A 115,343-nucleotide genomic window follows, 5' to 3' on the forward strand; every position below is an offset into this window, starting at 1 on the left:
TTACCAATACAGATGATATGCTAACAAAAGATCCCAAAGCACAAGCCATGCTTGAAATTTGTCTGGTACGTATGCCTAACCAACATTTAACTGATCAGGAAGCCAGAGAAGTGTATGAGTTTATGCGTAAAAATGATGGTGTAAAATAACCCAATTTTCATTTATAAAATTTAACAAATATGAAAAAGAATAACTTTTTTAACTATGCATGGATATCTCTGCTTGTAATGGGCGGTCTTTTTTCCTGCAAACCCAAAAATACCAGTGATGCCGTAAGTGGCGATGCTGCACAAAGTGTATATGTAGCACCGGGAAAATACGATGAGTTTTACAACTTTGTATCCGGTGGTTTCAATGGCCAGTTAAGCGTTTACGGATTACCTTCGGGCCGCTTACTGAAAATTGTACCCATTTTTTCTGTTTTTCCTGAAAACGGATATGGTTATAGTGAAGAAACCAAACCCATGCTCAATACATCGCATGGTTTTGTACCTTGGGATGATCAGCACCATTTGGAATTATCGCAAACCAATGGCGAAATAGATGGTCGCTGGATTTTTGCCAATGCCAATAATACCCCTCGTGTAGCAAGAGTTGATTTAACTACATTCAAAACTGCTGAAATTTTGGAATTGCCCAATAGTGCAGGTAACCACTCCTCACCGTTTATTACAGAAAATACCGAGTATGTGGTAGCAGGTACCCGCTTTGCAGTACCGATGGATAATGATAATGGAGATGTGCCCATTAATTCATACCGCAAAAATTTTAAAGCATCCATTAGTTTTATTAGTGTAGATAAAAATTCCGGCAATATGAATCTGGCATTTCAATTGCAGGTACCTCCGGTTGATTTTGATTTGAGTCATGCCGGAAAAAATAAATCGCACGACTGGTTTTTCTTCTCCTGCTATAATACCGAGCAAGCCAATACACTATTAGAAGTGAATGCATCACAACGCGATAAAGATTTTATTTTGGCAGTAAACTGGAAAAAATTAGAAGAATATGCCAAACAAGGTAAAGGCAAAACAGAAGCAGTTCAATATGCACACAATGTGTATGATGAAAACAAACACATGGCCACTTCTACTATTGAAAAACAAGTACTGGTGTTAGATGCTAAAGATTTGAAAGATGTTTGTTATTTTATTCCCTGTCCTAAATCGCCACACGGGTGTGATGTAGACCCTTCAGGTGAATATATTGTTGGTAGTGGCAAATTAGCCGCATTAATTCCGGTATTTAGTTTCGATAAAATTCAACAAGCTATTACCAATAAAAAATTTATTGGTGATTATGATGGCATTCCGGTAATTGAATATGAAGCTGCATTGTATGGTGAAGTTAAAAAACCAGGTTTAGGCCCATTGCACACAGAGTTTGATGGAAGAGGTAATGCTATTACCACCATGTTTGTTTCTTCAGAAATTGTAAAATGGAATATTAAAGATTTAAAAGTAATTGACAGAGAACCTACTTATTACTCACCCGGCCACTTATGTATTCCAGGTGGGGATACCAAAAAACCAAATGGTAAATATGTAATTGTATATAATAAAATTACTAAAGACAGGTATTTGCCAACAGGTCCCGAACTGGCACAGGCAGCGCAGTTGTTTGATATTAGTGGAGATAAAATGAAATTACTACTCGATTTTCCTACCGTTGGTGAGCCACACTATGCACAAGCGGTAGCCGCTTCACTCATCAGAGATAAATCAGTAAAATATTTCGATATCAATAAAAATCAAAATCCTTATGTAACAAAAGGTGAAGCTGATTCAAAAGTGGTGCGTAATGGCAAGCGTGTAGATATTTATATCACGCAAATTCGTTCACATTTTTCACCCGATAATATTGAAGGTATAAAAGTGGGAGATGAGGTATACTGGCATGTTACCAACCTGGAGCAGGATTGGGATCTACCGCATGGTTTTGCCATTAAAGGTGTGCCTAATAATGCTGAATTACTGGTTATGCCCGGTGAAACACAAACCTATAAATGGAGTCCTGAAAAACCCGGTATATATCCATTTTATTGCACCGATTTTTGCAGCGTACTGCATCAGGAAATGCAGGGTTATGTAAGAGTTTCTCCTGCAAATAGCAACGTGTCGCTTACTTTTAGCACAGGTAAAAATATTCCTGATGCTGCAACGGCACCCCCTTTGCTCGATAAATAATCTCACCCCTATTCTAAAGCCAACTACCGGAATATATCACGATTCCGGTAGTTTATTTCTTTAAATTTTTTATCATGGCCAATCATTTCCATATCTCAAAAATTAGTCGTATTCTTCTGACAATAGGCGGTATTGCATTATTAATCATAGTAAAAGTGCCCATGTGGCGTATCGATTTATCGGCACCACAATATCCGGAAGGATTAAGTATGTTTATTTATCCCAATCATTTGGGCGGTAATCTTGATATCATTAATGGTTTAAACCATTATATTGGAATGAAACATTTACGGACTGAAGATTTTTTTGAATTTTCTATGCTGCCGGGTATTATAGTTGGTTTTGCTGTTTTGTTTTTTATTGCTGCTTTTTTTGGAAAAAGATGGATGGTGCAAACATTGATTGTTTTATTTGTATTATTTGGCATTGTTGCGATGTTTGATTTTTGGAGATGGGAATACAATTATGGCCACAACCTCAATCCGGAAGCGCCGATTATTGTGCCGGGTATGGCTTATCAACCACCATTCATTGGGTTTAAACAGTTGCTGAATTTTGGTGCGTATTCAATTCCCGACTTGGGCGGATGGCTTTTTGTAGGCGTGGGTTTATTGTTGTTGGGTGTTAATATTAAAGAATGGATGGATGTAAAAAAAATAGCTAAAACTCTTCGTCAGCCCGCTACCACTATGGTTGCTACAATGGCTTTTTTATTTTTTTCTTGCAATACAAAACCTACTCCATTAGTTGTTGGAACGGATATGTGCAGTTATTGTAAAATGCCCTACAGCGATAATCGCTTTGGTGCTGAATTAATTACCCGAAAAGGAAAGATATATAAGTTTGATGATGTGCATTGTATTGTTACTTTTATACATGATCATACCGCCGAAACCGAAAATGGGAAAATTTATTTTGTAAATTTTGAAAATGGCCATCAACTCATTCCTGCTGAAAATACTGTTTTAATTAAAAGTGATCAATTGCATAGCCCCATGAATGGGGATATTGCTGCCTTCAACAATGTTGCTGATGCTAAACAGGCCCTTGAAAAATATACAGGTACTGTAATGGAATGGAATGAAATGATAGCTATTCCCAAACCTTGAAATATAGAAAGGCCAAAGCATGTTACCTGAATTTTTTTGTAATATTTTATAAAACATGAAATCTTTTTTATTGTGCATAGGCTTCATGTGGTGTGTGTATTGTATCCCCATTCATGCTGCAATCATTTATGTTGGCAAGGGCCATGCATATGTTAGTATACAACAGGCTGTAACCGCAGCAAAAAATGGCGATACTGTTTGGGTGGCTCCGGGTATTTATAAAGAAAAAAATATTATTATCGAAAAGTCGCTTGTTTTATTGGGCAAAAATTATCCGGTTATTGATGGAGAACATACATACCAGATGATTTCAGTAAGGGCTAATGGGGTAACCATAAAAGGATTTAAATTAATACACTCCGGCACATCCAGCCTTATTGATATTGCAGGTATTAAAATTTACGATGTAAAAAATATTAATATTGAAAATAATGTATTAGAAGATACTTTTTTTGGGATTTATTTACAGGGTGCTACTAATTGTACCATAAAAAATAATCGTTTAACTGCTTATGCTAAAACCGATCAGCAAAGTGGCAACGGTATTCATTGCTGGAAATGTGACAGCTTAAGCATTATTGGTAATGCGGTAACCGGCCATCGTGATGGTATTTATTTTGAGTTTGTAACCAATTCGCTGATTTGGAAAAATCGGTCAATCAAAAATTCGAGATACGGGTTGCATTTTATGTTTTCGCACAATGATGCCTATATCGCCAATATATTTCAAAATAATAGTGCCGGTGTTTCTGTAATGTTTACACATGGTGTTAAGATGTTTAATAATGTATTTGAAGATAATTGGGGCGATGGCTGTTATGGTATTTTTTTAAAAGAAATTACCGATAGCCATATTTCCGGAAACACTTTTCTAAGGAATACCACTGCTATTTTTTTTGAAGGTGCCACCCGTGTGTTGGTTGAAAAAAATACATTCATAAAAAATGGATGGGCTGTTAAAATTCAGGCTAACAGTATTCAAAATACCATTAAGCATAATAATTTTTTAGCCAACAGTTTCGACATTGCTACCAATGGCTCGTTGGTTGAAAATACTTTTAACAAAAATTATTGGGATAAATATGAAGGGTACGATTTGAATAAAGATGGTGTTGGCGATGTTCCCTATCATCCGGTAAGTATGTTTTCAATGATTGTTGCTGAAAATCCTACGGCAATGATTTTGTTTAGAAGTTTTATGGCCACACTTTTCGATAAAACAGAGAAAATTTTACCCAGTTTAACGCCTGAAAATTTAGTGGACAAATTTCCATATATGAAACCTTTACGATTATGATTATTGCAACCAATGTTACTAAAAAATTCGGCAGGCTTACGGTATTAAGCAATGTATCGGTAAACTGTAATAAAGGCGAATGCATTGCATTAATTGGCCCAAATGGCAGTGGTAAAACTACTTTAGTAAAAAGCATATTGGGTATGGTAGTTCCTGATAGTGGTTTTATAACATTTAACGGACTAAACATTTTACACAATTGGCAATACCGCAGACATATTGGCTATATGCCGCAAATTGGTCGATATCCGGAAAATATGACCATCCGACATGTATTTACCATGATGAAAGATATACGTAAAGCAGAACAGCACGAGCCATTAGATGAAGAACTGTTACACTCATTTGGATTACCTGGCATCATGGAGAAACGGATGCGTACCCTTTCAGGGGGAACCACACAAAGGGTTAGTGCTGCACTGGCTTTTTTATTTAATCCGGATGTGTTAATTCTGGATGAGCCTACTGCCGGTTTAGACCCCATAGCTTCTGAAATATTGAAAGAAAAAATTGTAAAAGAAAAAGAGCGCGGCAAATTAATCATCATTACTTCTCATATTTTAAGTGAGTTGGATGATTTGGTTACACAGGTTATTTACATGCAGGATGGGAACTTGTTGTTTCACAAATCTTTGCAAAATCTACAAAAAGATACTGGTGAAACAAAATTGTCAAGAGCCATTGCTTTTATTATGAAAAATAAATAAGGAATATTTAATGATTGAAAGAACCATTTAACCATGATAAAAATTATAAAATATGTTATTGCAGATATTCTGCGTAATAAAATAGTGATTGCTTATACTATTTTTTTACTGGCTATTGGTATGAGTGTTTTTAATTTAGAAGACAATACAACCAAAGGCTTGTTGAGTTTATTGAATATTGTATTAATAGTGGTACCGTTGGTGTGTATTATTTTCTCAACCATTTATATTTACAATAGTGCTGAATTTGTAGAGTTATTGGTTAGTCAGCCATTACAACGAAAACATATCTGGTTAAGTTTATTCAGTGGTATAGCACTGGCATTAACACTTGCATTTTTTATAGGTATTGGTATACCGGTTTTACTTTACTCTTTTACTGCTACCGGTTTAATATTGGTAGGGGTGGGTTTATTGTTAACTACCATATTTGTGGCCATTGCTTTATTGGCTGCGGTGCATACCCGCGATAAAGCCAAGGGTATTGGTATTGCAGTATTATTGTGGTTGTATTTCTCTTTATTATTTGATGGGTTGATTTTATTTATTTTATTTCAATTTTCCGATTATCCTTTAGAAAACTTAATGTTGGTTTTAAGCGCTTTGAATCCGGTGGATATGGGCAGAATATTAATTCTGCTCAAAATGGATATTTCGGCGCTAATGGGTTACACCGGTGCTATTTTTCAGAATTTTTTTGGAACTACAACAGGTATTATATCCACTTTACTGGTGATGCTTTTGTGGATAGTATTGCCGATTGGTTTTTCTTTAAGAAAATTTAAGCGAAAGGATTTATAAAATGGAAGTTGCCGGGAAAATATGCACCGAAATTTTGAATAGCAAAACAAATCATTAATTGTATTGTTACTGATATTTTTTCATGAAAAAAGATATTGAAAATAGAAATGATATTGAACTGCTGGTCAATACTTTTTATGCAGCAGTAAAAAAGGATGCCCTGTTGTGGCCCTATTTTGCTGCTTTATTGGAAGCACAATGGCAGAAACATTTGGAACGCCAATATTTATTTTGGGAAAATGCTTTGTTTTATACCGGTGGTTATTTAGGAAACCCATTGCAAAAGCATAGAAAAATTCATCAAAAAAAAATGATTGAAAACAAACATTTTAAACGTTGGCTTGATTTATTTTTTTCAGTTACAGATAGTTTGTTTGAAGGTGAGAAAGCCGAATTAGCCAAGCAAAGAGCCTATAACATTGCCGTTGTAATGAAGCTGAAATTAGATGACCAGACAGGTGTTCATGAAAACTAACAAAAAATATTTTAAATAAGAAAGCCCCTTTTTTAAAGAGGCTTTGATGCGTTGTATTGTTGCAGTACAAGTGTGCGACGCAACAGAAGCATTATAGTAGTACCATTAGCCGGGTACATACAATTATTTTCTGCTATAGTTGGGTGCTTCCTTGGTAATATCAATATCGTGTGCATGGCTTTCCTTCATACCGGCATTGGTAATTTTGATGAAAGTGGCATTTTGTAAGGCCTTAATATTGGCTGCGCCGCAATAACCCATTCCTGCTCTTAAACCACCTACAAACTGGTAAACAATTTCACTTAGATTGCCTTTATAAGCCACTCTCCCTTCAATGCCTTCGGGAACAAATTTTTTAATATCATCTTCCACATCCTGAAAATAGCGGTCGCCGCTGCCCTGGCTCATGGCAGCAAGACTGCCCATACCTCGGTATTCTTTAAATTTACGGCCTTCGTATATAATGGTATCGCCAGGGCTTTCTTCCACACCTGCAAATACACTGCCCATCATCACTGTATTGGCACCGGCAGCCAGTGCTTTTACCATATCGCCGGTATAACGAATGCCTCCATCGGCAATACACGGTATACCCTTTGCTTTTAGTGCCCGGCTTACTTCCATAATGGCGGTTAATTGTGGCACACCTGCTCCGGCTACAATTCTTGTTGTGCAAATAGAGCCGGGCCCAATTCCTACTTTTACACAATCGGCGCCGGCATCGGCTAATGCTTCGGCACCTTCGGCGGTACCAACATTGCCTGCAATAATTTGTAAATGTTTAAAATTTTTACGAAGACTTTTTAACGCTTCAATTACACCTTTGCTATGTCCATGTGCACTGTCTAATGTAACTACGTCAACGCCCACCAGTATTAATGCCTCTGCACGTTCCAATACATCTTTGGTAATGCCTAAAGCGGCCCCAACCAGCAATCTGCCATAGCCGTCTTTCACTGCATTGGGGTTATTGGTTAATTGCAATATATCGCGGTACGTAATTAAGCCAACTAATTTCCCCAGTTTGTTTACAACGGGTAATTTTTCAATTTTATAGTTGCGTAAAATAGTAGCAGCTTTTTTTAGATCGGTTCCTTCCGGTGCGGTAATCAGATTTTCTTTGGTCATTACTTCTGCAACCTTTCTGGTGTTGTCTTTTTCAAAACGCAAATCACGGTTCGTTAATATACCCACTAATTTTTGCTGATTATTTACGATAGGAATACCTCCAATTTTATTTTCTTTCATTAGCTTTAAGGCATCGCCAATGGTGGCATCTACCAGCAATGTAACCGGGTCAATAATCATCCCGCTTTCACTGCGTTTTACCTTGCGTACCTGTTCAGCCTGCTTTTCTATACTCATGTTTTTGTGTAGAATGCCCAATCCGCCTTCACGAGCCAGTGCAATAGCTAAATTAGCTTCTGTAACTGTATCCATTGCTGCGGAAAGCATAGGTACATTGAGTATAATTTCTTTGGTTAAATGACTGGAAATATCAACTTCACGAGGTAGTACCTGGCTGTATGCAGGCATTAATAAAACATCATCGAAAGTTAAACCTTCGCCAAACAGGCGGGAAGCCGGGACGGAATTGCCGGAGTTTTTTTGTGTTGCCATGTGCAAAGATAGGGTACCATGCTATTACGATACAAATTTGAATGGATAAAAATATAGGAGAGTATGGTATGATTAATTTAAACGATACATTTTCCCCGGTAATGCTGTAATGACATTTTGTAATTCTAAATTGAGTATGGCTGCTGCAACACTGCTACTGCTTAAGCCACTATGCAGGTATAACGCATCAATGGGTAGCGTATCTTTTTGCTGTAGAAGGCTTACTAAAATTTTTTCTTCCTCCGTTAAATCAATAAATAAACTTCTTTGTGCGGGTGCTTTTATTTTTTTGGTTTGCCAACCCAATTCATCCAGCAATTGTGCGGCACTTGTAAAAATAATGGCTTTGTTTTGTTGAATTAATTTTAGGCAGCCACTGCTTTTATTATCAGTTATTTTTCCCGGTACTGCAAATACATCCCGATTGTAAGTGTAGGCCAGTTCCGCGGTGATCATACTGCCGCCTTTAGTTGCAGTTTCTATAACAATAGTGGCATCACTCATGCCTGCAACAATACGGTTTCGTTTGGGAAAGTTGTGTTTATCTGCAATTACTGTACAGCCAAACTCAGTTAGTAAACCGCCCAGCTGCAACATTTCTTTTGCCAATGATTTGTGTTGTTTTGGATAGATTGAACTTAAACCATGTGCCAGCACACCAACGGTGGGCAATTGCTGTTGCAGTGCTGCACGATGTGCAATACTATCAATACCAAATGCTAATCCACTGGTAATTAATACCTGATACGGTTGCAGTTCAGCCACAATTTGTTCTGTTATATTTTTTCCGTATTCGGTATGCAGGCGGGTACCAATGATGCTAATGACTTTGCTGTGATTTAAATCGGCGTTGCCTCTGTAAAATAATACAGATGGCGCATCATAGCAATGCATTAAACGCTGCGGATAGGCAGGGTTCCACAAGGTTAATATTTGAATATGGTGTTTTTGGCAAAATTCAATTTCCTGGTTTGCCTGCTCAAAATCTTTAAAGCCTTTAATTGCTTTTGCTCTTATTTCGCCAATTCCTTCAACATGTGCCAATTCTTTTTTTGATGATTTGAAAACCTGTTGTGCATTGCCAAAATGCTCTATCAATTGTTTGCCCTGCACAGCCCCAATGCCCTGTACCTGTGTTAAGGCAATTTCATAAACCAGTTCATCTAACATAAAAGCAATATTGTTTTGAATAACTAATATAATTTCTTTTTACTAAATGATTGAGTATAATTACATGCCGGTAATAATAAATGTGGTTCTCCGGTTTTTCATTCTGCCTGCTTCAGTGGTATTGTCGGCAATAGGATTGGCTGAACCATAACCTTTGTACGACAATCTTCTGTAATCAATTCCATGTATGGCCAAATAATTGGCAACTGCCTTGGCTCGTAAGGTTGAAAGCGTAATATTATCGGTTTCTTTACCGGTATTGTCGGTATACCCTTGCACTTCAATGGCAACCGATAGATTGTCGTTTAAAAAATCAATCACTTTATTCAATTCAATGGCATCTTGTGGTAACAACTCGTAAGAGTTGATGTTGAACTGAATGTTTTTGAAGGTGAAGCCGGCATTTTTGGTAATGGGTTGCAATGAAATATTTTTTTGATAGGTGCTATCTGCATGGTGTTGTTGCATGTTAAACAATTCGCTGTACAGTAAATAACCTTTTCTGTTCACTACGAAAGTATAATTGCGGCCTACCGGAAGCGGTACAAAGTATTTGCCCAATTCATCCACTTTTATTTGCATGGCCGGTTTGCCGCTATGGTTATCTATCAGTTCAATAGAACAGGGAATGCCTTTTTGCGTAACCGCATCTAATACTGCACCTTTTACAAACAGGGTTTTTAAGGGTTTAATATGAGGAGAAATGGTGAACGAATATAAATCCAATCCGCCACGGCTATCGCTTCTGTCGCTGGCAAAATAACCGGTGGTGCCTAACGAATTGATGGTGATGCTTCCTTCGTTTTCAATCGTATTGATGGGGTAGCCTGCATTTTTGGGTTTGCCCCAGTGTCCGGTACTATCTTTACGCATGATAAATAAATCGGTACCCCCATAGCCGGGTAAACCATCGCTGGTATAGTAAAAAGTTTGATTATCGGCATGAATATATGGGTAAGCATCATCACCGGCAGAGTTAATGGCCGGACCCATGTTGGTAGCCGGTCCCCATTGTCCATTGGGTTGGCGAATACATTGGTACAAATCTCTTCCTCCATAACCACCGGGGCGATTACTGCTGAAGTATAAAATATGATTATCGGGACTCAATGCCGGTGAACTATCCCAATATTCCGAGTTTACATTGGGGCCAAGGTTCTCGGGTTCACTCCAGCCTTGTGGTGTCCAGTAAGAAATATACAGATCAAAATTGCCAAAGCCATTTTTAAAATTACCTGCAAAAATAAGCCAGTCGCCATTTGCTGAAACGGTAATGGCGCCTTTGTAAGGTTCAATATTAATATCACCTTTTACTAATTCGGCTTTTGAAAATTTTTTATTGCGCATTACGCTTTGATAAAAGTTTTCAGAAACGCCATCGCCTCTTCGTGTAAATATGAGCAGGCTGTCATCAATGGTTAAGGTAGGGTAATATTCTGATTGCGGTGAGTTAACACTGTCGCCTAAATTCTTCGGGGCAAAGGCGGTTACGTTATTCATTGGATGTTCCTTTGCATATTGAATGGCAAATGCATAACATTGTTGCCGATAAAGGCCGCTTTTTCGGCTTCGTTCATTTAAATCTGGAATGGCCAGAAATGCATCAATAGCATTGGCTGCATCATTAAAACGGCCTAAACCCGCTAAATTAATAGAGTAGGGCAGATTGTAGGGAAGAAAGTAAACACTATCTGCATTTTTTACTTTTTCATAGTATTGTATAGCCAATGGATAATTTTTTAATTCGCCATATACACCAGCCAATGAAAGCCAGGCATCTAAAAAGGTAGAATCTTTTTCCAATACTTTGTGTAAAACAGGAATGGCATCTTTAACATATCCATCGTTTAAATATTGCATGGCTTTATTGTATTCCTCACGAATGGAACGGCTGCTGTTTGCAGGATGGTATGTTTGCGCAGGAAGTTCAGCAGCAAGTAGGCAGGTAATATAGAGGAAGCAAAATTTCATTGGGATATTTGTATTTTTTATGCAAATGAAAGATACTAAAAACCGTACACAGATTGTGCAATATGATATCCGGATGCGGTTTTCTGTTCACGAAAAGGGAAGATCGGATATGTTATGAAATTATCTTGTTCAAATCAGGGAACGTGAATGTATTTGTGCAATTGCAGACTAAGTTCCCATTGGGGATGTTGTTGAATGTATTCAATAATCAAGGGTGTAACGGTAGCAGCTTTATCCCATTCTGGCTGTAGGTATAGTTTACAATTGGGGTTGGTTTGCCGGGCATAGGTTTCGGCCCATTTAAAATCATGCTGATTAAAAATCACCACTTTCAACTCACTGGCCAAAGACACAATTTCGGGTAGGGGTGCTTTGAATTTTTTGGGTGAAAGGCATATCCAGTTCCAGTTGCCGCTTAGGGGCGATGAGCCTGAAGTTTCAATATTGGTTACAAAACCGACATTTTGCAATGCAGTAGTTAGTGCATCTAAAGGATGTAATAAAGGTTCACCACCGGTTACAACACAAAGCGCATTATGTACGGCGCCAGCCTGCTTGGTTACCTCTTCTACTGCTTTTTGCACAATGGCATCAATGGTGTATAGCGGATGTTTGGCGGCATCCCAACTTTCCTTTACATCGCACCAAACACAACCCACATCACAACCGCCCAAACGAATAAAATAAGCGGCATGCCCCTGGTAATACCCTTCTCCCTGAAGGGTATAAAAACTTTCCATAACCGGCAATTGTTGCATTGTTTGTTGCAATTGAGTTACTTTATTAAATAATAATTTTTTGAATAAGTACTTTTTTTTATGCTGTTACATTGTTTAAATAAGCTTGCAGGGTATTGGTTAATAAGCCTGCAATGGTCATTAATCCAACACCCCCGGGTACCGGTGTAATGGCGGTTGTTTTAGGTGCTACTTCATTAAAGGCAACATCGCCTTTAATACGAAAACCTTTTTTTGCAGTAGCATCTTCCACTCTGGTAATACCTACATCAATTACAATGGCACCGGATTTTACCATATCGGCAGTAACAAATTCGGGTTTGCCAAGTGCAGCTACCAAAATATCGGCCTGCAAACAAATGGCTTTCAAATTTTGTGTTTGTGAATGGGCAATGGTTACAGTGCAATTGCCATAAGGAATATTACTGCTGAGTAAAATACTCATAGGGCGCCCTACAATATTGCTGCGCCCCATCACAACTGCATGTTTGCCTTTGGTTTGTATATGAAAATGTTCTAACAACAGCATAATGCCATATGGGGTGGCTGGTATAAAACCGGGTAATCCCTGTACTAACTTACCTGCATTAACCGGGTGAAAACCATCTACATCTTTAGCAGGATGAATGGTTTCAATTACTTTTTGTTCGCTAATATGTTTGGGGAGAGGTAATTGCACCAAAATGCCATCTACTGTATGGTCATGGTTCAACTTTTCAATGGTTTGTAATAAGGTTGCTTCATCAACTGATGCATCGAGACGAATGAGTAACGATTCAAAGCCTGTTTCTGCACAATTTTTTACCTTGCTAGCTACATAAGTTTCGCTGGCGCCATTGCTGCCTACTAAAATTGCTGCCAGTTTCGGAGGGCGATGCCCATTTGCTGTAAAGTTTGCAACCTGCGCTTTCAGTTTGTCTTTTACGGCCTGTGCCGCAATTTTCCCGTCTAATACTATCATGCGGCAAAGGTAATTTTAAATAATTGCGTATAAAAACGAAAAATCGCTTTTCAAAAAAACAAGAAAACAAACCAATGTTTGTATTTATTTTTTCAATATTTATTTGTATTTAATTTGAAAAATTTAATTTGATAAATAATTGAAAATGAATGATTTGTTGAAAAAATATTTACTTTTTTGGAAAAACAGATTACTATGTAGAAAAATATTTTAATCAAATTCTAATCTCTCTTTGCAGCATTTTTGAATGTATTCTGTCCTTATATTTGACCATTGTTATAATTTAACAAATGCTTAATGGCATTTTTGAGGGTATAACAAGTCATTAACAAATTTTAGAAAATTAAAACGAAACACATGAGAAAATTGCTATCATTAGCTGTGGTGCTTTTGTTGGGTGTGTCAACTCTGTTTGCGCAGACACATTTGGTAAAAGGACGCATTTTGGATGGTGACGGAAAGCCTGTTGATGGGGCTACTGTCCGCGTTAAAAAAGGCAATGCCGCAACGGCAGCCGATGCGCAGGGTAATTTTAAAATTGAAGCCAAAGCAGGCGATGTGCTTGTCATTTCAGCCGTAAATTTTGGAACAAAAGAAGTTAAATTAGGCAATGAAACCGATGTGGCCGTTACATTGGCACGTCAAAGTTCTCAATTAGATGAAGTAGTAGTAACCGCAATGGGTATTAGACGGAGTAGAAATGCACTCCCTTATGCTGCCCAGGAAGTAGGCGGCGATGAGGTAAGCAAAACTCGTAATTCTAACTTTGTGGATGGCTTATCCGGTAAAGTTGCCGGTTTGCAAATTACACAACCCACTGCTTTAGGTGCCTCTACCAATGTGGTGTTAAGAGGTATTAAATCTATCTCTCAATCTAATCAGGCTTTATTTGTCGTAGATGGTGTTCCTTTTGATAATACATCTTCTGCTTCCGGCGGTCAAAGAGCCGGACGGGGTGGTTATGATTACGGTAGCAATGCCGCCGATTTAAACCCCGATGATATTGCCTCTATCTCGGTATTAAAAGGTGCTGCAGCTTCTGCCTTATATGGCTCCAGAGCAGCCAATGGTGTTATTTTAATTACCACAAAAAAAGCCAAAAGAGGCTTGGGTGTTACCGTAAATGCGGGTGTTAATGTAGGTTCTTACGATAAAAGCACTTTTGTGAAATACCAACACGAATATGGCGCTAACTATGGTTCAGGTCCTGAAATTGGTGGTGCATACCCTTACGGTTATGGTTCACCCGATGGGAACTTTTTATATGCACCTTTGCCGCAGTTTGGTCAGAATTCTCCACAACTGATCGTGCCCACAACTGAAGATGCCTCTTATGGTGCGAAATTTAATCCCAATTTATTGGTATACCAATGGGATGCATTTGCCAATTACCCCGGCAATCCGAATTATGGTAAACCAACACCATGGGTAGCTGCCAAGAATGACCCTTCTACCTTTTTTGTAAATCCGGTATCTTACAATACCAGTGTATATATTGATGGGGGTGGTGAAAACGGTTCTTTTAAATTAGGCTATACCCGTACCAGCGATAATGGTATTTTGCCCAATAGTAACATTACCAAAAACATGTTCAATTTTGGTGCAACCCATAACTTAACCAAAGATTTAACCGTGGGCGGTACCATCAACTATTCTGAAATCAGTGGGTTGGGCAGGTATGGTACAGGTTACACTTCAAACAACATCATGTCTAATTTTAGACAGTGGTGGGAAATGAATGTGGATATTAAGCAACAAAAAGCCGCTTACTTTAATTCAGGTGGTAAAAATGTTACCTGGAATATGACCGACCCTGTAAATGGCAATACTAACCCTATATATTGGGATAATGTATACTTTGTGCGCTATCAGAATTATGAACAAGATAGCCGGCAACGTGTATTTGGTAATGCTTATATCAACTATACACCTTCTAAGAGCATTACTTTATTGGGCAGGGTTTCCATGGATACTTATAATTCTTTACAGGAAGAAAGAGATGCCATTGGTTCAGTAAATGTGCCTTTCTATTCCAGAAACAACATCAACTACAAAGAAATTAACTACGATTTCTTAGCTACTTACAATAAAGATTTATCTACCAACTTTAACTTTAAGGCATTGGTGGGTGCCAACTTAAGGCAGGATACTTATTCCAGCATTTTTGCATCTACCAACGGCGGTTTAAATCTGCCGAACTTCTATGCTTTATCTAACTCAGTAAACCCTATTAATGCGCCTGTAGAGGCATTGTTGGAAAAAGAAGTAGGGGGTGTATTTGCCGGTGCAACATTAACCTATAAAGATATGTTGACTTTAGATGGTACAGTTCGTCGCGACCAATCTTCTACTTTACCTGCCGGTAACAATGCCTATACATATCCGGCCATTTCCGGTAGCTGGGCATTTTATAAAATGATTGACAATGCGCCATGGTTATCATTTGGTAAGGTTCGTTTAAACTATGCGGAAGTGGGTAATGATGCCCCTTATCATAGTGTATTGAATACATACACTATTAACTCTCCGTTTAACGGAAATGCATTGGTATCGCTACCTACAGTCAATAACAACCCCAATTTAAAACCGGAAAGAACCAAAAGTTTTGAAACCGGTTTGGAAATGGCGTTCTTTAAAAATCGGTTAGGTTTTGATTTCACTTATTTCACTTCTAAAACCTTCGATTTAATTACACAGGTTAATACTTCTGGTGCAACTGGCTATTTGAGTCAGTATGTAAATTTTGGTTCCATTCAAAACAATGGTATTGAATTGTCCATCAATGGTACCCCCATCAGAACACGTAATTTTTCATGGGATATCAATGTAAACTGGAGCAAAATCAATAACAAAGTATTGTCTCTCTTCAATAACCAGAAAAACCAGGTATTACAATCCTATCAGGGCGGAGTTTCTGTAAATGCAACCGTAGGTCAGCCTTTCGGAACCATTCAGGGAAATGACTTTGTGTATACCAACGGACAAAGAACCGTTGGTAGCAATGGTTATTATTTAAAGGATAATAAAACAACTGATATTATTGGTAATGCTACACCTAATTGGACCGGTGGTATCAACAACAGCTTCCATTACAAATCATTTACCTTAAGTTTCCTGATTGATATGCGCCAAGGGGGTAGTGTATTCTCATTAGATACCTATTATGGTTTTGCAACCGGCCTCTATGATATAACTGCAGGCTTAAACGATTTGGGTAATCCTTCCCGTAATTCCTTAGCCAACGGTGGTGGTATTATTTTAAAAGGAGTAACTGCCGATGGTAAACCCAATACAAAAAGGGTTGATAATAGTGGAAATGGGTATGGATTATATGGATACTACCGAAATCCTGCCAGAGCCTTTGTTTATGATGCCAGCTTTGTTAAATTAAGAGAACTGAATATTTCTTATTCATTACCTCAAAAAGCTGTTGAAAAAATGAAGCCCATTAAAGGAATTGATTTTGCTATTGTGGGAAGAAATTTATGGATTATCAGCAAAAATGTTCCTTATGCCGATCCTGAAGATGGTTTGGGTGCAGGCAATGCACAAGGCTATCAGAGTGGTTCATATCCTGCTGTACGCAATATCGGCTTCAATGTTAAATTCAAATTCTAAAATCAGGTATTATGAAAAAATTAATATTTTATAGCGTCCTATCGGTATTTGCGTTGGCATCCTGTCAAAAAAACATGATCAATCTGAATATCGATACCAAGAATCCCTCTTCTGCTCCTTCTTATGCGTTGTTTACCAACGGACAGAAAAATTTGGTGGATTACATTACTACACCTAATGTAAACTCGAATATTTTTCAATTGGTAGCTCAATACTGGACAGAAGCTACTTATACCGATGAGAGTAACTACAATTTGGGAAACAGAAATATTCCACAAAACTTTTGGAATAACCTGTATGTAGGTGCATTGAATAATTTTCAACAAGCCAAACTGTTAATTCCTACTGATGTTACTGATCCGGCTGTTGTTAAAAACGAGCTGGAAATTACCGACATTATGGAAGTGTATACGTATTATTATTTGGTAAATACATTTGGTAATATACCTTACACACAGGCCAATAATATCAACAAATATCCTTTCCCGGCTTATGATGATGCTAAAACCGTTTATTACGATTTATTAAAAAGGTTGGATACCTGTATTAATGGATTAAATACCAGTGCACCTAGTTTTGGTACTGCCGATTTAATATATGGTGGCAATGTGGCTAAATGGAAAACCTTTGCCAACTCTCTAAAATTAAAAATGGCGATGCTGATTGCAGATTCTGACCCTGCAACGGCTAAAACCAAAGTAAATGAAGCCATTGCCGGCGGTGTATTCCAATCTAATGCCGATAATGCAGTATTTGTATATACTGGTATTACACCCAATGCGAATCCGGTTTGGGTAAACCTGATACAAAGCAACAGAAAGGATTATGTGATTACCAAAACGTTACTGAGCCCAATGGTGGCATTAAATGACCCTCGCCGTTCTGCCTATTATACCAACCAGTATAGTGGTAGTGATGTAGGCGGTACCGTTGGTGTAACCAATACATGGAACAACTTTTCCAATCCCTATTTCAGCCCTTTAACCGGCACAATTGTAGATCCTGCTGCTCCCTCTGTATTATTAGATTATGCAGAAATTTCTTTCCTGCATGCAGAGGCTGTTGAAAGAAATTTTATTGCAGGCAGTGCTGCAACTTTTTATAACAATGGTGTTACCGCTTCTATTGAAGCATGGGGTGGTTCTGCAGCCGATGCTGCTACTTATTTGGCACAGCCTTCCGTTGCTTATGCTACAGCACCGGGCGGATTGGGTGCCGGCGCTATTGGTAGTACCGGAACCAATACTTCTTCTGTTCATTGGAAACAAGCCATTGGATTACAGCAATACATTGCTTATTATATGAGAGGTTTTGATGCCTGGACATCCATCCGCAGATTGTATTACCCTGCAATGGCAGTTCCGGGTAATCCGCAGTCTGCATTTCCATGGCGTTATACTTATCCTGCCAATGAAGCAACAGCCAATGGCCCCAGCTATACGGCAGCTATAAGTGCAATGGGTGGCGATGATGTTACCATTAAATTATTCTGGATGCAATAAACATTTGTTTGTTGTGTATTAAATACTTCAACTAAAAGGCGGCAGAGCAATATTTCTGTCGCTTTTTTATGTTTAGGAATGAATAGCTTGCCCTATCTTCGAACAAAATTTAAATTACATGCAACAAGTGCCCAATAACCAGTTAAATATTGAAATTTCTGAAGAAGTAGCCGAAGGCGTATATGCCAACTTAGCCATCATTACCCATAGCCATGCTGAGTTTGTGGTAGATTTTGTGAATGTAATGCCGGGCACACCAAAAAGTAAAGTAAAAAGCAGAATTGTTTTAACACCCATGCATGCCAAGCGTTTCATGAAAGCATTAACCGAAAATATTCAACGTTACGAGGCTGCCAATGGCCCTATTCAGGATATGGAACAGGTTGAAATTCCACTCAACTTTGGGGGGCCTACTGCACAGGCATAAATAGGTGTTTGGAACATATAATATATAGTATATTAATATATTATGTGTTTTCATTATAATAGTCCCTCATCAGCAAAGCTGAAATAACCTTCATGGCTTACAATAATATGGTCTAATACCACCATGTCAATTAATAAAGCAGCCTGCTTTATTTTTTGGGTTAGTTCTTTGTCTGCAGGACTGGGTTTTAAATTACCACTGGGGTGGTTATGCGATAAAATCATTGAACTGGCATTACATTCTAAGGCCTTTCTTAAAATAATTCTCGGATCGGCTATTGTACCCGTAATGCCTCCGGTGCTAATTACTTCATGCCGTATTATTTTGTTGGCACGGTTTAAATAAATAGCCACAAACATTTCAATTGGTTTGTGTTGCAATTGTGCCCTTAAATAATCGGCGGCATCTTTACTGGTAATAACACATGCTTTCTTTTGTTGAAAAGTATGGGTTCTAATTCCTAACTCTAATGCGGCAACAATGGTTACTGCTTTTGCAGGCCCTATTCCTTTAATTTTTAATTGGAGTATTTCAGGTACACTCATCCCCGCTAATCGGGTTAAATTATTGTTTACTGCATGCAACAAAGTTTTGGCTAATTCCAATGCAGATGTATTGGCAGTTCCATTATTCATTAAAATAGCCAGTAGCTCTGCATTACTTAATGCACCGCATCCTTTCAATAACATTTTTTCTCTGGGGCGGTCATCTACAGCCCATTGTTTAATACTGGTTTGTGCCATAAGCAGTTGATATGAATGAAGATGATTTTTTATGTATTATAAAAATAAACTTTGTTCACAAAATGCGGAAATCCTGTTTTCTCATTTCCTCGTTGAATGGTTATCTTCGCAACTCATTCCAGTTATTATGAATCCTTCAGTTAAAGTTTTTGCCGGTGCCGGTTCGCAAAAATTAGCAGAAAAAATTGCACAACGATTTGGCGCTCCGCTTGGGAAAGTAAATATTCAAAAATTCAGCGATGGCGAAATGCAGCCGGTTTTTTTAGAAAGTATTCGTGGTGATTATGTTTTTTTAGTACAAAGCACTTTTGCCCCGGCTGATAATTTAATGGAATTGTTATTGATGATTGATGCGGCCAAAAGAGCCAGCGCCTATAAAATTATTGCCGTTATTCCCTATTATGGTTATGCCCGCCAGGATCGAAAAGACCGCCCAAGGGTGGCCATTGGCAGCAAATTAGTAGCCAGTTTGTTAGAAGCAGCCGGTGCCAACCGTATTATTACCATGGATTTACATGCACCGCAAATTCAGGCTTTCTTTGAAATACCGGTAGATCATTTAGACAGTTCCGCTATTTTTATTCCATACATAGAACAATTGAAATTAGACAACCTCACCTTCGCATCGCCCGATGTGGGCAGTAGTAACCGCGTTCGCGAAATTGCCAGTTATTTTAATGCAGAAATGGTTATTTGCGATAAACACCGAAAACGTGCCAACGAAATTGCCAGCATGGTAGTAATTGGCGATGTTACCGGAAAAGATATTATTTTAATTGATGATATTTGCGATACAGGCAGTACATTAGCAAAAGCCGCTGCCCTGCTTAAAGAAAAAGGCGCTACCAGTGTGCGTGCCTTATGTACCCATCCGGTTTTAAGTGGTAATGCCTACCAAAATATTGAAAACAGTGAACTGGAAGAATTGGTGGTTTGCGATACCATTCCTTTAGCTAATCCCAATACCAAAAAAATAAAAGTACTTTCTGTAGCCGATTTATTTGCCATTGCTATTAGAAATGCTTACGAAAACAAAAGCATTACCAGCCTTTTCATTCATTCGCAACTAAGAAATACCAGAGTTTAAAGACTATTTAAGTGCCAGAAAAATATAGAAAGCACCGGTAAACGATAAATTTTATTGGCTGGTGCTTTTTTTAGGTGCATTCCCTTACCTTTGCCATCCAAAAAATTATCTCACAATAACTACAATACCCAATAAAAAAAAGTAAGTAGTTATTAAAACAAAAACAACAATGAAAACGATTACAATCGATGGACAACTGAGGACCGAAACCGGGAAAAAAGCCACCCGACAAATTCGCTCTCAGGAAATGGTGCCAGGTGTAATTTACGGTGGCGAAAAAGAAATTAATTTTGCTGCGCCTGTAAAGGCCTTTAAAGATCTGGTGTACACAGCAGAATTTCAGATTGCTGAAGTTAAAGTTGACGGTAAAACCTACCGTTGTATTTTAAAAGATTTGCAGTTTGACAGGGTGAATGATTCATTGGATCATATTGATTTATTAGAACTGCAGGATAACAAAAAAGTAATTGCAACCTTACCCCTTCATTTTACCGGTACTTCTATCGGTGTAAAAGGTGGAGGGAAATTAGTGATTAAAATGAAGGCATTGAAAGTAAAAACTTTACCTAAATACCTGCGTGAATTTATTGAAGTAGATATTAGCAATCTGGAACTAAACGGTAATATCCGCGTTGAAGATGTAAAGGCGGAGCACATGGAAATTTTAAACTCTCCACGTATTCCTATTGCATCTGTTGTTATGACACGCCAGTTAAAACAGGAAGAAGCAGCAGCTCCTGCCAAGAAATAAGGTTCAAATTCAACCCAAATATATCCTCCGGTGTTTGCCGGGGGATTTTTTTTGACCTCAAATTAGCCACGCTCTCAATATATTTACAGCCATAAATGCTTTTGTATAACTGTTTTTGCTTATAACCTTGTGGTACTATATTTCAGTTAGGTCATTGCTAAATGAATACTTACATGAAAAAATATTTAATTGTAGGATTGGGGAATATAGGTCCGGAATACATGCATACCCGCCACAATATTGGCTTTGATGTGGTGGATGCTTTTGTATTAAAACATGGTGGCTTTTTTATGCCCGACCGCCTGGCTTTTAAGGCCGAAGTAAAATGGAAAGGGCATCAGTTTATTTGTATTAAACCCACCACGTTTATGAATTTAAGTGGAAAAGCCTTTAAATACTGGCTCGATAAAACAGCCATACCCTTAGAACAAACCTTAACCATTGTAGATGATCTGGCTTTGCCCATAGAAGTACTCCGTTTACGTGCTTCCGGTAGCCCGGCCGGCCATAACGGGTTAAAAGATATTCAATTAACAATTGGTACCGACCAATACCCCAAATTACGCTTTGGTATTGGCAATAACTATCCCAAAGGCATGCAGGCCGAATTTGTTTTAAGCAAATGGCTCCCCAATGAACAACCCATCGTTCGGCAAAAAATTGAAAAATGTGTAGATATCATTGAACAATTCGCTGCTGTGGGTATAGAAAAAACAATGAATATGGCTAACAGCTATAAGTTTATCCCCTAATCTTATCATTTTTGAGCCAATATGAAAAACTTTACTTCGATTTAAGTAAATTCGCGATATTGATTAGATAAGTGGCAAAGGGTATATTACATAGTAACCCTAAATTAACAGGAGTATGAAAATTTTTTGTGTTGGAAGAAATTATGCAGAACACGCAAAAGAATTGGGAAATGCCATTCCGGAAGAGCCGGTTATTTTCATGAAGCCTAAATCGGCTTTACAAAAAACCAATGTTCCTTTTTATTATCCTGAATTTACCAACGAATTACATTACGAAGCCGAATTAGTTTTCCAAATCTGTAAAAACGGTAAATATGTTAAACAAAAAGATGCACAGCATTTTTACAATAAAATAACTGTTGGTATTGATTTTACAGCCCGTGATATTCAAAATGAATTAAAGAAAAAAGGTCTGCCCTGGGAGAAGGCTAAGGCTTGGGATCAATCGGCCGTAGTGGGCAAATGGATGCCTGTTGAAAAAGATATGATGAAGAAATCGATTGAATTTTCGCTCTTCAAAAACAATGAACAGGTTCAATTGGGCAATACTTCACAAATGATTTATTCGGTAGATTATCTAATTGCACATATTTCCAATTATTTTTCACTCAATATTGGCGATTTAATTTTTACCGGTACCCCTGCCGGTGTGGGTGAATGTGTGGTGGGCGATGAATTAACCGGATTTCTGGGTAAAGAAAAAATGTTTGAATTAACCATTAAATAATTACCGCTACTGCTGGTAACGGTAGGAAAAATATGCTAACGACTGATTTGCTTTTGCGTGCTTATCGCATCATGTTTACCGCCCGCTCCATGGCAGCCCTTTACGAAGAAAACCGAACCATTACCAAATATGTACATTCTACCTCAGCAGGCCATGAAGCCATTCAGATAGCCGCCGGATTACAATTATTACATACCGATTGGCTCAGTCCCTATTATAGAGATGATAGTTTAATGATGGCAGCAGGGTTTGAACCTGAACAATTGATGTTACAATTATTGGCCAAAGCCACCGACCCATTTTCGGGTGGGCGTTCTTATTACTGCCATCCCAACAGCCGCGATGCCGATAAACCCAAAATAATGCACCAAAGCAGTGCTACCGGCATGCAGGCCATTCCGGCTACCGGCATTGCACAAGCCATTCAATACCAATTACAACAAGGTTTATTGCCCCAAAACCTTAACCCATTGCCGGTAGTATTGTGTTCGTTGGGCGATGGTAGCGTTACCGAAGGTGAAGTAAGTGAAGCCTGGCAATTTGCCGTTTTAAAACAATTACCCATTATTTATTTGGTGCAGGATAACGGCTGGAGCATTAGCGCTGCCACAACCGAAGTGCGTGCCATGAATGCTTTTGAGTATGCCGATGGATTTAAAGGATTGCATAAACTGCAATGTAACGGTGCCCAGTTTGTGCAAAGTTACCAAACCATGCAACAGGCATTTGCTTATGCCAGAACCGAGCGTAAACCCGTTTTGGTACATGCCACTGTACCTTTATTAGGACACCACACTAGCGGGGTGCGGCGTGAATTTTATCGTAGTAAAGAAAATCTGCAACAGCATAGTGAAAATGATCCCATTCCGCAGCTGCGGCAAACTTTACTGGAAGCGGGTATTACCGAAACAATTATTCTGGAAATAGAAGCTACTGCCCGGCAAATGGCAGATGGGGCATTTGAAAAAGCAGTGGCCGCTCCTGAACCGAATACGGCCACAGTAACCGAACATGTATTTGCACCTGCTGCTATTACTGAAGAAAAGGGAGATCGAAGCCCCAAAACGGCTGAAAAAGTGTTGATGGTAGATGCGGCCTTACATGCCATTGAAGAAATTTTAGCTGCCCACCCTGAGGCCTTATTGTACGGGCAGGATGTAGGCAGGCGTTTGGGAGGTGTGTTTAGAGAAGCAGCTACTTTAGCCGAAAAATTTGGCGATAATCGGGTATTTAATACGGCCATTCAGGAGGCTTATATTGTGGGTTCTACAGCGGGCATGTCGGCTGCCGGTTTAAAACCAATTGTAGAGGTGCAATTTGCCGATTATATTTATCCGGGCTTTAATCAGTTGGTTACTGAAATTGCCAAATCCTGCTACCTCAGTAATGGCAAATTCCCGGTACAAATGGTGTTGCGCATACCCACTGGTGCTTATGGGGGTGGTGGCCCCTATCACAGCGGCAGTATTGAAAGTACGCTATTGTCTATCAAGGGAATAAAAGTAGTATATCCCTCTAATGCAGCAGACATGAAGGGATTAATGAAAGCTGCTTTTTACGACCCCAATCCCGTAATTATGTTAGAACATAAAGGGTTGTATTGGAGCAAAGTGCCCGGTACTGATGGTGCCAAAATGCCCGAACCGGCTGCCGATTACATTTTGCCATTGGGTAAAGCTGCAAGGATTTTAGAAGCTTCCCCACAGCACATTAAGCAAGGCACTTCCATTTGCATTATTACGTATGGCATGGGTGTATATTGGGCCAAGCAGGCAGCACATCCATTTCCCGGTCAGGTTGAAATTGTTGATTTGCGCACCCTGTTTCCATTAGATGAAACTTGCATTAAAGAAACCGTTACCCGCCATGGAAAAGTATTGGTTCTTACGGAAGAACAACAAAATAATTCATTTGCAGAAGCATTAGCATACAGAATTTCCCATTGTTGTTACCAGTTTTTAGATGCCCCGGTTGAAGTAATGGGTGCGTTAAATACCCCTGCTGTACCCATTCATGTAGCATTAGAAGCTGCCATGTTACCGGCAATTACAGAAATAGAAAAACGAATAGCGAAACTTTTAGCTTACTAAACTTTGCCAAACCATTCTATATACTATATTTGCAGCCCGAAATGGCGAGGTAGCTCAGTTGGTTAGAGCGCAGGATTCATAACCCTGAGGTGATGGGTTCAATTCCCATCCTCGCTACAAAAAAAGAGGCCGGTGTTGTTATTGCCGTCCTCTTTGCTATTTTGCAGGGGATTAATATTTAATAATTTGTTGCACGGTTCTTTTCTTATTGCCTTCATATAAAATAACCAGATAAGTACCTGCGGCCCAGTGTGTAGTATTAATTATTGGTTGAAGGGTATTGGGGCGTAGGGAATGTATTAACCTGCCATCTAAATTAGTAATGGTAATAAAGGCATTAGCTAAATCAGTGGTATCGGGTAGTTGAATAGTGAGTGAAGCCCTAAGGGGATTAGGAAACACTCGCACATTGTTGTTGGTATAAGCCTTGGTTTCTGCAAGAGGTTGACCAATAACCGGGCCTGTACTTAAATATCCTTTGCCACCCCCACTGCCGCAGTTAGCTGCTATAGGCCCAACAGTAAAAGAAGAGGTAGCACTGGCTGCTGATACCCCGCAATTATTGGTGGCCTGTACACTTAAATAATCATAATAGGTAAAACCAGCTTTATTTTGTCCTAAAGGTTTTAATAAAAAATAGTTGCCGGATGTGCCGGGATTATTTTGTACAACCTGCCCATAATTAAAATTCCAGATAAACCCGGTGACATTAGTCGGAATATCGCAATAAGCTTCCACAAACGTGCCACAGGTATTATCATAATTTAAGTTGGTAATAGTAGGTGGGTTAGGCGTTCCAATATGAATGGTTTGTGGAATGGAAGGATAGTTTTGTCCACATACATTATTAACAGCAGCTTGCAAAATAACATCCCCATTGCCGATTTGGCTAAGTGTAGCTGTATTGCCATTAGTAGCAAGGTTGGCAATGCCATAAGGAGCAACAGACCAAATCACCGTTGCATTACAGGGTAAATTATTGATAAAATAGTTATTACTACCACTACAAAAACTACTAACCCCGTTAATAGATAAATTGGGTTGTGTGATGGAAACCGCTACTGAATTAGTATTATAATTGGTACCATTTAATGATACTGTTGCACTAATATTGCTCAATGCGCTGCCACAAACCGGTGTGAGTGAGAGGGTGTTAGTAGAAGAGGGAATGTTAGATGGCGCATTAGTACCATTATATAACCAGCCATTGTTTCCCGAGCCTACATTGAAATTATAAGTTAAGGAGGCCCCTTGTGGAACGCCGGTTCCAGTAATAGTAAATGTAATGGGTTGTGTATTGCCGCAAGGAATGGAAGTGCTGGAAGCAGTTAAGTTAAAAGCGGTAGGAGGCGTTTCAGTAATGGTTACACTTTTAATTTGAACCTGATTAGCTGAGGTATCCCCCCATATGCTAAAATAAACAAATATTTAGGTGTTTTGGTAGCAGGTGCAGTATAGGTTCCCGGGCTGTTATAGGTAGTGAATGCATTAATTGTTTGGAAAAAATACAATACCGGATAACCCAATAAAAACCCCCAATTGGTTTGTGGCACTGCATTACAGGCGGTTGGATTGTTATTAGTAGTATTAGGATCAGGTATTTGATCAGAAAGCGTTGTAAAAATGGTTGGATAGTTATTGGAATTACTACCAACAACTCCTTTTGCGTTGATAGAAAACCGATACAAATAACCTGCTTTAAAAGGAAAATTAATGGCATAAGCGGTACCCAAATTAGCGCTTGAAGTGGAGCTGTATTGCGTATTTAAAATTAACTCTGTACCATCATAGTTAACACCGCCACTTATGGGGTAGTGATAAAAACCTCCAATTTTAGGTGGGGTGCTATTATTTAAAGCATTGCACACGGCGGTACTTAAACTACTGATATTCTGATAATTAATACTAAATGTATTTGTTTGTGATTTTGCATTGCTTAGTATAAAACAAACACAAACTGTTAACAATAAAAATTTTGAGTGTTTCATATTGTAATAATTTAAAATTATTTGAATAAATAAACATTAATGCCCAAATTAAGTTGCCAATTTTGGTTTTGTGAATTGCCATACAAATAGGAAATCGTGCTTTCTAAGCCTATAGCACTGTTTACAAATAGTGTAGGGCCAACAGCTATGGATGCATAGCCATGTTTACCACTACTCATAATAGTGTAATAGCCATCAATGCCGGAATAACCATAGTTATAGCTTACTTCAGTTAGTACATTAAATATTTGTTCTGTTTTTAATATATAATATCTTGCAAAAATGCCCATCAATAAGCTATGGCTATAGATGCCGCCTCCATTATAACCATTATCATTTGCTTGATAGGTATACATGGCTTGTACACCTGTTGATAATTTGTCTGCAATAAAATAACCAATTCTTGGGTTGGCATGTATAGTAGTAAATAATGTATTATTATCGTTTTTAGAATGACTATAACTCCCGCTACCCCCTACCAGCCAGGTGCCTTGTTCTAATTGGGCATGTGCGGTTAGGGTGCAACAGAGTAGTAATAAAAAGCTGAAAAAAAGTTTCATAAAAAGTAATGATTTTGGTGAAAAAAATGAATAGTGATTCGTTGTTATTTATACAAAAGGGGGTGCAGCACCGGCGGGCTGCGAGGTATGGCAGGAATATTGGTAAACAGGGTATGCATAACAGTAAAAATGTTACGCTATAAAAATATACGAAAATTTTCATTTAAAATAACGTATTTCTACGTAGTGAAATCACCTATTATGATAATGTATTAACTTGAGTATAATACTGAGCGATAAATGTTAAGAGTAGAAATATTGGTTTGTTGAAGTGCATACAATGAAGTTAAAGTGAAAATAAAAGTGGCTATTATAAATTAAGTTCAATTTCCATCCTCGCTACTTAAAAAAGAGGCCAACGTTTTTACACGTGGCGTCTTTTCTGTTTAAACAATTCCGCATTTTATTGCAAAGAATTGTAAATCTGCTTTATACATTTATTTATATTTCAGTACTTGCTGTACAGCTATTTTTTTAGTACCCTCATAAATGGTAACAAGGTACATACCTGCCGCCCAATGTGTAGTGGAAATAAGCGGGCTAAGGCTATTGGGATGCAGGGTAATTATCCGCCTGCCATCTAAATTGGTAATGGTAATAAAGGTGTTCGATAAGTGAATACTATCGGGCAGTTGAATAGAGAGAGAAGCCTTAACAGGATTAGGAAACACTCGCACATTTTTGTGCAGGGTAATATTGTTTTCTGCAAGGGGTTGACCAATAACCGGGCCTGTACTTAAATATCCTTTACCACCACCGCCACTGCCGCAGTTGGAAGCAATAGGCCCAACCGTAAAAGAAGAAGTAGCACTTGCTGCCGATACGCCACAATTATTGGTAGCCTGCACACTTAAATAATCATAATAGGTATTACCCGGTGTACTTTGGTTCGGTATGGGTTGTATTTTAAAATAGTTACCATAATAACCGGGATTATTTTGTATTACTTGACCAAAGTTAAAACTCCAGATAAAACCGGTAGAGTTAGGTGGGTTATTACAATAAGCTTCTGCAAAAGAGCCGCACCTGTTATCATAATTTAAATTGGTAATAGTAGGTGGGGTACCTGTACCAATGGTAATGGTAGCTGTAACCGTATAAGTAAAAGTGCATTGTTGAACGGTAGCAGTTAAAACCACATCACCATTAAAGCCATTGCTATTGGCGGTAACATTAACGGTGTTGGTATTAGTAGGGCCATTAATTTGTGCAAGGGTAATATTGTCTACTTGCCAAAGTACAGTGGCACCGGGCGGTATTCCATTAATGGTATATGCACCACTGGTAGCATTACATAAGTTAAATGAATTACCTGTTATGCTTAAAGTAGGAGCAGGGCGGGAAATACTAATTTGGGCAGGAATATATCCATTTGCTAAATTTATGTCACAATTATTTGAAGGTCTAACTTGGATGCTACCATTTATTCCATTTGAAAAATCGGAAGTAACCGTTACATTATTTCCTGCTTTAATCCAGCTTGTACCATCTGAAGTGCTATTACCAATTGCCCAGTTTTTCGGTAGCAAATATTCGTATGTTGTAATAGTCCCAAAACAATATGCCGGGTTTTCTCCATAAGTACTCCATTGTATATTTTGGAAATTAATGGGTATGTTAACAATCTGACATCTTGGAACAGTAACCGATGCAATATTGAGTTGTAATGGCTTACAAGTAGTAGAAGGTGTGATGTTGTAAAATAATGACTTTATTTTTTTGAATGAAAACGAATATGATCTAATGGTATCAGGATTAGTTTGGTACCTTACATTAAATACTTGATTAATGTTTACATCACGAAATCTACCAACAAATGTACATGTAGTTTGTGTTGGGGTATTAACAATAGAACTGGGTAAAATTCCGGTTATTACAATTGGGCCATTTGTAGAAGAAGCGACAGATGGAACAGTATTATCTAAAATTCTTGGTAGTGTTACTGTAAAAGTAATATCCTGTAATGGACAGAATTCAGTATCTTCTGCAGGGGAAATAATTTGCGAAAAAGCACATTGAGCAGAAAAAATTAAAGCAATAATGATGAATGAATTTTTCATAATGATATTTTTATTTTTTTAAATGAATCTGAAAGCCTACACTTATTTGAAAGCCTTTAGTAATAGCATTAATGCCACCAACATCAGTTTGCATTTCCTTACTATAATTATATCCGAGTAGCATTTCTAACCCAACCACAGAATTAAAATAAATAACAGGACCTGCTAAAGCAGAAAAAGTGGTTAAATTGCCTGTAGCTATGCCGCCAAAAACCCCGTACTGATAGCTAATTGCAGTTACAATATTAAATGGGTTGGCAGCATTTAAAATATAATATCTGGCAAATGGCCCAATTCGATATCGTTGGACATTTGTAGACATTCCACCAGTACTTGTCACTTTACCTTTTACTGATGAAAAGGTAGGTAGTACACCTACTGCAAATTTGTCCAAGATAAAAATACCAATATATGGTGTTAAACTAATGTTGGTATATTTACTATCAGTACTATAGTTGGGTCCGCTATTTAGAGCTGTATAATTATAATAGCTACCACTACCCCCCACCAGCCAGGTGCCTTGTTCTAATTGGGCATGTGCGGTTAGGGTGCAACAGAGTAGTAATAAAAAGCTGAAAAAAAGTTTCATAAAAAGTAATGATTTTGGTGAAAAAAATGAATAGTGATTCGTTGTTATTTAAACAAAAGGGGGTGCAGCACCGGCGGGCTGCGAGGTATGGCAGGAATATTGGTAAACAGGGTAAGCATAACAGCAAAAATGTTATGCCATAAAAATATACGAAAATTTTCATTTAAAATAACGTATTTCTACGTAGTGAAATCACCTATTATGATAATGTATTAACTTGAGTAAAATACTGAGCGATAAATGTTAAGAGTAGAAGTATTGGTTTGTTGAAGTGCATACAATGAAGTTAAAGTGAAAATAAAAGTGGCTATTATAAATAAAGTTCAATTCCCATCCTCGCTACTTAAAAAAGAGGCCAACGTTTTTACACGTGGCCTCTTTTCTGTTTAATGAATTCCGTATTTTATTGAATAAAATGGTACATCTGCTTCATTCATTTATTCATATTTCAGTACTTGTTGTACAGCTATTTTTTTAGTACCCTCATAAATGGTAACAAGGTAGATACCTGCCGCCCAATGTGTAGTGGAAATAAGCGGGCTAAGGCTATTGGGATGCAGGGTAATTATCCGCCTGCCATCTAAATTGGTAATGGTAATAAAGGTGTTCGATAAGTGAATACTATCGGGCAGTTGAATAGAGAGAGAAGCCTTAACAGGATTAGGAAACACTCGCACATTTTTGTGCAGGGTAATATTGTTTTCTGCAAGGGGTTGACCAATAACCGGGGCTGTACTTAAATATCCTTTGCCACCGCCACTGCCGCAGTTAGCTGCTATAGGCCCAACAGTAAAAGAAGAGGTAGCACTGGCTGCCGATACGCCACAATTATTAGTGGCCTGTACACTTAAATAATCATAATAGGTATTACCCGGTGTGCTTTGGTTAGGTATGGGTTGTATTTTAAAATAGTTACCATAATAACCGGGATTGTTTTGAATAATCTGTCCAAAATTAAAGCTCCAAATAAATCCGGTAGAGTTAGGTGGATTATTACAATAAGCTTCTGCAAAAGAGCCGCACCTGTTATCATAATTTAAATTGGTTATAGTAGGTGGTGTTCCTGTACCAATGGTAATGGTAGCCGTAACTGGATAAGTAAAAGTGCACTGTTGTACAGTAGCAGTTAAAACCACATCTCCATTAAAGCCATTGCTATTGGCGGTAACATTAATGGTGTTGGTATTATTAGGGCCATTAATTTGTGCAAGGGTAGTATTATCTATTTGCCAAAGTACGGTGGCACCGGGCGGTATTCCATTAATGGTATATGCACCAGTAGTAGCATTACATAAGTTAAATGAATTACCTGTAATGCTTAAAGTAGGAGCAGGGCGGGAAACCTTTATTAAACCTATATCGGAATTATGCCCTTTGATCAGATTAGCACCACAGGGATTTACTGCTCTTATTTGGATATAAGTATTATCTCCATTCGACAAATCACTGGTAACAGATACATTATTTTTACCGGGTAACCAGTTTGTACCCGTAGCAGTTTGCCCATTCAGCATCCATCCCTTTGGTAAAAGATATTCATAATCGGTAATGGTTCCATAGGCAATAGGGGTGGATAAGGCAGAATTGGAAAATTGTACATTATTAAAATAAATATTAAAATTCTGGCTCTGGCAACGTGGTGCAGTTATACTAGCAGGATTTGGCTTAACCTGAGAATACAGAGGGGAAGGAATATTGAGTGACTTAATTTTAGTAAATGTGAAATCATATGATTTTCCAGGCCCCAAAGTAACATCATCATAATACAAAGTAAAAGTTTGTTGCTCATTATAATCTTGAAAACTACCTGTAAAAGTATAAACTGAAGGATTTGATTGATCTTGTGCAAGCGGGGTTATAATTGTGGGTGGAATGATATTTGCCTTGGATGAAAGTCTAACATTCGTAGCTCCTGTAATTGTAATAGTGAAATTGATATTTTGATTTGGGCAATATTCCTGATTAATATCTGGTATAATTGAGTATGTTGCTTGCGCTTTTATCACTGTTACTGTAAATATTAAACTGCAAAACAGAAAAATTATTTTTTTCATATAAATATTTTTATTTTGTTAAATGAATTTGTAAACCAATATTTAATTGTACACCTCTGAACTCATTAAATTGTTTCCCCGCACCATAGGTTAAATAATAATAGCCCATTAAAAATTCTATACCTACTGATGAATTTAAATAAATAACAGGCCCTGCATTAAAAGAATAATTATTCGAACCTACTTTATCCGGTTTATTAAAAGTAATTTCATACTGATAGTTTGCTTCGGTTAAAAAGTTCCATTGCCTGTCCGGCTTAAGTAAATAATATCGTATAAATGGGCCTATCCAAAAGCGTGTATAATTTGCTGTGCCAGTACTATTTTCAATTGGAGTGGCTTTGTACCAGGTAAATTGAGGCTTAATACCGGCGGCTAATTTATCAAAAAGAAAATAGCCAATACTTGGATTTATTTTAAAATTTGTATTTCGATAAACACTAATTATTGTAGAATTTGGATACGGGGTTCTACTTTCATCAGTACTAAAGCTAAATGCACCCCCCACCAGCCAGGTGCCTTGTTCTAATTGGGCATGTGCGGTTAGGGTGCAACAGAGTAGTAATAAAAAGCTGAAAAAAAGTTTCATAAAAAGTAATGATTTTGGTGAAAAAAATGAATAGTGATTCGTTGTTATTTAAACAAAAGGGGGTGCAGCACCGGCGGGCTGCGAGGTATGGCAGGAATATTGGTAAACAGGGTAAGCATAACAGCAAAAATGTTATGCCATAAAAATATACGAAAATTTTCATTTAAAATAACGTATTTCTACGTAGTGAAATCACCTATTATGATAATGTATTAACTTGAGTAAAATACTGAGCGATAAATGTTAAGAGTAGAAGTATTGGTTTGTTGAAGTGCATACAATGAAGTTAAAGTGAAAATAAAAGTGGCTATTATAAATAAAGTTCAATTCCCATCCTCGCTACTTAAAAAAGAGGCCAACGTTTTTACACGTGGCCTCTTTTCTGTTTAATGAATTCCGTATTTTATTGAATAAAATGGTACATCTGCTTCATTCATTTATTCATATTTCAGTACTTGTTGTACAGCTATTTTTTTAGTACCCTCATAAATGGTAACAAGGTAGATACCTGCCGCCCAATGTGTAGTGGAAATAAGCGGGCTAAGGCTATTGGGATGCAGGGTAATTATCCGCCTGCCATCTAAATTGGTAATGGTAATAAAGGTGTTCGATAAGTGAATACTATCGGGCAGTTGAATAGAGAGAGAAGCCTTAACAGGATTAGGAAACACTCGCACATTTTTGTGCAGGGTAATATTGTTTTCTGCAAGGGGTTGACCAATAACCGGGGCTGTACTTAAATATCCTTTGCCACCGCCACTGCCGCAGTTAGCTGCTATAGGCCCAACAGTAAAAGAAGAGGTAGCACTGGCTGCCGATACGCCACAATTATTAGTGGCCTGTACACTTAAATAATCATAATAGGTATTACCCGGTGTGCTTTGGTTAGGTATGGGTTGTATTTTAAAATAGTTACCATAATAACCGGGATTGTTTTGAATAATCTGTCCAAAATTAAAGCTCCAAATAAATCCGGTAGAGTTAGGTGGATTATTACAATAAGCTTCTGCAAAAGAGCCGCACCTGTTATCATAATTTAAATTGGTTATAGTAGGTGGTGTTCCTGTACCAATGGTAATGGTAGCCGTAACTGGATAAGTAAAAGTGCACTGTTGTACAGTAGCAGTTAAAACCACATCTCCATTAAAGCCATTGCTATTGGCGGTAACATTAATGGTGTTGGTATTATTAGGGCCATTAATTTGTGCAAGGGTAGTATTATCTATTTGCCAAAGTACGGTGGCACCGGGCGGTATTCCATTAATGGTATATGCACCAGTAGTAGCATTACATAAGTTAAATGAATTACCTGTAATGCTTAAAGTAGGAGCAGGGCGGGAAACCTTTATTAAACCTATATCGGAATTATGCCCTTTGATCAGATTAGCACCACAGGGATTTACTGCTCTTATTTGGATATAAGTATTATCTCCATTCGACAAATCACTGGTAACAGATACATTATTTTTACCGGGTAACCAGTTTGTACCCGTAGCAGTTTGCCCATTCAGCATCCATCCCTTTGGTAAAAGATATTCATAATCGGTAATGGTTCCATAGGCAATAGGGGTGGATAAGGCAGAATTGGAAAATTGTACATTATTAAAATAAATATTAAAATTCTGGCTCTGGCAACGTGGTGCAGTTATACTAGCAGGATTTGGCTTAACCTGAGAATACAGAGGGGAAGGAATATTGAGTGACTTAATTTTAGTAAATGTGAAATCATGAAATGAATTTACTCCATTTATATCTGTATAATTAACAGTAAAGGTTTGATTATCATTGACATCAACGAAACTACCATCAAATTTAAAAGTATAAATTCCACTACTTGAGGAAATGTCATATACATTATTTACAACTATTGGGTTAACATTCAAAGCTTTTGCCTGAACGTTTTGAATACTTTTAGCTTGAATGCTTACAGTAAAAGTAATTGTTGTGCCTGGACATTGTTCAGTAGAAATATCTGGTGCGATTTGAAAACTTTAAGATAAACAGTATTGTGATAGATAGATAAAACTGCATGCAAGAATAACTTTTTTCATAATTAATTTTTTTATTTGAATAAATGAATTTGGAAACCAAGGCTAAATTGATACCCTCTTTTATTATAAATATTATCACTTTGAAAGTGTATTATTTCTTTTTGTTGATAATAACCAAATAAAAACTCTAATGCAACGCTTGAATTTAAAAATAAAGATGGTCCAATTAAGGCACTAAAAGTTTGATTTTCACCCTTAACAGGTGTAGACCAATATAATCCATACTGATAGCTAATTTCTGTCAATATATTATAGGATTTTTCTGCATTTAATAAATAATATCTAATAAATGGGCCTAACATTATTCGATTGTCATTTGATTGCCCACTACCAGGGGCGTATGCTACATTTTTATATTTAGTAAATTCAGGTTTTAGTCCGATTACAACTTTACTTTTAATAAAATAACCAATATCTGATGATATGATAATATTAAGATTATCAGTTGATTGTGTTGTATTCAGATTTGTATACTGTGATTTGTATGACATAAAACTGCCACTACCCCCCACCAGCCAGGTGCCTTGTTCTAATTGGGCATGTGCGGTTAGGGTGCAACAGAGTAGTAATAAAAAGCTGAAAAAAAGTTTCATAAAAAGTAATGATTTTGGTGAAAAAAATGAATAGTGATTCGTTGTTATTTAAACAAAAGGGGGTGCAGCACCGGCGGGCTGCGAGGTATGGCAGGAATATTGGTAAACAGGGTAAGCATAACAGCAAAAATGTTATGCCATAAAAATATACGGAAATTTTCATTTAAAATAACGTATTTCTACGTAGTGAAATAAATTATTTATTAAATATGTTTTCATCACTTTTGTTACCATTGGGCTTTTAAATGCCCCCTTTGGGTACCTATTTGATAGCCTCTGATAACGCTTTCATGGAAAATAATTAGCTGTCATTTTTGCAGTTTTACACCCCGCAAACAGGGTATTTGCAGGCAAATTGGTTCGAGACTTGTTCGAGGCATGTTCGACTTAACAGCGTTGAAAACCGAACTTGCATCGAATATGCCTAAATGTCATTTGCAACGAGCAATTGGTTGATTCGTTGTAGTTTTTAAACCGGTTTTTTGCTTAGCGTAAAGGGTAGTTGAATGGCCATGCGTTTGTATGGAGATTTTGGTTGAAGTAAGTGTGTTATGTGTTTGAATGTACCTTGAAATGGCAAAAGCACTTTGCTTTGTTGTAAAATTTTTAGGTAAGCTAATACCTGCAGGGTGGCATCGGGATAAATCGCGGTAATTATAATCTGAAACTTACTTTATTGCTATTAATATACATAAAATTAATTTATATTTTAAACTCATTCTGTTATAATTTATTACCTTCCAACCAAACGATGGCGATATGGAAAAATTTATTCTGGCTTTTGATGCAGGTACTACCAGCAGCAGAGCCATTATTTTCAATAAAAAAGGCAATATAGTTTCTCTTGCTCAGAAAGAGTTTACCCAGCATTTCCCCCAACCCGGTTGGGTAGAACATGATGCCAATGAAATTTGGAGTACACAAATGAGTGTAGCTGCTGAAGCAGTGATTAAAGCAAAAATTACCATGCAACAAATTGCTGCTATTGGCATTACCAACCAGCGTGAAACTACCGTAGTATGGGATAAACGTACCGGCGAACCCATCTGCCACGCCATTGTGTGGCAAGACCGGCGTACCGCTGCTTACTGCGACCAACTGCGAAAAGAAGGCATGGCACCAACCATTCAACAAAAAACCGGGTTGGTAATTGATGCCTATTTTTCTGCTACTAAATTAAAATGGATTTTGGATGAAGTGCCCGGCGCCAGAGCAAAAGCAGAAAAAGGCCAATTGTGTTTTGGCACTATTGATTGCTGGTTATTGTGGAAGTTAACCAACGGTAAGGTGTTTGTTACCGATGTAAGTAATGCCTCACGTACCATGTTATTCAATATACATACCCTGCAATGGGATGAAGATTTACTGCAATTAATGAACATACCCCTGCAAATTTTACCGCAGGTAAAAAGTAGCAGCGAAGTGTATGGTGTTACGCATGCTATTTTAACCAATGCAGCTTCACCGGTAGCCGGTATGGCAGGTGATCAGCAAGCGGCTTTATTCGGGCAAATGTGTACCGAGCCGGGTATGGTTAAAAACACTTATGGTACCGGTTGTTTTATGTTAATGCAAACCGGTGAAAAAATTGTACACTCACAACACAACCTGTTAACAACCATTGCTTGGCAAATTGATGATAAAACAGAATATGCTTTGGAAGGAAGCGTATTTATGGCCGGAGCTACCGTACAATGGTTGCGTGATGGGTTGGGACTGATTAGGCATGCTGCCGATATTGAAGTATTGGCTTTACATGTAAAAAACACAGAGGGGGTATATATAGTGCCTGCTTTTGCAGGACTGGGTGCACCGTATTGGAACCAGGAAGCCAAGGGTATGTTAACCGGTTTAACCAGGGGTACAACCGCAGCACACATAGCCCGTGCCGTTATTGAAAGTATTGCTTACCAAACTGTAGATGTGCTAAAAGCCATGGAGGCTGATAGTGATATTGCCATTCATGAGCTAAGGGTAGATGGCGGCGCTACTGCCAATGCTTTATTAATGCAGTTTCAAAGCAATGTATTGGGTTGTAATGTAGTGAAGCCTGCCATTACAGAAACAACTGCATTAGGAGCAGCTTATCTGGCCGGTCTTGCTGTGGGCTTTTACAGTAGTAGAGATGAAATAGCTGCCTTATGGCAAATGGAGCAAACCTTTGAACCGCAGGCAACACCCCAAGAAACCCAACAGCTTGTGGCAGGATGGCATCGTGCAGTCAATGCTGCTATTCATTGGGCTAACGATAAATAGTTTTTATTTTTTTAATATTTTAAGTGTCAGGCTATCATGAAAAGAGAAAAGATGATTCAAAATATCCGTGATACACCACATTGGGATGTTATAATTATTGGAGGCGGCGCTACCGGATTAGGTACAGCTTTGGATGCTGCCACCAGAGGTTACAGCACCTTGTTGGTTGAACAATTGGATTTTGCGAAAGGCACATCCAGTCGCTCTACCAAATTGGTACATGGCGGGGTGCGCTATCTGGCTCAAGGCAACTTAAGTTTGGTGATGCATGCCTTAAAAGAAAGAGGCCGTTTGTTGCGGAATGCACCGCATTTGGCACATGCCCAGCAATTTATTGTACCGGTATATTCATTTTGGACAAAATGGTTCTATTTTTTAGGCCTGGCGTTTTACGATTTTTTATCGATAGGATGGGGTATAGGCAGAACCCGTTTACTATCTAAAAAGAAAACCATTGCTGCATTGCCCCTTATTAAAACAGGGAATTTAAAGGGCGGTATTCAGTATACAGATGGACAATTTGATGACAGCCGTTTGTGTATTGATTTAGCAGCAACGGCACACCGCTATGGTGCCACAGTTTTAAATTATGCTGCTGCAGCTTCATTTACAAAAAACGAAGGCGGCCAATTAACAGGAGTTGTAATTCAGGATCACATCAACGGCGAAAAATATACCGTAACTGCCAATGCTATTATTAATGCCACAGGTGTATTTGCCCATTCAGTAATGGAAATGGATGACCCGGAAATGCCCGATTCCATTGCTCCTTCACAGGGTGTTCATTTGGTCATTGATATGGAAAAATTTCAGTCAACGCAGGCACTGATGGTGCCTAAAACCACCGATGGGCGGGTATTATTTGCCGTTCCCTGGCACCACAAAGTAATAGTGGGTACTACCGATACACCGGTTGAACAAATTAGTACAGAACCCAAACCATTGGAAGAAGAAATTCAGTTTATTATTGACAATTATAATATTTATGCCAGCAAGCCCATTTCAATGAGTGATGTTAAAAGCGTGTACGTTGGTTTACGGCCTTTGGTTCGGAAAAAGGGAGCAGGGAAAAATACTTCCATGATATCGAGAGATCATACCATTATGGTATCGGCTTCCGGATTAATTACCATTACAGGTGGTAAATGGACAACCTATCGCCGTATGGCCGCCGATGTAATCAACCATGCCATACAATTGGGTAAATTAACCAAAAAGCCTGCAGTAACTGCTACTTTGCCCATTGGTAAATGGGGATGGCCCATCAATTTTTCAACCCACTGGCATCTGTATGGCACCAATGCCCGCCTTATTCAGGATATTATGAAAGAAAATAAAGATTGGGCAACAACCATTCATCCCGATTATCCTTATACCAAGGCAGAGGTAATATGGTTTGTGCGTCATGAAATGGCACAAACGGTGGAAGATGTGTTGGCTCGAAGAATACGCTTGTTGTTATTAGATGCGCATGCAGCCCTGGAGGCTGCTCCAGCTGTGGCTTATTTAATGCAACAGGAGCTATCTCACAGTGAAGAGTGGAAAGCAGCACAAATATTGCATTTTTCAAATTTGGCAAAACAATATATCTTGTAATGAGTTCTTGCTTTTTTATTTTTTTGTAAACAAAACAAATTACATTCAAACAAAACAATCCGGCACATGGTCATGCATCAATTACTGGGCGAATATTTGGGTACCGTTTTATTAATTTTATTGGGCAATGGGGTAGTAGCCAATGTTCATTTAAAACATACTTATGCCCATGGTGGTGGTTGGATAGTGATTACCTTTGGTTGGGCTATGGCGGTTTTTGTAGGTGTTTTTGTGTCATCCAAAGCAAGCGGCGGACATTTAAATCCTGCTTTTACTATTGCATTAGCTGCCATTGGTAAATTTAGCTGGCGGTTGGTGCCGGGTTATATTGCTGCGCAAATTTTAGGTGCCATGACGGGTGCATTGCTGGTATGGCTTACTTTTTACAAACACTATGCTTTGCAAAATGATGCAAGTACAATTAAAGCAACTTTTTGTACCGAACCTGCCATCAGAAAATTTGGATGGAACATACTTACAGAAATGATTGGTGCTTTTGTGTTGGTGTTCAGTGTATTCAAAATGTCTTCTCCTGCACAAAGCCTTGGTACGTTAGATGCATTACCGGTGGCATTCGTAGTGCTGGCCATTGGTTTAAGTTTAGGGGGTGTTACAGGCTATGCCATCAATCCGGCCCGCGATTTAGGCCCACGTATTATACATTCGTTATTGCCAATTCCCGGAAAAGGTACTACCGACTGGCAATATAGCTGGGTGCCCATTGTTGGGCCAATTATTGGTGGATTGTTGGCTGCATTTGTTTTTCAGATGACTACTTAAAATTTACTTAAAGCGCCATATACTAAGTGGAAAATATGCTGTATTATCAAAAAATAAATATATTTTTATTACATGGATAATGTAATGGACCTGCAAAATAAAGCCGCAACCATACAATGTTGGGTAGCACAATATACCGATACACTTTTTCAGTGGGCCTGGCACAAAACCTCTGATAAAGTACTGGCCGAAGATTTGGTGCAGGATACTTTTTTATCGGCAGTAGAATCATTCCATACATTTCAGGGCAAAAGCCAACCCAAAACCTGGTTGTTTAGTATTCTTAACTTTAAAATTGCCAATCATTTCCGTAAATGTTTTAAAATGCCGGAAGTATCGTGGCAGGATGAATTGTTGCAGCATGGCGATGATTTGATTGAAAGTTTTTTTGATGAAAATGGCCATTGGCGCATGAACAAAATACCTAAAGATAATTGGCAGGATGCCGATTTGCATTTGTTAGATAATCCAGAATTTGCAACAGTGCTGAACAATTGTATGGATAAATTGCCCAAACACTGGTTTTCGGCTTTGCATTTAAAATATTTAGAGGCAAAAAGTGGAGAGGAAATTTGTCAGGAATTGCAGATTTCTACTACTAATTTTTGGCAAATAATACACAGGGCTAAATTACAGTTGCGAAAATGTTTAGATGTACATTGGTTTAAATAATCAGTACCTTCTTATAAAAAATGTAATTAATTTAATTGTTTGAATCACATGCAGTAAAAATAAATTTATGAAGCGGAAGGTAATGCGGTCATTGATGATTTCCTGTTTAAAAGCAACGGAATTGATTGAAAAAAAATCTTTGATGCCCCTGTTATGGATAGAAAAAATAAAATTAAAAGTACATTTAAGTCTTTGCGACCTCTGTGTACATTACGAACACCAAAGCAAAGTGATTGATGATTGGATGAAAACGGAGAAAACAGATATAAACATCCCTGTATCTGATACGAATACTTTGCAGCAACGTATACTAAAATCACTTCCATCTCAAGAATAACCCATTATTTTCTGTTGTAAGTTTCATTTTTTTTACCTGCATAGCGAATACGTTAGCCGTCTTACATTTTCTTTTATCCTTCTGCAGTTTTTTGCTATTGAATGCAATGGTTAAAAAAATATTTTTCTCTTTTGTCAGGATATGAATGGTTGTGCGACTATTGGGTATAATTATTCATTAAACATTTTAAAAAAGCACAAAATGGAAAACAAAAAAAGTATCCTTGCCGGTTCAATTTTAGCCGGAGCATTATTAGCAGTAGCCGGAATCAATGCCAATGCATCCAGCCTGATTCGTTACAATCATGTAACTTCTGCAGATGAAGTAATTGCCGGTCTGCACACAAAAAATGTTAGTAATAACAATTTTGAATTAAAATGTGGCGCAACAAAAAAATCAGACACCACTAAAACCAAGAAAAAAGGAAAAGATGGTAAATGTGGCGAAGGCAAATGCGGCAGTACCAAAAAATCAGGTAATTAAAATTATGTTTTACTAAAGCAGGTAACGCTATGAATAGGGTTGCCTGCTTTATTGTTTCACACCACAAATAAATGTTATGGTAGGCATAGGTTATAGAAAAGATTTTGCAGCCGATTTTGCTGAAAGCAACACCCTGCATCCTGCATTTATAGAAGTAGCACCTGAAAACTGGATGGGAGTGGGTGGCTATTGGAAAAAACAATTTCAAAAAGCATTGGAAAAATATCCTCTGTTTACGCATGGGTTGTCACTTTCTATCGGTAGCCCGGATCCATTAGATTTTGCTTTTTTAAAGCAGGTAAAACAGTTTTTGCAACAAACTAATGCTGTGCTGTATTCAGAACATCTCAGTTATGCCAAATGCGATAATGCTCATTTATACGATTTATTGCCCATACCTTTTACCGAAGCAGCAGTGCACCATGTGGCCGAAAATATTAAACAGGTACAGGATTTTCTGGAGAGAAAGATAGCCATTGAAATTGTAAGCTATTACACACCTGTTGCGCCTGAACTTACTGAAATAGATTTTATTAATGCTATTTTGGAAGAAGCGGATTGCGATTTGTTACTCGATGTGAATAATGTGTATGTCAATAGCTTTAATCATCAGTACAATGCTAAAACATTTATTGCACAATTGCCTATGCAACGGGTAAAATACATTCACATGGCGGGGCACGAAAAAGTTGCCGATGATTTAATTATCGATACGCATGGAGAAGCTATCATAGATCCTGTATATGATTTGTTTGCTTTTACCATGCAGCAATTACAACGCGATGTGCCGGTACTATTGGAACGTGATTTTAATATTCCTGAATTGCATGAACTGCAATATGAAATAAATAAACTCAATCAAATCAAACAAAAAGCCTTACAACCCGCTATGTATGCAACCTTATAATCTTACTCAAAGCTATCAAAGCCAATTAGCCGGGTATTGCAGAACGGGTAAATGGAATGATATTCCCGGCGTGTATACAAATCATGTACAACAATACAGAAGGTTGGTATATAATGTTGTAGATGATATGTTACGCAACGCCTTTCCTGTTATGAATGAACTGGTTACTAAACAAGAATGGGATGATGTAGTACAGTTTTTTTTCAGTAGCCATTCTTGTCATTCTCCCCAGGTTTGGTATATGCCCAAAGAATTTTATCAGTTTGTTTTGAATAGTCAACACGCATTGCTTCAACAATATCCCTGTCTGGCAGCGCTCATGCAATATGAGTGGATGGAGGTTGAATTGTTTATGATGGAAGACAGAAAGGTACCTCATACTACATTGGGTGATGTGGTATTTAGTAAATTAGTATTAAATCCTGAACATACTTTAATGGCATTGCACTATCCGGTACATCAAAAAAAAGCAACAGCCATAACCGAAGCCGACAAAGGCAATTATTTTATAGCCGGTTATAGAAATACCAATGGCGATGTATTATTTACCGATCTCTCGCCTGCATTGGTGCGTATGATAGAATACCTGTCAGTAACGCCTCTTTCTGTAAAGCAGTTGATAGAACAATTAGAAAGTGAATTTCAATTAATATTAACTGAAACAGATAAACAGGCCGTAATACAGTTTTTTGAAACAGCGTATATGCAGCAATTGATTATTGGATTTGCAGATAATTGATAATTGCCATTTATTTTTTACCTGTGAAAATAAAAAGTAACCCTATACCACGAAAAACCGCTTTGCAACAAAGCAAAAACTCAGTTTAAACTTTTCATTCTCATTCATCAACAACCATTTAATCAAAACAACATGAAAAATTCAATCAATACCCTGTGCACAAAATATTTGAATGGAGCCGCAAAAGCCGGTTCATTTCCCTTGCTGTTGATTCGGTTGGTGTTGGCTTATGGATTTTTTGGCCCTGCCACCATGAAGTGGAACGATATACATGCAGTAGGCGATTGGTTTGGAACTCTGGGTATTCCTGCACCGCATTTCAACGCATATTTAGCCGCTACTACCGAGAGTATTGGTGTAATTTTATTGCTGCTGGGTTTGGGTACGCGTTTTATTTCCATTCCGCTAATCATAGTAATGCTGGTGGCCATTCGCACTGCCCATTGGGGCAATGGCTTTGAAGCAGGAAATAATGGTTTTGAAATTCCATTGTATTATATCATTATGTTACTTACCTTAATTAGTTTTGGTGCGGGTAAGTTTAGTATAGATTACCTGCTTGCTAAAAAAATGGCTACTAAAAAAATGTCCATCACTTCGTGATAATTTTTTAGATAAATAGCTTGTACAATCAACAATAAATATTGTTTCTAAAATTTAAAATTGGTTTCAACAGGTTTGTTTAAGTGCATTTTAATATCTTTTTTTATGATTTTCTGAAATGTACTTATATTTATTGCTCGTTTTGCAGCACACTCATTAAAACATTCTATTTTTTTAAGATGATATGCAGCAAAATGAAAGTTAGATGAACTATGAGGATTATCGCATATAAAATGCGATGAATGCTCATGGTTTTTCTTTTTTAAATGATATTCAAAAAAGCAATGATGAAATGAACTGTAATAAATATAAACACATGAAAAAAATGATGAAAACGGTTTCGCTTTTTCTGCTGGCTACTGTATTAATGGTAGCTTGTAAACCTAAAAATGCGTATGAAAAAATTACACATAACCCTTTGTTGTACACCCAAATGCAGCATGAGTTAAATTATGTAATTATCTATGATATTTTTACTCCTCCGGTAGCCTCTCGTGTATTTGCCTACTCCAATTTGGCGGCTTATGAAGTATTGGCGAAGGAAGGAAAACATATTGAAACGCTGGAAGGAAAAATTAAAGATTTAGATAGTATTCCTGCGCCAACTGCTGAAGAAAAAACTGCTATAGATTATCCCTTTGCTGCAACCCTTGCATTTTTAAAAGTAGGGAAGGAGTTAACTTTTTCACAAGATAAAATGCAACACATTACCGATTCGTTGTTAGATGTTGTGCGCCAGTCGGGCATGCCGGATAAAATGTACACCAGCTCGGTGGCTTATGCAACAACTGTTGCCAATGCCATTATTCGTTGGAGTAAAAAAGATAATTATGCACAAACCCGTGGCGCAAGATTTACGGTTACCAATTTGGAAGGACATTGGGAACCCACCCCACCCGGCTATTTTGATGCAGTAGAACCCAAGTGGATGACTATCAGAACCCTGGTGATGGATTCAGCCGGCCAGATAAAAGCACCCGGGCCCATTCCATTCAGCAAACAACCCGGCAGCCCCTTTTACAAAATGGCACAACAAGTGCAGGAAACCGGCAATCATTTAGATACTAACCAAAAATGGATTGCCAATTTTTGGGATTGTAACAGCTTTAAATTGCATGTACAGGGTCACCTCATGTTTGCAACCAAAGCCATGACACCCTGTGGACATTGGATGGAAATTGCAGGTACCATTGCCAAAAATAAAAATGCCGATTTCTATAAAACCGTGTACACCTACACCGGTGTTTCTTTGGGTATATTCGATGCGTTTATTGCTTCCTGGTATGCAAAATATACTTACGATTTGGTAAGACCCGAAACCTTTATTAATAAGTACATTGATCCCAACTGGAAACCCTATTTACAAACCCCTCCGTTTCCTGAATATAACAGTGCGCACTCTACTATTTCCAGCGCATCTGCTGCTGTGTTAAAAACCATTTACGGCAATGAAACGCCATTCAGAGATTCCAGTGAAAGAAATTGGGGCTGGCCCGATAGAAGTTTTCCTTCATTAGATTCTGCTGCACGTGAAGTATCGATGAGTCGTTATTATGGTGGTATACACTACCTGCCTTCCGTTTGGGATGCTTATGCACAAGGCAAGGAAATTGGCTTAATGGTAATGAGTAAATTGTTAAAAAATTACAAAGAATAGTTGCTAAAAATTTCCTTACAATGGCCATTTTCTGCTTTAGTTTAGCAGAGATGGCCATTTTTATTAGTTTATATATTGGAATATTGGAGCATCTTTAAAAAGGTTGGCTGCTTTTCACGTGTTGAACGAAAGGTTTTGTTCATCCGCTGTCTTTCTTTTAAGCCAATCTATTCTGCTTTTTTATAGCAAACTCCTACCTTCGCTGCATGCAAAAAATACAGGTAACCATTACCAATTCATCGCATCATCCCTTGCCGGCTTATGCTACCGCAGGTGCATCCGGAATGGATATACGGGCATTTATACCACAACCCATAACCCTGCATCCATTGGAAAGAGTTTTGATTCCTACCGGTTTACAGATAGCCTTGCCGGAAGGGTTAGAAGCACAAATAAGGCCCAGAAGCGGCTTGGCCATTCAACAGGGTATCACCTGTTTGAATACTCCCGGCACCATTGATGCCGATTACAGAGGAGAAATAAAAGTAATTTTAATTAACTTGTCGAATCAACCGGTAACGATTCAGGATGGTGACAGAATAGCACAAATGGTAATTCAGCAGGTTGAACAAATTAACTGGTTACCGGTAGAAGTTTTATCAGAAACGGAAAGAGGTGTAGGCGGTTTTGGCCATACCGGTAAACAGTAATGTAATATGATGCAAAGAATAATTGTTTTTAACCTGCTTGCTTTAACAGTTTGGGCTTGCCATCCTGTAAAAAAAGTACAATCTATTGAAAAAGCTATCTCTAAAAAAGATACGGCACAGATAGTGATTGTTACTGAAACTCCAAAGGTTGATTCTGCTGCTATAGTGAAAGAGATAATGGAGAAAATAATGAAAAGCTCTATTAACTTCAACACCTTTAATGCTAAAATAAAGGTAGATTATGAGGGGCCTGAAGAAAGCCAGCATGTAAATGCCTACCTGAGCATGATTAAAGACAGTGTTATTTTTGTAAAAATAGCATTGCCTCCCTATGGTGTGGTAGCCAATGTATTGGTTACACCCGATAGTGTTATTCTCATAAAATTAAAAGGAGGAAAATCTATTCAATATCGGAGCATTGCCTATTTACAGGATGTAACACAAATCCCATTTGATTTTTCAACGCTGCAGGATTTAATTGTTGGAAATCCGGTTTTTTTAGATAGCAATGTGGTTTCATATAAATGGAGTAATAATCAATTACTGGTATTAATGGTTGGTAATATGTTTAAACATCTGGTAACATTAGATAACACTGATTTCAGGGTATTACACAGTAAGTTAGATGATGTTGATATTCAACGCAACCGAACCTGCGATATTACTTTTAGTAATTATCAGCCGGTCAATAATTTTTTATTTGCTACCTTTCGGCAAATCTCGGTTGCTGAAAAATCGAAGCTGGATATATTTTTAGATTTTAAAGAGTTTTCATTTAATGAGCCGTTAAAGTATACCTTTTCGGTGCCTAAAAATTATCGGGTGAAATAATATTAAGGTGGCAGGTTCGTTATTCAACCATATTCATTCTATTTTCTATTTAAAAATGAGGATTGTATAATGCGGTTATTATTGTTGTGTTTTTTTGTTTTTCCCTTCTTGCAGTTATCTGCCCAAACACAGGGTACATATCAGCCCCCTACCCGTGAAGCGTTGCAGCAGCAGCAAAAACAATTGCAGGAAGAAATTGATAATTTGAATGCCGCATTGAATTCTATTCGTAAAAACAAAAAACAATCCATCACCGAAGTAGCAATTTTACAGCGAAAATTAGCTGTTCGGGAACGGCTCATTCATAAAATTAATCAGGAAATTCAACGATTGAATGATGATATTTATGATAAACAATTAGAAATAAACCGTTTAAAGCGGCAATTGGATACACTGAAACAAAACTATGCCAAAAGCATTGTTTTTGCTTATAAGAATAGAAGCAGTTATGAATACTTAAACTTTTTGTTTTCTGCCAGAGATTTTAATGATGCGCTCAAGCGAATGGCATTTTTAAAAAGTTACCGTCAATACCGTGAAGCAGAAGCACAAACTATTTTAAAAACCAGCGAACTTCGTCAGCAGGCTATTGCCGATATGAACAATGCCAAACTGCAACAAACCAAGGTATTGGAGGAACAAAGTACGCAGTTAAAAGTATTGGAACAGGATAAAAAAGAAAAAGACCAGGTTGTAAATCAACTAAAAAATAAAGAAAAAGATTATTTGGCACAATTGCGTAAAACCGAAAGGCAACGTAAGGTATTAAACGAAGCGATTAAAGCTGCTATACGGCGTGAGATTGCTGAAGCAGAGCGGAAAGAAAGAGAGCGACTGGCAAAAGCAAAAGCAGATGCTGCAAAGAGGAGTGGTGGGGCTGTGGCCAATACCCCTTCACTAAAAAATAATACGCCTGCTAATAACAATGCGCCAAAAGCGAATGATGAGCCCATTACCGGGGTGGTATCTACCGATAGAAATGAGAACCGCACTTACAGTGTATTTGAAACTACACCGGAAGGAAGGGAAATGTCTATTAATTTCGAAAACAACAGAGGCCGTTTACCCTGGCCTGTTTCCGGGGGTGCTGTTGTTGGGCAATTTGGAACCAATATTGTGCCGGGCACCAAATTAAAAGAAACCAATGATGGAATTTTTATTTCAACGAAAATTGGTGCTCCGGTTCGTTGTGTTGCAGATGGCGAGGTAATATCGGTAATGGATTTAGGCGATTTTCAGGGCGTATTGGTACAACATGGTAAGTATTTTACGGTATACAACAAATTGTCTGATGTTAGTGTTAGCAGAGGCCAGTCAGTAAAGGCGGGTACGTTAATTGGCCATGCTGCGGCCGATTTTGATGGTGAGGGCAAAATTGAATTCAGGGTAATGAATGGCAGTAATAAATTTGTAAATCCTGAAACCTGGTTAAAATCCAGATAATTTGACTTGCATCCGCTTCTATCGGAAAATGAAATAAAGGCGCCATGGCAAAAGCAGCAAATAAAAAATTAGTAGATGTTATAGATAAAATTTTAGATGCCTGCTATCAATACAATCCGGATGCTTTATTTATTTTAAGCTTAATGCACCAGTATGAGGAAAGGGGCAGTTTAAGCAAAAAACAATTGCAGGGGCTATTGCAAAAGGCAGGTAATATACCCAATATGCCGGCTAACTGGCTGGGTACTTTAGAAGCCATTATTTTAAAAATGCCCGATCGACATAAAATTGCGAAGGAAAATACAATTGCAGTTGCCATGCAGCATATACACCCCGATGCTGTTTATTTACCTTTAATTACTGCAATACTTCAAAAATATCCGCAACATAAAGGCGCATTGTTGTTACAAACCAAGTGCAGCTTGCACCAACCCCTTACCAATGCAGAAAAGGTGCAATTAAAACAATGGGAAAAATTATTGAAATAAGAGGTGATTAGATATCAGATATTTTGATTTGCAACCTTCAATATTTTTTTTCATCTCGCCATCTTATCTTTTGTCATGCAATAAATTATTTTCAGTTTAGGTTTAATGGGTGTTATCCACTATTTCATTCAACAATAACTTCTAAATCCTTGATTTGTGTATTATTTTTTTTTAAAAAAATATAATTATCCACATTTATGTGGAAAACTATTTTTAAATTGTACGCTCTATTCATTCCTTAACACCCTTTAAAATTCGGAAGGTGAGAACAATTGCTGTGTACAATATTAAAGGAGGGGTTGGTAAAACCACCACCTCTATTAACATGGCCTGCTTAATGGCCAAAATGGGTTTTAGTGTACTTATTTGGGATTTAGATCCTCAGGGCGGCACCAGCTATTTTTTTAAAAGTGAAGGAGCTAATAATAATCGGTACAAACGCCTGTTCGAAAACGATATTTTAATTTATGAAGTGATCCAAACCTGCGATACCAATCATATTGATATCATTAGCAATGACAGTTCGTTTGGTGATGACGCTTTGAGTAAAGGTTCACTATTGTCGCGGCTTAATTTCGTAAACAATGCAGTAATTCAATCTTTATTAGATAAAGTAAATGACGACTATGATGTGTGTATTATTGATTGCCCACCGGGTAAATTTTTATTACACAACAATGTATTTACTGCCGCTGATTTGTTATTAATACCTAATATACCTGCACCCCTTTCATTGCATTGTTTTGAAGTGTTACAAGAAGATTTAAAAAAGTTTATAAGGGCAGATAAGAAAGTATTGAGTTTCTATAACATGGTGCAAATTCGAAAAAATCTGCATCGCCTTTATTTAGAACAAGGTGCAGGAAGGATACCGACTTTGCATCAATACATTCCTTTTTATTCTGATATTGAAAATATTAGTTTTAGTAAAAAATCTATTTTTCATCAGTTAAAAGAGGCCAAATCCATTCAATTTTATGAGGCTTTGTGGGATGAAGTGTGCGATATATGCAACTGGTCGGCATTTAAAACCAATAAGGGCAGGGTAATTGATTTCCCTGACATCCATTCTATTGCCGGGTTGGCTATAGCCGACTAATCTGTTTTGTTAGTGTTATACTTCTTTTCCGGGATATTGTGTTAATGCAACTGCCAGGCAGTCCATAGCAGCATTAATATCTGTTTTGTTCAGCACGTATGCCAATCGAACTTCTTTTTTCCCCAGTCCCGGTGTTTGATAAAAACCTCCTGCAGGTGCCAGCATAACGGTATGCCCTTTGTATTCAAAAGATTCTAATAGCCACTGACAAAATTTTTCGGCATCATCAACTGGTAATGCAGCAATTGCATAAAATGCACCGCCGGGATTAGGGCAGATAACACCGGGCATTGCCTGTAAACGTTGCACAATCAAATCGCGGCGCGACTGATATTCAGTTTTGGTTGTTTCAAAATAATTTTCAGGTAAGTCCACTGCAGCTTCACCTGCTATTTGGGCAAAAGAGGGCGGGCTTAAACGTGCTTGTGCAAATTTCATCACTGCATCTAATACTGTTTGGTTTTTTGTAACCAATGCTCCAATTCTTCCTCCGCAGGCACTATATCTTTTACTGATAGTATCCATCAACACCACATGTTCTTCAATACCTTTTAAATGCATGGCACTGATATGGGTACCTTCATAACAAAATTCGCGATAGGCTTCGTCTGAAAATAAGTACAACCCGTGTTTTAAAACCAATGCCTGTAAGGCTTCCATTTCTTCCTTGGTATATAAATAACCGGTAGGATTGTTAGGATTACAAATTAAAATGGCTTTAGTTTTTGGTGTAATTTTTGCTTCAAATGCAGCAATGGGCGGTAATGCAAAACCATTTTGTATGGACGAACTAACCGGAATTACATTTACGCCGGCAGCCACGGCAAATCCATTGTAATTGGCATAAAAGGGTTCAGGTATAATGACTTCATCTTCTGCATCTAAACAAGCCATGAATGCAAATAAAATCGCTTCACTGCCACCGGTGGTTACAATAATTTCATCTTTGGTAACGGTAATGGCTTTTCGCTGATAGTATTCTGTTAACTTTTTTCTGTAACTTTCATTTCCGGCACTATGGCTGTAAGCCAATACAGTAAAATCAGTATGTCGTACCGCATCTAAAACGGTTTTCGGTGTTTCAATATCGGGTTGCCCAATATTTAAATGATATACCTTCACTCCTTTTTGCTTTGCAATTTCCGCAAAGGGTACTAATTTTCTGATGGGGCTGGCTGGCATTGCCATGCCACGTTTACTGATGGTTAACATGGCGCAAAGATAACGTGTGTTAGTAAACAAAAAAGCCACTTCTTGCGAAATGGCCCTGTATATTTTTTTAAAAATTTCTTTATTTAGAATGTCCGCTATCTTCCACAATACCTTCAATGGTTAACACAATCGGTTCGTTTACACCGGCTAATTTAACATTCACCTTTTTGGTAAATGCGCCGGATAAAGCAGCATTGTAGGTTACTTTAATTTCTCCTGATTTGCCTTTTCCAATGGGTGCTTTTGGATATTCAGGAGTGGTACAGCCACATTCTGCAGTAGCTACTTCAATTACAACGGGTTTATTGCCTATGTTTTTAAAATGAAAAACATAAGTGGCAGGTATCCCTTTTTTTATTTTACCAAAATCGTGTTTTACGGTATTAAATTGTATCGGACTTTGTGCAAAACACATGGTTCCTGCAAGTAAAAAAAAAGCTACTAATAATTGTTTCATAATGGAATAAATTTTATTGTAAATATAAAGTGTTTAGTGTTATTGTAATTTCAGATGAAATGAATTATTTGCCTGATGCAGTTTATTGGTGAAGAACGGTGCCTGTTTGTTTGTTTTTGGTACTATCAGCAAGTTTGTTTTCCTGAAAAGTTTCTCCTTTAAAACTCACTTGTTTGCTCAGTTTATAATTGTTTAAAAAAATGCCTGCTGTTTTGTAAAAAGCACCTAAAGTATTACCATTAAAGCCCAATACAATAGCAACAGACTGACCGGGTGCAAATTTCCTGCCTCTTTCAAATTGTGGCGTGGTGCAGCCGCAAGACGGGCGAACATCATCAAGTGTTGCAGTATCCTTACCAATATTGGTAATGGTTAAGGTATATTCCGCAGGCTTACCATAAGGTATTTTTCCAAAATCAAAATTATCATTGGTAAATGAAAACTGCTTGCTGATGTCGGCATTTGTAATTTGTGTATGTGCCGTGAAAGTAACACCAGCAATTAAAAAAATGAGTAAGATGAATTTTTTCATGAATATGTGTTTAGTGTTGAAAATACAGTTGATAATTTTTGGAAGTTGAACAAATACAGGAAAAACATTTTTATTCTGCATATCAATGAATGTCGGTTATTGTAGCCTTATTGTTTGCAATTTTCATGCAACTTTTAATATGCTTGTATAATGGTGACATAAAATTATTGATAATAACAATTAAAAAAATTAAGAAACCATGAAATGATGTATTAAAATTTATTGTTAACCTGCCCAATACAGCAAAATATACATTCAAATCTTTCTATACTGGGCATACACCTTAATATTTAAAAAATAAAAAAAAGGTATTTTGTCAATTTGGCATGTATGCCAATTGTTTCCCCAATTTTGATTATCTTAACCCCATTTTACTTTGATTACTGCGAAATAAGTGGGTTACAGGTGAATACATTCCATTTACTATACTCAGTATTGTGTAAAATTTCTGAATAATTGACAGTTGATGGGATAACAAAAACTTACGGTTGATAGTTTATTAATTTATTTTTGCTTTATGGAACAAACAATTACTGCAATTGATGCCAATGTACTTTCTTTTGAGGGATTCAGACAACAGGTACTGAATGATTTTAAATTAACTGTGATTAGTAGAGAAGCCAGTTTGTTGGGCCGCAGAGAAGTACTAACCGGTAAGGCTAAGTTTGGCATTTTTGGAGATGGAAAAGAACTGGCACAGGTAGCTATGGCGCGTTACTTTAAAGAAGGTGATTTTAGAAGTGGTTACTACCGCGACCAGACTTTCATGTTTGCAGCAGGACTGGCAACTTTAGAAGAATTTTTTTCACAGTTGTATGCAGATCCCAATATTGAACACGACCCCTTTAGTGCAGGCAGGCAAATGGTTTCGCATTTTGCTACACCCAATGTGGATGAGGCAGGTAACTGGTTAGATTTAGCCAATCGAAAAAATGTTTCATCTGATATAGCACCCACTGCAGGCCAAATGCCCCGTTCTTTAGGTTTGGCATTTGCTTCCAAATGTTTTCGAGAAATTCCAGTTTTACAATCCTACAAACATTTAAGCAAACATGGTAACGAAATTTGTTTTTGTACTATTGGTGATGCTGCTACCTCTGAGGGGTCTTTTTGGGAAACCATTAATGCTGCTGGGGTGCTTCAAGTGCCTTTAGCTATTTTTGTTTGGGATGACGGTTATGGCATTTCCGTTCCACGTGATTATCAAACTACCAAAGGTTCCATTTCAACAGCGTTGCAGGGTTTGCAAAAAGATGAGCATACCAATGGTATTCATATTTACAAAGTAAAAGCATGGGATTATGCAGGTATGTGCGAAGTGTTTGAAGCAGCATTACAAAAAGTTCGTGAAACGCATACCCCTGCCTTATTTCATGTAGAAGAAGTAACACAGCCTCAGGGACACTCTACCAGCGGCAGCCACGAACGATATAAAAGCCCTGAACGATTGGTTTGGGAAAGAGAATGGGATTGTATTAAAAAATTCAAAGAATGGATTGTGCTGAGTGAGTTAGCCACCGAAGATGAACTCAATAAAATTACGCAGGAAGCCAAATTGTTCGTGAAGGAAGCCAAAGCAAAGGCCTGGGAAAAATTGATGCAACCCATTAAACAGCAGGTGCAACAAACTGCCGAATTGTTGACTACTATAGTTGTGAATGATATGGATGTGTACCGCACCATACAAGAGAAAGTAAAAGAACTACAAACCAATGTAGAACCGCTACGAAGAGATGTTTTGCATACACTGCATACCGCAATGGAGTTAGCTCCGGCATCGCCGTCAATTGAAATGATTCAGCAATACCACCATTCACTGCTGCAAGAGGCAAAACAATTATACAATACCCATTTATACAATGAAGGCCCGGCCAGTGCTTTAAAGGTAGAAGCTGTAAAACCTTTAATTCCTTTTGATGCACCCCTTATTAACGGTTATGAAATTTTAAATAAATATTTTGATGCATTGTTTACACATCAACCTTTGGTCGTTGCATTTGGGGAAGATGTAGGAAATATAGGCGATGTGAATCAGGGCTTTGCCGGTTTGCAGGCCAAACATGGCAGTAGCCGGATTTTTGACACTGGTATTCGTGAATTAACCATTATGGGACAGGCCATTGGTTTGGCATTACGTGGTTTAAGGCCTATTGCAGAAATTCAATACATTGATTATTTACTGTATGGTTTACAAACTTTAAGTGATGATGCAGCAACAACCCATTACCGCACATTCGGACGTCAAAGCTGCCCCGTTATAGTACGTACCCGGGGCCATCGATTAGAAGGTATTTGGCACAGTGGCAGTCCTATGGGAATGATTATTCATGCACTGCGCGGATTTTATGTATGTGTACCCAGAAACATGGTACATGCAGCAGGTATGTACAATACACTGTTGCGTGGTAACGATCCCGGTATTGTGATTGAATGTTTAAACGGATATCGTTTAAAAGAAAAACTACCGGCTAATTTATTAGATTTTACTATTCCATTGGGTATACCCGATGTGATACGGCATGGAGATGATGTTACCATTGTTTCTTATGGTTCTACCTTACGAATTGTAGAAGAGGCAGCAGAACGTTTGGCTAAATTAGAGATTAGTTGTGAAGTAATAGATGTACAGACCTTATTACCATTTGATATTCATCATTCCATTGTAGCATCTCTTAAAAAAACCAATCGTATCCTATTTGTAGATGAGGATGTACCCGGAGGTGCTGCAGCATATATGTACAATCACGTAATGGAAGAACAGGGTGGATACCGTTGGGTAGATGTTGCCCCCAGAACACTTACTGCAAAAGCACACCGCCCGGCCTATGGCAGTGATGGTGATTATTTCAGCAAGCCCAATACCGAAGATGTGGTGGATATTGTATTGGCAATGATGCGGGAGTAATGTAGTTTTTAATTAATGAATGTATAATTGAAATAAAAAGAGAGGCTATACTTTAGGGGTAGCCTCTCTTTATGGTTATTATAGAGAATCAATTAGAAAATGTATCTGATTCCAAATTGCATTTGCCATCTGGATGGTAAATCAGGACTGGTTGTAAATGTACTTTTTTGAGAGGGATCGAACTGATATATAGATTTACCGGTATTATCGGTTCCTAAATAAGTAATAGGTTGATAATAACCGGTAGCGCTGGCATATTTTCTCAAACCCCAATTACTACTAATTAAATTGCCAAGATTTATAATGTCCCAACTTAATTGTATGGTTCTTTTTTTATTACCATCTTTTATAATAAAGTCTTGTAAAATACGCATATCAACTTCGCTAAACCAAGGTGTAACGCCGGCATATTTGCCTGTGTATTGTCCACGATGTTTACTTAAATATTTATCCTGTTCTATAAAAGCTTCGAGTGCGGCACCTTGTTGAGCAGCATTTTGAATATTACCAAAAGCATCAGTTAAGGGTGCAAAATTCATGTTATTGATTTCAGCTTTTGTAGGAATATACATTAAGTCATTGAAACTTGAACCATCCTGATTTACATCTCCACCATATACATAAGAAAAACGATTACCGCTTGACCAGTTGGCAAAAAATGATATGGTTGTTGCATGCTGTTTTTCTTTTCCATATTCAATTTTTTTAATCCCTGCTAATACAAAACGGTGTGTATTACCATATAATGATGGTGAACTTACTGCAATATTAGCATTCCCTATAATGGGGTTCCTATCAAATGCATCCCCTGAAATTTCAGCTGAAATGGAGCTTGCATCATTTGCTGCCAAATAATTATATGAACCAGTGAGAAATAAACCTTTTTTAAATGTATGTTGCATCTGGAAAGTTGCATTAAATGAATTGCCTACTTTTGTATTGGTAAAAACATAGGTGCCTGTGCTTCCTTTATCTGATGGATTATAGATGCTTCTATTATCACCTGTTCCAGAATTTAAATGGCCGGTAGGAGTACCTAATCCATAATCTCTAACCATCATTGCATTTACATCTTTTGTGTATGCCACATCTATTGTGAGAATAGTGCTTGGGGCTGCTTTATAATCAACACCTAAGCTTGATCTCCAAATTTGCGGCCATTTGAAATTATTGGCAGTTACATTATAGTATCCTGAAAAGGGATTGCCAATGGCATTACCGAGCCATACAAATGGAAATCTTCCTGTAAAGAAACCTGTACCACCGCGTAGTTGAACAATTTTATCACCATTTATATCCCAATTAAAACCAATTCTTGGCGACAGCAATGCAGTACCGTTAGGCATACGTGTATTATCAATGGTTTGTCCCGGCCCGTTTTTTACTGGTACACCTTCGGGATTATATAATTTTAAATTATCTGTATTGGCAACAGTTGGCGAACCACTGGTATAGCTTCCGGCAAAAGTGCCATTACTATTCATATTGGGGCTTGTATAACTTGCTTTTGATGGATAGTAAATAGGCTTATCAATCCTTAAACCATAAGTTAATTTAAAGTTTTTTGCTACTTTCCATTCATCTTGTGCATAAGCAGATAGCTGACCTACTGTTAAATAATACCATACCCATTTATCTGCTGCAGCTCTGTTTTTTGCATAAGTTACATCTACATCAAGTGGGTAGGCTCCAAAAATTACATTGCCACCAATTGGAACCTGTGTTTTGAAAGTGTTGATATCTATTGGGCTAAACAACGATGGTCCAAAACCTAACAAATTAAATGAATTACCAAACTTAAATTGTTCGTATGAAGCACCAAATGTTAATGTATGTTTTGCAAGAATTACATTGAAATTATCCGTTAATTGTAATGCATCCTGATTTAATACATTGTGAATTGAAAACGGTTCATATCCCGCCACTATATATGGAACGCCATATTTTGTAATATTTAAAACAGGAAAGGGAGTTGAAAATGCATTACGGTGATCTCTGAATAAAGTATAAACTGCCCTGAATTTATTGGCAAAAGTGCTATTGAAATTTGATTTTAATTCTAATCCAAAAGAATGTAATTTATTAACCATTTGATACCCTGAATTTCGGAATTGCAGCGTAATGGCATCAGGACCTCTTCGGTTGATGGCATTGGGATGTGCAGGTTTTTCCTGTGTAGCATCTAAGCCATTGTATGTAAACGATAATGAATGCTGGTCATTAATTACCCAGTCAATTTTAGCCAGCCATTTGTAATTAATTTGCTTTAAATTAAAACCCTGATAAGGGCCTGTAACATAACCAAAGCGATTGAATAAAATTTTGCTTACGGTATCTAAATCAGACTGTAATACCCTTGATGTTGTTAATCCGCCGGCATTAGAAGCATTTTGTGCTACATAGGCGCTGGCCTGATCTTCTCTTTGTTGAGTTTCAAAATTAACAAAGTAGAATAATTTATTTTTTTTAATGGCTCCACCTAATGAAGCACCTCCCTGAAAATCGGTTAAGGAAGGAATATTGAATTTTGTGCCTTCTACTTTATGGCCGGTTAATGTTTGGTTTCTGTAAAATCCATATACTGTACCGCCAAATTTATTGGTTCCACTTTTTGTAACAGTATTAACACCGGCCCCGGTAAAGCCGGCTTGTGTAACATCATAAGGGGCAATATTTACTTGTATTTGATCAATTGCATCTAATGATATAGGTTGGGCACCGGTTTGTCCACCCGGAGTGGGTGCATCTAATCCAAACGGATTATTAAAAACCGCACCATCTAATGAATAATTGTTGTATTGTCCGTTTCTTCCAGCAAATGAAGTGCCGTTATAGCCTTGTGAAGCAGATGGAGTTAATCTGGTAAAATCATCTGCCGATCTTGATATTGTAGGAAGCTGTCTTAATTGTCTGGAGTTAATATTTGTTGCTGCACCGGTTCTGTTTTCATTAAATATTTTTGAACTTGCTGAAGAAACTACCACATCATTCAATTGATTAATGTTGGTACTTAGTTGTACTGCAACACTTGTATTCTGACCCAGGTCAAGAAAAATATTGCTTTCTGTTTTGGCAGTATAGCCTGTATAGCTTGCTGTTACATTATACGGTCCGCCAACCCTGAGATTGGGTACTTCAAAACTTCCATCTGATTTTGTAATAATTGTTTTATTAATTCCCGCATCAGGATAAGCAATGGTTACAACTGCACCCGATAGTGGTTTACCCTTTTCATCTTTTACCGTACCACTGAGTATTGCCGTGGTAATCTGTGCTGTGAGTGTAATAGCACTTAAAATAGACAGTGCTAACAACAGCAATGGTTTCAACAATTGTTTTTTAATCATTTTGCAAGGTTTATTGAATAAAATAATGTAAAGTTAAAATTACCATTTTGTTAATTAATTTTAACTAAACTTTACTGCCTATTTCAATAATCTTGTTTTTGCAATAATTATGTGCATTGGGTGTGGAAAATATTATTATTGTTGATGCATAAAAGAAATATTGATAAAATTTTATGTTTAACTATGTTGTATTAGTAGACTAATGCCGCTACTCAATAAATCGATTTCTCCATTTTTCATCGGGTATGAAGCAGATATTTTTTTTCCCAAACCAACGGTAACGGTTTGCTGCAATATAGTTGTAAACCTTATCTCTGATGAATTTGGGAATTATCCATCCAATTGCCAACAAGTTCATTGGAAATTTTAACTCAGTGGCAACTTTTAATGCGGCGGTTGATTGGGTGTATATTTTGTTGTTTTGTAAAAGAATAAAACTGCCGAAATGTTCTAAGGGTAAGTTGTATTTTAATAAAATATTTTTCCCGAAATTACTTTGTAAAGAGGCAAATTGAAATTGTTGTTTTGAATCATTGCGCAGTACAAACAATACTGAATGGCTGCATAAATTACAAACACCATCAAAAAAAATGATAGGTTTTAATAAGTTGTGATGATTTTGCATGTTATCACTATTAACAAAAAAAGCAGGGATACGTTGTGTCATTCCTGCTTTTTTACTTTTTAGCTTTTACCCCATATTGTGAAACACTTTTGTTACATCTTCATCCTGCTCTAATCGTTCAATGAGTTTACTTACTTCTTCGGCCTGGGTATCATTTACCGGAATTGTAGTAGTAGGAATCCATTCTAATTCAGCGCTGATGGGTGTAATGCCTTTGTCTTCTAATGCTTTTTGTAATTTACCAAAATCAACAAAAGCGCATCGCAATACAATAATATTATTGCCTTCTTCATCGGTGCTTTCTCCCATTTCTTCTAAACCAAAATCAATTAGTTCTAATTCTAATGATTCAATATCCAAATTTTCGGGTTTTAATTTGAATACCCCCATTTTCTTAAACTGAAAGCTTACACTGCCACTGTTACCTAATGTTCCGCCACCTTTGTTAAAATGGCTTTTAACATTGGCAACGGTACGCACATGATTATCGGTAGCCGTTTCAACCAATAAGGCTACACCGTGCGGGCCATAACCTTCGTATAAAATTTCATCGTAATTGGTGGCCTCTTTGCCCATGGCGCGTTTAATGGCTGCTTCCACCCGGTCTTTTGGCATGTTAACACTTTTGGCGTTTTGCATGCAGCGGCGCAAAGCCGGATTGGTAGCAGGATCGGGCCCGCCGGCTTTTACGGCAATTACAATTTCTTTTCCAATGCGGGTAAATTGTTTGGCCATTCTGTCCCAACGGGCAAACATGGTGGCTTTCCTTACTTCAAAAATCCTTCCCATAATAATATTTATAAATAATAAGTAATTGAAGGCTTGTTTATAGTATGGCAGGTTGTTCATTGAACGTAACAAAGCTCCTTTTTGCAGGAACGTTGAAGTGAGTGACACAACAGGCGATGCCATGCGTACAACAGCCGGCTACAAAAAAATTGTTGGCAAATTTAGCAGTAAACGGTGGTACAACAAAAAACCCCGACGAATCGGGGTTGAATGGTATAAGGTCTTTACTCTTTTTCAAAATCGGTTGCTTTGGGTAAAATATCTCCTGGTGTATTGAGTTTGCTGTGTTTGCGGCTATAAGCAAAGTATACAATAATACCCAGTGCCATCCAGGCAAACGCAACTTTTAAGGTTTCGGGATCTAAAGCTACTATCATCCCCAAACAAATAACGAATCCCAAAATAGGCACCAATGGCACCAATGGCGTTTTGAAAGGACGATGAATTTGTGGCGATTTGATGCGTAAAATCCAAACCCCCAGGCTTACCAATAAAAAGGCAAATAAGGTACCAAATGAAGTTAAATCGCCGGCTACACTACCCGGAACAAATGCAGCAAAAAGACCAACAAAAATAAATAATATCCAGTTGGCTTTATACGGGGTTTTGTATTGGGGATGTAAATCGCCAAATGCTTTTGGGATTAATCCGTCGTTACTCATGGTATAAAAAATACGGCTTTGCCCCATTAACATCACGAGAATAACAGAAGAGAAACCGGCTAAAATTGCTACCGTTACTGCAGTAGCCAGCCAGCTATAGCCTGTCATATAATGTTGAATGGCATAGGCAACGGAAGCTTCTTTTCCGGCTTTTGCAAATTCACTCCAATTGGCCACACCGGTTAGCACATGACCAAATAAAATATAGAGAATGGTACAAACCACCAGCGATCCTAATATACCAATCGGCATATCTCTTTTCGGGTTTTTAGCTTCCTGTGCAGCCGTGCTTACTGCATCAAAGCCAATGAAGGCAAAAAACACAATGGCAGCACCACCTAAAACGCCACCCCATCCATGTTTAAAATAACCACCATGGCCGGGTGCATCGGCGGGTATCAGGTAAGGGGTATGATTTTCGGGCTTAATAAAATGCCAGCCAATGGCAATAAAGGCAATTACAATGGCAACTTTTATAAATACAATAATCATATTAACGGTTGCAGATTCCTGCATACCACGAATTAATAATAAGGTCAATGCAAGCAATATCACTAAAGCCGGCAAATTGATGATGCCCCGAACACCGTTCATAGAAGTTTCGAAGGGCGAGTGGCACCATTCATATGGGATTTGCCCTCCCAGCAAATTATTCAGGTATTCGCTCCAGGCAATAGAAACGGTAGCAGCACCCAGTGCATATTCCATAATAAGTGCCCAACCAATAATCCAGGCAATTAATTCACCCATTGTAAGATAAGAGTAGGCATAAGCACTACCCGCAATGGGTATCATAGAAGCAAATTCAGCATAACATAAGCCGGCAAAAGCACAGCCAACAGCAGCTACAACAAATGATAAAGTAACGCCCGGGCCTGCGGCTTCGGCAGCTGCAGCCGCAGTTCTTACAAACAATCCTGCGCCAATAATGGCACCAATACCTAAGGCTATCAGGTTTCCGGCTCCCAGGGTTCTTTTTAAACCCGATTCACTATCGGAAGCCTGCGTCATAATGCCCTCAATTGATTTTTTTCTAAATAAACTCATGGTACAGTTGATTAGGTTTTACAATTTTCGAATTGGAAAAATAGGAATTTAATTCATTACAGCAGGTAAAACTTTATGAAACAGCGCGGAATAATTGATTTTTTGAAACAGGTGCATAAAAAATTGAAAGCAAATACTGTTCTGAAATACAAGTGTTTCTTTTGCAAAACAATCTGTAAGGAGTATTCATTATACGTGGTTTATACCTATATTGCCGCTTTGTATAACCGGTTTTGAAAAGCCTGCAATTATATTTAATAAAATAGTGCAGTATTCTGGCTGCATGCGCTGCTTAAACAGAAACACCATATGAAGAAAAACAGATTAACCCTCTATATTTTAATAGCGATGTTACTGGGTATTGGCGTTGGTTATCTGGTGCATGAAAATTCATCCCCAACCTTTATTGCTGCTTTTGCGCCAAAAGCCAATTTATTAACCACCATATTTCTGCGATTGGTGCAAATGATTATTGCCCCGCTTGTATTCAGTACACTTGTAGTGGGTATTGCCAAATTGGGTGATTTAAAAACGGTTGGAAGGGTGGGCGGTAAAGCATTGCTTTGGTTTATCTCAGCATCTTTTACCAGTTTATTATTGGGGCTTTTACTGGTTAATATTTTTAAACCCGGTACCGGTATACATTTAACGGCAGCTGATACCGGCGGTGCCAAAGATTTATTGGGTAAAACACAGTCTTTTTCTTTAGATACTTTTGTGAGCCATGTTTTCCCCAAAAGTATTATTGAGGCCATGGCTACCAATGAAATTTTACAAATTGTAATTTTTTCTATTTTCTTTGGTATAGCAACTGCTGCTTTGGGTAATACCGGAAAAATTATTATTAAAGTATTGGATGCGGTAGCGCAGGTAATTTTAAAAATGGTAGGTTATATAATGGGATTTGCACCATTGGGTGTATTTGGTGCTATTGCCGCGGTTATTGCCACCAATGGGTTAGAAGTGTTTAGGTTTTACAGTTTGTATCTCTTGTATTTTATGTTGGGTATTTTTTTGTTGTGGGCATTGTTATTAATAGTAGGGGCTATGATTTTAAAAAACCGATTGCCTGCTTTGGTACGCAGAATTGTTCAACCACTCATTATTGCTTTTAGTACCACCAGCAGCGAGGCAGTTTTTCCCAAATTAACAGAGGAACTCGAACGCTTTGGTTGTAACAATAAAATTGTTGCATTTATTCTGCCCCTGGGCTATTCCTTCAATTTAGACGGAAGTATGATGTACATGACTTTTGCCAGTTTAGCCATTGCACAGGCCTATGGTATTCATTTAGATATTGGCACCCAGCTCACCATGTTAATTGTTTTAATGTTAACCAGTAAAGGTATTGCCGGTGTGCCTCGTGCTTCTTTGGTAGTGGTTACGGCAACTTGTGCAATGTTTAACATTCCACCTGAGGGGATTGCTTTAATATTGCCAATCGATCATTTCTGTGATATGTTTAGAACGGCTACCAATGTGTTGGGAAATGCTTTGGCTACTTCAGTGGTAAGCAAATGGGAGGGGGCAATGGAATTGGAAAATGCAGCTTAAAATACATTCATTTTAATTAAATAGTATGTTGTTATCTTTTGAATGGCATCAGTTATTACAACCACAGTTTTATATTGAGCATGGCGGTCTTTGGGTGCTGCTGTTTATTGTATTTGCTGAAACCGGATTATTTGTCGGATTTTTTTTACCAGGCGATAGTTTATTATTTGTTGCAGGTATTTACAGTAATATGCTAATGGCATCTTTTATCGAATCGAATAGCAGCTTTATTAATTTGGTTTTGTTGATTGTATTGATTTCGCTGGCAGGCATTTTGGGCAATGCGGCTGGTTATTGGTTTGGTAGAAAAGTAGGGCCGGCCATGTATCATTGGAAAGATAATTTTATTTTTAAACAACATTATTTACAACAGGCACACGATTTTTATGAAAAGCATGGCGGCGGTGCCATTATATTTGCCCGATTTATTCCAATTGTAAGAACATTTGCACCTATTGTAGCGGGCATTGTGGCCATGGAGCATAAAAAATTTACCTTCTTTAATATTGTAGGATGCGTAGCCTGGGTAATTGCAATGGTAGCAGGTGGACATTATTTAGACAGGTTTTTTATTGTAAACTATCAGTTTGATATTAAAAAGCATTTAGAAATTATTGTGCTGGCTATTGTTTTGGTAACCACTGCACCAGTATTAATTAAATTGTTTTTGGGTAAACGAAGAAAGCAATAGCTAAAACTGCTGTTCAGGATGTTTTTACAGCTTCTTTTATTCGTTTTGCATCAACCTTTCTCCATTTTATTTATATTCATGCCTTTAAAAATTAGATTGAAACAATCGGTATGAATCAAAAGCAATATGGCATCCTGTCATTACCCGTTATTATAGGCGCATTAGGTTATTTTGTAGATATTTATGATTTGCTCTTATTCAGCATTATACGTGTTCCTTCTTTAAAATCATTGGGTTTAACCGATGCTCAGATTGCAGGCGATGGGTTGTTTATCTTAAACATTCAAATGATTGGGCTGTTGCTGGGCGGCATATTATGGGGTGTTTTGGGCGATAAAAAAGGAAGACTTAAAGTTTTATTTGCTTCCATTATATTATACTCTATTGGAAATATTGCCAACGGGTTTGTACAAACGGTACACCAATATGCATTGGTGCGCTTTATTTCCGGTATTGGTTTGGCCGGTGAATTGGGAGCAGGTATAACATTAGTAAGTGAATTATTGCCTAAAGAAAAAAGAGGGATAGGCACATCAATGGTTGCAGGCATTGGTTTAACCGGTGCTGTATTTGCATTTTTTATTAAAGAAATGTTTGAATGGCGTACCTGTTATTTTATTGGCGGCGGTTTGGGGCTGTTATTATTGTTATTGCGGGTGGGTGTTTTAGAGTCGGGTATGTTTCAATCACTGCAACATAAAAATGTACGCAAGGGCGATTTTTTTATGTTGTTCTTGAAACGAAAATATTTTCTAAAATACATGAAGGCCATTTTAATAGGATTACCCACCTGGTATGTGATTGGTATACTTATTAGCTTTTCAAAAGAGTTTGGAGCGCACATGCAAATTCAGGGTACTGTAGATCCGGGGAAAGCAGTAATGTATGCGTATGTGGCCATTTCAATTGGAGATGTACTGGTAGGCTTTTTAAGCCAGGCATTACAAAGCAGAAAAAAAGCGGTGTTTATTTTTTATGGTATTACGGCCATTTCAATTGTATGGTTTTTTAATCTGCATGGGCAATCGGTAAACATGCTGTATTTGGTAGCTGCTATTTTAGGTTTCGGAACGGGCTTCTGGGCTATTTTTGTAACCATGGCAGCAGAACAGTTTGGTACCAATATTCGTGCAACAGTGGCAACAACGGTACCCAATATGGTAAGAGGTTCATTGGTATTAGTTTCTTTGCTATTTACAGGATTACAATCATATACCGATTATTTAAAAAGTGCCTGGATAACAGGAATTGTTGTAATGCTTATTGCTGTATTGGCTGCCTGGTATACTGAAGAAACTTTTCATAAAGATTTGAATTATGTAGAAGTGGATGAGGTATTGCCATAGCCGGGCAATTTCCTGATAAAGTATATCTTCCGTCAATACAGCATCGTTACAACTGATGGGCGATTGAAAATAGGTGGCCTGTAACATTATTGATTTCTAAAAACTTTGTATGAAGTTGTTGGTGATTCGTTTTTCTTCAATTGGAGATATTGTATTAACCACGCCGGCTATACGTTGTCTGAAGCAACAACTACCCAATGTTGAAATTCATTTTTTGAGTAAACTTCAGTTTAAAGCGGTTACAGAAGCCAATCCATACATCGATCAATTTCATTATTACAATGGCAATTTATCTGCCCTAATCAAAACTTTGAAAGCTGAGCAGTTTGATTATGTAATTGACTTTCATAAAAACTTTCGTTCTTATAAAATTCGTTGGGCTTTGCGTACCAAAGTATTGGCTTATCGAAAACTGAGTGTACAAAAATTTTTACTAACCCGATTTCACATTAACTTAATGCCGGGTAGGCACATATCACTACGTTGTTTAGATGCTTTAGCACCTTTGGGGGTTACTGATGATGGGAGGGGGTTAGATTATTTTATACCATTGCATGCAACACTAAAGCCAGGCGATTTACCGGTATCGCATAGTGCCGGTTATATTGCCATTGTAATTGGAGCATCGTATTTTACCAAGAAGTTGCCTTTGGAAAAACTGCAAGAATTGTGTGCTGCCATCAACTACCCCATTGTATTGGTAGGGGGAAAAGAAGATGCTACGATGGGTGCGGCCATAGCTACTGTTGATGATATTAAAGTTTATAATGCCTGTGGAAAATTTTCTTTACATGAATCTGCCGATATTGTTCGCCATTCCAATCTGGTGATTTCGCATGATACCGGTTTACAATATATTGCCTGTGCATTTCAAAAAAAAGTATTGGCCATTTGGGGTGGTACTTCGCCAGCATTAGATGTGGAACCTTATTACGGAACCGGTTACGTAAATGAAGCATTGCATCATTTGTACCATAACTATGTGGTACCAAATTTAGCTTGTCAGCCCTGTTCAAATTACGGTACTACAACCTGCCCTAAAAAGCATTTTCATTGTATGCAATGGCAGGATGTGGATCAAATAGCAAAGGATGCGTTGGCAATGGTTACAAAAAAATAAGCCCTGCTATTAAAACAGGGCTCATTACGAAGGTATATTGATCATTACAATGTTTTCAGCACATCATTCATGCCTCTAACAGCGGCGGCACTTTTTGCAAATGCTGCTTTTTCATCTTCATTTAATTCAAAATCCAGAATTTTTTCCCAGCCATTTTTTCCAATGATTACGGGTACGCCCATGCAAATATCTTTTTGGTCATATTCGCCATCTAAATAAACACAACTGGTAATTAATTTTTTCTCATCGCGTACAATGCTCTCTACCATAGCTGCACAGGCAGCGCCGGGTGCATACCAGGCCGATGTACCAATTAATTTGGTTAATGTAGCACCGCCCACCATCGTATCATTAATAATTTGTTGTTGCTGTTCGGCAGATAAAAATTTGGTAACAGGTACACTGTTCCAGGTTGCTAAACGAATCAATGGAATCATAGTGGTATCACCGTGTCCGCCCACTACCACTGCATTTAAATCAGCAGGGCTGCAGCCTAAGTGCTGGCTTAACTGATAACGGAAACGGGAGCTGTCTAATGCGCCGCCCATTCCGATTACGCGGTGTTTAGGTAATCCGGTAGCCTGTAATGTTAAATAAGTCATGGTATCCATTGGGTTGGATATGATGATGAAAATTGCATTGGGTGAATATTTTAAGATGTTTTCTGCAACACCTTTTACAATGCCTGCATTTACACCAATCAATTCTTCTCTTGTCATACCGGGTTTACGCGGTAAACCTGAAGTAATTACCACCACATCCGAATGGGCAGTTTTTGAATAATCATTGGTGCTGCCGCTAATGCGGGTATCAAAACCCAGTAAAGCTGCAGTTTGCATCATGTCTTGTGCTTTCCCTTCGGCAATGCCTTCCTTAATGTCTAATAAAACCAGTTCATGGCAAAGTTCTTTTCTGGCAATATTATCGGCACATGTTGCACCAACGGCACCTGCACCTACAACGGTAATTTTCATAAAAACATATTTAATAATTAGTGAATAAATTTATTTCAAAAACCTATTATTATCCAAATGGGATAGCTATTATTTTAAGGTAAGCTTTCAAAATTTTTATTGTAAGGCTTCCATTATTTCCTGAGGTGAAGCGCCCTGTCTGAATTCTTTTACAAACTTACCATGCTTATTATATAAGGCTATAAAAGGGGTAAATTCTACTTTATAAAATGCGGGTATAAAATATTGGGGATCTCTTCCTGCAACCACATTTTTATACTTACTCAGGCCATAATCAAAATAAAATTTTTTAATATCATCAAAAGGGTGGTAGCTAACCCAAACAAAAAATATGTTGGAAAGACTATCCATTTTTTTGTTGAGTTCTTTTGCCTCATATTGGCAATGGCCACAATCGGGGCTGAAGTAAATAATGGCAACCGGAATGTTTTTAGGAAGGGAACGATTGGTAAACCAGGTACTGTCTGTACTTAAAATCTGAAAGGAAGGAATGGTTGGATTTTTTAAATAGGCTGGTAAACTGTCATTATTTGTTTGTGCATTTGTGAGGAAGGGAAGCCAGCAAATAATGGCGCAAGCGATGAATATGTGCTTCATGTTGTATAGTAATTTAACTTGTTTTGAAATGAAACAATTTACAAACCGTAAATGCGGCATAAAGATACGAATACGTTTTTTGATGACGGTTTTAAAACACAAAATTAATTGAGAAAATACCTGCATATTGTTAAAATAGAGGAATTGTTTTGTTGGTGGGAAATTAGGCTATAGCATAAAAAAACCTGTCGAAATCAGCTGATTCGAGCAGGTTCTGAACAACGAAAATACGCTTCTGTTTTTACCCTTTGTGCGTCATGTTTTGTCTGTGAATTTGTCTGTCGGCGCGCTTAACAGGATGTTTTACGCCTTCGGCCTGTAATTGTTTTCTGTCCTGATTCATATCTTTTTTATCAGAGCGAATGTCTTTACCTAAAGCATTTGCTTTTGCTTTATTCCCATTTTCTAAGGCTTCTGCACGTTGCCTTTTGTCTTTTCTAATATCACGCACATCATGACGCATGTCTTTCATGCCTGATTTTACTGCAGGATTTTGAGTAGGAGTGCTGGTGGTAGCTCCGGTTTGTGCCATTGCTGCAATGGTGAAAAATAAACCGCTTGTTAAAAGGAAAACTGTTTTTTTCATGAGTTTCATTTTTTATAGATGGTGTATAATAACAGACCATTAGCGGATGAAGAAGTTTATTTAGCCGGTAAAATAATTTTAAAAAAGAATGTTAAGTATTGAATTGGTGGTAGTAGCTAGGGTATGGGGAAATTGAGTGAACCAATATTTTATGGAACGAATTGAAAGAGGGCGTAAGATATATTCTATTTTTTTTGTGCAGCTTCTATCATGCGCATTTCTTTGGCATCCTGTAAAAATTCAGATGCAAAAATAAAATTATTGAGTAACTGGTCTTTGCTGAAAATGATGTCTTTATTACTGCCTTCCCACTGTTTGCGGCCATTATGGAGATAAATAATATGGTCGCCAATTTCCATTACACTATTCATATCGTGTGTTACCACAATGGTTGTGGTATTAAATTCATGTGTAATATCTTTAATGAGTTTATCAATCAGTAAAGAAGTTTGCGGATCTAATCCTGAGTTGGGTTCATCGCAAAATAAATATTTCGGATTGAGTACGATGGCTCTGGCAATACCTACTCTTTTCTTCATACCACCACTTAATTCAGCCGGAAATTTTTGATTGGATCCGGATAAGTTTACCCTTTCCAGCACTTCATTCACCCGTTTTTGTTTTTCTGTCATGGAAAGTTTACTGAACATATCGAGTGGAAAACGTACATTTTCTTCTACAGTTTTTGAATCGAATAGTGCCGAGCCCTGAAACAGCATGCCAATTTGTTGCCGGAGTATTTTTTTCTCATGTTTGTTCATGGTCAGCATACTTTCACCGCTGTATAAAACATCGCCTGAGTCGGGTGTAAAAAGCCCCACAATACATTTGGTCAAAACCGTTTTACCACTACCACTGGTGCCGATAATGAGGTTACATTTGCCAGCCTCCATGGTAGCACTGATGTCTTCCAAAATGGTTTTATCTCCGAATGTTTTTTTTATGTGGCTAATTTCAATCATATCATATTATGCTAAGCTACAGAACTTCTATTTGGTTCTTCAATAAATCCTGCCAGCTGTCTCTTTTTCTAATTAAATGCGTTTTCCCATTTAATACTAATACTTCGGCGGGCTTAAATCTGCTATTAAAGTTACTGCTCATTTCAAAACCATAAGCGCCGGCATTGTAAAACACTAAAAAATCACCTTCTCTGGTTTCATTTAATAAACGGTTCCATGCAAAAGTATCGGTTTCGCAAATATTACCTACAACTGAATAGTGTATATGTTTACCGTTTGGATTGCTGATATTTTGAATGCGATGATAGGCATCATAAAACATGGGGCGTATTAAATGATTAAAGCCACTGTTTACGCTTACAAATGTAGTAGCAGAAGTGGGTTTCAGTACATTTACCTGTGTAATGAAATATCCTGCTTCACTTACCAGATATTTACCTGGTTCAAACCAAACCTCTAACGGTTTGCCATTTGGGTTGGGGTGCGCCGAAAATGCTCTTTTTACTTCTTTAGCCAGTAGTTCAATATTAGTGCCTTCTTCGTTTTCTTTGTAAGGTACTTTAAAGCCCCCACCCAGGTCAATGTATGTTAAGTGGTTAAATTTTGGAATTAAATCAAACAGCACGGTAATGCCTTGCACAAATACCGAAACATCTTTTATTTCGCTGCCGGTATGTATGTGCAATCCTTTAATGATAAGGTTGTATTGCTGAATAATGTTTAAAATTTCTGCTATTTGGTCAACCGGTATGCCAAACTTGCTTTTATCGTGTCCGGTAGATATTTTTAAATTGCCTCCTGCCAGAATATTGGGGCGTAACCGGATACCAACGGGGTAGGTATTGCCGTATTTTTTGCCAAATTTTTCTAAGTTGGAAATGCTGTCAATATTAATGTGCACACCTTCTTGAGCGGCTGCCTCAATTTCGTCAAAGGCTATACCGTTAGAGGTATATAAAATTCTGTTAGGCGGAATACCTGCATATAGTGCCAATTGCACTTCATTAATTGAACTGCAATCCATATTGCAACCCAAATTGCCAATGTATTTTAAGATACTGATATTGGTTAATGCTTTGCAGGCATAAAAAAAACGGGTATTGGTTTCTTGAAATGCATGGGTTAGTTGTTGGTACTGTGCCTCAATTTTTTCTGCATGATACACATAAACCGGTGTGCCATAATCATGTGCTATGGCTAATAAAGTTTCGTTACTGAGTGGCTGCATGCTGCGAAGATACAGCTTGAAAAAATAGATTGAGGATGATAGAAATGTTTATTCAGGAGAATTTTCCGGTTCAATCAAATCCTCGTTCGCTTCGTTTTCAGAACTGATACTGTCATCCACTAAAAGTTCACCCTGCGCATTTACAACAATGTTGCTGCTGTTATCTTCCTCATTTGATTGGGTGGCACTCATAAAATCTTCCGGTTTAATAACGGTGGCATCAACAGCCTGCTCAGCCAATACTTCTTTTATTTTAGGTAAATCATCAGGTGAGTTTATGCCAAAATAATCCATGAAATTTTTAGAAGTGGTGTATAACAAAGGTTTACCGGGCAATTCTTCATTTCGGCCGCTTATTAATATTAATTCTTTTTCTAATAATTTTTGAACACTGTAATCGCTGTTTACACCGCGAATGGTTTCAATTTCTCCTTTTGTAATAGGTTGTTTATAAGCAATAATGGCTAATGTTTCCAAAGCTGCATTGGAAAGGCGTTTTAAAAATTTATCTCCATTTAGTTGTACAACTGTTTTGTGAAATGCTTTTTTGGTTAGAAATTGCCATCCACCGCCGCTTTCAATTACTTCAAAGGGGTAAAATTCTGATTTGTATTTTTCGGTAATACCTTGAAGCGCCATTTGTATCTGTTCCAGATTAATTCTTTCTTCCATAAAACCAAAAGCATTATTAATCAGCTCTACCATTTCGGAAACTGTCAGTGGTTTTTCGCTGGCAAAAATCAATGCCTCAATATGTGGTATAATAGCACTTAATTCCACTGTTATGTTGCTTAAGGAGTTACTAAAATAGGTTTTTTTGATTAACCTTGTAAAGCGGCTGCTCCACTCACTATTTCTGTAAGTTCGGTTGTAATGGCTGCCTGTCTGGCCCTGTTGTACGAAATACGCAACGATTTTAATAATTCATTGGCATTGTCGCTGGCTTTGTCCATGGCCGTCATTCTGGCGCCATGTTCGCTTGCATTGGCATCCAATACTGCTTTATATAGTTGTGTGTTTAAAATTTTAGGCATCAGCTCAGTAAGCAAAATTTCTTTTTCGGGTTCAAAAATAAAATCTGCTTTTTGTGATCCGGTTTGTTGAATTTTTGGGATGGGTAAAAACTGTTCTGCAACAAAACGTTGTGATGCAGCATTTTTAAATTCGCTGTAAATAATTTCAACCGCATCAAAAGTTTTGTTTTCAAAAGCATACATGGCAGCCTGTGCGGCTTCTTGAACTTTTTCAAAGCTGAGCTGTAAAAAAATATCTTTATAAGTTTCTTCAGTTTTAAAACCCTGCTTTGACAGGCTTTCATAACCTTTTTTACCAATATTCCAAATAGTGATATTGCCTTTTTTTAATTGGGCTGCATATTTTTCGGCAATGGTTTGCTTGGCCAATTTTACTACATTGGAATTATAGGCGCCACAAAGTCCGCGATCGCTGGTAATTACAATCAGTAGCACCTTTTCAACCGGGCGTTCTTCAGCCAATGCAAGTGAGGCACCACCTTCCATATTGCTAACAATATTGCTGAGCATTTCCTGTAATTTTCGGGCATAGGGGCGCATTTGTATAATGGCATCCTGTGCCCTGCGTAATTTGGCAGCACTTACCATTTTCATGGCTTTGGTAATTTGCTGGGTGCTTTGTACACTTTTAATTCTGTTACGTACTTCTTTTAACTGACCGGCCATATTTCAACTTTAAATTGGCTGCAAAAGTAGCAGATTGGTATTAAATTCCCATCCTTCCTTAAAAATCTACTTAAAATTTTGGTTTACAGGTGCCAAACCAATCCTAAACCATTATTGGCAGGCTCTAAACAAAGCTTTGAAAGTCTTTTACCGTTTTGGTGATGTTCTAAGTACTGAATTACATCTAAAACAAATAAAAAGCTGCCCTGAAGTATTATACTGCTGCCAAAACCCTCTGTTTGGTCGTTGTTTTTTCTTAGGCCATGCTCTCTTAAATACAAACCTGTTGTAATGTAAGCTGCATCTAATCCTGTATTCAGCAGTAAAAATTGTTCTGTTTTTTGCTGCTGTAGCCAATTTTGCTGCGGGGTAATTTTTTTTGTGAGCGCTTTTTTGGCCTGTAAAAATCCAATACCTGCTATGGCAGCATTCACGGTGTTCCAATATACATTCATTTTAAAAAAAGTCTGTGTATTTCCTGAAGTACTGGCAGCACTGATACTGCTTTGGATGATATTTAGCCCTGCCCATGCGCCCAAAATACTCATGTTGTTTTTTATCAGCGTTTGGCGATTTATGTAAATACTATCATATTTCTGTTGCAGTGAACTGTCTGTTAAATTGATTTGTGCCTCAATTGTAATGGCAAAAAAGCCACTTGTTACAATTAATAACCAAAACTTTTTGTTCATAATATCCAAATTATTGTGAAATGAATGCAGGAATAGCACTAAAATGATTTCAAACCCAAAATAAATGGTGAATTCGTTAAGTAATTGATAAAGCAGTATTATTGCGCCTGATAAACATTGAGAACCTTCAAATTGTTTACCTTTGATGCCCCTGTTTATGTCATTTTGGCTTAAATGGTTTTGTAGCACTGATTTTGGATAAAAAACTTTTTTTAATACACCACAAGTTATTTTGAGATATGCTGAAATTAATGTCAAAAATTTTAGGTGGAAATAAGAGCGAAAAAGACGTTCAAAAAATTCTTCCTATTGTTCAAAAAATTAATCAGTTTTATGAACAATATAAAACGCTCAGCAATGATGCTTTGCGCAACAAAACTGTTGAATTTAAAGCAAAAATAAAAGCCCATCTTACTGAAATTGATGATGAAATTGCCCTCTTGCAACAAGAGGCAGATGCGTTGCCACCTACCGAAATTCATGAGAAAGATAAATTATACCATCAGCTCGATAAATTAAAAAAAGAGCGGGATAAACATATTGAAACTGTACTGAATGAAATTTTACCTGAAGCTTTTGCCGTGGTGAAAGAAACAGCACGCAGGTTTAAAGAGAACGAAACACTTGTAGCTACAGCTTCTGATTTGGATCGGGAATTGAGTGTGAAAAAAGATTATATCACTATTCGCAACAATGAAGTAGTATTTAACAATAACTGGATGGCTGCGGGTGGTAAAGTGGTTTGGAATATGCTGCATTATGATGTGCAATTGATTGGTGGTGTGGTATTACATCAGGGAAAAATTGCGGAAATGGCTACCGGTGAAGGTAAAACATTGGTTTCTTCTTTGCCTGCTTACCTGAATGCCCTGGCCGGCGAAGGGGTGCATATTGTAACAGTGAATGATTATCTGGCTCGACGTGACTCTGAATGGAATGGACCCATTTTTGAATTTTTGGGCCTGAAAGTAGATTGTATTGATAAACACGATCCCAATACAGAAAACAGGCGCAATGCTTATCTGGCTGATATTGTATACGGAACCAATAATGAATTTGGTTTTGATTACCTGCGCGATAACATGGTTCACTCTCCCGATGAAATGGTACAACGGAAATTCCATTATGCCATAATAGATGAAGTAGATAGTGTATTGATTGATGATGCCAGAACTCCTTTAATTATTTCGGGCCCCATTGGTAAACAAGACAATATTGAACAATTTTTTGAACTGAAACCCCGAATTGAAAAATTGGTAGAAGCACAGAAAAAAGCGGTGAACCAGTTTTTAATTGAGGCCAAGAAAAAAATTGCAGAAGGCAATGACGATCCGAAAGATGGCGGATTATTGCTGTACCGCGCTTTTAGAGGATTGCCTAAAAATAATGCACTCATCAAATATTTAAGTGAACCGGGCATGCGCATGAAACTGCAAAAAGCAGAAAATTATTACATGGCCGATCAGTCGCGGGAAATGCACATTGTAGATGCGGAACTCTATTTTTATATTGATGAAAAAAATAATTCGGTTGAGTTAACTGATAAAGGGATTAACCTGATTACCAAATCGGGCGAAGACCCACACTTTTTTATATTGCCTGATATTAGTGTAGCACTCGGTGAAATTGAGCAGAACAATACACTCAGTGCCGAAGAAAAAATACACAAAAAAGAAGTCCTGATTAATGAATATGCGCAAAAAGCAGATCGTATTCATACCGTACAACAATTATTGAAAGCCTATACCTTATTTGAAAAAGATGATGAATATGTTGTTTTAGACGGGCAGGTAAAAATTGTAGATGAACAAACCGGACGTATTTTGGATGGCAGGCGTTATTCAGATGGTTTGCACCAAGCTATTGAAGCAAAAGAAAATGTGAAGATAGAAGCTACTACACAAACCTATGCTACCGTTACCCTGCAAAATTATTTTAGAATGTACCATAAATTAGCCGGTATGACGGGTACTGCACAAACAGAAGCCGCCGAGTTATGGGATATTTATAAATTAGATGTAGTGGCCATACCCACCAATGTGCCTGTAATAAGAAAAGATAGCAACGATTTGGTATTTAAAACCAAAAGAGAAAAATTTGGTGCAGTAATTGAAGAAATTTTGAATCTGCAAAAAAATGGCCGCCCGGTTCTGGTAGGTACTACCTCAGTAGAAGTAAGTGAGCTACTCAGCAGGATGTTACGGCAAAAACAAATTGCCCATAATGTATTAAATGCCAAACAACATGCCCGTGAAGCACAAATTATTGCTGAAGCCGGTATGGCAGGCGCTATAACCATTGCTACCAATATGGCCGGTCGTGGTACCGATATCAAATTAGGACCCGGTGTAAAAGAAGCAGGTGGTTTGGCCATTCTGGGTACCGAACGTCATGAATCCAGAAGGGTTGATTTACAGCTTCGTGGCCGTGCCGGTCGCCAGGGCGATCCTGGTTCTTCCGTTTTCTTCGTTTCGTTGGAAGACGATTTAATGCGCATGTTTGGCAGTGATAGAATTGCCAAAGTAATGGATTTTGCAGGTTATAAAGAAGGTGAGGTGATTCAGCATAGCATGATTACCAAATCTATTGAACGTGCACAGAAAAAAGTAGAAGAAAACAATTTCGGCATTCGAAAGCGGTTGTTAGAGTATGATGATGTAATGAATAAACAACGTACCGTTATTTATACCAAACGCAGCCATGCTTTGTTTGGAGAACGTTTGGCACTCGATTTAGACAATGCTTTTTACAGTGTAGCCGCAGAAATTATTAACGGATTTAAAGTAGAAGATGATTTTGAAGGATTGCGATTAGCCTGTATTGTACACTTTGGAACCGATACCAATATTACACCGGAAGAACTGAATAAATTATCAGAACAACAGTTAACCGAAAAATTATACAATCAGGCCATTACCAATTACCAAAGCAAGAAAGTAGAACTGGCCACACAAACATTACCGGTATTTAAAAATATTCGTCAACAACAAGGCGCCCATATCGAAAATGTAATTGTACCTTTTGGTGATGGCAGAAAACAATTACAGGTATTGGCCAATATGCAAAAAACACTCGATACCAACGGTATCGAATTGGTGAATGCACTTGAGCGATCTGTTACATTGGCGTTTATTGATGATGCCTGGAAAGAACATCTAAGAGCCATGGACGACTTAAAACAAAGTGTTCAAACCGCAGCCTATGAGCAGAAAGATCCATTAGTAATTTATAAAATGGAAGCCTTTAATTTGTTCAAACAAATGGATAGTGAAGTGAATAAAGAAATTGTTCAATTCCTTTGCCATGCTACCATTCCTTTGCAGGAAGGTGAAACCGTTCGGGAGGGCCGTCAGCGTAAAACTGATTTAAGTAATATGCGCACCCAAAAAGAATCATTGAATGGTGCCGTTAGAGAAGATGATTATTACGATCCCACTCCAGTAAAACAAGAGCCGGTTAAAGTCGGTCCGAAAATTGGTCGTAATGATCCCTGTCCATGCGGAAGCGGCAAAAAATATAAAAACTGCCACGGAAAAGAAGCGTAAACATATATTTTACCGGAAAGGGGTTATCAGCATATTCCTGCTTTTAACCCCTTTTTTATTTACTTTTGAAATAATTAAACTTGCTATATGCCTGCTGTAACAGCATTTTTACCCGATTTTAGAAATACGCCTCAAATAGATCATGTTGGCGTAGAAGAAAGAGCCGCCCGATTTACCAAACGCAGTATTAAAGCCGAAACCAAAGTAAACGGTTTAAAACTGGCCTTGAATATGATTGATTTAACAACCTTAGAAGGAAAAGATACCGACGGAAAAGTAAAACAATTATGCTATAAAGCCATGCACCTGTATGATGCTTATCCCGGCCTACTAACGGTAGCGGCTATATGTGTGTATCCTTCCATGGTTGCTGTTGCTAAAAAAGCATTAGAAGGTTCCGGCATAAAAGTAGCTTCGGTAGCAACAGTTTTTCCAAGTGGCCAGTCATCGCGTGATGTGAAAATTAGAGATACCAAATTTGCCGTGCAACAAGGTGCTGATGAAATTGACATGGTAATTAGCAGAGGAAAATTTCTGCAGGGTGAGTACAATTTTGTGTTTGATGAAATTGCTGCAGTAAAAGAAGCCTGTGGTACTGCCCGATTAAAAGTTATTCTGGAAACCGGTGAATTGGTTACTTACGATAATGTACGCCGTGCCAGCGAAATAGCAATGTATGCCGGTGCCGATTTTATTAAAACCTCAACGGGCAAAATTCAACCTGCAGCTACCATGCCGGTTACCTTAGTAATGTTAGAAGCCATTCGCGATTTTTATTATAGAACCGGAAAAAAAATTGCCATGAAACCTGCAGGGGGTATCTCTAAAGCCAAAGCCGCATTGCATTATTTGGTAATGGTGCAGGAAACATTGGGCAACGATTGGTTGAATAATGAATGGTTTCGTTTTGGTGCAAGCAGCCTTGCTAATGATGTATTGATGCAATTAGAGAAAGAGCGTACCGGTGTGTATCAGGCAGCCAACTATTTCTCAATCGATTAGTGTGAATTGTTTATTTGAATATTTTATTAATCAATTTTTATGGCCAAAATAGCTAAAAATAATACACCTTCCCTCAACTTTAAAACGAACTATGCACCGGCACCCGAAAGTGTGAGTGCTGCTTCATTGAAAGAACAATACCAACTTTTTATAAACGGAAAATTCGAAAAACCACTCAGTAAAAAATATTTTGATACCATTAATCCGGCTACGGAACAAAAAATTGCATCTGTTGCCGAAGCGGGTATTGCCGATGTTGATAAAGCCGTGAAAGCCGCAAGAGCCGCATATAAAGATGTTTGGGTTAAAATGCCAGCTAAAGAACGTGCTAAATATATTTTCCGTATTGCAAGGATGATTCAGGAAAGAGCCAGAGAATTTGCCATTATTGAAAGTTTAGATGGAGGTAAACCCATCCGCGAATCACGAGATATTGATATACCCCTCGCTGCCAATCATTTCTTTTATTATGCGGGATGGGCCGATAAATTAGCTTATGTCTTTTCTAACAGAAACCCGGTACCGTTAGGTGTGGCCGGACAAATCATTCCATGGAATTTTCCTTTACTGATGGCGGCATGGAAAATTGCTCCTGCATTAGCCTGTGGTAATACCGTAGTGTTAAAACCTGCTGAAACAACACCTTTAACTGCATTAAAATTGGCCGAACTGATTCAGGACTGTGATTTGCCACCCGGTGTAGTTAATATTATTACCGGTGCAGGTGCTACCGGTGCTGCCCTGGTCAATCACCCCGATATTGATAAAATTGCGTTTACAGGCTCAACAGAAGTGGGTAAAACTATTCAGCGTGCAACTGCCGCCACGCATAAAAAATTAACCTTAGAGCTGGGCGGCAAAGCTGCCAATATTATTTTTGAAGATGCACCCATTGATCAGGCGGTGGAAGGCATTATCAATGGTATTTATTTTAATCAGGGGCATGTTTGTTGTGCGGGTTCCCGTTTGTTTGTACAGGAATCAGTTTACAAAGAAGTGTTACAAAAATTAAAAGACAGGATTGCTACCTTAATAGTGGGCAATCCCTTAGATAAAAATACCGATATAGGTGCCATTAATTCAAAACAACAATTACAAACCATTCAAAAATACATTGCTATCGGGAAAAAAGAAGGTGCAGAAATGTTTGAAAGCAGTTGCGATTTGCCCGGTAAAGGCTATTTCTGTAGGCCAACTTTATTTACCAACGTTGCACAAAGCAGCCGCATTGCACAGGAAGAAATTTTTGGCCCGGTATTGGCCATTCAAACCTTTAGAACCGATGATGAAGTAATTGAAAAAGCCAATAATACACCCTATGGTTTAAGTGCAGGGGTATGGACGAACAAAGGCTCTCGTATTTTTAACATCACCACCCGTTTGCGAGCAGGCGTAGTTTGGGCCAATACCTATAATAAATTCGATCCCGTTTCGCCCTTTGGCGGCTACAAAGAAAGCGGTTTTGGCAGAGAAGGAGGGTTGCATGGTTTAAGCGCTTATCTTAAATAGCGGTATAGAATTGATGTAGTAAAACCTGATTGGAATGGTTACAAATTATTTGTAGATGGTTTTTTGTAAAATATACCTCTAAAACCATTTTTTGAATTTTTAATTTTGAAGTATGACAGAAAGAATTGATGTACTGAAAACATATAAGCTCTATATAGGAGGCCAGTTTCCCAGAACCGAATCAGGCAGGTATTATGCTATTAAAGATGCCAAAGGGAAATTACTTGCCAATATGTGCCAGTCTTCCAGAAAAGATTTTCGTGATGCGGTAGTAGCAGCTCGTGGTGCTTTAAGCGGTTGGTCGGGCAAATCGGCCTTCAATCGTTCGCAAATACTGTACCGTATGGCTGAAATGTTGGAAAGCAGAAAAAATCAGTTGGTAGATGAATTATTGCTACAAGGAAGTAAAACAATGGATGCCGTTACTGAAGTGAGCACAGCTATTGATCGGTTGGTGTATTATGCCGGCTGGTGCGATAAGTATCAGCAGGTGTTTAGTGCTGTTAATCCCGTTGCATCGCCACACTTTAATTTCTCTGTGCCGGAGCCTACCGGTGTAGTAGCAATTGTAGCCCCACAACAATCAGCTTTCATTGGATTGGTATCTGTAATAGCACCGGTTATTGCAGGCGGCAATACCTGTGTGGTATTGGCATCAGAAAGTTTACCCATTTCTGCAATCAGTTTAGCAGAAATCATTCATTCATCAGATGTGCCGGGGGGGGTTGTTAACATTTTAACCGGAAAATCCAACGAATTATTGAAGTACTTTGCAGAACATATGGATGTAAATGCCATTGTATTCAATCAATTATCAAAAGCAGAGGTGCAGTTGGTGAAAGAAAAAGCATCCTTGAATGTAAAAAGGGTAATTGAATACAATATTAAAAATTGGCTGGATGATACCGCCGGACAGTCGCCTTACTTTATATTGGATACACAGGAAATAAAAACCATCTGGCATCCTATTGAAACGGTTGCTGCCGGCAAATCCGGTTACTAAATATTTTTTTATGCAGCGAATTTTGGTGCTTTTTGTATGCTTATTGGTTGGAAAAACAATTATTGCCAATACACCTGATACGATTATTGTACACAAAGATGTACGAATAGATACGCTGGTAACCAAACAAGCTGCCATGAATAAACGAATGCTTTTAAAGTCATCGGGCGGTTTAGTCAAAGGCTATCGCATTCAGGTAATTACTACCAGCAGTAGGGATGAAGCATTTAAAATTAAATCTGAATTGCTGGCTAAATTTCCTGATCAAAAATCGTATATTTTATTTCAAAGTCCTTATTTCAAAGTAAAAATTGGTAACTTCCTGAAACGAGAAGATGCGGAATTATTACGAACGCAATTAAACAATACATTTCCCTTTAGCGTGTATGTGGTAGATGATATGGTGGAATATGCCGCTACCGGTATGCCTAATTAAAAGGCAATTGATTAGTTTAAAATATGAATATGCTTTTAACAAGAATACAACAGCGGGCTAAATTATATGCAGATGAGTTTGTTGCAGTTCGCCATTGGTTACATGCCCATCCTGAATTAAGTTATCAGGAATTTGAAACCTCCCGGTTCATACAATCTAAATTAAATGAATGGGGTATTGCTTTTGAAGTAAAAGCAGGAACCGGTGTGGTGGGAATGATTGAGGGAAAAGAGCCACATAGCCGAATCATTGCCCTGCGTGCCGATATGGATGCTTTGCCAATAGCAGAAGAAAATGAAGTGCCTTATCGTTCAACCAACGAAGGCGTTATGCATGCCTGCGGACATGATGTACATACTACCTGTTTGTTGGGAGCAGTAAAAATTTTGAACGAATTAAAAACCGAATGGTCGGGTACCGTTAAATTTATTTTTCAACCCGGTGAAGAAAGAAATCCAGGTGGCGCCAGCCTTTTAATTAAGGAAGGCGTATTGGAACATCCCAAACCACAGGGAATTATTGGTTTACATGTTCACCCCGGTTTACAGGTGGGTAAATTAAGTTTCAGAAAAGGGCGTGTAATGGCCAGTGCCGATGAAATATATATTACCATTAAAAGCAAAGGAGGCCATGCCGCAGCACCGCATTTAACGGTAGATACCATACTGGTGGCATCGCATATCATTATTGCTTTGCAGCAGGTTATTTCCAGAAACAATAACCCATTATCGCCTTCTGTTTTATCTATCTGTGCCATACAGGGTGGGCATACTACCAACGTAATTCCCAATGAGGTAAAATTAATGGGCACTTTCAGAGCCATGGATGAACAATGGCGTTTTAAAGCCCATACACTTATTGAGAAAATAGTAATAGGCGTGGCCGAAAGTATGGGGGCTGAGGTGCAGTTACATATTGATGTTGGCTATCCTACGGTGGATAACGATGCACAATTGACGGATACTGCCTGGAAACTGGCCGATGCATACATGGGCAGCGAAAATGTGGAAGAAACAGAAATTAGAATGGGTGCAGAAGATTTTGGATATTATACTCAGGTAGTTCCGGGTTGCTTTTTCAGACTGGGTGTAATGAATACGGAAAAGGGAATTACATCGGGTGTACATACCCCTACATTTAATATTGATGAAGCTGCTATTAAAACCGGAATGGGAATGATGGCCTGGCTGGGGGCCATTGCTACTATTGAATAAGTATACACCACTTACATGCCCATTGAAAAGTATTGATAAATATAAAAATATAAGCACATCACAAAATAAATCCGCAAATTTACTATACTTTTCAACAAAAAAATCAGGTGGTTTCACTGAATTTTTGTAATATGGAAAAACATACCTTGCAGTATGAAATGATGTAATATTCTAAATTACTGCTGAGTATGACTGCCATTGTGATTGCGGAAGATAATCTTACTTTTTTAGATAAAATAACTACCTGGGTATTACGGGAACCGGGGATGGAGCTATTGTATTTTGCCCGTAATGGTATGGCTTTGCTGCAAGATATTATCTCTAAAAAACCTTTGCCCGATGTTATTTTAATGGATATTGAAATGCCATTGATTGATGGCATTGAGGCCACCAGTTTTATTAAGGATCAGTATCCGCAAATCCGCATCATCGGCCTTACATCGCACAGTACAGAGGGAATGGCCATACACGCACTTACTGCCGGTATGGATGGTTTTGCCGGAAAAGCCCTTTCTGAGTATATTTTACCGGAAGCTATTGAAACCGTTTTAAAAGGGAAATTATTTATAGACAACAGATTAGATTTTAATACCGACTATATTTTAGAAACCGTTAAAAAACGAAAAGAACTGATTGCCAACTATCACAATGCATTGCCAACGCTAACACCTAAAGAAATGGCATTTATCATTTTAGCAGCTACTTCTTTAAAATATAAACAGGTTGCTGAGATTATGAATCTCAGCGAAAAATCAATTCATGGTTATTTTGAAGCAGTTTCCAATAAGTTAAAATTATCCAGTCGTCAGCATTTAACCCTGTTTGCCCATCAGCATGGACTAACGCATATGGCCGATTATACCAGTAGTTATTAGGGTTGAATACCAATCATTTTAATTTCTGTATTTTAGTTGTACTTTGCAAGCCTGCTTTTGTAACAGAAGCAGATGCCTGCCGTGCAGCCCATAGTTCGGAACCCTGAAGTGAGTGACACAACAGGCGATGCCCACTGTTGTTAAAGCAGGTACCCAAAAAATGCTTAAATGGATAAGAAAAAATTAAGAAGAGAGGAGGCATTGGAATACCATGCCAAAGGCCGACCCGGAAAAATTGAAGTAATTCCTACCAAAGAAGCCAAAACCCAGCGCGACCTTTCACTTGCCTATAGCCCAGGTGTTGCAGAACCCTGCAAAGCCATTAAAGAAAACCCCGAAGACATTTATAAATATACTGCTAAAGGCAATTTAGTGGCAGTAATTACAAATGGTACAGCTGTACTTGGTCTGGGCGATATTGGACCCGAAGCCAGTAAGCCGGTGATGGAAGGAAAGGGAGTTTTATTTAAAATTTTTGCAGATATTGATGTGTTTGATATTGAAATCAATGAAAAAGATCCCGAAAAATTTGTGGCTATTGTAAAAAGTTTAGAACCCACTTTTGGCGGCATTAATCTGGAAGATATTAAGGCGCCGGAATGTTTTTATATTGAAGAACAATTGCGGCAGCAACTGAAAATACCCATTATGCACGATGACCAGCATGGTACGGCCATTATTAGTGCTGCTGCTTTATTGAATGCATTAGATATTCAGAAAAAGAAAATAGAAAAAGCCCGTTTTGTAGTGAATGGTGCCGGCGCAGCAGCTATGGCCTGTGTACAGTTGTATGTAGCATTAGGTGCCAAATATGAGCATTTTATTATGTTTGATAAAGATGGGGTTTTGCATAAAGGGCGCAATGATTTAGGAGATGTACGCATGAAGTTTGCCGTTGATAAAGCTGATTGGGATTTAGCCAAAGCCATGAAAGATGCAGATGTTTTTTTAGGCCTGAGTGTGGGCAATGTGGTAACGCAGGATATGATAAAAAGCATGGCCAAAAACCCCATTGTATTTGCAATGGCCAATCCCGATCCGGAAATAACTTATGAAGATGCTACAGCTGTTAGAAAAGATATTATAATGGCCACCGGCCGAAGTGATTATCCTAATATGGTTAATAACGTACTGGGCTTTCCGTATATATTCAGAGGTGCATTAGATGTGAGGGCTACACAAATTAATGAAGCTATGAAACTAGCAGCTGTAAAAGCCTTGGCTGAATTGGCCCGCTCTCCGGTACCAGACATTGTGAACTTGGCCTATAATTTAAAAAATTTAACCTATGGGCCTGAATACATCATTCCGAAACCCATTGATCCTCGCTTACTCTCTACCGTAGCACCTGCTGTAGCAAAGGCAGCCATAGAAAGTGGTGTGGCACAACGCATCATTCAAAATTGGGATGAATATGCCTTGGAACTGAATAAACGATTAGGTTTGGATAATCAGTTAATGCGAATTATCAGTAATAAAGCCCGCAGGGCTCCCAAACGAATTGTTTTTGCAGAAGCAGATAATTTAAAAATTTTAAAAGCTGCCAGCATTGCTTATGATGAAGGTATTGCCTATCCTATATTATTAGGAGTGGAAGAAGATATAAAAAGAATTGCACTGGAAAATAGTGTGGATATTTCTGACTTACCCATTATTGATACCCGCAGTGATACTTATGCCGATAAACGTGAATTTTATGGGCAACTGTTTTTCCAAAAAAGGCAACGCAAAGGGTTTAACCGTTATGAGAGTTTTAAAATGATGAAAGACCGAAATCATTTTGGTTGTATGATGGTTGAAACCGGTGATGCCGATGCCATGATTTCAGGATTAACCCGAAATTATGCCGATGCCATTAAGCCTGCATTACAAATTATTGGAACCGATGAAGGGGTGAAAAAAATTGCAGGCATGTATTTGCTGCTTACCAAAAAAGGCCCGCTTTTTTTAGCCGATACCACTATTAACTTTAACCCCACTGCCGAAGAACTGGCCGATATTACTTTAATGGTAGCCAGAGAAGTGCGTACCTTTAATTTAGTGCCACGTATTGCTATGTTAAGTTACAGCAACTTTGGCAGCAGTAATTCCCCGGAAGCTAATTTGGTTGCTGAAGCAGTTCAAATTGTAAAACAACGTAACCCTTCTTTAATTATAGATGGCGAAATGCAGGCTAGTCTTGCTTTTAATAATGAAATTTTAAAAGACAATTATCCCTTTAGTGATCTGGTGGGGCAGGATGTAAATGTATTGATTTTTCCTAATTTAACTTCTGGCAATATTGCCTACAACTTATTGAAAGAGTTGGGTGGTGCCGATGCAATTGGCCCTATTTTGCTGGGTTTGAAAAAACCTGTGCATGTACTGCAATTGGGTAGCAGTGTACGCAGCATAGTAAATATGGCTTTAATTGCGGTGGTAGATGCACAAATGAAGTGTAAATTAGATACGGAAGCCGAGGTACAAAAATCAAAATGGTGGAAAAGGCGGCGTTTAAAAAAGAATTAATATTTTCGTTGATGAATCGTTTTGGCGAAAACATTTAAAAATTAAAACATGTCTTTTTTTTCACATTTAGGTTCGTTTTTATTGCTGTTGAAGGGAATGTTTACACGTCCGGAAAATTGGAAAATGTATTGGAAAGAACTCATGAACCAGTGTGTTGATATTGGCGTGGGTGCTTTGCCTATTGTGGTAATTATTTCTTTGTTTTTAGGCGCTGTAACTACCGTGCAAACGGCTTATCAGTTGGTAAGTCCGTTGGTACCGCAGGCTACTATTGCACAAATTGTTCGCGATAGTATGATATTGGAATTATCACCTACGGTAGTTTGTATTGTTTTGGCCGGTGTAGTGGGCAGTAAAATTGCCAGTGAATTGGGCAATATGCGCATCAGCGAGCAGATTGATGCGATTGAAATCATGGGCATCAATACCAAAAGTTATTTATTGTTTCCTAAAATTATTGCTGCTTTAATTGTTGTACCTGCATTGATTGTAATTTCTGCTGTATTGGGTATTTGGGGTGGAAGAGAAGCGGGCAGTTTAACCGGCATCTTATCGCACGATATATATGATATTGGGTTAAGGCAAAACCTGAATTTATACAATATTCAATTTGCTTTATACAAGTCGTACACCTTTGCCTTTATTATTAGCAGTGTACCTGCTTACTTTGGTTATTTTGTTCAGGGTGGTGCACTTGAAATTGGCAAAGCCAGTACCAGAGCCGTTGTAACCAGTTGTATTTTAATTTTATTTGCCGATTATGCATTAGCAGCCTTACTGTTATAACCGGGTTTTGTTCCATAATTTTACGTTTTTTATAGGTGCATGTTATTATAATTTGGTAGCTTTCATTTTATTTATATCTATGAAAGCAACATCTTTTCAACGCAACATTAGCCACCCGATTTTATACCGCTTATTCTTATTAAAAAATTTACCCATGGCTTTTTTGGCCGGGTTGCAAGTTCAACAATTCACTGAGGCATCCGCGGTAGTAACCACTACTTATCGTTATCTTACAAAAAATCCTTTTCGTTCCATCTATTTCGCTGTATTAAGTATGGCTGCTGAATTAAGTACGGGCATATTGGCTTTTGCACAAGTATACGAACAACCTGTTAAAGTTAGTATGTTGGTGGTTGGAATGCAGGCACAGTTTTTTAAAAAAGCAACCGGTACCGTTCAATTTAGCTGTCATGATGGGAACGCCATTCAAACTGCTATTCAAACTACTATTGCTACCGGTGAATCTGTTACGCTTCTTTGTCATTCAATCGGTACAAACGAACAAAGTGAAGTTGTTGCTAATTTTGAATTTACCTGGAGTTTTAAGAGAAAATAATTGGCATATTCGTTTTCAGGTATTAAATTACAGTAATATTTAAATGTAGTTGTCATTGATGCATTCTAACGGAATGGTGCGTTGATTGCTGCATGAAAAATAATAGATAGGCCCATTTTACATATGCATTAAATTTAAAAAAATGAAAATTGCATTTCACGGAGCAGCAAGAACGGTAACCGGTTCAAAACATTTACTGACTTTAGATAATGGCAAAAAAATGTTATTAGATTGTGGCATGTTTCAAGGGTTGGGAAAAGATACCGAACCCTTAAATATGCAATTTGGTTTTGTTGCCGCAGATATTGATTATTTAATTCTTTCTCATGCACATATCGATCATTCCGGTTTAATTCCCAAATTGGTGAAAGAAGGTTTTCAGGGAAAAATTTTTTCTACACCTGCTACCAAAGAACTGAGTGATGTGCTTTTGCAGGATTCGGCTCAAATACAACGGGATGATACTAAATTCATCAATAAAAAAAGAGCCAAACAAGGATTGCCGCCTTATGCACCTTTGTATGATTTAGATGATGCTTCTAAAGCATTCGATTATTTTAATTTGGTGGAATATGGTGTATGGACTACCATAGAAAAAGGCGTTGAATTATTGTTTACCGATACCGGACATATTATTGGCAGTGCGGCCATGCATTTACGTATTACTGAAAACGGCATAACACGCCAGCTCACTTTTAGTGGCGATGTAGGGAGGTATAACGATGCTATTCTTCGCTCACCGCAAACATTTTCCCAATCTGATTATATTATTTTAGAAAGTACCTATGGTAATAAATTACATGATGAAGTACATGGTATTGCCGATACTTTATTGCAATGGATTGAACACACCTGTATTGAGAAGAAAGGAAAACTGATTATACCGGCTTTTAGTGTAGGCAGAACGCAGGAATTGTTGTATGCTTTGAATCAGTTATCCCTCGAAAGAAAATTGCCTAAAATTGCATTTTATGTTGATAGTCCTTTAAGCAGAGAGGCAACGCAGGTAGTAAAGTCATACCCGCAGTATTTTAATAACAGGATTAGAAAAGTGATGGAACAAGATGAGGATCCTTTTGATTTTCCGGGATTAAGTTTTATTAAAACGGTGGATGAAAGCAAAGCGCTTAATTTTAAAACAGAACCTTGTGTAATTATTTCTGCCAGTGGAATGGCCGATGCAGGAAGGGTAAAACACCATATTTTGAATAATATTGGCGATAATAAAAATACTATTTTATTGGTGGGCTATTGTGAACCCCACACCATGGGGGGCCGCTTATTAGCCGGCGATAAAGAAGTGAAAATTTTTGGCGATTTTTATAAAGTAGTGGCAGAAGTGGGCGAAATGCACAGTATGAGTGCACATGGTGATTATGATGATTTATGCCAGTTTATTGCTTGCCAGCAAAAAGATTTGGTAAGAATTTTGTTTTTGGTACACGGAGAATATGATGTGCAACAGGATTTCAGGAACCGATTAGTAAGAAAAGGTTTTAAAGAAGTGGTAATACCTTCATTACATTCTGAACATTTGTTAGATTAAAAAATTATTTATGCAAATTTGAGAACAAATTTATACTTGAATTATTGATATAAAATATTCTTTTATTATTAATGTATACCTGTGCTAAAACGTTCCACAATACAGTTGTTGCGCATTCCGTTTTCTTTTTTATTAATGCCAGTATTCTGGTTTTCCTTATTATTTGTTGAATATATTCAATGGTGTCATGTCATTTTATTGTTTTTTATTATTCATATTTTAATGTACCCTGCCAGTAATGCTTATAATAGTTACATGGATAATGATACTGAAAGTATTGGTGGTATAGCCAGGCCGCTTGCCCCCACAAAGCAATTGTTTTATGTTTCTTTAGTAATGGATGTTTTGGCTTTTGTATTGGCCTTGTGGATGAACGTTTGGGTAGGCTGTAGTGTGCTTGTTTATATTATTTTTTCCAGATTGTATAGTTACAGAGGCGTTCGTTTAAAAAAATATCCGGTGGCGGGTTTCCTAACGGTTATTTTAAATCAGGGCGGATTGGTTTTTTTTACTGTTTATCAGGCTGCAACAATGCAACCTGCAGTTTCTGTACCCATAATGGGGGTGTTAACAGCCATATTATTAATTGGTGGTTTTTATCCAATTACTCAGGTTTACCAGCATGCGGCCGATAAAGCAGATGGAGTAACAACACTCTCTGTTTTATTGGGTATAAAAGGCACTTTTTTATTTTGTATGGCCATGTATGCACTGGCTTTTTTGTGTATGTTGTATTATTTTACATCCATTTCCTCTATTCATACGTTTATTATGATACAACTATTTTTTTTGCCGGTATTGGTTTACTTTTTTTACTGGATGCAATTGGTCTGGAAAGATGTTCAAAATGCAAACTTTAAACAAACCATGCGAATGAACTGGATTGCAGCTACATTTACCAATATGGCCTTCATTTTTGTATTAATACAACAACACATTGGCTAATATTATTTCAATAGGAACTACAGTGCCTGATTTTTGCCATCAGCAAACCGATATTCTGCAGTTTATGCAGAATATGTATCGATTAGATAATGCACAGAAACGTATATTGTCTTTTTTATACCGCCAAAGTGGTATTCGTCAGCGCTACTCCGTTCTCAATGATTTTTCTGAAAAGCATGAGCACCTGCATCAACTATTTGCTGCACAATCTGTAAATCCACCTATTTCTAAACGGATGGATGTATATCAATTAATGGCGCCGGTATTGGCATTCAAAGCAATTCACAATTGTTTAAATGGAGTGGCAGAACCTCATCAAATTACACATTTAATTACCGTAAGTTGTACCGGAATGAGTGCGCCGGGTATTGATTTGCAATTAGCTGAAATGTTGAACCTGCCCGATACTGTATTTCGAACCTCTGTAAATTTTATGGGTTGTTATGCAGCCATTCATGCATTAAAAATGGCCAATTATATTTGTAAGTCTGAACCTGACGCCGTTGTTGTAATTGTTGCCGTAGAATTATGTACCCTTCATTTTCAGCCCGAATTTACGGAAGATAATGCTGCCAGTAGTTTGTTGTTTGCCGATGGAGCTGCGGCGGTACTTGTTTCAACCCAACAGGTTAAAACCACACCCAAACCGATAATTGCATTGGAAAGTTTTTATTCTAAAATAGAGCGAAAAGGAAAAAATGATATGGCATGGATGATTGGCAATCATGGTTTTGAAATGACACTGAGTGGGTTTATTCCATCCATTATTGAAGCGGATATTGAAGAGCTGGTATATGCTGCTTTGAAAAATTCAGGTTATACGCTACAGGCCATACAGCATTGGTGTCTGCATCCCGGTGGAAGAAAAATTATTGATGTAATTGAAAAGAAATTAGGATTAACTCGTGAAAAAACGATTTCATCCCGTTTTATTTTAGAAAATTTTGGCAATATGTCTTCGCCCACCATATTATTTGTATTAAAAGAAATGATGCAACACAAACCTCTGCAACCGGAACCTGTTTTTGGAATAGCATTTGGTCCGGGTTTAACCATGGAAACTTTTACTGCCCAACTGATATGAATTTGCGTAAACGCTCATACCAACCTGAATTGTTAGATGCGGATGCCATTCCGTTTGAAGATATTTATTTGAATATGAAAGAGTTGAATGTTATTAATACCTGGTTGGGCGGCCATGCGATAACTGTTAATGGATTTAAACAATTCGTCAAAAACAAAAACCAAATAACTGTTTGCGAAATAGGTTGTGGCGGTGGTGATAATTTAAAGGCGATTGCTGAATTTTGTATACAACAACGGATACTCCTTTCAGTAATAGGAATTGATAAAAATGCCTCTTGTATTGAAGTAGCAAAAAAACTAAATGGTAATTGGGTAGATTCCAAATGGATAGTGGCCGATTATGCTTCTGTTGTATTTCAGCAAAAGCCTGATATTATTTTTTCTAGTTTATTCTGCCATCATTTTACCGAAACGCAATTAAATTTTCAATTACTATGGATGCAACAAAATAGTCGATTAGGTTTTTTTATCAATGACTTGCACAGAAATTATGTAGCCTACTACTCCATTCTTTTACTTACAAAACTATTTTCAAAATCCTACCTGGTAAAGCATGATGCACCACTGAGTGTTGCACGTGGATTTATAAAAAAAGAATGGGAAACTTTATTACAGGTTGCAGCCATCCATTACTATTCTGTTACATGGAAATGGGCATTTCGTTATTTAATTATTGTACGCCATGAAATCAGCAATTGATTTTGATGTAGCCATTATTGGTGGTGGTTTGGGTGGATTAACACTGGCCATTCAATGTGCCAATGCAGGATATCGTGTGGCACTTTTTGAAAAGGAAAATTACCCATTTCATAAGGTTTGTGGTGAATATATTAGTAATGAAAGTAAGCCTTTTTTAAACCATCTGGGTATACCATTGGAAGAATGGAATTTACCTGCTATTCAGCAATTAATAATAACAGATGTGAAAGGTAAGGCATATCCGTTTGCATTAGATTTAGGTGGATTTGGTGTTAGCAGGTATCAATTAGATAGTGCTTTATATAAGTTAGCTGTGCAAAAAAAAGTTCAGGTATATAGCCAAAAAAAAGTTTTAGATGTAAACTATTTGAATAATTATTTTGAGGTAGCGGCAATCAATACAAATATTTCTGCAAAAGTTGTAGTAGGAAGTTTTGGTAAAAGGAGCAATTTTGATGTACTATGGAAACGAATACCATCATTTAAACAAAAAAGTCCTTCTTCAAATAATTTTATTGGTGTTAAATACCATATTCGCTATCCTCATCCTTCTAACCAAATTGCATTACACAATTTTAAAAATGGTTACTGTGGTATTTCCATGATTGAAGAGCAGAAATGTTGTTTGTGTTATTTAACAACGCTGGATAATTTGCGTAACAATGAAAGCCGAATTGAAGTGATGGAAAAAAAAATACTTTTTAAAAATCCTGCGTTAAAAAAAATATTTTCTGGAGCTGATTTTTTGTATAATGCACCACAAGTAATTACGCAGGTATCTTTTGCGCCTAAAACACAAATTCAAAATCATGTATTAATGGTTGGTGATGCTGCCGGATTAATAACTCCACTTTGTGGCAATGGTATGAGTATGGCAATGCATGCCGGAAAGTTAGCCTTTCAGGCGATTGACGGTTTTTTGCAGGGCACCGTCAATAGAACGGAGATGGAACACCAATATGCTAAAAACTGGCATCTCCAATTTCAGCAACGATTATGGGTTAGCAGAAAAGTACAGGCATTGATGGGTGCCGAATGGTTAACTTCTGTTTCTTTAAATTTGTTACAGCGTTTTCCTTTTTTGGCTAAACAGGTAATTAGTTCAACCCATGGTCAACCTTTTTAGTGTACACATTGTTAATGTAACTGGTTGAACAAATACGATTGTATGAAAAGTATTTTTTTAGGATTATTTTGCCTGTTGAGGATGACACAGTTATTTGCACAAACCCTACACCCGGATGATGCTACTTCGCAAGTTTTATTTACCATTAAAAATTTTGGTATAAATACAACTGGAAGTTTAAATGGGTTGCAAGGGGATATTATCATTAATGAACAGGATTGTTCAAAAGATTATTTTCATGTAAGTGTAAGTGCTTCTTCTGTAAATACGGGTATTAGTGCAAGAGATCATCATTTACGTTCCAATGATTATTTTAATGTTGCTACTTTTCCTGACATTCAATTCATCTCCGAATCTGTATATCAAAATAAAAGTGATGGAACATGTTGGGTAACCGGAAAATTAACCATTAAAGCAGTTAGTCAATTTATCAAATTCCCTTTTACAGTTGTTCGTACGTCAAATGGTTATCGTTTGAAAGGTGCATTTTTCATCAATCGGTTAGATTACGGGGTTGGATTATCCAGTTGGGTGTTGGCCAATACAGTGTTGGTGCAATTAAATGTATTAGCTGTTCAATAAATTGAGGTTATTAGATAAATGTTCGGGTGCCAAAATCGGTATAGGTTTCTCTAAAATTTTTTGGTGTACAATTTTTTCGTTTTTTAAATGTACGATTAAAATTGCTCATATTATTAAACCCACATTTATCGGCAATTTCATTAATACTATGGGTGGTTTCAATCAATAATCTGGCCGCATGACCAATTCTAATTTCATTTAATGTATCAACAAATGTTTGTCCGGTTCTGGTTTTAAAAAAACGGCTGAAAGAAACTTCAGTCATGGCTGCAATTTTAGCTACTTCGGTAAGGGTAATGGGTTGTTCAAAATGTTGAAGCATATATTCCATTACTTTTTCTATTCTTCTGCTGTTAAAAGAAAAATGATTTGTATTGGCAAAAGATGTATCAGATAATATTTGCATATTTTTGGAAGTAGAAAGTTCATGCAAAATGGCGAGTAATTCCAAAACAGAATCGAAACCTTTTTTTTCGGGTAATTCCAGTAATCTGGGTTTTAACAATGCTGTTGTTTCTGCTGAAAATAAAATGCCTCTGGAAGAATGGTCCAGCATATTTTTAATAAAGTTCAACTGATTACGGCGTAAAAATTTTTCATCAAACAAATCCGGATGAAACTGAATGGTAATTTCTGTTATTTCATTACTGGTGCACTGGTTTGTAAACCAGCCGTGTTGTAAATTAGAGCCTACTAATACCAGTTCAATTTCACCTACTTCTCCAATATGATCACCAATAACACGTTTGGCTTTTGGGGCATTAACAATAAAGTTTAATTCAAACTCTTCATGATAATGTAAAGGAAAATCAAATCCTTTTTTCACTCTTGAAAAGATCGTAAAACAATCGTTTTGTGTTAACGGAATTACTTCTTTTAAAAGTTCAGGGGGGGTATACATAAAAGTTTATTTTAAGGTTGGCTAAGACAAATTAAAATTTGAAATGCTGCATGCGTTCTAAAATTACTGTTAATTTGATAAAAAAGTATTACTATCTATATTTTTTTGATTTTTATCAAACCTTTATGTAGTGTTATTTTTACACAGTGGTTCTTTTAATAAATGCTAAAATAACAATATAATTTGATAAAAAAGTATTTAAAATGCAATCGGTTGATATTTATTTTTGGTGAAACAAATTGCTATATGAAAAAATTAAGGCTACAACGCTTTTTTTTGGCGTGGTTATTAGTACTCTTCTCATTTGCTGCTTTTGCTCAAAGCAGAAAAATTACCGGAACAGTTACAGATGAAAATGGTGCCAGTTTGGATGGTGCTACCATTGTGGTAAAAAATACAAAAATTAGAACCACTACTAATGAAAATGGTATTTTCTCCATTAATGTTCCAAATGATAAGCATGTTTTAGTGATTACTTATGTAGGATTGAGAACGCAGGAAATAAACATAAATGGAAAAAATGTGATTAAGATAGTTCTAAAACCCTCTTCAGGCGATTTGAATGATGTAGTAGTAATTGGTTATGGCACACAAAAAAAGCAGGATGTAAACGGAGCTATTTCAACTGTTAGTGCTAAAGATATTGCAGATATTCCACAACCTTCTGTTGATCAAATGTTACAAGGGCGGGCAGCTGGTGTTACCGTTACACAAAACTCCGGCCAACCCGGAGCTGCTGTTTCTGTACGTGTAAGAGGCATCACCTCATTTACCGGTACTGAACCACTGTATGTAGTTGACGGAGTCGCCATTGACGGCAATGCACCTTCACAGGCTTCATCAAATGATAAAACCCTGGGTGGATTATCTCCAAGTGAGCAAGAGCAAAAACCAAGTGTATTAGCGAGTATTAATCCAAATGATATTGCATCAATTGATATTTTGAAGGATGCCTCTGCCACAGCAATTTATGGTAGTCGTGGCGCCAATGGTGTTATAATTATTACTACTAAAAAAGGTAAGAATGGAGAAGCCCGGATTAATTATGATGCTTACTATGGCAATCAGGAACAGGGTAAGTATTTAAAAATGATGAACCTGCCACAATATGCAAAATTTGAAAATACATTAGCAGATCTGTATGGCTTAACTCGCCGAATAGATTTTGCAGATCCGAGTAAATTAGGGCCCGGTACTAACTGGCAGGATGCTGTTTTTAAGAGAACCGCACAAATGAGCCATACACTTTCCATGTCTGGTGCAAATGGAAAAACAGACTATTATATTTCCGGTGGTTATTTTGAACAAAAAGGCACTGTAATTGGTTCAGATTTTAACCGGTTTGCCTTTCATACCAACATTAACTCTCAGGTAAAAGATTGGTTTAAAGTGGGAACAAGTATTACTGCCAATCAAAATAAGGCTAATATAGGTTTAGGCAATTCATATGGTATTATTTATAATGCATTATTGCAGGCTCCTGATGTAGCAGTGTATAACGCAGATGGATCATATTCAGGGCCGGCTGTAGTTAATGGCACCATACAGGGTGGCCCTAACCCTGTTCAACAAGCAATGAGTATTACCAATTATTTAATTAGAAGTAATATTCAGGGTATGTTGTATGGCGATATTAAATTTTCAAAAGACTTTACTTTACATTCAGAAGTGAATGGTAATTTTAATTGGGGACAGGCAAAAATTTTCCGCCCAACTTATTCTTATGGTGCACCAGGTTCCGCACCTGCTTTCGTCAATACACAGGCCGTTTTGTTAGAAAATAATAATTTTGATCACTATTGGAGTTGGTTAGAACATTTAAATTATAACCACACTTTTGCAGGCAAGCATGCTGTTCAGGCTTTAGTAGGTCATGAAGTATGGGCATCTGCATATGATGGTATTGTAGCCAGTACCAAGGGTTTTACTGCAGGCAATGCCATTCAAACTTTAAACCTGGGTACGCAAACCTCCAACACGTTAGATGAACCTAAGGGTAGCACATCTATGGAGTCCTGGTTAGTACGTGTTATTTATACTTTTGATAATAAATACAGTATTACTGCAACTGATCGTAGAGACCAGTCATCCAACTTTGCTCCCGGCCATCAGGTTGGGTATTTTCCCGGCGTTGCAGCGTCATGGAGAATTTCTCAGGAGCCTTTCATGGCAAAAATTAATTCTTTATTCAGTAATCTTAAGTTGCGGGTAGGTTATGGTACTACCGGTAATTCTAATACAAATGGAGGATATAAATATGGTTCAGCTATTACACCTGTTGTTACAGGAATAGGAACAGGGTTTAGTTTTGCCAACTTTAGTAATCCCAATTTAACATGGGAAACTGCTATTCAAAGTAATGCAGGTATAGATTTCAGTATGCTTCATAACAGAATAGATGCATCTTTTGATATATACAAAAAAACATCAAAAAACTTTTTATTCCAACAGCCTTTACCTGCTTTTTTGGGCGGGGGAACGGCTGAATATTCCAATGCTGCTGTGGTACAACCACCTTGGGTAAATGCCGGCGAAATTCAAAATACCGGTTTTGAATTTAGTATTACCAGCCGTAATATCATTAAAAAAAATTTTACCTGGACAACCAATGTAGTGTTTTCACATTATAACAATAAGGTTATATCATTGAACGGATTTCCTGCTATTATCGGCAATGTTTCTACCGGTTTTGGGCCTCAAATACCTGCTACTTATACACAGGTTGGCGGACCCATCGGAGAGTTTTATGGTTATAAAACATTAGGTATCATTAAAACACAAGATCAATTAGCTTTTTTGGCCCAGCATCCGCAAAATGTAATTGGCCAGCCCGAATTAATTAGTAGCAACAGATCGCAAACAAATGCCATTTATTTAGGTGATATTTTATATGATGGTAATGATGGTAAAGGCGGGCCTAATAAACAATATGCTTTAGGTAATCCCAATCCCGATTTTACATACAGCATTACCAATAGTTTTACTTATAAAGATTTTGATTTTTCCTTTTTCTTAGTGGGTTCACAAGGTGGTAAAATTTTAAATGCTGTTTCATTTCAAACAATGGGAATGTACAGTTTATACATGAACCAAAGAGCCAATGTTGCTAATTTCTGGACTCCTTCTAATCCTAATTCCAACATACCTGCTCCAAGGTCTGGTTTCGGAAATAATAACCTCGTTATGTCTGACAGATTTCTGGAAGATGCTTCTTATTTAAGAATACAGAATGTTCGAATAGGATACAATCTGCCTCAGGCATGGGCAGCAAAAGTAAAAATGGCCAGATTAAAAGCTTATATAAGCGGACAAAATTTATATGTATTTACTAAATACAGTGGCCTTGACCCGGAAATAGGTTCTTTAAATCAAAACCCAGTTTTGCAAAATATTGATTATGGCAGGTATCCTACACCGCGTACAATCACCTTTGGATTGAATGCTGAATTTTAATTTATTAACTACTTAAGTGAAAACTACAATGAAAACAAAATATATATTCAGTTTCATAGTCTTCTCAAGCTTGCTTTCATTAGGCTGTAAGAAAGATTTCTTTAACAGACCGCCTGAAAACGCTTCTACTGTTGGCACTTATTACCAAACTGCTGATCAGGTACAATCCAGCACCAACATATTGTATGCAGCACCCTGGTTCGGATTTAATGGGAAAGCATTTTTAGCTATTGGAGATTTACAGGCCGGAAATGCTATTTGTTATGCAGGTACAGATGGTTCGTTTGATGCCTTTGGTGCTTTCGGTGCCGGAAATGCAACTCAAACTGTTGCCAGTGCCTGGAATTCTTTATACACAGTAATTGCACAAGCTAATGCTTTGCTAAATAATCTGCCCTCTGCAGTACCTGCATCAGTGCCTCCTGCTGTTGTAAATAATGCATTAGGTGAAGCACGTGTAATGCGAGCTGCTGCTTACTTTTACTTAACAAGGCTTTTTGGGAATGTTCCCATTATTACAGATCCTTCTCCATACGTTGGTAGTTTTTCCAGTGTGCGTACAAATCCTGTAACAGATGTATATAAATTTATTACAATGGATTTGCAGTTTGCAGAAAAAAATTGCTCGTCAGGGGTTGCATCCACAGGGCATGTTTCAAGTGCCTCAGCTTCGGGTTTATTAGCTAAAGTATATTTATATCAACAGAAATACGATAGTGCACTAATTGAAGTACAAAAAGTAATTAGTAGTGGCGAATTTGGTTTGGTTGGGTTAGATGCACCTGGAAGCTATACTCAAATGTTTGAATTGGCCGGCAATAATAATAAAGAATCTATGATTGCTTTACAATGGACTTCTAACGGAGGGTATGGTTTTGGTAATCAACTACAATCGGTAATTGCGCCAAATACTAATATTACCGGCACCGGCGACGGATGGGGAGAACTAGGCCCCAGCTTAGATTTGCAAAATGCTTTTAAAAATGCTGGTGACTCAATTCGAAGACATGGATGTATTATGGTTGATGGCGATTTTTATCCGGAAATACAGAAAAAAATAGGCGGCTATTACGTACATAGAATTGATAGGGGTATGGGTGCTGTGAATGCGCAGGGTACAGGTGCAGGTATGAAAAAATATGTTGTAGGTACACCCGATGATAATGGCGGTTTAAGTGCTTTTCAGGCTACTTCCAATAATACCTATTTATTGCGCTATGCTGACGTGTTATTAATAGGTGCGGAAGCCATAATGGGCAAAATTGCAGGTGCTCAAACCGGGCAGGGTATTGATACCAATGCTGTTTGTTCTGACCCGGTTGCATTAGGTTATTTGAATAAAGTCCGGCAACGAGCAGGCTTGCAGGCATTGGCCAGTTTTACTTACAAACAATTGCTTAATGAACGAAGATTAGAGTTTGCCATAGAAGGGGATTATTGGTATGATTTACAAAGAATTGATGGCTTTAATAATGCACATCATCCAACTGCTATTGCTATGATTAATGCACAAGACAGACGCACTGTAAATGTAGATAATACCACCGGACAAATAACCAGCTATAATGTCGGAAGAAGTTTTACACTCAGCGATGCAAATTTTATATTGCCTTATCCGGTAACAGAAACTGCAGCTAATCCTTCATTATTAATGCCTCCTGTTCCATATAAATTTTAAACATTAATGTTATTTCATATGAAAACAACAAATAAATATATTAAAAAAATGCATATTTTATATGCTTGTATGATACTAACCTTTGCTTCAATAGTGGTTTCATGCAAAAAATATGATAGTCTCGGGTTTACACCCGGAACCGGTAAACCTACTATCAGTTCAGTTCATACCTGGAGTAAAACCGATACAACAGTTTATTATGATACCGTCACATCTATTGATGCATCAGGAAATATAACTAAAACACCGGTAGCCAGAACCAACAAAATTGTGCCGTTTGATTCAGCCACTACTGCAGGTGCATTAGGCAATTATTACATTATTTATGGTTCTAATTTAGGTAGTACAACATCAATCACCTTCAATGGATACAATGCCTACTTTAACAGAGCATTGTTAACCGATAACTCCATAGTAGTGCAGGTACCATCTAAAACTCCTTATTTACCCCCATTAGCAAATGACAGTTTAGTTGTTATAACTTTATATGGTAAAGCAACTTATAAGTTCAGCATTTTGGCACCACCACCAACGCCATCGGCTTATTCTAATTACGATTTTTATTCCGGTTCTCAAATTACACTTAACGGGGTGGGATTTGCGACTATTTCTTCTGTGAACTTAACCGGTGTTAGCGGCGGCACAGCTAATGTAAGTATTGTTAGTCAGAACGATTCAGTAATGGTTTTGCAATTTCCTTCTACAACCATTACTCGGGGTAACTTAACCTTTTCTTATAATTCAGGGGGAACTACTCAAACGTTAACTGATAAACAAGAATTGGTAGATCTGGATAATGCCTATCAAATTTTTACGGATGATTTTCAAAACAGTTGGACAGATGGTTCATGGGCATCACCTTCCGGAAAATCAACCAACGCATTTAAAACAGGTAATGCTGCATTTATTGCTTCATTCCCCGCTGGCGGATGGAAAATTGAGGGCTTTGCTAATTGGTGGCCAAGTTTGCCTTATGATGCTTCGTATAAATACATTATTTTTTGGATAAAAGGAGGTACTGTATCACATACGTTGAATCTTGAAACAAATACTTCATCTGTAGGTTACGGACAAAACTCGGTAAATCCAATTGTGGTACCTCCCAATGTATGGACTTACTTTAAGATACCACTCAATACGCTTAATTTCTGGAAACCCGGAACGACGCTGCAACAATTGGGTTTCTTTTTGAAAGGGCAAAGTGGTGATGTGGATGAAACTTATTATTTTGATGATGTGGTGTTAGTAAAATAAGAAGATTGTTTTAGCATGTACATTAAAGCTATTGTTTGAAAAAAGTTCTGTTTTTTGAAGCACTGATGATTTAAAAAAACATTACTTAAATTAGGGCAAATCCAGTTTCCGAAAAGCTTCAATTTGGTAACTTTTTTAACATTAGTATTAAATGATTGAACTATTTGGTCAAGTGGTAGCATCTCATCAAGAGCATGATACCACTTGTTTCAAAAATTGAACTTATTTGTTGAATTCAGTCTTTTTAAAAATGGAATCTATGCCTTATTTCATTTTGTTTTAATTTTAAACCATGCAGCTCCCAACCATGTATACGCATTTGCTATATGTAAAACAAAAGTGTTCAATAACGTTGATTGGCATATTGTTTCTTGTAATGGTATCAACAAAAATATATGCACAACCCGTCGACATTGTTGCTACTAAAGAAACTTTACATTTGTATCAGTTCTTACAAAAAACCTTGTATCTGGGAATATTATTCGGCCACCAGGATGATTTGGCTTATGGGGTGAATTGGAAATATGTTGATGGAAACAGTGATGTGCAATCTGCAGTAGGCGCTTATCCTGCCGTTTATGGTTGGGAATTGGGACGAATAGAAAATGATGCAACGAATAATATTGATGGGGTACCATTTGCGAAGATGCGGCAATATATACAAACTGCATATGAACGGGGTGGTATCATCACCATTAGCTGGCATTTAAATAATCCATTAACCGGAAAAACAGCATGGGATCCCTTTCCCGGAACGGTTGCTTCTATTTTACCCGGTGGAGAAAAAAATGCAGTATACAATAGTTGGTTAGATAAAGTGGCCAATTTTCTTCAATCTTTAACAGGAAAATATGGTGAAGTTATTCCAGTTATTTTCAGACCATTTCACGAACTAAATGGGAATTGGTTTTGGTGGGGAAAAGCACATTGTACCCCAGATGAAATGATTCGTTTATACAGATATACTGAACACTATTTGAAAGATGTTAAAAATATTCACCACTTGCTTTATGCTTTTAATACCGATCAGTTTGCCAATCTAAATGAATATGAAGAAAGATATCCGGGCAATGCATTTGTAGATATTGTTGGTTTCGATATTTATCAACGCGATAATAACGGTAAAGCGTTTGTGCATAATATTGGAAAAATGTTAACTGATTTGGATGCATTTGCTGCAACCCACAAAAAAATTCCTGCACTAACAGAGTTTGGGTTTAATGAAATTCCGGATAAAAACTGGTGGACAACCGTTTTTGCAGCCGGATTAAAAGGGCATCAGGTTGCTTATGTATTAGGGTGGCGTAATGCCGGTGCAAAAGCCGATGGCAGTAAAGAATATTATGTTCCTTTTCAGGGAGAAGCCTCGCAGCCCGATTTTCAGAAAATGAAAAAAAGTGGCTTGTTTATTTTTCAGGATAAGTTAAGTTTTAGTAAAATATACCAATAACAGCAAAATGTTTTTTCTCATAAGTAGTAGTCGTTTATTAAGATTTGAAACACCGACCGTAGTGTCTACTATGGTCTTTTTTCTTTTGTTATGCACACCTGCAGCTTTTAAGAAATTATTTTGCATTCATTCAATTGCAACACTTCAATGAAACTTCAACTCATAGATGTATTAATTCTTGTAGCCTACCTTATTACAATGGTTGCTATTGGTTTATGGATGCGTAAACGGGCAAGATTAAGCAAAGAAAGTTACTTAATGGGCGGAAAATCGCTGCCCTGGTATATGTTGGGACTAAGTGATGCATCTGATATGTTTGATATTAGTGGTACTATGTGGATGGTAACTTTGTGTTTTATCTACGGATTGAAGAGTATTTGGATTCCCTGGTTATGGCCTGTATTTAACCAGGTATTTATGATGATGTTTTTAAGTAAATGGTTAAGAAGAAGCAATGCCAATACCGGTGCCGAATGGCTGCAAACCCGTTTTGGTGTACATGGTGCCGGCATAAAGGCCTCTCAGTTAGTCGTTATTGCCTTTGCATTAATTAGTTGTCTTGGTTTTTTAGCCTATGGATTTGTTGGCTTAGGTAAGTTTATGGAAATTTTTATACCATGGGAAAATGTGAAGGGATATATTCCTTTTCATGTAGCCGATAAATATGTGCCTCATATTTACGGTATCGTATTCACACTCTTCGCTATGTTTTATTCAATTCTCGGTGGCATGCATAGTATTGTGCTGGGCGATGTAATTAAATATGCCATCATGACAGTTGCCTGTATTGCCATTGGTGTAATTGCCTGGTATCATTTAAATGGCCATCAGTTGCCGGTTCCTGAGGGATGGAAAGATCCATTTTTTTGTTGGCGATTGCATTTAGATTGGTCAAATATTGTAGCTGATGCGAACAAAAAAATTGAAGAAGATGGATTTGGGTTATTTGGAATATTTTTTATGATGATGTTATTAAAAGGTGTTTTTGCTTCATTGGCGGGCCCTGCACCGAATTATGATATGCAAAAAGTTTTAAGTACCCGAAGTCCAAAAGAAGCCAGTAAAATGACTGGTTTTGTAAGTATTATTTTATTACCCATACGGTATACAATGGTAATTGGCTTAACGGTATTGGCTTTGCTCTACTATCATACATTGCCTTTAAAAGGACCAGATGGTGTAGTAGACTTTGAACGTATTTTACCTGCTACCATTAATAGTTTTCTGCCTGTTGGTATTATGGGTATTGTTTTAACAGGGCTTCTTGGAGCGTTTATGGGTACATTCAGCGGAACTGTGAATGCAGCTCAGGCATATATTGTTAATGATATTTACTTAAAATACATCCATCCTACTGCTAATAATAAGCGTATTATTTCCATGAACTATTTGGTGGGTGTAATTGTGGTAGCCACGGGTGTATTTTTTGGTTTTTTAACCAACAACGTAAATGATATTTTACAATGGATTGTTGGTGGTTTATATGGAGGATATGTGGCGGCCAATTGTTTAAAATGGTATTGGTGGCGTTTTAATGCAAATGGATTTTTTTGGGGTATGGTAGTTGGTATTATCGCTGCATTAATCATGCCTTATGTAACAACGGGACTGCCTTTATATTGGTGGCCTGCATTATTTGTTTTATCACTTGCCGGTTGTTTTATTGGAACCTATATGGCTTCTCCAACCGATGAAGCTGTATTAAAACATTTTTATAAAACAGTTCGTCCATGGGGTTTTTGGAAACCCATTCATCAACTTGTTCTTAAGGATAATCCTTCCTTTAAGGAAAATAAAAATTTTTGCTTAGATATGTTTAATGTTTCAATCGGTATTATTGGCCAACTGTGTTTTACATTGTTTCCAATGTACCTGATTTTGAAAATGCAAACACCATTTTGGATCAATCTTTCTATTATTCTGATAATCGTATTTATATTAAAAAAAACCTGGTGGAACAGGTTAGAAGATTAGTATTTCGAAAAACTAAACCAAACACGCATGCATGACTATTTAACACGTTTCAACTGGTTAAAGGATAACTATGAATCACTCATCAAAAAAAATAATCAACCCATTCAACAACTGAGTGGGCTTTATGTACGATATTCAAATCCTGTACTTACTGCTGCTCATACTCCTTTAATGTGGCGGTATGATTTAAATCCGGCTACGAATCCATATTTGTTGGAAAGATTTGGAATCAATGCAGTATTCAATGCAGGTGCCATTAAGTTCAATGATAAGTATTTATTGATGGTTAGGGTAGAAGGTACCGACCGAAAATCTTTTTTTGCAATTGCTGAAAGCCCAAATGGTATTGATCATTTCAGGTTTTGGGACTGTCCGGTTCTTATTCCGCAAACCAATATACCTGATACCAATATCTATGATATGCGATTAGTGGCACACGAAGATGGTTGGATTTATGGCATCTTTTGTACGGAACGACGAGATCCTTCGGCTCCTGAAGGCGATCAGTCTGCAGCCATAGCACAATGCGGTATTGCCAGAACAAAAGATTTAAGGCAATGGGAACGTTTACCCGATTTAATTACACCTTCTCCACAACAACGTAATGTAGTATTGCACCCTGAATTTGTAAATGGAAAATACGCATTTTATACCCGACCGCAAGATAGTTTTATTGAGGCCAGAAAAGGCGGGGGTATTGGGTTTGGATTAGCTGATAATATTACCCATGCTGTTATTCATGAAGAAACGATTGTAGATAAAAAAGTATATCATACTATTTATGAAGCAAAGAATGGGGCAGGACCTGCTCCCATTAAAACCAAATATGGATGGTTGCATCTGGCGCATGGCGTTAGAAATACTGCTTCCGGATTACGGTATACCCTTTATGTATTTATGACTGATTTGAATGATTTAACCAGAGTGATACATAAGCCTGCCGGTTATTTTATTGCCCCCGACGGTGAAGAAAGAACCGGTGATGTTTCGAATGTAGTATTTAGTAATGGATGGATATTGGATGATGACGGCGAAAATTTGTTGATTTATTATGCTTCATCCGATACAAGAATGCACGTTGCAGCAACTTCACTCTCTATTTTGTTAGATTATGTGCTCCACCATCCGGAAGATGGGTATAGTTCTGCCGCATCGGTACAAACATTGCAACAAATTATTGATAATAATTTTGCTTATCTCAATCAGACTGCCTGTAGCGTGCAACATATAGTTTCAGCAGAATAAAATTTTAGTTGTTTAACCTATACAATTTGAAAAAAATATTAAAATATAGAAATCAAATGGAAACAGAGCTGCAACAAATTTTGCAGTTTTGGATGAATCATGCGGTTGATCAGCAAAAAGGTGGTTTTTTAGGAGCACTCAATCATCAAAATATTCCCGATTTAGCTGCCCCTAAAGGAATTGTATTAAATGCCAGAATACTATGGACATTCTCGGCTGTTTATCAATGGAAGCCAGATACCCAATATATCATGCTGGCAGAAAGGGCTTTTGATTATTTAATGGAGTATGGATTGGATAAAAAATTTGGAGGTGTTTTTTGGAAATTATTGCCTGATGGTAATGTTTTAGATGATCGTAAACAAATATATGCACATGCATTTGTTATATATGGATTGAGTGAATTCTATGAAGCAACAAAAAATAAGAAGGCTTTAGATGCAGCCATTAGTCTATTTTATCTGATTGAAGAAAAAAGTTATGATGTAAAATATGGTGGTTATTTTGAAGCATTTACACGAAACTGGTCTGCCATTGAAGATGCTCGTTTAAGTGAAAAAGACCGGAATGAAAAAAAAACCATGAATACACATTTGCATATAATTGAAGCATATGCCAATTTGTATAAGGTTTGGCCAAACAGAATTTTAAAATTCAAAATTATTCATCTGCTGCAATTATTCAAACAGTATTTTATTGATGCCAAAAGTTTTCATCTGAATTTATTTTTTACTGAAAATTGGCAATTAAAACGCGATGTTATTTCTTATGGACATGATATTGAGGCAGCTTGGCTTTTGTTAGACTGTGCTATTATAATTGGTGATATTGAATGGATGCACACATTGGAACAAATGGCGGTATCCATTGTAAATGCTGCGGCAGAAGGTTTAGATGTGGATGGCGGATTATGGTATGAAAAAAGAATAGCAGATGATTTTTTGATTCGGGAAAAACATTGGTGGCCACAGGCAGAGGCCATGATAGGTTTTTTAAATGCCTGGCAAATAACACAACAAAACCATTTTTTTGAAAAATCGTTCAATAGCTGGCAATTTGTAAAAGAGCATATCATCGACAAAAATTATGGCGAATGGGTATGGGGTGTTGCTGCCAATTACCGGGTAATGAATAGTCAGGATAAAATTGGTTTTTGGAAGTGTCCTTATCACAATGCAAGGGCTTGTATGGAAATTATTCAAAGGTTATCCATGCCAACAATATTTTATTCGTTTTAAACCCATAACATGTATCAGTCAATCGTTCATTTCTTGAAACAAAACCTGCTGTGCGCAGCCATGTTATTTTTAAGTGTTACATGTGTATTTGCACAACAGAGCATATTTAATATTACTGATTATGGAGCAGTTGTCAATAGTAAATTGCCTGCTACTAAAGCGTTGCAAAATGCCATTGATGCTTGCAGCAAAAGTGGTGGCGGAACGGTTTTCATTCCTTCAGGTACTTTCATTATTGGTACGGTGCATTTGCAAAGTCATATTACTTTGTATCTGCAATCCGGTTCCATTTTAAAAGGAAGTACGCATTTATCCGATTATGAAAATTTTTTTCCTGATACGCCTTTTATTCCTATACATAAAGGCATGTTCTTTACTGAAAATAAAGAAGATATTATCATAACCGGTGAAGGTAGGATTGATGGCAGTGGTATTTTCTTTTTCGATACCACAAAGGCTAAAAAGTTAGATAGTATTGCCACCCGTTTTACCAGGCAAAAAAATAATTTTAGAAACATAGCTGAAGGAGTTGGTGACGGACCTTTAGTGCCGAATGACAGGCCTTATCAGATGTTTGTATTCAGTAATTGTAAAAGAGTATCGGTAAAAAATATTTTTATTACGGATGCCCCTTTCTGGTGTATGCATTTTGCCGATTGTGATGCAGTATTTGTAAGTGGTATTCGTTTGTGGAATAATTTATTGGCGCCAAATGCCGATGGTATAGATGTTACCAGTTGCACCAATGTAATTATTAATGATTGTGATATCAGAACAGGTGATGATGCCATTGCAATAACGGGTTATAACCATCATTTTGAAATACCCGGTTTTCAACATGTCAAACATATTTCAAAAAATATTATTGTTAGCAATTGTAACCTGCAATCTTATTCCAGTGGTATTCGAATTGGTTTTTTAGATCAGAATACCGTGAAAAATATTGAGGTGAATAATGTAAATATTACTAATTCTACAAGAGGTATTGGAATTTTTTTACGTGATGAAGGTTCTTTGGAAAATATCAGCTTCAATAATGTATTTATTGAAACTAAATTACGCACGGGCGATTGGTGGGGCAATGGTGAACCGATTCATATTTCTGCTGTTCGTGGCAAAGCAAACATTCAATTGGGTTCCATTCGGCATGTATTTTTTAATAATATTATTTGCGCCGGCGAAAATGGAATATTATTGTATGGTAGTGAGGAAAGCCATTTACAGGACATCAACTTCAATCACATTCGTTTTAAAGTTGTGAATAGTGCTTTAAATACTGTTGCCGGTGGGAATATTGATTTGCGTGGATGTTTACGACCAAGAGAACAACTATTCCAAAGTGATATTCCTGGAATTTTAGCGCGTTATATAGAAGGTTTACATATCAACGATTTTATGTTGGAATGGTCTAAACAATTACCATCATTTTTTACCAATGGCTTGGAATTGCACCACTTCAGCAATGTATCCATTTTCAATTTTAAAGCTTCACATGCACCAAATGCAATTAACGGGTATAAAATTTTTGCTGCAAGCGGCGATGGATTTGTTACAGACGATCTTTCCGGTGTAAAAAAGGTAGAGGTTCAATAATGAAATGTATTCATTTGTCATAAATAAAAATTTGTTATGCTTCTTCATAATAAAAATCCTTTGTTCTTAACCATGTTGTTTTTTGCACAACAGTTATTAGCTCAAATACCGGTATTCAATGTTGTTACGCCAAATAATACCAGTATACAAAAGTTTGATAAGTTTGAATTAACAATTCAATTAACTGCTGCTTATACCAACCCGTTTGATTATAATGATATTGCTGTAAAAGCCGTTTTTATGGCACCCAATGGTGTTGTTGATTCGGTAGATGGGTTTTATATGCAGGATTACACACTCAACACAACCAATGGCAGTATAACACCTGCCGGTAATGGTGTTTTTAAAGTTCGGTTTACACCTATTCAAACGGGTATATGGCATTACAGCCTTATTTGCACTAATACTGTTGGCATTACCACCTTTGGTGATGCTACATTCACTTGTGTAAATAGCTCCGATCCGGGGTTTATTCGAAAAAATAATTCTAACTATTTAAGTTTTGATGATAGTAGTCAATATATTCCCGTTGGCGAAAATATGTGCTGGCAGGATAATAATGTGTATACAGATTATTCCAATTGGTTAAACAAATTAAGCAATAACGGGGGTAATTTTATAAGAGTTTGGATGGCCGATTGGTCGTTTGCTTTAGAATGGAAAGGAAGTAATTATGGTGGTTTAAAAAACTATCAGCAATCCAATGCATATTACTTAGACTGGCTTTTAAATACTTGTAAGCAAAAGGGTGTACGTATTATGCTTTGCTTAAACCATCATGGGCAGGTATCTACTACAGTAAATCCAGAATGGAACAACAATCCTTATAACATTGCAAATGGAGGGCCTTGTAATAATACATGGGATTTTTTTTCAAACTCAACTGCTAAAAATTTATTTAAAAACCGAATGCGTTATATTATTGCCCGGTATGGTTACTCTAACACAATTATGAGTTGGGAATTGTTTAATGAAGTAGAATGGACCGATAGTTTTAATACTTATAAAACAAATATTACAAACTGGCATCAGGAAATGGCTGCTTACATTAAATCGAAAGATGTGTATCAGCACTTGGTAACCACCAGCTATGCACATGATAATAATGATCCAGCTACCTGGAGTTTGGAAAATATTGATTTTACGCAAACACATTATTATGTTGGCGCACCCAATTTAGAGTCGATATTAGCTGCCGGCAGCCGTTCTTATATCTGGCAATTTAAAAAACCAATACTCAATGGCGAGTTTGGTATTAATTCCGGAAACGTTGCTTTATCTTCTATTGATCCGAATGGTGTGTATATTCACAATACAATGTGGGCTACTGCATTAAGCGGGGCAATGGGTACTGCAATGAGTTGGTGGTGGGATAATTATATTGATCCGAAAAATTTGTATACGCATTTTAAAGGCATCTCTTCATTTGTAAATGCATTAAATTTAAAATCTGAATTATATGCACCGGTTACAGCCACCATAAGCGGAGGGGGTAATGCCGATTTAACCATTTCACCCAGCGCTGGCTGGGCTGCAGCTACTGCTGCTAATTTCACCATTGATGCTTCCGGAAATATAACACCGACTGCCACACAGTTAGGACAATATTTGTATGGTTCGGTATACAATACCCAATATAAAAATCCGCCTGTTTTTACTGTTACTTATCCTGTAGCCGGACAGTTTAAAGTGGTTGTGAACAATATTAGCACAGCACCTCAGTTGCATATTTATCTGGATGGTAAGGATACGGCTTTTAATACTGTTGCCAATGCTACCTATTTCATCAATGTGTCTGCAGGTAATCATACCATAAAAGTGGATAATACAGGAACCGATTGGATGAATATTTCTAGTTATGTTTTTACTAATGTAGGTTCTTCGGTTGCTGCATATGTATTGCAATCTGCACTACAAAATAAAATTGCCGGATGGATTTTAAACAATCAATATAATTGGAGTTATTTGCAAAATCATAATGGTGTAGCACCTCCTCCTATAAATGGTGCTACTATTCAAATTGCGGGAATGGCTAATTTAAATTATACAGTACAATGGTATAATACGAATACCGGCTTACCAGTAAGTACTTCATCTATAACAGTGAATAATGGTATTTTAACAGTAAATATTCCCAACTTAAGCTGGGACTTAGCATTTACTGCAACACCTAACGGATGTGCCCTTGTGAAACCATTGTTTACAAAAAATGTGTATTCTATTTGTGGTAATGATTCTACATTAGTTTCCATAAGTAATAATATCGGTTCCGATAGCCTTTTTTGGAATATTAATGGTATAACAGATTCATCACAACGAACACAACGGTTTATCAATAATGCAGGATATGTAATAGTACTTCGAAAAAATAATGCAGGTTGCAGTATTTATTCAGATACAGTTTTCATTTCTAAAACTGCTATACCCGCCACGCCTGTTGTAACAATAGATGCCAATAACAATTTATTATCCTCCTCTGCTTCCGGTAATCAATGGTACAATGATACGCTTACTGCTATTGCGAATGCTACTGCTCAATTCTACAAGCCATCTGCTAATGGTTATTATGCTGTTAAGGTAATTCAGAATGGTTGCAGCAGCGCCTTTTCAAATAGGTTTAATTATACTGTTACTGCAATAAATGTTGTACTTAATTCAGAGTTAAGTATTAATCCAAATCCTGCACAAAGTGAAGTGTTCATCCACAATAATTTAACAGGAGTGCCTATTTTGAATGCTATCATTTACAATACTGCAGCACAAACAGTTTTCAACCAGTACAACCTAAAAAATGGCGATGCTATTAATATCAGTCATTTACCCGCAGGCATATATTATGTGCATTTATACAATCAAAACCTGCATTTTTATCAAACTCAAAAACTGATAAAAACATACTAAATAATTTTTTATGAAACGTTTTTGTGCATTCGTTGTAATAATGTTTTTTGGTTCAGCAAAGGCAAATATTATACTGCCTTCAATTTTAAACAATAATATGGTATTACAGCAACGGTTGGCCGTTACATTATGGGGCTGGGGCAATCCGGGCGAAGTGGTAAAAGTTACCAATACCTGGAATAATGCAATTGATTCTGCAACAACAAACGCAAATGCACATTGGCAACTTACTATTCAAACGCCTGCTGCCGGCGGTCCTTATCAAATTAATTTTAAGGGATACAATTCCATTACATTAACAAATGTATTCATTGGTGAAGTTTGGCTTTGTTCCGGCCAGTCGAACATGGAAATGAATGAACAATGGGGTTTACCGGATGTAAAAGCTGTTTTGCCTCATGCCTGTAATCCAAATATCCGTTTTTTTACAGTAGCCAAGTCTGCTGCCAATTGTCCACAACAAGATGTAAAAGGTACTTGGGTAAGTTGTGATGCTGCCAACTTACAAACCTTTAGCGCAGCTGCCTATTTTTTTGGGAAAAAGCTGCAAGATTCGCTACATGTGCCTATCGCTTTGATCAATGCCAGTTGGGGTGGCACGCCGGCAGAAGTGTGGACGCCAGATTCTATTATTCGTATGGATGAGGAATTATTGATGGCAGCTAAAAAACAAAAACCTTCCAAATTTTGGCCTCATGAACCCGGTGTGGCTTTTAATGCCATGATTGCACCAATTGCACGTTTTGCTATTGCCGGTGCAATTTGGTACCAGGGCGAAACAAATACAGCTTATCCATATACGTATGCAAAACTATTTACTGAAATGATGGGTACCTGGCGTAAAGCATGGAAATATAATTTCCCATTTTATTATGTACAAATTGCTCCTTTTGCTTATGGTAAACCTTACGCTGGTGCCTTGTTGCAGGAACAACAAAGTAAGGCAGCAGCATATCCCAATGTTGGTATGGTTGTAATTACTGATTTGGTTACCGATACTTCAAATATCCATCCCAAAAATAAACATGATGTGGGTGATCGGTTGGCGAATTGGGCTTTGGCAAAAAATTATGAGTGGAAACACATTATCTGTCAATCGCCTCATCTTAAAAATGTAATCATAAATAGCGACAAAGTATTGCTCAGTTTTGAAGACACCGGAGGAGGATTACTGATAAAAGGGGCTAATGTGCAACAAATATGGGTTGCCGGTGCTGATAAAGTATTTTATCCGGCTGCTGCAAACATTGAAGGCAATCAATTAATGGTATGGAGCAGTAAAGTACAGCATCCTATTGCTGTTCGCTATGCCTTTGGAAATACTGCTATTGGTAATTTGTTTGGTAGCAATCATTTACCTGTAATCGCCTTCAGAACTGATAATTGGAAGTTGAATGCTGCGAATAATAAATAAAAATATGAATTGAATGTATATTCATAGGCAGAAATTGAATTTTAGAAAGGTCAATAATAAAAAAAGCCGCAAATTTATTTTGCGGCTTTTTTGTGTACTGTTTTCGTAGAGCGTACGGGAATCGAACCCGTGATTCATCCGTGAAAGGGATGCGTCTTAACCCCTTGACCAACGCTCCATTTGTTTTTGGGAGTGCAAAAATAGGGGGCGGCTGGTATCCCTCAAAATTTTTTAAGGAATTTATTTTTTTCACCTGATAAATATATACTTTTTTGTTTAGGCCGGATGCGAATCATTGATTTGATTTCTATCAATTCTTTTCAAATTATTGCCATAACATAAATACAAAATGGATAGTTGGCTACAATGTTTTAATTTTGCAGCGATTTATCTTTTTTATCATTTAAATACAAGTAAAAATGAGTACAGTTAAAGTTGCCATTAATGGTTTTGGACGAATTGGTCGGTTGGTATATCGCCAAATTTTTAACATGGAAGGTATTGATGTGGTTGCTATAAACGATTTAACCAGTCCGAAAGTACTGGCTCATCTTTTAAAATATGACAGTGCACAAGGCAGATTTGATGCCACAGTTACTGCTACCGAAAGTTCCATTATAGTAAATGGGCATGAAGTTAAAATCTATGCACATCGCGATCCGGCACAAATTCCCTGGGGCAGCCATCAGGTAGATGTAGTGATTGAATCTACCGGATTTTTTACCGATAAAGCAAAAGCAGAAGCACATTTAACTGCCGGTGCCAAAAGAGTGGTTATTTCAGCTCCCGCCACCGGCGATTTAAAAACTGTGGTGTTTAATGTAAACCACAATATTTTGGATGGTTCTGAAACCATTATTTCCTGTGCATCCTGCACCACCAACTGCTTAGCGCCTATGGCCAAAGCATTAAATGATGCATTTACCATTGAAGCAGGAAGTATGACTACAATTCATGCCTATACCAACGATCAAAATACTTTAGATGCTCCCCATCCTAAAGGTGATTTGAGAAGAGCCCGTGCAGCCGCTGCTAATATCGTTCCCAACAGCACCGGCGCTGCAAAAGCCATTGGTTTGGTGTTGCCTGAATTAAAAGGTAAATTAGATGGTGGTGCACAACGTGTTCCTGTTATTACAGGTTCATTAACTGAATTGTCTGCTATTCTTGCTAAAAAAACTTCAGTTGAAGAAATTAATGCAGTAATGAAAGCAGCCAGCAACGAAAGTTTTGGTTACAATGAAGATGAAATTGTTAGTAGCGATATTGTTGGAATGCACTACGGTTCATTATTCGATGCCACTCAAACAAAAGTAATTACCGTTGGCGATAAACAATTGGTAAAAGTGGTAAGCTGGTACGATAATGAAATGAGCTACGTATCTCAATTGGTACGTACCGTTCATTATTTTGCAGGTTTAATTAAAAAATAAAGAAATGCCGGTGTATGCCGGCATTTTTAATATACAATGTAATAGAGGTAAAGCTTATTTTACTGCAAGCTTCTATTCTAATTAAAAAAAATTATGAGCAAATTTTCTAATTTTAACTTCAATAGGCATAAAGCATTAATTCGGGTTGATTTTAATGTGCCTTTAGATGCCAATTATCAAATTACGGATGATAATCGCATGAAAGCTACCATTCCTACCATCCAAAAAATTTTGAAAGATGGGGGTAGTGTTATTTTAATGAGTCATTTTGGAAGGCCAAAAGATGGCCCGTCTGAAAAATATTCTTTAAAACATTTGGTAGCACATTTATCGGTTTTATTAAATGGAACTTCTGTTCAATTTGCAGATGATTGCATTGGTGCACTAGCCTTTGCAAAAGCAGCGGCATTAAAGCCCGGCGAAGTTTTGTTGTTAGAAAACCTTCGTTTCTATAAAGAGGAAGAATTAGGCGATAAAGCCTTTGCCGAAAAATTGTCAGAATTAGGAGATGTATATGTAAACGATGCTTTTGGAACAGCGCATCGGGCACATGCTTCTACCGCAGTGATAGCGCAGTTTTTTCCAAAAGATAGAAAAATGTTTGGGTTATTGATGGAAGCAGAAGTGGCCAGTGCCGAAAAAATCATGCACCAGTCTGAAAAACCCTTTGTTGCCATTATTGGCGGCGCCAAAGTATCTGATAAAATTTTAATTATCGAAAACCTTTTAAAAAGAGCAACCGATATTATTATAGGCGGTGGAATGGCTTATACTTTTATGAAAGCAAAAGGTGGCAATATTGGCAATTCATTGTGCGAAGATGATCGGATTTCAACTGCTAAAGAATTATTAATAGAGGCTGAGAAACAGGGGGTATGTATTCACTTACCCGGCGATAGTATCATAGCCAATAAATTTGCTGCCGATGCAGAAACTTCTGCAGCTCCTTCTAACAATATACCCGATGGATGGATGGGGTTAGATATTGGCCCCGAAGCATGCGAGCAGTTTGCCAATGTAATACAAGCTGCAAAAACCATTTTATGGAACGGGCCTATGGGCGTTTTTGAAATGGCTAAATTTCAACACGGAACTAAAGCCATTGCGGTTGCCGTTGCCGCCGCTACACAAAAAGGCGCTTTTAGTTTAGTAGGAGGGGGCGATAGCGTTGCAGCAGTAAACCAGTTTGGCTTTGCAGATAAAGTAAGTTATGTTAGTACCGGTGGTGGCGCTATGCTTGAATATTTTGAAGGAAAAGAATTGCCCGGTATTGCTGCAATCAACAACTAAAATAATAAGTATGAATACATGTTTAACCACCCGAAAAGGGTGGTTTTTTTGCGTCATTTCGTCTGAAATTATTTTTTAGGCATATATTTTGAAAATGTAGCTCATTAATTACCAACAAACAATTATCTTACAAGCAATTTGGTGTGGAGTGAAAAATTAAATTTCAATCATCAATGTACTAATTAAAAAATAATTTAATTTAAATATTTTTTACAAATCAATAAACCAGCGTATATGAACACAAAAACCCTTACTTTAATTGTAATTGCTGCAATCATTCTTTTATTAGGTGGTTGCGGCTGTAATGGCTATAACGGATTGGTACAGGGCGAACAGGCCGTAAAACAATCGTGGAGTAATGTAGAAACCAACTATCAACGCAGAACCGACCTGTATAATAGTGTTATTAAAACAATTGAAGGATCAGCAAATTTCGAAAAATCTACTTTAAAAGAGGTAATTGATGCACGTGCTAGGGCTACCAGCGTAAATGTAGATATTAACGATCCGCAAAGCTTGCAAAAATTTCAGCAGGCACAGGGTCAGTTACAAGGTGCATTCAGCCGTTTAATGGCTGTTGCCGAAGCGTATCCTAATTTAAAAACCACACAGGCATTCCAGGATTTTCAAGCACAAATAGAAGGTACCGAAAACAGAATCAATGTAGCCAGAAGAGATTATAATGCAGCAGTAAATGCATACAATTTAAAAGTGCGCACTTTCCCGAATAATATTTTTGCAGGTATTTTTCATTTTACTGAAAAGCCCTATTATCAGGCAGATTCTGGAACAGAAAAAGCACCGGAAATTCAGTTTAATATAAAATAATACATAATACAGATGGGTATCTTCTCCAAAAAAAAGCCGGTTGATTTTTTTTCGATGGAAGAAAAAAACCAGATTGTTGCAGCCATTCAAAAAACAGAACTGGTTACCAGTGGTGAAATTCGAGTATATATTGAAAATACATGCTTCAATAGCAACCCGGTTGATAGGGCAAAGGAGTTATTTACCCAATTAAACATGTATAATACCCGGGAAAGTAACGGGGTATTGGTGTATGTTGCTGTAAAAAGCAGAAAACTGGCTGTTTTTGGCGATGAAGGCATACATGCAAAAGTTGGACAAAATTTTTGGGAAGATGCTGTTCAGAAAATGATCAGTCATTTTAATGCGCAACATTTTGCAGAAGGCATTGCAACAATTGTAATGCAAATAGGCGATGCCCTTCAAACACATTTCCCCTTTAATCAACAAACCGATTCCAACGAGTTACCCGATGATATTGTTTTTGGTGATTAGTTTCATTTAATGCAATA

General features: G+C 37.5%; 96 protein-coding genes and 2 tRNA genes (1 of these 98 running past the window's edge). 66 read left to right on the forward strand and 32 right to left on the reverse strand.

The features are described 5' to 3' along the window. The 7 genes from AC3QLY_RS07650 to AC3QLY_RS07680 form a co-directional block, all read left to right on the forward strand. Window positions 1-149 carry the end of a c-type cytochrome gene (locus AC3QLY_RS07650; protein ID WP_492991207.1) on the forward strand. The gene continues 337 nt to the left of window position 1, outside the view, so only the last 149 of its 486 coding nucleotides appear in the window; its start codon lies off the left edge, out of view; it ends in the stop codon at window positions 147-149. Window positions 150-179: 30 nt separating this feature from the next. After that, on the forward strand, window positions 180-2,186 hold the full coding sequence (nosZ, locus tag AC3QLY_RS07655) for a Sec-dependent nitrous-oxide reductase (protein WP_492991209.1): 2,007 nt from the start codon (window positions 180-182) through the stop codon (window positions 2,184-2,186). A 74-nt stretch (window positions 2,187-2,260) separates the two neighbouring features. Further along, window positions 2,261-3,295 carry a nitrous oxide reductase accessory protein NosL gene (locus tag AC3QLY_RS07660; RefSeq protein WP_074420085.1) on the forward strand — a complete coding sequence of 345 codons (1,035 nt, stop codon included), beginning with the start codon at window positions 2,261-2,263 and terminating at the stop codon, window positions 3,293-3,295. A 55-nt stretch (window positions 3,296-3,350) separates the two neighbouring features. Further along, window positions 3,351-4,592 (forward strand): nitrous oxide reductase family maturation protein NosD, encoded by a 1,242-nt coding sequence (locus tag AC3QLY_RS07665; RefSeq protein ID WP_074418520.1) that lies wholly within the window; start codon window positions 3,351-3,353, stop codon window positions 4,590-4,592. Continuing rightward, window positions 4,589-5,299 (forward strand): ABC transporter ATP-binding protein, encoded by a 711-nt coding sequence (locus AC3QLY_RS07670; RefSeq protein ID WP_074420086.1) that lies wholly within the window; start codon window positions 4,589-4,591, stop codon window positions 5,297-5,299. Before AC3QLY_RS07665 ends, AC3QLY_RS07670 begins: the two co-directional genes overlap by 4 nt. A gap of 33 nt (window positions 5,300-5,332) precedes the next feature. After that, window positions 5,333-6,100: an ABC transporter permease subunit gene (locus AC3QLY_RS07675; RefSeq protein ID WP_074419657.1), complete on the forward strand. Its 768-nt coding sequence runs from the start codon at window positions 5,333-5,335 to the stop codon at window positions 6,098-6,100. Between the two features lie 82 nt (window positions 6,101-6,182). After that, window positions 6,183-6,575 (forward strand): group III truncated hemoglobin, encoded by a 393-nt coding sequence (locus AC3QLY_RS07680; RefSeq protein ID WP_074418523.1) that lies wholly within the window; start codon window positions 6,183-6,185, stop codon window positions 6,573-6,575. Window positions 6,576-6,698: 123 nt separating this feature from the next. On the opposite strand, the gene guaB is transcribed toward AC3QLY_RS07680, so the two are convergent. The 5 genes from guaB to AC3QLY_RS07705 form a co-directional block, all read right to left on the reverse strand. Further along, entirely contained in the window at window positions 6,699-8,195 is a 1,497-nt protein-coding gene (gene guaB / locus AC3QLY_RS07685) for an IMP dehydrogenase (RefSeq protein ID WP_074418524.1), read from the reverse strand. A 72-nt stretch (window positions 8,196-8,267) separates the two neighbouring features. After that, complete coding sequence (gene dprA / locus AC3QLY_RS07690) at window positions 8,268-9,365, reverse strand: DNA-processing protein DprA (protein WP_074420087.1); 1,098 nt, start codon at window positions 9,363-9,365, stop codon at window positions 8,268-8,270. Window positions 9,366-9,425: 60 nt separating this feature from the next. Continuing rightward, complete coding sequence (locus AC3QLY_RS07695; protein ID WP_074420088.1) at window positions 9,426-11,336, reverse strand: OmpA family protein; 1,911 nt, start codon at window positions 11,334-11,336, stop codon at window positions 9,426-9,428. Between the two features lie 134 nt (window positions 11,337-11,470). After that, window positions 11,471-12,076 carry a 7-carboxy-7-deazaguanine synthase QueE gene (locus AC3QLY_RS07700; protein ID WP_081301291.1) on the reverse strand — a complete coding sequence of 202 codons (606 nt, stop codon included), beginning with the start codon at window positions 12,074-12,076 and terminating at the stop codon, window positions 11,471-11,473. Between the two features lie 76 nt (window positions 12,077-12,152). Beyond that, entirely contained in the window at window positions 12,153-13,034 is an 882-nt protein-coding gene (locus tag AC3QLY_RS07705; protein WP_074420090.1) for a bifunctional 5,10-methylenetetrahydrofolate dehydrogenase/5,10-methenyltetrahydrofolate cyclohydrolase, read from the reverse strand. A gap of 357 nt (window positions 13,035-13,391) precedes the next feature. Here AC3QLY_RS07705 and AC3QLY_RS07710 point away from each other — a divergent pair, with 357 nt between their 5' ends. From AC3QLY_RS07710 to AC3QLY_RS07720, 3 genes are all read left to right on the forward strand, one after another. Then, complete coding sequence (locus AC3QLY_RS07710; protein WP_074420091.1) at window positions 13,392-16,652, forward strand: SusC/RagA family TonB-linked outer membrane protein; 3,261 nt, start codon at window positions 13,392-13,394, stop codon at window positions 16,650-16,652. A gap of 11 nt (window positions 16,653-16,663) precedes the next feature. Further along, on the forward strand, window positions 16,664-18,154 hold the full coding sequence (locus AC3QLY_RS07715; protein ID WP_074420092.1) for a SusD/RagB family nutrient-binding outer membrane lipoprotein: 1,491 nt from the start codon (window positions 16,664-16,666) through the stop codon (window positions 18,152-18,154). A gap of 118 nt (window positions 18,155-18,272) precedes the next feature. Next, the gene (locus AC3QLY_RS07720; protein ID WP_074420093.1) at window positions 18,273-18,581 is read left to right on the forward strand and encodes a DUF3467 domain-containing protein; all 309 of its coding nucleotides are present in this window, start codon (window positions 18,273-18,275) and stop codon (window positions 18,579-18,581) included. 53 nt (window positions 18,582-18,634) lie between these two features. Here AC3QLY_RS07720 and radC read toward each other — a convergent pair whose 3' ends face one another. Further along, a complete protein-coding gene (gene radC / locus AC3QLY_RS07725; RefSeq protein ID WP_074420094.1) occupies window positions 18,635-19,324 on the reverse strand; it encodes a RadC family protein in 690 nt (229 codons plus the stop codon). 127 nt (window positions 19,325-19,451) lie between these two features. Here radC and AC3QLY_RS07730 point away from each other — a divergent pair, with 127 nt between their 5' ends. The 6 genes from AC3QLY_RS07730 (at window position 19,452) to AC3QLY_RS07755 (ending at window position 24,848) form a co-directional block, all read left to right on the forward strand. Then, window positions 19,452-20,411, forward strand: a complete 960-nt coding sequence (locus AC3QLY_RS07730) for a ribose-phosphate pyrophosphokinase (RefSeq protein ID WP_218330904.1) — start codon at window positions 19,452-19,454, stop codon at window positions 20,409-20,411. Window positions 20,412-20,580: 169 nt separating this feature from the next. Next, on the forward strand, window positions 20,581-21,162 hold the full coding sequence (locus tag AC3QLY_RS07735; RefSeq protein WP_218330903.1) for a 50S ribosomal protein L25: 582 nt from the start codon (window positions 20,581-20,583) through the stop codon (window positions 21,160-21,162). Window positions 21,163-21,335: 173 nt separating this feature from the next. Further along, window positions 21,336-21,914 carry an aminoacyl-tRNA hydrolase gene (gene pth, locus AC3QLY_RS07740; RefSeq protein WP_075051654.1) on the forward strand — a complete coding sequence of 193 codons (579 nt, stop codon included), beginning with the start codon at window positions 21,336-21,338 and terminating at the stop codon, window positions 21,912-21,914. A gap of 115 nt (window positions 21,915-22,029) precedes the next feature. After that, a complete protein-coding gene (locus AC3QLY_RS07745; RefSeq protein WP_075051643.1) occupies window positions 22,030-22,641 on the forward strand; it encodes a fumarylacetoacetate hydrolase family protein in 612 nt (203 codons plus the stop codon). 32 nt (window positions 22,642-22,673) lie between these two features. Then, complete coding sequence (locus tag AC3QLY_RS07750; RefSeq protein WP_218330902.1) at window positions 22,674-24,731, forward strand: alpha-ketoacid dehydrogenase subunit alpha/beta; 2,058 nt, start codon at window positions 22,674-22,676, stop codon at window positions 24,729-24,731. Window positions 24,732-24,774: 43 nt separating this feature from the next. Beyond that, window positions 24,775-24,848: transfer RNA gene (locus AC3QLY_RS07755), tRNA-Met, on the forward strand. A 54-nt stretch (window positions 24,849-24,902) separates the two neighbouring features. Here the strand turns inward: AC3QLY_RS07755 and AC3QLY_RS07760 are convergent. From AC3QLY_RS07760 to AC3QLY_RS07800, 9 genes are all read right to left on the reverse strand, one after another. Beyond that, window positions 24,903-25,850, reverse strand: a complete 948-nt coding sequence (locus AC3QLY_RS07760) for a T9SS type A sorting domain-containing protein (protein WP_492991218.1) — start codon at window positions 25,848-25,850, stop codon at window positions 24,903-24,905. 245 nt (window positions 25,851-26,095) lie between these two features. After that, complete coding sequence (locus AC3QLY_RS07765; RefSeq protein WP_492991220.1) at window positions 26,096-26,719, reverse strand: hypothetical protein; 624 nt, start codon at window positions 26,717-26,719, stop codon at window positions 26,096-26,098. A 17-nt stretch (window positions 26,720-26,736) separates the two neighbouring features. Then, window positions 26,737-27,279, reverse strand: coding sequence for a hypothetical protein (locus tag AC3QLY_RS07770; protein WP_492991222.1), 543 nt, complete (start codon window positions 27,277-27,279; stop codon window positions 26,737-26,739). A gap of 437 nt (window positions 27,280-27,716) precedes the next feature. Next, on the reverse strand, window positions 27,717-29,339 hold the full coding sequence (locus tag AC3QLY_RS07775; protein ID WP_492991224.1) for a T9SS type A sorting domain-containing protein: 1,623 nt from the start codon (window positions 29,337-29,339) through the stop codon (window positions 27,717-27,719). A gap of 10 nt (window positions 29,340-29,349) precedes the next feature. Beyond that, on the reverse strand, window positions 29,350-29,928 hold the full coding sequence (locus AC3QLY_RS07780) for a hypothetical protein (protein WP_218330900.1): 579 nt from the start codon (window positions 29,926-29,928) through the stop codon (window positions 29,350-29,352). Window positions 29,929-30,365: 437 nt separating this feature from the next. Continuing rightward, window positions 30,366-31,982, reverse strand: coding sequence for a T9SS type A sorting domain-containing protein (locus AC3QLY_RS07785; RefSeq protein ID WP_492991226.1), 1,617 nt, complete (start codon window positions 31,980-31,982; stop codon window positions 30,366-30,368). A 10-nt stretch (window positions 31,983-31,992) separates the two neighbouring features. Beyond that, the gene (locus AC3QLY_RS07790; protein ID WP_288097549.1) at window positions 31,993-32,571 is read right to left on the reverse strand and encodes a hypothetical protein; all 579 of its coding nucleotides are present in this window, start codon (window positions 32,569-32,571) and stop codon (window positions 31,993-31,995) included. Between the two features lie 437 nt (window positions 32,572-33,008). Next, window positions 33,009-34,454: a T9SS type A sorting domain-containing protein gene (locus AC3QLY_RS07795; protein WP_492991228.1), complete on the reverse strand. Its 1,446-nt coding sequence runs from the start codon at window positions 34,452-34,454 to the stop codon at window positions 33,009-33,011. Window positions 34,455-34,633: 179 nt separating this feature from the next. Continuing rightward, complete coding sequence (locus AC3QLY_RS07800; protein ID WP_218330898.1) at window positions 34,634-35,215, reverse strand: hypothetical protein; 582 nt, start codon at window positions 35,213-35,215, stop codon at window positions 34,634-34,636. Window positions 35,216-35,974: 759 nt separating this feature from the next. On the opposite strand from AC3QLY_RS07800, the gene glpK reads away from it, so the two are divergent. The 15 genes from glpK (at window position 35,975) to AC3QLY_RS07875 (ending at window position 49,756) form a co-directional block, all read left to right on the forward strand. Continuing rightward, complete coding sequence (gene glpK / locus AC3QLY_RS07805; protein WP_074421112.1) at window positions 35,975-37,471, forward strand: glycerol kinase GlpK; 1,497 nt, start codon at window positions 35,975-35,977, stop codon at window positions 37,469-37,471. Window positions 37,472-37,507: 36 nt separating this feature from the next. Next, window positions 37,508-39,067, forward strand: coding sequence for a glycerol-3-phosphate dehydrogenase/oxidase (locus AC3QLY_RS07810; RefSeq protein ID WP_074421113.1), 1,560 nt, complete (start codon window positions 37,508-37,510; stop codon window positions 39,065-39,067). A 66-nt stretch (window positions 39,068-39,133) separates the two neighbouring features. Further along, window positions 39,134-39,847 carry an MIP/aquaporin family protein gene (locus AC3QLY_RS07815; RefSeq protein WP_287100995.1) on the forward strand — a complete coding sequence of 238 codons (714 nt, stop codon included), beginning with the start codon at window positions 39,134-39,136 and terminating at the stop codon, window positions 39,845-39,847. Between the two features lie 72 nt (window positions 39,848-39,919). Next, window positions 39,920-40,519 carry a sigma-70 family RNA polymerase sigma factor gene (locus AC3QLY_RS07820; protein ID WP_218330896.1) on the forward strand — a complete coding sequence of 200 codons (600 nt, stop codon included), beginning with the start codon at window positions 39,920-39,922 and terminating at the stop codon, window positions 40,517-40,519. A 67-nt stretch (window positions 40,520-40,586) separates the two neighbouring features. Beyond that, entirely contained in the window at window positions 40,587-40,856 is a 270-nt protein-coding gene (locus AC3QLY_RS07825; protein WP_074421115.1) for a hypothetical protein, read from the forward strand. 201 nt (window positions 40,857-41,057) lie between these two features. Next, the gene (locus tag AC3QLY_RS07830) at window positions 41,058-41,339 is read left to right on the forward strand and encodes a hypothetical protein (RefSeq protein ID WP_143439274.1); all 282 of its coding nucleotides are present in this window, start codon (window positions 41,058-41,060) and stop codon (window positions 41,337-41,339) included. 76 nt (window positions 41,340-41,415) lie between these two features. Continuing rightward, entirely contained in the window at window positions 41,416-42,246 is an 831-nt protein-coding gene (locus AC3QLY_RS07835) for an HvfB family MNIO-type RiPP peptide maturase (RefSeq protein ID WP_074421117.1), read from the forward strand. Further along, window positions 42,233-42,985, forward strand: coding sequence for an HvfC family RiPP maturation protein (locus AC3QLY_RS07840; protein WP_074421118.1), 753 nt, complete (start codon window positions 42,233-42,235; stop codon window positions 42,983-42,985). The genes AC3QLY_RS07835 and AC3QLY_RS07840 overlap by 14 nt, the downstream gene beginning before the upstream one ends. Window positions 42,986-43,117: 132 nt before the next feature. Further along, the gene (locus AC3QLY_RS07845; RefSeq protein WP_218330895.1) at window positions 43,118-43,588 is read left to right on the forward strand and encodes an HvfX family Cu-binding RiPP maturation protein; all 471 of its coding nucleotides are present in this window, start codon (window positions 43,118-43,120) and stop codon (window positions 43,586-43,588) included. 316 nt (window positions 43,589-43,904) lie between these two features. Next, on the forward strand, window positions 43,905-45,245 hold the full coding sequence (locus tag AC3QLY_RS07850) for a vanadium-dependent haloperoxidase (RefSeq protein WP_228733152.1): 1,341 nt from the start codon (window positions 43,905-43,907) through the stop codon (window positions 45,243-45,245). A 206-nt stretch (window positions 45,246-45,451) separates the two neighbouring features. After that, window positions 45,452-45,895 carry a dUTP diphosphatase gene (gene dut, locus AC3QLY_RS07855; protein WP_218330894.1) on the forward strand — a complete coding sequence of 148 codons (444 nt, stop codon included), beginning with the start codon at window positions 45,452-45,454 and terminating at the stop codon, window positions 45,893-45,895. 6 nt (window positions 45,896-45,901) lie between these two features. After that, entirely contained in the window at window positions 45,902-46,726 is an 825-nt protein-coding gene (gene lolB1, locus AC3QLY_RS07860; RefSeq protein ID WP_075051724.1) for a lipoprotein insertase outer membrane protein LolB1, read from the forward strand. A 69-nt stretch (window positions 46,727-46,795) separates the two neighbouring features. Then, entirely contained in the window at window positions 46,796-48,169 is a 1,374-nt protein-coding gene (locus tag AC3QLY_RS07865; RefSeq protein WP_074418042.1) for a murein hydrolase activator EnvC family protein, read from the forward strand. Window positions 48,170-48,213: 44 nt separating this feature from the next. After that, the gene (locus AC3QLY_RS07870; RefSeq protein WP_074418041.1) at window positions 48,214-48,657 is read left to right on the forward strand and encodes a hypothetical protein; all 444 of its coding nucleotides are present in this window, start codon (window positions 48,214-48,216) and stop codon (window positions 48,655-48,657) included. A gap of 262 nt (window positions 48,658-48,919) precedes the next feature. Continuing rightward, a complete protein-coding gene (locus AC3QLY_RS07875; protein WP_074418040.1) occupies window positions 48,920-49,756 on the forward strand; it encodes a ParA family protein in 837 nt (278 codons plus the stop codon). 15 nt (window positions 49,757-49,771) lie between these two features. Here AC3QLY_RS07875 and AC3QLY_RS07880 read toward each other — a convergent pair whose 3' ends face one another. The 3 genes from AC3QLY_RS07880 to AC3QLY_RS07890 form a co-directional block, all read right to left on the reverse strand. Next, the gene (locus AC3QLY_RS07880) at window positions 49,772-50,968 is read right to left on the reverse strand and encodes a pyridoxal phosphate-dependent aminotransferase (protein ID WP_074418039.1); all 1,197 of its coding nucleotides are present in this window, start codon (window positions 50,966-50,968) and stop codon (window positions 49,772-49,774) included. 79 nt (window positions 50,969-51,047) lie between these two features. After that, window positions 51,048-51,425 carry a DUF1573 domain-containing protein gene (locus tag AC3QLY_RS07885; protein WP_074418038.1) on the reverse strand — a complete coding sequence of 126 codons (378 nt, stop codon included), beginning with the start codon at window positions 51,423-51,425 and terminating at the stop codon, window positions 51,048-51,050. Between the two features lie 82 nt (window positions 51,426-51,507). Beyond that, window positions 51,508-51,957 carry a DUF1573 domain-containing protein gene (locus AC3QLY_RS07890; protein WP_176712996.1) on the reverse strand — a complete coding sequence of 150 codons (450 nt, stop codon included), beginning with the start codon at window positions 51,955-51,957 and terminating at the stop codon, window positions 51,508-51,510. A gap of 517 nt (window positions 51,958-52,474) precedes the next feature. On the opposite strand from AC3QLY_RS07890, the gene AC3QLY_RS07895 reads away from it, so the two are divergent. After that, a complete protein-coding gene (locus AC3QLY_RS07895) occupies window positions 52,475-54,862 on the forward strand; it encodes an alpha-ketoacid dehydrogenase subunit alpha/beta (RefSeq protein WP_074418036.1) in 2,388 nt (795 codons plus the stop codon). 92 nt (window positions 54,863-54,954) lie between these two features. Here AC3QLY_RS07895 and AC3QLY_RS07900 read toward each other — a convergent pair whose 3' ends face one another. The 4 genes from AC3QLY_RS07900 to AC3QLY_RS07915 all read right to left on the reverse strand — a co-directional run bounded on the left by AC3QLY_RS07900 (window position 54,955) and on the right by AC3QLY_RS07915 (window position 61,332). Next, entirely contained in the window at window positions 54,955-58,209 is a 3,255-nt protein-coding gene (locus AC3QLY_RS07900; RefSeq protein WP_074418035.1) for a TonB-dependent receptor, read from the reverse strand. 208 nt (window positions 58,210-58,417) lie between these two features. Beyond that, window positions 58,418-58,876 (reverse strand): thiol-disulfide oxidoreductase DCC family protein, encoded by a 459-nt coding sequence (locus tag AC3QLY_RS07905; protein ID WP_228733151.1) that lies wholly within the window; start codon window positions 58,874-58,876, stop codon window positions 58,418-58,420. 24 nt (window positions 58,877-58,900) lie between these two features. After that, window positions 58,901-59,623, reverse strand: a complete 723-nt coding sequence (locus AC3QLY_RS07910) for a YebC/PmpR family DNA-binding transcriptional regulator (protein WP_074418043.1) — start codon at window positions 59,621-59,623, stop codon at window positions 58,901-58,903. Between the two features lie 224 nt (window positions 59,624-59,847). Next, window positions 59,848-61,332 (reverse strand): APC family permease, encoded by a 1,485-nt coding sequence (locus AC3QLY_RS07915; RefSeq protein WP_074418033.1) that lies wholly within the window; start codon window positions 61,330-61,332, stop codon window positions 59,848-59,850. 309 nt (window positions 61,333-61,641) lie between these two features. On the opposite strand from AC3QLY_RS07915, the gene AC3QLY_RS07920 reads away from it, so the two are divergent. The 4 genes from AC3QLY_RS07920 to AC3QLY_RS07935 all read left to right on the forward strand — a co-directional run bounded on the left by AC3QLY_RS07920 (window position 61,642) and on the right by AC3QLY_RS07935 (window position 66,043). Beyond that, window positions 61,642-62,886 carry a dicarboxylate/amino acid:cation symporter gene (locus AC3QLY_RS07920; protein ID WP_218330893.1) on the forward strand — a complete coding sequence of 415 codons (1,245 nt, stop codon included), beginning with the start codon at window positions 61,642-61,644 and terminating at the stop codon, window positions 62,884-62,886. A gap of 25 nt (window positions 62,887-62,911) precedes the next feature. After that, window positions 62,912-63,577 carry a DedA family protein gene (locus AC3QLY_RS07925; RefSeq protein WP_218330892.1) on the forward strand — a complete coding sequence of 222 codons (666 nt, stop codon included), beginning with the start codon at window positions 62,912-62,914 and terminating at the stop codon, window positions 63,575-63,577. Window positions 63,578-63,687: 110 nt separating this feature from the next. Then, on the forward strand, window positions 63,688-64,923 hold the full coding sequence (locus tag AC3QLY_RS07930) for an MFS transporter (protein WP_068243242.1): 1,236 nt from the start codon (window positions 63,688-63,690) through the stop codon (window positions 64,921-64,923). Between the two features lie 109 nt (window positions 64,924-65,032). Further along, a complete protein-coding gene (locus AC3QLY_RS07935) occupies window positions 65,033-66,043 on the forward strand; it encodes a glycosyltransferase family 9 protein (RefSeq protein WP_218330891.1) in 1,011 nt (336 codons plus the stop codon). Window positions 66,044-66,087: 44 nt separating this feature from the next. On the opposite strand, the gene mdh is transcribed toward AC3QLY_RS07935, so the two are convergent. The 8 genes from mdh to AC3QLY_RS07975 all read right to left on the reverse strand — a co-directional run bounded on the left by mdh (window position 66,088) and on the right by AC3QLY_RS07975 (window position 72,782). Next, window positions 66,088-67,017, reverse strand: a complete 930-nt coding sequence (gene mdh / locus AC3QLY_RS07940; RefSeq protein ID WP_218330890.1) for a malate dehydrogenase — start codon at window positions 67,015-67,017, stop codon at window positions 66,088-66,090. 96 nt (window positions 67,018-67,113) lie between these two features. Further along, window positions 67,114-67,614 (reverse strand): TlpA family protein disulfide reductase, encoded by a 501-nt coding sequence (locus AC3QLY_RS07945; RefSeq protein ID WP_218330889.1) that lies wholly within the window; start codon window positions 67,612-67,614, stop codon window positions 67,114-67,116. Between the two features lie 241 nt (window positions 67,615-67,855). Beyond that, window positions 67,856-68,200, reverse strand: coding sequence for a hypothetical protein (locus AC3QLY_RS07950; RefSeq protein ID WP_143439134.1), 345 nt, complete (start codon window positions 68,198-68,200; stop codon window positions 67,856-67,858). Between the two features lie 185 nt (window positions 68,201-68,385). Further along, window positions 68,386-69,162: an ABC transporter ATP-binding protein gene (locus tag AC3QLY_RS07955; RefSeq protein WP_074418557.1), complete on the reverse strand. Its 777-nt coding sequence runs from the start codon at window positions 69,160-69,162 to the stop codon at window positions 68,386-68,388. Between the two features lie 16 nt (window positions 69,163-69,178). Continuing rightward, window positions 69,179-70,390: a diaminopimelate decarboxylase gene (lysA, locus tag AC3QLY_RS07960; RefSeq protein ID WP_074418556.1), complete on the reverse strand. Its 1,212-nt coding sequence runs from the start codon at window positions 70,388-70,390 to the stop codon at window positions 69,179-69,181. Between the two features lie 48 nt (window positions 70,391-70,438). Continuing rightward, window positions 70,439-71,170, reverse strand: coding sequence for an SMC-Scp complex subunit ScpB (scpB, locus tag AC3QLY_RS07965; RefSeq protein WP_081298673.1), 732 nt, complete (start codon window positions 71,168-71,170; stop codon window positions 70,439-70,441). 41 nt (window positions 71,171-71,211) lie between these two features. Beyond that, entirely contained in the window at window positions 71,212-72,090 is an 879-nt protein-coding gene (atpG, locus tag AC3QLY_RS07970; RefSeq protein WP_074418555.1) for an ATP synthase F1 subunit gamma, read from the reverse strand. Window positions 72,091-72,173: 83 nt separating this feature from the next. After that, window positions 72,174-72,782, reverse strand: a complete 609-nt coding sequence (locus AC3QLY_RS07975; protein WP_141676827.1) for a DUF6992 family protein — start codon at window positions 72,780-72,782, stop codon at window positions 72,174-72,176. A 239-nt stretch (window positions 72,783-73,021) separates the two neighbouring features. On the opposite strand from AC3QLY_RS07975, the gene secA reads away from it, so the two are divergent. The 16 genes from secA (at window position 73,022) to AC3QLY_RS08055 (ending at window position 92,200) form a co-directional block, all read left to right on the forward strand. Further along, complete coding sequence (secA, locus tag AC3QLY_RS07980; RefSeq protein ID WP_218330888.1) at window positions 73,022-76,327, forward strand: preprotein translocase subunit SecA; 3,306 nt, start codon at window positions 73,022-73,024, stop codon at window positions 76,325-76,327. Between the two features lie 87 nt (window positions 76,328-76,414). Next, window positions 76,415-77,329: a deoxyribose-phosphate aldolase gene (gene deoC, locus AC3QLY_RS07985; RefSeq protein ID WP_218330887.1), complete on the forward strand. Its 915-nt coding sequence runs from the start codon at window positions 76,415-76,417 to the stop codon at window positions 77,327-77,329. Window positions 77,330-77,368: 39 nt separating this feature from the next. Beyond that, complete coding sequence (locus AC3QLY_RS07990) at window positions 77,369-78,838, forward strand: aldehyde dehydrogenase family protein (protein ID WP_218330886.1); 1,470 nt, start codon at window positions 77,369-77,371, stop codon at window positions 78,836-78,838. Between the two features lie 112 nt (window positions 78,839-78,950). Next, window positions 78,951-79,841, forward strand: a complete 891-nt coding sequence (locus tag AC3QLY_RS07995) for an aldehyde dehydrogenase family protein (protein WP_218330885.1) — start codon at window positions 78,951-78,953, stop codon at window positions 79,839-79,841. A 10-nt stretch (window positions 79,842-79,851) separates the two neighbouring features. Then, the gene (locus AC3QLY_RS08000) at window positions 79,852-80,277 is read left to right on the forward strand and encodes an SPOR domain-containing protein (protein WP_074420722.1); all 426 of its coding nucleotides are present in this window, start codon (window positions 79,852-79,854) and stop codon (window positions 80,275-80,277) included. A gap of 29 nt (window positions 80,278-80,306) precedes the next feature. Beyond that, on the forward strand, window positions 80,307-81,491 hold the full coding sequence (locus AC3QLY_RS08005; RefSeq protein ID WP_317196295.1) for a M20 metallopeptidase family protein: 1,185 nt from the start codon (window positions 80,307-80,309) through the stop codon (window positions 81,489-81,491). Between the two features lie 188 nt (window positions 81,492-81,679). Next, a complete protein-coding gene (locus AC3QLY_RS08010) occupies window positions 81,680-82,366 on the forward strand; it encodes a response regulator transcription factor (RefSeq protein ID WP_074420721.1) in 687 nt (228 codons plus the stop codon). A gap of 168 nt (window positions 82,367-82,534) precedes the next feature. Further along, on the forward strand, window positions 82,535-84,874 hold the full coding sequence (locus AC3QLY_RS08015; protein WP_074420720.1) for an NADP-dependent malic enzyme: 2,340 nt from the start codon (window positions 82,535-82,537) through the stop codon (window positions 84,872-84,874). Window positions 84,875-84,922: 48 nt separating this feature from the next. Beyond that, a complete protein-coding gene (locus AC3QLY_RS08020; protein ID WP_074419417.1) occupies window positions 84,923-85,660 on the forward strand; it encodes an MlaE family ABC transporter permease in 738 nt (245 codons plus the stop codon). A 79-nt stretch (window positions 85,661-85,739) separates the two neighbouring features. Continuing rightward, window positions 85,740-86,216 carry a DUF4442 domain-containing protein gene (locus AC3QLY_RS08025; protein ID WP_074419416.1) on the forward strand — a complete coding sequence of 159 codons (477 nt, stop codon included), beginning with the start codon at window positions 85,740-85,742 and terminating at the stop codon, window positions 86,214-86,216. 142 nt (window positions 86,217-86,358) lie between these two features. Beyond that, complete coding sequence (locus tag AC3QLY_RS08030; protein ID WP_218330883.1) at window positions 86,359-87,762, forward strand: MBL fold metallo-hydrolase RNA specificity domain-containing protein; 1,404 nt, start codon at window positions 86,359-86,361, stop codon at window positions 87,760-87,762. Between the two features lie 135 nt (window positions 87,763-87,897). Further along, a complete protein-coding gene (locus AC3QLY_RS08035) occupies window positions 87,898-88,707 on the forward strand; it encodes a UbiA family prenyltransferase (protein WP_074419414.1) in 810 nt (269 codons plus the stop codon). After that, on the forward strand, window positions 88,700-89,791 hold the full coding sequence (locus tag AC3QLY_RS08040) for a type III polyketide synthase (RefSeq protein ID WP_218330882.1): 1,092 nt from the start codon (window positions 88,700-88,702) through the stop codon (window positions 89,789-89,791). The genes AC3QLY_RS08035 and AC3QLY_RS08040 overlap by 8 nt, the downstream gene beginning before the upstream one ends. Beyond that, entirely contained in the window at window positions 89,788-90,492 is a 705-nt protein-coding gene (locus tag AC3QLY_RS08045) for a methyltransferase domain-containing protein (protein ID WP_074419412.1), read from the forward strand. The genes AC3QLY_RS08040 and AC3QLY_RS08045 overlap by 4 nt, the downstream gene beginning before the upstream one ends. Next, the gene (locus AC3QLY_RS08050; RefSeq protein WP_074420719.1) at window positions 90,476-91,618 is read left to right on the forward strand and encodes an NAD(P)/FAD-dependent oxidoreductase; all 1,143 of its coding nucleotides are present in this window, start codon (window positions 90,476-90,478) and stop codon (window positions 91,616-91,618) included. The genes AC3QLY_RS08045 and AC3QLY_RS08050 overlap by 17 nt, the downstream gene beginning before the upstream one ends. A gap of 42 nt (window positions 91,619-91,660) precedes the next feature. Next, window positions 91,661-92,200: a YceI family protein gene (locus AC3QLY_RS08055; RefSeq protein WP_218330881.1), complete on the forward strand. Its 540-nt coding sequence runs from the start codon at window positions 91,661-91,663 to the stop codon at window positions 92,198-92,200. Window positions 92,201-92,210: 10 nt separating this feature from the next. On the opposite strand, the gene AC3QLY_RS08060 is transcribed toward AC3QLY_RS08055, so the two are convergent. Further along, window positions 92,211-93,101 (reverse strand): helix-turn-helix domain-containing protein, encoded by an 891-nt coding sequence (locus AC3QLY_RS08060; RefSeq protein ID WP_218330880.1) that lies wholly within the window; start codon window positions 93,099-93,101, stop codon window positions 92,211-92,213. 246 nt (window positions 93,102-93,347) lie between these two features. On the opposite strand from AC3QLY_RS08060, the gene AC3QLY_RS08065 reads away from it, so the two are divergent. The 10 genes from AC3QLY_RS08065 (at window position 93,348) to AC3QLY_RS08110 (ending at window position 111,301) form a co-directional block, all read left to right on the forward strand. Beyond that, on the forward strand, window positions 93,348-96,554 hold the full coding sequence (locus tag AC3QLY_RS08065; protein ID WP_218330879.1) for a SusC/RagA family TonB-linked outer membrane protein: 3,207 nt from the start codon (window positions 93,348-93,350) through the stop codon (window positions 96,552-96,554). A gap of 28 nt (window positions 96,555-96,582) precedes the next feature. Continuing rightward, entirely contained in the window at window positions 96,583-98,232 is a 1,650-nt protein-coding gene (locus AC3QLY_RS08070; protein ID WP_218330878.1) for a RagB/SusD family nutrient uptake outer membrane protein, read from the forward strand. A gap of 69 nt (window positions 98,233-98,301) precedes the next feature. Then, window positions 98,302-99,486, forward strand: a complete 1,185-nt coding sequence (locus AC3QLY_RS08075; protein WP_218330877.1) for an IPT/TIG domain-containing protein — start codon at window positions 98,302-98,304, stop codon at window positions 99,484-99,486. 376 nt (window positions 99,487-99,862) lie between these two features. After that, on the forward strand, window positions 99,863-100,936 hold the full coding sequence (locus AC3QLY_RS08080) for a glycoside hydrolase family 26 protein (RefSeq protein WP_179853197.1): 1,074 nt from the start codon (window positions 99,863-99,865) through the stop codon (window positions 100,934-100,936). Between the two features lie 147 nt (window positions 100,937-101,083). Then, the gene (locus tag AC3QLY_RS08085) at window positions 101,084-102,910 is read left to right on the forward strand and encodes a sodium:solute symporter family protein (RefSeq protein ID WP_074419296.1); all 1,827 of its coding nucleotides are present in this window, start codon (window positions 101,084-101,086) and stop codon (window positions 102,908-102,910) included. A 27-nt stretch (window positions 102,911-102,937) separates the two neighbouring features. After that, window positions 102,938-104,155: a glycoside hydrolase family 130 protein gene (locus AC3QLY_RS08090; RefSeq protein WP_074419295.1), complete on the forward strand. Its 1,218-nt coding sequence runs from the start codon at window positions 102,938-102,940 to the stop codon at window positions 104,153-104,155. A gap of 26 nt (window positions 104,156-104,181) precedes the next feature. Further along, window positions 104,182-105,393, forward strand: a complete 1,212-nt coding sequence (locus AC3QLY_RS08095; protein ID WP_287100977.1) for an AGE family epimerase/isomerase — start codon at window positions 104,182-104,184, stop codon at window positions 105,391-105,393. 9 nt (window positions 105,394-105,402) lie between these two features. After that, window positions 105,403-106,986 carry a glycoside hydrolase family 28 protein gene (locus AC3QLY_RS08100; protein WP_081298656.1) on the forward strand — a complete coding sequence of 528 codons (1,584 nt, stop codon included), beginning with the start codon at window positions 105,403-105,405 and terminating at the stop codon, window positions 106,984-106,986. 36 nt (window positions 106,987-107,022) lie between these two features. Continuing rightward, window positions 107,023-109,887, forward strand: coding sequence for a DUF5060 domain-containing protein (locus AC3QLY_RS08105; protein WP_074419293.1), 2,865 nt, complete (start codon window positions 107,023-107,025; stop codon window positions 109,885-109,887). 10 nt (window positions 109,888-109,897) lie between these two features. Further along, on the forward strand, window positions 109,898-111,301 hold the full coding sequence (locus AC3QLY_RS08110; protein WP_074419292.1) for a sialate O-acetylesterase: 1,404 nt from the start codon (window positions 109,898-109,900) through the stop codon (window positions 111,299-111,301). A gap of 106 nt (window positions 111,302-111,407) precedes the next feature. Here the strand turns inward: AC3QLY_RS08110 and AC3QLY_RS08115 are convergent. Beyond that, window positions 111,408-111,479 (reverse strand) — tRNA-Glu (locus AC3QLY_RS08115). Window positions 111,480-111,720: 241 nt separating this feature from the next. Between AC3QLY_RS08115 and gap the strand changes: the two genes are divergently transcribed. The 4 genes from gap to AC3QLY_RS08135 all read left to right on the forward strand — a co-directional run bounded on the left by gap (window position 111,721) and on the right by AC3QLY_RS08135 (window position 115,326). After that, complete coding sequence (gene gap / locus AC3QLY_RS08120) at window positions 111,721-112,734, forward strand: type I glyceraldehyde-3-phosphate dehydrogenase (RefSeq protein WP_074418403.1); 1,014 nt, start codon at window positions 111,721-111,723, stop codon at window positions 112,732-112,734. Between the two features lie 93 nt (window positions 112,735-112,827). Beyond that, window positions 112,828-114,024 (forward strand): phosphoglycerate kinase, encoded by a 1,197-nt coding sequence (locus tag AC3QLY_RS08125; RefSeq protein ID WP_074418404.1) that lies wholly within the window; start codon window positions 112,828-112,830, stop codon window positions 114,022-114,024. Between the two features lie 234 nt (window positions 114,025-114,258). After that, entirely contained in the window at window positions 114,259-114,852 is a 594-nt protein-coding gene (locus AC3QLY_RS08130) for a LemA family protein (protein ID WP_074418405.1), read from the forward strand. 12 nt (window positions 114,853-114,864) lie between these two features. After that, window positions 114,865-115,326 carry a TPM domain-containing protein gene (locus tag AC3QLY_RS08135; protein WP_074419291.1) on the forward strand — a complete coding sequence of 154 codons (462 nt, stop codon included), beginning with the start codon at window positions 114,865-114,867 and terminating at the stop codon, window positions 115,324-115,326. Window positions 115,327-115,343 lie beyond the last annotated feature (17 nt).

It is taken from the genome of Hydrotalea sp. GW822-HT8A01, from assembly GCF_058798575.1.

What these genes read in the sequence shown, in the direction of transcription:
- AC3QLY_RS07890 (WP_176712996.1), bottom strand. Translation starts at nt 51,957, where the DNA reads ATGAAAAAATTCATCTTACTCATTTTTTTAATTGCTGGTGTTACTTTC.
- AC3QLY_RS07765 (WP_492991220.1), bottom strand. Translation starts at nt 26,719, where the DNA reads ATGAAACACTCAAAATTTTTATTGTTAACAGTTTGTGTTTGTTTTATA.
- AC3QLY_RS07665 (WP_074418520.1), top strand. Translation starts at nt 3,351, where the DNA reads ATGAAATCTTTTTTATTGTGCATAGGCTTCATGTGGTGTGTGTATTGT.
- AC3QLY_RS07915 (WP_074418033.1), bottom strand. Translation starts at nt 61,332, where the DNA reads ATGAGTTTATTTAGAAAAAAATCAATTGAGGGCATTATGACGCAGGCT.
- AC3QLY_RS07945 (WP_218330889.1), bottom strand. Translation starts at nt 67,614, where the DNA reads ATGAAGCACATATTCATCGCTTGCGCCATTATTTGCTGGCTTCCCTTC.
- AC3QLY_RS07920 (WP_218330893.1), top strand. Translation starts at nt 61,642, where the DNA reads ATGAAGAAAAACAGATTAACCCTCTATATTTTAATAGCGATGTTACTG.
- AC3QLY_RS07885 (WP_074418038.1), bottom strand. Translation starts at nt 51,425, where the DNA reads ATGAAACAATTATTAGTAGCTTTTTTTTTACTTGCAGGAACCATGTGT.
- AC3QLY_RS07925 (WP_218330892.1), top strand. Translation starts at nt 62,912, where the DNA reads ATGTTGTTATCTTTTGAATGGCATCAGTTATTACAACCACAGTTTTAT.
- AC3QLY_RS07935 (WP_218330891.1), top strand. Translation starts at nt 65,033, where the DNA reads ATGAAGTTGTTGGTGATTCGTTTTTCTTCAATTGGAGATATTGTATTA.
- AC3QLY_RS07865 (WP_074418042.1), top strand. Translation starts at nt 46,796, where the DNA reads ATGCGGTTATTATTGTTGTGTTTTTTTGTTTTTCCCTTCTTGCAGTTA.
- AC3QLY_RS07695 (WP_074420088.1), bottom strand. Translation starts at nt 11,336, where the DNA reads ATGAAATTTTGCTTCCTCTATATTACCTGCCTACTTGCTGCTGAACTT.
- AC3QLY_RS07700 (WP_081301291.1), bottom strand. Translation starts at nt 12,076, where the DNA reads ATGGAAAGTTTTTATACCCTTCAGGGAGAAGGGTATTACCAGGGGCAT.
- AC3QLY_RS08085 (WP_074419296.1), top strand. Translation starts at nt 101,084, where the DNA reads ATGAAACTTCAACTCATAGATGTATTAATTCTTGTAGCCTACCTTATT.
- AC3QLY_RS07680 (WP_074418523.1), top strand. Translation starts at nt 6,183, where the DNA reads ATGAAAAAAGATATTGAAAATAGAAATGATATTGAACTGCTGGTCAAT.
- AC3QLY_RS07735 (WP_218330903.1), top strand. Translation starts at nt 20,581, where the DNA reads ATGAAAACGATTACAATCGATGGACAACTGAGGACCGAAACCGGGAAA.
- secA (WP_218330888.1), top strand. Translation starts at nt 73,022, where the DNA reads ATGCTGAAATTAATGTCAAAAATTTTAGGTGGAAATAAGAGCGAAAAA.
- guaB (WP_074418524.1), bottom strand. Translation starts at nt 8,195, where the DNA reads ATGGCAACACAAAAAAACTCCGGCAATTCCGTCCCGGCTTCCCGCCTG.
- AC3QLY_RS08010 (WP_074420721.1), top strand. Translation starts at nt 81,680, where the DNA reads ATGACTGCCATTGTGATTGCGGAAGATAATCTTACTTTTTTAGATAAA.
- AC3QLY_RS07745 (WP_075051643.1), top strand. Translation starts at nt 22,030, where the DNA reads ATGAAAATTTTTTGTGTTGGAAGAAATTATGCAGAACACGCAAAAGAA.
- AC3QLY_RS07955 (WP_074418557.1), bottom strand. Translation starts at nt 69,162, where the DNA reads ATGATTGAAATTAGCCACATAAAAAAAACATTCGGAGATAAAACCATT.
- dut (WP_218330894.1), top strand. Translation starts at nt 45,452, where the DNA reads ATGCAAAAAATACAGGTAACCATTACCAATTCATCGCATCATCCCTTG.
- AC3QLY_RS07730 (WP_218330904.1), top strand. Translation starts at nt 19,452, where the DNA reads ATGAATCCTTCAGTTAAAGTTTTTGCCGGTGCCGGTTCGCAAAAATTA.
- AC3QLY_RS07995 (WP_218330885.1), top strand. Translation starts at nt 78,951, where the DNA reads ATGACAGAAAGAATTGATGTACTGAAAACATATAAGCTCTATATAGGA.
- AC3QLY_RS07670 (WP_074420086.1), top strand. Translation starts at nt 4,589, where the DNA reads ATGATTATTGCAACCAATGTTACTAAAAAATTCGGCAGGCTTACGGTA.
- AC3QLY_RS07880 (WP_074418039.1), bottom strand. Translation starts at nt 50,968, where the DNA reads ATGTTAACCATCAGTAAACGTGGCATGGCAATGCCAGCCAGCCCCATC.
- AC3QLY_RS08130 (WP_074418405.1), top strand. Translation starts at nt 114,259, where the DNA reads ATGAACACAAAAACCCTTACTTTAATTGTAATTGCTGCAATCATTCTT.
- AC3QLY_RS07975 (WP_141676827.1), bottom strand. Translation starts at nt 72,782, where the DNA reads ATGAACAAAAAGTTTTGGTTATTAATTGTAACAAGTGGCTTTTTTGCC.
- radC (WP_074420094.1), bottom strand. Translation starts at nt 19,324, where the DNA reads ATGGCACAAACCAGTATTAAACAATGGGCTGTAGATGACCGCCCCAGA.
- pth (WP_075051654.1), top strand. Translation starts at nt 21,336, where the DNA reads ATGAAAAAATATTTAATTGTAGGATTGGGGAATATAGGTCCGGAATAC.
- AC3QLY_RS07990 (WP_218330886.1), top strand. Translation starts at nt 77,369, where the DNA reads ATGGCCAAAATAGCTAAAAATAATACACCTTCCCTCAACTTTAAAACG.
- AC3QLY_RS07715 (WP_074420092.1), top strand. Translation starts at nt 16,664, where the DNA reads ATGAAAAAATTAATATTTTATAGCGTCCTATCGGTATTTGCGTTGGCA.
- nosZ (WP_492991209.1), top strand. Translation starts at nt 180, where the DNA reads ATGAAAAAGAATAACTTTTTTAACTATGCATGGATATCTCTGCTTGTA.
- AC3QLY_RS07815 (WP_287100995.1), top strand. Translation starts at nt 39,134, where the DNA reads ATGGTCATGCATCAATTACTGGGCGAATATTTGGGTACCGTTTTATTA.
- AC3QLY_RS07830 (WP_143439274.1), top strand. Translation starts at nt 41,058, where the DNA reads ATGGAAAACAAAAAAAGTATCCTTGCCGGTTCAATTTTAGCCGGAGCA.
- AC3QLY_RS08045 (WP_074419412.1), top strand. Translation starts at nt 89,788, where the DNA reads ATGAATTTGCGTAAACGCTCATACCAACCTGAATTGTTAGATGCGGAT.
- AC3QLY_RS08065 (WP_218330879.1), top strand. Translation starts at nt 93,348, where the DNA reads ATGAAAAAATTAAGGCTACAACGCTTTTTTTTGGCGTGGTTATTAGTA.
- dprA (WP_074420087.1), bottom strand. Translation starts at nt 9,365, where the DNA reads ATGTTAGATGAACTGGTTTATGAAATTGCCTTAACACAGGTACAGGGC.
- AC3QLY_RS07870 (WP_074418041.1), top strand. Translation starts at nt 48,214, where the DNA reads ATGGCAAAAGCAGCAAATAAAAAATTAGTAGATGTTATAGATAAAATT.
- AC3QLY_RS07775 (WP_492991224.1), bottom strand. Translation starts at nt 29,339, where the DNA reads ATGAAAAATTCATTCATCATTATTGCTTTAATTTTTTCTGCTCAATGT.
- AC3QLY_RS07770 (WP_492991222.1), bottom strand. Translation starts at nt 27,279, where the DNA reads ATGAAACTTTTTTTCAGCTTTTTATTACTACTCTGTTGCACCCTAACC.
- AC3QLY_RS08025 (WP_074419416.1), top strand. Translation starts at nt 85,740, where the DNA reads ATGAAAGCAACATCTTTTCAACGCAACATTAGCCACCCGATTTTATAC.
- AC3QLY_RS07710 (WP_074420091.1), top strand. Translation starts at nt 13,392, where the DNA reads ATGAGAAAATTGCTATCATTAGCTGTGGTGCTTTTGTTGGGTGTGTCA.
- AC3QLY_RS08005 (WP_317196295.1), top strand. Translation starts at nt 80,307, where the DNA reads ATGCTTTTAACAAGAATACAACAGCGGGCTAAATTATATGCAGATGAG.
- AC3QLY_RS07845 (WP_218330895.1), top strand. Translation starts at nt 43,118, where the DNA reads ATGAAAAATTCAATCAATACCCTGTGCACAAAATATTTGAATGGAGCC.
- atpG (WP_074418555.1), bottom strand. Translation starts at nt 72,090, where the DNA reads ATGGCCGGTCAGTTAAAAGAAGTACGTAACAGAATTAAAAGTGTACAA.
- AC3QLY_RS07900 (WP_074418035.1), bottom strand. Translation starts at nt 58,209, where the DNA reads ATGATTAAAAAACAATTGTTGAAACCATTGCTGTTGTTAGCACTGTCT.
- AC3QLY_RS07675 (WP_074419657.1), top strand. Translation starts at nt 5,333, where the DNA reads ATGATAAAAATTATAAAATATGTTATTGCAGATATTCTGCGTAATAAA.
- lysA (WP_074418556.1), bottom strand. Translation starts at nt 70,390, where the DNA reads ATGCAGCCACTCAGTAACGAAACTTTATTAGCCATAGCACATGATTAT.
- AC3QLY_RS08135 (WP_074419291.1), top strand. Translation starts at nt 114,865, where the DNA reads ATGGGTATCTTCTCCAAAAAAAAGCCGGTTGATTTTTTTTCGATGGAA.
- AC3QLY_RS07905 (WP_228733151.1), bottom strand. Translation starts at nt 58,876, where the DNA reads ATGACACAACGTATCCCTGCTTTTTTTGTTAATAGTGATAACATGCAA.
- AC3QLY_RS08035 (WP_074419414.1), top strand. Translation starts at nt 87,898, where the DNA reads ATGCCAGTATTCTGGTTTTCCTTATTATTTGTTGAATATATTCAATGG.
- AC3QLY_RS07820 (WP_218330896.1), top strand. Translation starts at nt 39,920, where the DNA reads ATGGATAATGTAATGGACCTGCAAAATAAAGCCGCAACCATACAATGT.
- lolB1 (WP_075051724.1), top strand. Translation starts at nt 45,902, where the DNA reads ATGATGCAAAGAATAATTGTTTTTAACCTGCTTGCTTTAACAGTTTGG.
- AC3QLY_RS08110 (WP_074419292.1), top strand. Translation starts at nt 109,898, where the DNA reads ATGAAACGTTTTTGTGCATTCGTTGTAATAATGTTTTTTGGTTCAGCA.
- AC3QLY_RS08050 (WP_074420719.1), top strand. Translation starts at nt 90,476, where the DNA reads ATGAAATCAGCAATTGATTTTGATGTAGCCATTATTGGTGGTGGTTTG.
- AC3QLY_RS07850 (WP_228733152.1), top strand. Translation starts at nt 43,905, where the DNA reads ATGAAAAAAATGATGAAAACGGTTTCGCTTTTTCTGCTGGCTACTGTA.
- AC3QLY_RS08070 (WP_218330878.1), top strand. Translation starts at nt 96,583, where the DNA reads ATGAAAACAAAATATATATTCAGTTTCATAGTCTTCTCAAGCTTGCTT.
- AC3QLY_RS07810 (WP_074421113.1), top strand. Translation starts at nt 37,508, where the DNA reads ATGAAAAGAGAAAAGATGATTCAAAATATCCGTGATACACCACATTGG.
- AC3QLY_RS08000 (WP_074420722.1), top strand. Translation starts at nt 79,852, where the DNA reads ATGCAGCGAATTTTGGTGCTTTTTGTATGCTTATTGGTTGGAAAAACA.
- AC3QLY_RS08105 (WP_074419293.1), top strand. Translation starts at nt 107,023, where the DNA reads ATGCTTCTTCATAATAAAAATCCTTTGTTCTTAACCATGTTGTTTTTT.
- AC3QLY_RS07840 (WP_074421118.1), top strand. Translation starts at nt 42,233, where the DNA reads ATGCAACCTTATAATCTTACTCAAAGCTATCAAAGCCAATTAGCCGGG.
- gap (WP_074418403.1), top strand. Translation starts at nt 111,721, where the DNA reads ATGAGTACAGTTAAAGTTGCCATTAATGGTTTTGGACGAATTGGTCGG.
- AC3QLY_RS07660 (WP_074420085.1), top strand. Translation starts at nt 2,261, where the DNA reads ATGGCCAATCATTTCCATATCTCAAAAATTAGTCGTATTCTTCTGACA.
- AC3QLY_RS08100 (WP_081298656.1), top strand. Translation starts at nt 105,403, where the DNA reads ATGTATCAGTCAATCGTTCATTTCTTGAAACAAAACCTGCTGTGCGCA.
- AC3QLY_RS07705 (WP_074420090.1), bottom strand. Translation starts at nt 13,034, where the DNA reads ATGATAGTATTAGACGGGAAAATTGCGGCACAGGCCGTAAAAGACAAA.
- mdh (WP_218330890.1), bottom strand. Translation starts at nt 67,017, where the DNA reads ATGAAAATTACCGTTGTAGGTGCAGGTGCCGTTGGTGCAACATGTGCC.
- AC3QLY_RS08075 (WP_218330877.1), top strand. Translation starts at nt 98,302, where the DNA reads ATGATACTAACCTTTGCTTCAATAGTGGTTTCATGCAAAAAATATGAT.
- AC3QLY_RS07930 (WP_068243242.1), top strand. Translation starts at nt 63,688, where the DNA reads ATGAATCAAAAGCAATATGGCATCCTGTCATTACCCGTTATTATAGGC.
- AC3QLY_RS07895 (WP_074418036.1), top strand. Translation starts at nt 52,475, where the DNA reads ATGGAACAAACAATTACTGCAATTGATGCCAATGTACTTTCTTTTGAG.
- AC3QLY_RS07950 (WP_143439134.1), bottom strand. Translation starts at nt 68,200, where the DNA reads ATGAAAAAAACAGTTTTCCTTTTAACAAGCGGTTTATTTTTCACCATT.
- AC3QLY_RS08060 (WP_218330880.1), bottom strand. Translation starts at nt 93,101, where the DNA reads ATGTATACCCCCCCTGAACTTTTAAAAGAAGTAATTCCGTTAACACAA.
- AC3QLY_RS07780 (WP_218330900.1), bottom strand. Translation starts at nt 29,928, where the DNA reads ATGAAACTTTTTTTCAGCTTTTTATTACTACTCTGTTGCACCCTAACC.
- deoC (WP_218330887.1), top strand. Translation starts at nt 76,415, where the DNA reads ATGCCTGCTGTAACAGCATTTTTACCCGATTTTAGAAATACGCCTCAA.
- AC3QLY_RS07790 (WP_288097549.1), bottom strand. Translation starts at nt 32,571, where the DNA reads ATGAAACTTTTTTTCAGCTTTTTATTACTACTCTGTTGCACCCTAACC.
- AC3QLY_RS07800 (WP_218330898.1), bottom strand. Translation starts at nt 35,215, where the DNA reads ATGAAACTTTTTTTCAGCTTTTTATTACTACTCTGTTGCACCCTAACC.
- AC3QLY_RS07835 (WP_074421117.1), top strand. Translation starts at nt 41,416, where the DNA reads ATGGTAGGCATAGGTTATAGAAAAGATTTTGCAGCCGATTTTGCTGAA.
- AC3QLY_RS07910 (WP_074418043.1), bottom strand. Translation starts at nt 59,623, where the DNA reads ATGGGAAGGATTTTTGAAGTAAGGAAAGCCACCATGTTTGCCCGTTGG.
- AC3QLY_RS07825 (WP_074421115.1), top strand. Translation starts at nt 40,587, where the DNA reads ATGAAGCGGAAGGTAATGCGGTCATTGATGATTTCCTGTTTAAAAGCA.
- AC3QLY_RS07750 (WP_218330902.1), top strand. Translation starts at nt 22,674, where the DNA reads ATGCTAACGACTGATTTGCTTTTGCGTGCTTATCGCATCATGTTTACC.
- AC3QLY_RS08030 (WP_218330883.1), top strand. Translation starts at nt 86,359, where the DNA reads ATGAAAATTGCATTTCACGGAGCAGCAAGAACGGTAACCGGTTCAAAA.
- AC3QLY_RS08015 (WP_074420720.1), top strand. Translation starts at nt 82,535, where the DNA reads ATGGATAAGAAAAAATTAAGAAGAGAGGAGGCATTGGAATACCATGCC.
- AC3QLY_RS08080 (WP_179853197.1), top strand. Translation starts at nt 99,863, where the DNA reads ATGGTATCAACAAAAATATATGCACAACCCGTCGACATTGTTGCTACT.
- AC3QLY_RS08090 (WP_074419295.1), top strand. Translation starts at nt 102,938, where the DNA reads ATGCATGACTATTTAACACGTTTCAACTGGTTAAAGGATAACTATGAA.
- AC3QLY_RS08055 (WP_218330881.1), top strand. Translation starts at nt 91,661, where the DNA reads ATGAAAAGTATTTTTTTAGGATTATTTTGCCTGTTGAGGATGACACAG.
- AC3QLY_RS08020 (WP_074419417.1), top strand. Translation starts at nt 84,923, where the DNA reads ATGTCTTTTTTTTCACATTTAGGTTCGTTTTTATTGCTGTTGAAGGGA.
- AC3QLY_RS07720 (WP_074420093.1), top strand. Translation starts at nt 18,273, where the DNA reads ATGCAACAAGTGCCCAATAACCAGTTAAATATTGAAATTTCTGAAGAA.
- AC3QLY_RS08125 (WP_074418404.1), top strand. Translation starts at nt 112,828, where the DNA reads ATGAGCAAATTTTCTAATTTTAACTTCAATAGGCATAAAGCATTAATT.
- glpK (WP_074421112.1), top strand. Translation starts at nt 35,975, where the DNA reads ATGGAAAAATTTATTCTGGCTTTTGATGCAGGTACTACCAGCAGCAGA.
- AC3QLY_RS07785 (WP_492991226.1), bottom strand. Translation starts at nt 31,982, where the DNA reads ATGAAAAAAATAATTTTTCTGTTTTGCAGTTTAATATTTACAGTAACA.